This is a genomic window from Streptomyces sp. NBRC 110035, assembly GCF_000829695.1.
GTDB lineage: Bacteria > Actinomycetota > Actinomycetes > Streptomycetales > Streptomycetaceae > Streptomyces.
On the sequence record NZ_BBNN01000043.1, the window covers coordinates 1 to 81,321 of the forward strand.

Below are 81,321 nucleotides of genomic sequence, written 5' to 3' on the forward strand. Positions count from 1 at the left end.
CCCGCGGCACAACTTCCTCACTCTGCCGCGCGTCCGCTCCGAGTCCCCGGCGTTCGACCTGCACCATCCGGCGGTCGCGGCGTACGACCGGGAAGCCAACCGTCCCGAGCGTTCCGTGGTCCAGGCCCCCGGAGACCAGGCCTGACCGGTGCGACCTCGCAGCCCAGCGTGGAGGAACCCGTGAATCCGAGCCAGGACAGCACCCGCGGCCTCGACCAGCTTGAGGGGTACCTGCTGTGGGCGGCCGAAGTCGAGGACGCGCGGCGGCAGGCCGGCCGGTTCGCCGAGCGGTTGCCGTGGCTGACGACCGCGCAGTGCGAGGACGTGGAACGCGTCTACACCGCCGACCGCCTCGAGGTCTCCCGCGCGACACTGGTGCGGATCTGTGAGCGGGCGGCCGAGCTCCGCGGCGCTTACGAACACCGCTACCGGCAGCTCCGGGCGCGGTGCGTGGCGGCCGCGGTCGTGGGCGTCGCGAGCGGGGCGGGTGCCGTCGTCCTCGCGTTCCTCGTCGGGGAATGACGGTCGGCCGCCCCGCCGGGGCCACCGGACGCCGGTGCCCCGGCGGGCAGATGGGGGACGTTGGACGGACTCGCGCGGGGAGCGCGACGTTTTGGCGAAGTCGAAGTCAGGCTGACCCCATGGCTTCATCGATCGAAGGCCCGCTCCGCGGGCGTCACCGCGCTCCGTCCCCGGGCGACCGGCGGTCCACCGCCCCGGTCCGGGGCCGCGGCCGGCTGCGGATGCCGGCCCTCGCCCTCCTGACGGCGGCGCTCCTCACCGCCTGCGGAGCGATCACCGGCAGCACGGCGCGGGACGCGTCCACCCCCGCGGCCCCCCGCACAGCGGTCCCCCCTACGGCCACTGCCCCGCCGGCAGCCGGAGCGCCGGGGAAGACAGCGGCAGGCGACCGGGCGGCGGGGAACGCGACGCCGGGTACCGGAGCCCCCGGCGTGGGAAGCACCTCCCAGGGCCGGACCGACACCGGGACGCACCCCGACACACCCGTCCCGTTCGGCGGCCTCGGTCCCCGGACGCTGGCGCTGATCCCCGAGAACGCCCGTCAGGCCGTCGTCGTCACCGGCAGGGGCCCGGACGCGAACCGCTCCGAGGCCGTGCTGTACCGGCGTACGGCCTCGGGCTGGAAGGCGGGTACGGCATGGCCCGCCCGCAACGCGCTCAACGGCTGGACCGACGATCACGTGGCGGGCGACCTCCGCTCGCCCATCGGCGTATTCACCCTCAGCGACGCGGGGGGCCTGCTGCCCGACCCGGGCACCCGGCTGCCCTACGACGAGTCGCCCGGGTTCTCCATCGAGGGCACGGGCTTCGTGGGGGAGCCGCTCGCAGGGTCCTTCGACTACGTCGTGGCGATCGACTACAACCGCGTCCCGGGCACCTCCCCGCTCGACCGGACCCGCCCGCTCGGCGCCGACCGGGGCGGCGGCATCTGGCTGCACGTGGACCACGACGGGCCCACCCAGGGCTGCGTGAGCCTCGAGGAGGCGCACATGAGGCAACTCCTGCTGGCCCTCGACCCCGATCAGCACCCGGTCGTCGTCATGGGAGACGCCGGGTCGCTGAGCAGGTGAACGGGGTACGCGTGTTCGGTGCCGGCGGGCGCCGGTGAGGGCGGTCCGGCAGGCGGCCTCGTGCTCGACGAACGCGGTGGGGCCGGGGGAGAGGCGGTCCGGTGATCCGTAGTCCGTTCGGGTGGCGGTGACGGGCGGGTGCCGGTCGGGGCGCCGGCGCGGCCGCGCCGTCACCGATGTTGGGCGCATGTCCTCACCCGTTCCCCCGGATTCACTGCAGAAAGCGCTCGTCGTGGTGACCGCCGTCACCGGGATCGTCGACGCCGTGGCCTTTCTCGGCCTCGGGCAGATCTTCACCGCCTTCATGACCGGCAACCTGCTCTTCCTCGGTTTCGCCCTGGCCGGGGGCGAAGGACTGGAGCCCCTGGGATCGGCCACGGCTCTGGCGGCCTTCATCGCAGGCGTGGTCGCCGGCAGCCGTCTGGGCGTGGCCCTGGCCGTCGAACGGTACCGGCGGTGGCTTTTCACCTCGGCCTCCGTCGCCGCGGCCCTCCTCGTCGCCGCGGCGCTGACCGCGATCGGCCTGGACACCGGCACCGGCCGGGAACCGGGGACCCGGCACTACGCGGTGATCGCTCTGACCGCGTTGGCCATGGGAGTACGCAGCGCGACCATGTGGCGGCTCAGGGCGGGCCTGAACACCACCCTGGTCACCGGCACCCTCATCACCTGGATCAGGACGTCGGCCCCGGGCGGCGGCACGGGTGGCGGTGGCCAGCGCTATCGCGCGGCCGCGCTGCTGGCGGTACCGGCCGGTGCCGCGATCGGCACTCTGCTGTTGCGGTTGAGCGTGACGGCGGCACTGCTGACCGCCGCCGCGGGTGTGCTCGGCGGCATCGGGGGCCACCTGCTGCGTCCGGCCCCGAGGCATCCGCCGGGCGCGTGAGCCGCGTTCCGGGCCGACGCCATGGAACGCGGCCGGCCCAGGGGCCGTTACGGGGGTTCGTCCGGAGCGCGCCGCGTACTCCACTCTCCCGTGCTCCGGGCGTCCCAGTCCGGGTCGTCCTTGGCCCACCGTGCTCCGGCCTCCTCCCGTGGAGGGCGTCCCGAGGCGGTCTCGCCCGCGGTGAGGTGTTCCAGCACCTCGCCCAGTTCCTGGCAGGCGCGTTCCACGGAACGCCGCGTCTGCGCTGCTCGGTGATCAACGCCGACAGCAGCAGTGCGGTCAGGGCCACGGCGCCGTTGAACACCTGGAGGTTGATCAGGACCTCCTCGCGGGACAGCCTCTCGAAGGGGCCTCCCCGGTCGGTCGCCGCGGTGGTGGCCATGACGGAGGCGAACATCGCGCACGCCATGCCGCCGGCGAGCTGGAACCGCAGGGCCGCCCAGATCAGCAGGGGGTAGACGAGGAACAGCACGCTCATGCCGATGCGGGTGGCCAGCGGCACCAGGGCGGCCGCGACGACCGTCAGCCCCAGGGCCTCCTTCCACCGTGACCAGCGCCACGGACCGCGCAGGCGGTGGAGCACGAGCAGGACCGGGGTGACGATGAGTACTCCCATCGCGTCCCCCACCCACCAGGCCAGCCACACCTCCCAGAAACTGGCCCCGGCAGCTCACCGGTGGAGATGAGCAGCCCGGCGGCGACGGACGAGCTGACCAGCATCGCGGCGAAGGCGCCCAGGAACACCAGCGCGACCCCGTCCCGCAGGCGCGCGAGGTCGGTGCGGAATCCCACGGCGCGCAGCAGCAGACACCCGCACACGGGCGCGGCGGTGTTGCCCGCCAGGATGACGAACGAGCGCCACGTCAGTGAGGTGAGCGACAGGAGGACGCCCAGGGCGCCGAGGGCGACTCCCGGCCAGTACCGCAGCCCGAAGACCAGCAGGGCGGCGACGGCCACGCCGGTGGGCGGCCAGATGGGCGAGACGACCGCGCCCTCGATGACCAGCTCCCGCGTCAGCCCCAGTCGTCCCGCCGCGTAACAGCAGGCGGCGATCGCCAGCGTCCGGAGCCTGTAGACGACCGATGTGCGCAGATCCTGGCTAGCCACCACACAAGCCATCAGACACCGGGCGCGCACCGTCGGCGAGGCGAGGGCCTGTGGCGAAACGGGCGAGGGACGGGCGCGGCGCACGACGGGAGGAGGAGCGGAGCGGCGGCGCGCGCCGGGACGGGGGCGCGCCGCGGGCCCACGGCTGGGCGTCCGGGCCGTCGCACGAGATCACCAGGACGGCCGCGTCGTCGTCGTGGCCCACCTGTTCCGCCCCTTTGACCACGGCGGCGGCCAGCGCGTTCGCGTCCAGCCGGGCGACCGCAGCGATGCCCGCGAGCCGCACCACATGGTCCATCCCCTCGTCGAGCCGCATCGACGGACCCTCCACCACACCGTTCGTGAGCATCACGAACAGGCTGCCCGTGTCGAGCCGGTACCGGGTCACCGGGTAGGCCGACTCCGGCTGGATGCCCAGGGGAGGGCCGCCCTCGTCCCGCGTCACGCCGGACCAGCCGTCCGCCGTGGCCCACACGCACGGCAGGTGCCCGGCCCGAGCGCTCTCGATCACGCCGCTGGCCGGGTCGAGCCGTATGAAGGTGCAGGTGGCGAAGAGGTCCGAGCCCAGGGACAGCAGCAGGTCGTTGGTCATGGCGAGCAGCTCGCCCGGCTCACCGGTGACGGAGGCCAGTGCCCGCAGCCCCACCCTGACCTGTCCCATGAAAGCGGCCGCCTCGACGTTGTGCCCCTGGACGTCCCCGATGGACAGGCCGATGCGGCCGTCGGACATCGTGAAGGCGTCGTACCGGTCGCCTCCCACACTGAGCCCCTGGTAGGCGGGTGCGTAACGCACGGCCAGCCGCACACCGCCGACGACGGGGAGATCCCGGGGCAGCATGCCGCGCTGCAGGGCGACGGCGAGTTCCATCCGGGAGCGCTGCACCTCGGCCAGCGCGCGTGCCTGGGCCGTCAGCGCCCCGAGCCCGGCCAGCAGCTCGTCGCCGTCGTCCGTCGAGGCGGTAGGGGACATGGATCACCCACTCGGGCGAGGGCGGCGACGCTCGGTGGTCTCCCGTGGGATGGAGATCTCATTGATTTCTTTATCGGATGATAATCAGAAATCAAATGAATCAGCCAGTTCCTGGGGGGGCACCCGAACGGTGACCGAGGCGACGGTGCGACCTGCGTCGAGGTGCTGTGGGACGCCGGCGCGGCAGTGTCCGGAGGGGAACCTGTTCCAGTGGCGAGACGGCGAGGGAGGAATCGTCGGATCTCTGTCTTTTCCGTGTGCTGACGCTCGTACTGCACTCCTCGACGGAGACGGGGGAACAGGTTCTACCGCCGCTCGGCTGCCGCGTCACGACCTGCCCGCAGGTATCCAGGGCGCCGTCTCACCCGTTTAGGCTGTGCCCATGGAGCAGCGCGAGATCATGCAGCGGGGCGTCGGCATCCTCACCGAGGCCCTCGAGATGCGGCGGCAACTCCGGGAGAACCCGGACGCCGAGGTCACCAGAAGCGGAGCGGTCTCCGCGCTCCTCGAAGAGATGCTGCCGCACATCCAGTTGCCGCACGACGCCAGCCCCCGCGAGGTGGCGGAGATCGTCACCGAGAAGCTGGGGCCCGCCATCGTGCACATCACCTCCGCCCTCACCTTCGCCTTCGTGCAACTCGCCGAAGTGCACGACGCCGGCCGCACCGACGTGTCCTCCTCGGACGTCCTGCGCTCCATCTCGCTGCGCTACGAACCCGGGACGGAGCGGTAGGCGTCACCGCGGTGGAGCGGCCGACCCCGCGGGTCACCGGCGCGGAGGGGGCGCCGGCTCCGGCCGCGCCGACCGGGCGGGCGACCTCGGGCCGGGGCGTCGACGAAGCCGATCTCGTTCCCGTCGGGATCGCGCTGCACGGCCTCGCGGTCGCCGTTCGGGTGGACTCCCGGCGCACCGGCCGAAGCCCTCTCGCGGCGATCCGGGCGACGCGGTCGCCCAAGCCGTCGGTGAGGGAGTCGTGCCCGGGCAGGTGCTCGACGGCCGCCGGCCGGCGCTCCGCCGGCTCCCGGGCGGCCTCGGAGCCACAGGCCACACAGGCCGGACGGGCGGCCGGCGGCCGTTCGTGCCAGGTCGGCGCCGTCGCGCAGCCGTCGACCGGCACGCGGGCGGGGAGTCCGAGGGCCACGCGGTCACGCCAGGGGCTTCCGCGTCAGGGCAGGGGCCGTCCTGGGCCCGGGCGGCCACAGGTCGTCCCGGACCCTTGACTCCTCACGCGCCCGTAGTCATCCTCGGCTCATATCTTGTGCCGGTCATGACAATCTGCCGGGGGGTCCGGGCCGCCCGACAGGTCCGACCGTGCCGTTCCGCCGACGGAGGGACATGGGCCGTGACCATTGCTCGACACCGGCACGGCGGACGCCGTCATGCCGCCCTCGTGTCCCTGCTCGTGCTCGTGCTCGCCATGACCCTCGGCCCGACGCCCAGTTCGGCGGCCGGCGGCGACTGGTGGGAGCCGACAGCGCGGCCCGCCCCGGACTCCGGCATCGGCGTCACCGGCGAGCCCTTCACCGGCACCGACGCGCGCGGCGAGGTCCGCGGGTTCGTCGACGCGCACAACCACCTCATGTCCAACGAGGCCTTCGGCGGCCGGCTGATCTGCGGCAAGCCCTTCTCCGAGAAGGGGATCGCCGACGCACTCGAGGACTGCCCCGAACACTATCCCGACGGCTCCCTCGCGATCTTCGACTTCATCACCAACGGCGGTGACGGCAGGCACGACCCGGACGGCTGGCCCACCTTCGTGGACTGGCCCGCCCACGACTCCCTGACCCACCAGCAGAACTACTACGCCTGGATCGAGCGCGCCTGGCGCGGTGGGCAGCGGGTCCTGGTGAACGACCTCGTCACCAACGGCGTGATCTGCTCCGTGTACTTCTTCAAGGACCGCGGCTGCGACGAGATGACGTCCATCCGGCTGCAGGCGAAGCTGACATACGACATGCAGGCCTACGTCGACAGGATGTACGGCGGCACGGGCAGGGGCTGGTTCCGTGTCGTCACCGACAGCACACAGGCCCGGCAGGTCGTCGAGCAGGGCAAACTGGCGGTCGTCCTGGGGGTCGAGACCTCCGAACCCTTCGGCTGCAAGCAGGTCCTGGACGTCGCCCAGTGCGACAGGGGCGACATCGACGCCGGGCTGGACGAGCTGTACGACCTCGGCGTGCGCAGCATGTTCCTGTGCCACAAGTTCGACAACGCGCTGTGTGGAGTCCGCTTCGACGAGGGAACGCTGGGCACCGCCATCAACGTCGGGCAGTTCCTGTCGACCGGCACCTTCTGGCAGACGGAGCAGTGCACCGGCCCTCAGCACGACAACCCCATCGGCCTGGCCGCCGCGCCCGCCGCCGAGGAGGAACTCCCGGCCGGCGTCGAGGTTCCCGCCTATGACGAGGACGCCCGGTGCAACGTCCGCGGGCTCACCGACCTCGGTGAGTACGCCGTGCGCGGCATGATGGAACGCAACATGATGCTCGAGATCGACCACATGAGCGTCAAGGCCACCGGCAGGGTGCTCGACCTCTTCGAGGCCGAGTCCTACCCCGGCGTCATCTCCTCGCACAGCTGGATGGACATGGACTGGACCGAGCGGGTCTACGGTCTCGGCGGTTTCGTCGCCCAGTACATGCACGGCTCGGAACACTTCGTCGAGGAGGCGGAGCGCACCGAAGCGGTCCGGGACAAGTACGGCGCGGGCTACGGCTACGGCACCGACATGAACGGCGTCGGCGGCTGGCCCGCCCCGCGCGGCGCGGACGCGCCCGATCCCGTCACGTACCCCTTCCGCAGCGTGGACGGCGGGTCCGTCATCGACCGGCAGACCACCGGCGAGCGCACCTGGGACCTGAACACCGACGGAGCCGCGCACCACGGACTCGTCCCCGACTGGATCGAGGACATCAGGCGCGTCGGCGGCCAGGACGTGGTGGACGATCTCTTCCGGGGTGCCGAGACCTACCTCGGCACCTGGGGTGCCTCCGAACGGCACCGGCCTGCGGACAACCTCGCGAAGGACGCCCCGGCGACGGCGAGTTCGGCCGAGTGGAACCCGTTCACGAGCTACGCTCCGGGCCGGGCGGTGGACGGTGACCGGGGCACCCGCTGGGCCAGCGACCGGAGCGACGACCAGTGGCTGCGCATCGACCTCGGCGCCACACGCGAGGTGGGGCGCGTCACCCTCGACTGGGAGCGTGCGTACGGGACGTCGTACCGTGTCGAGCTGTCCGCCGACGGCACCGACTGGCGGACCGTCTGGTCCACCACGGCCGGTGACGGCGGGCTCGACACGGCCCGGTTCACCCCTCGGCAGACCCGCCACGTGCGCGTCGTCCTCCTGGACCGGGGGACGAAGTGGGGCTACTCCCTGCGCGAAGTCGGCGTGCACGGCGGGTGACCGGCCGGCGCGGGCCGGCCGAGCCGCTTCGGCTCAGCCGTGCCGACCGCGCTGCGACAACTGAGCTGCGACGGGCTGTGACAGCCGTGCCGCGTCAACTGCGCCGGGGCAGGACGCTGGTCAGGAGTTCACGGACCGCGTCCAGTGCCGCGGCACGGTCTGCGGGGACGAGGCCGATCCGGGTGCGGCGGTCGAGCAGGTCGCTCTCGTCGAGCGCTCCCTCGTGACGCACCGCCCAGAGCAGTTCGGCGCCGGTGACCGGATGGCCGGGCAGTACGGGTTCGCCCAGCCGGGCGTCGTGCACACCGAGGGAGTGCACGGCCGGTGCCTCCGTTCCGTAGCGCCGCACGAGGCGGCGGGGTGCCGGCAGGGTGGCAAGGGCCTGCGGCGGCGCGGCACCCACGAGCGGCAGGGACGTGGTGCGCGAAGGGCCGGCCGGCAGCCGTCGGACACGCACGGCGGTGTCCACGGCGTCCTCGGCCATGCGCCGGTACGTGGTGAGCTTGCCGCCGACGACGGTGACGACCCCCTCGGACGACGTCAGCACCGCGTGCCGCCGCGAGATGTCGGCGGTCCTCGGCGCCGTACCGGAACCGTCCGCCGGGGTGTCCAGCAGGGGACGCAGGCCCGCGAAGGCCCCCACGACGTCGTCGCGGTGCAGCGGGGCGTCGAGGACGGAGCACAGGACGTCGAGGAGGAAACCGATGTCCGTCTCGGGGGCCTCGGGGACCTCGGGGACGTCACCGTCCACGGGTTCGTCGGTGAGGCCGACATAGACCCGGCCGTCGTCCTGGGGCAGGACGAGGACGAAGCGGTTGGTCTCCCCGGGGACCGGGATGTGCAGGCCGGCCGGGAGCGGGCCGAGACTGTCCGGGCGCAGCACGAGATGGGTTCCGCGCGAAGGACGGATCCGGATGCCGTCGACGAGTCCGCCCGCCCAGACACCGGACGCGTTGATCACCGCGCGGGCGCGGATGCGGCCCTCCTCGCCGGTGAGTTCGTCGCGGACCCGGGCACCGGAGGCGGTCAGCTCCAGGGCCCGGACCCGGGTGAGGATCCGTGCCCCGTGTGCGGCGGCGGTGCGGGCGACGGCGGTCACCAGGCGGGCGTCGTCGGTCAGCCGGCCGTCCCAGGACAGCAGACCGCCGCGCAGTCCGTCGGCCCGTACGGCGGGTGCCAGACGACGGGTCCTTGCCGACGGGATCCGGCGCGGCGCGGGCAGGGTCGCCCGCGAGGTCCGGGCGGCCAGCCGCAGGGCGTCGCCGGCCCGGAAACCCACCCGCGCCAGGGCGGACTGACGGTGGGAGACCAGAGGAGTGAGGGGCAGTACGAACGGCTGCGCGCGCACCAGATGGGGGGCGGTGCGCTCCATCAGCACCCCGCGCTCGACCGCGCTCTCGTGGGCGACGTCGAGCTGGCCGGAGGCGAGATAACGCAGCCCGCCGTGGACCAGCTTGCTGCTGAAGCGGGACGTGCCGAAGGCCAGGTCGTGGGCGTCGACGGCGACCACGCTCAGCCCGCGGGACGCCGCGTCCAGGGCGGCCCCTGCGCCTGTGGCACCGAGCCCGACGACGAGGACGTCGACGGCGTCGCCGCCCACGGCCGCGGTCAGGTCGCGGGTGCGGCGGCCCGCGGACAGGGACGAACCGGACGCAGCCGGTCCGGCGGACGAGGGCCGCCCGGCGGGGGAGTCCGGGGAGGTCATGGGGTGAGGGTCCTCTCCAGGATGTCGCGCAGGTCCGCGAGGAGGGCCTCGTAGGTGAGATCCGGGTCGTCCTCGTCGGTCATGGTCCGCAGGGACAGGGTGAAGGACTGGACGATCAACAGGACGGACCGTGCCTGCCGTTCGGGAGGGCCGGCACGCACCGAACCGTCGGCGTGCCCCTCGCTCAGGGCCTCGGCCAGCAGTCCCAGCATGGCTTCCTGACTCGCCCCGCGCCGGTCCAGCACGTAGGGCAGCAGCAGTTCGGGATCCACGCCGACGATCTTCTGGAAGAGCGGGTGTCCGCCGAACGCGCGCACCACCGCCACCAACCCGTCGACCATCCGCTCCCGCGTGGTCACCCCCGGCCGGGCCTCGGGGACGGCCGAGGTGGCGACGGCGATCCACTCCCGCGTCATGAGGTCCCCGACCAGCGTGCGCACATCGGGCCACCGCCGGTACAGCGTCATACGGGAGACCCCGGCACGCCGCGCCACGTCGGTGAGCGTGGTGCGGCGGACCCCGACGGCCAGGACACAGTCGCGCACCGCGTCGAGCACGACGTCGTTGCCCGCTTGGTTGTGACGAATAGGCGTCATGTGTCACAGTGTAACGCCCGTGAGGCCGTCGGCGACGGCATCGCTCCCATCGACCGGTGAGGACGGCAGTCATGGACATGCTGTGGAGCGGCTGGGGTGACCCGGCCGGGGCGAAGCCGCTGCCCGACACCGTGATCGGGCTGCTGCGCGACATGCTCGGCGTCAGGCCGCGCGAGGCCGCACCGGTCGCCCTCGGTGAAGTGACCGTCCCCGCGCCCCGGTTGGGGCCTGCGGCACGGCGCGCGCTGGCCGCCGCCCTGGTCGGTGCGGACGGCGGTGCGGACGTCGGAGAGGACCCCGTGCGCACCGACCCGGAGGCCCGGATCCGGCACACCCGCGGCAAGTCCACCCCCGACCTGCTGCGCATCCGGGACGGCGACGTCACCGACATCCCCGAGGCCGTCCTGTACCCCGCGAGCCACGACGAAGTGCTCGCCGTCCTGCGCGCCTGCACCGAACACGGCCTGGCCGTGGTGCCGTTCGGTGGCGGCACCTCCGTCGTCGGCGGACTCGCTCCCGGCCGGCCGCACCCCTTCGTCGCCCTGGACCTGCGGCGCATGGACGGCCTGCTCGCCCTGGATCCGGTCTCCCGTACCGCCACCCTGCAGTCCGGCCTGCGCGCCCCGCAGGCCGAGGCGCTGCTCGCCGGACACGGCTTCACCCTCGGACACTTTCCCCAGTCCTACGAGTGGGCCACCATCGGCGGCTTCGCCGCCACCCGCTCCAGCGGCCAGGCGTCCGCCGGCCACGGCCGCTTCGACGAGATGGTGCTCGCCCTCACCCTCGCCACCCCCGAGGGCACCCTCGAGGCCGGCCGGGCCCCACGCTCCGCGGCCGGCCCCGACCTGCGCCAGCTCGTCCTGGGATCCGAGGGCGCCTTCGGCGTCATCACGTCGGTGACCCTCCGGATCCGGCCCGTGCCCCGGGCCCGCGTCTACGAGGGCTGGCGCTTCGACTCCTTCGAGCAGGGGAGCGCCGCGCTGCGCCGTCTTGCCCAGGACGGGCCGCGCCCCACCGTGCTGCGCCTGTCCGACGAGACCGAGACGCTGATCGGTCTCGCCCAGCCCGAGGCGATCGGCTCCGGCGCCGCCCGGCCCGCCGGATGCACGGCCGTCGCCGGCTACGAGGGCACGGAGGAGGACACCACGTACCGCAGGCGGGGCGCCGCGGCCGTCCTGCGCGCGTGCGGCGGAACCCCGCTGGGCGAGGAGCCCGGCCGGAACTGGGCCCGCGGCCGCTTCTCGGCCCCGTACCTGCGCGATTCCCTCCTCGACGCCGGGGCGCTGGCCGAGACGCTGGAGACCGCGGCGTTCTGGTCGGGCGTGCCCGCGCTGTACACCGCCGTCCGCGACGCCCTCACCGGCACGCTCACGGAGGCCGGCACCCCGCCCCTGGTGATGTGCCACATCTCCCACATCTACGAGAACGGCGCCTCGCTGTACTTCACCGTGGTGTCGGCCCAGGGCGACGGCGACCCCGTGGCGCACTGGAGGCGCGCCAAGCACGCCGCCAACGAGGCGATCCTCGCCGCCGGCGGCACGATCACCCACCACCACGCCGTCGGCACCGACCACCGGGACTGGTACGTCCGCGAGATCGGCCCGCTGGGCACCGACGCCCTGCGCGCCGTGAAGCAGCGCCTGGACCCGGCCGGAATCCTCAGCCCCGGCGTCCTCCTGCCCACGGACTGAACCGCGGCCCACCGGGTGCCGCCCTGCGGGGCGACCGCCCCGCCCGGCCACGCCCGTCCCCTCACCGCCGGCTTTCCCCCACCGCCTTTCCCGTCCCGTCGGCACGCCCGGAGGCACCTGATGCGACAGTTCACCGCCGTCGTCAATCCCACCGCGGGCGGATCCACCGGAGCGGCAGCGCTGCTCGCCCTCGCGCGCCTGCTCCGGGAGGCCGGCGCAGACCTGCACACGCAGTACAGCCGCAACCTGGCCCACGCGCGGGAACTGGCCCGCGACGCCGGCCGGCGGGGCCGGGTGGTGCTGGCGGTCGGCGGGGACGGCATCGCCGGAGGCATCGGCGGCGCGCTGAGCGGCACCGGCGCGATCCTCGGCCTCGTGCCGGCGGGCCGCGGCAACGACTTCGCCCGTGCCCTGGGCCTGCCCGCCGATCCCGCGGCCCTCGCCCGGATACTGCTGCACAACGCACCGCGGCCGGTCGACACCATCGAGGTCCGGTCGGCCGTCCACCACCGCACCGTCGTCCTCGGCAGCGTCTACGCCGGTGTGGACGCGCTGGCCAACCGCCACGCCAACCGGTCCCGGCTGCTGCGGGGTTCCGCCTCCTACTACGCGGGCGGTCTGCGCGCGGTCACCGGCTGGAGGGCGGCGCGCTACCGGGTCACGGTCGACGGCGAGGAGCATACCCACACCGGCTACACGGTGGTCGCCGCCAACTCCGGCTACTACGGTTCGGGCCGCGTCATCGCTCCCCGCGCCCGCGTCGACGACGGCGTACTGGAGATCGTGATGATCGCGGACGCCTCGCGGCTGCTGTTCTTCAGCCTGATGAACGATCTCAGGACCGGCACCCACGTCCACCGCCCCCAGGTGCGGATCCTGCGCGGCAGGGAGATCCGTATCCTCGCCGACCGGGACGTCCCCTACGGGGCGGACGGCGAGGTCGAGGCGGTTCTCCCGGTGACCCTCAGAGTCCTCCCCGGCGCACTTCACGTGCTCCGCTGACCGGCCCGGCGGCCCCTGGGCCATCCCGAACCGGACAACGTGCGCCGTACGGGACCGGAACGGTCCCCTCCCTGTGACTGCTCCGGCCCCGGCCGTGGTGTCGACCCCATGACCACGGAGGCCCACACGAGCGACGACGCGGGGGAGGAGTTCGTGCAGGAACGCGTCAAGGCCTGGGACGAGGTCATGAACCTCGACCGGTTCGGCCCCGCCCGATCCACCCCGCGCGCCGGACGTCCCCGACCCCTCGGGCGCGTCCGGCGCGCGGAGTGCGGTGTGGTGGGCCGGAAGCCCCCAAAGGGGCCGCTTGTGACGTCACGTCAGGCGGACTTTCCGAGGAACGACAACAGAGCCTCGTTGACCTCCTCGGCGTGCGTCCACAACAGACCGTGCGGGGCGCCCTCGATCTCCACGTACTCCGCGCCCGGCAGCGCCCGGTGGAACGGGCGCCCGGTCGAGTCGATGGGCAGGATGTTGTCCGCCGTGCCGTGCAGGATGAGAGCGGGTACGTCGATGGCGGGGATGTCACCCCGGAAGTCCGTGAACCACGTCATCGGCGCGGCCGCCGCGGCGAAGAATCCGCCCGAGGCCGCCGTGCACCAGCTGTTGCGGACGGCCTCCGGGCTGATCCGGCTCCCGAGGTTCTCGTCGAGGTTGTAGAAATCCTTGAAGAACGACGTGTAGAACGCGTACCGGTCCGCCTTCACCGACGCCGAGATGCCCTCGAAGAACTCGCGGGGCGCCGCACCGGCCGGATTGTCGTCGGTCTTCAGCAGGAAGGGCTGCAGCGAGCCGAGGAAGGCCACCTTGGCGATCCGGCCCGAGCCGAACCGGCCGGCGTGGCGGGCGACCTCACCGGTGCCCATGGAGAACCCGACGAGTACGGCGTCCGAGACGTCGAGGGTCTCCAGGACCGTGTTCAGATCGGCGGCGAAGGTGTCGTAGTCGTAGCCCGACGTCGGCAGGCTCGACCGTCCGAACCCGCGGCGGTCATAGGTGATCACGCGGTAGCCGGCGTCGAGCAGCGCGGCGGACTGCTTCTCCCAGGAGTGGCCGTCGAGCGGGAACCCATGGATGAGGACCACGGGCTGTCCGGACCCGTGGTCCTCGTAGTAGAGGTCGATGTCGGTGGAGTTCTCGCGTCCCACGGCGATGTGAGGCATGGGCTTTCGTCTCTCCTCGGCTCGGTGTCGGACGACCCGGCCCCACGGCCCCGCCGGGGCAGCACAACCGGGCGGCCCTTCCAGGTTCGCGCGACCTGTGCGAGCCCGCATCCGGTCCAGGACGCGCGGAAGATCGTCCGGGGCGGCCCGGCACGGCATCCTCATGAGCGTTCCTGGGCATGCATCGGGCGCTCGACGGCCCCCACGAGGAGTGATCCGTTCGATGAGTGCCACGACGACACCGTCCGTCCCCACCCCGACCGCTCCCGGCAGCCTGCCGCTGATCGGCCACGCCCACCGGCTCGCCCGCGACCCCCTCCCGTTCATCACCTCACTGCGCCGGCACGGCAGCGTCGTGCGGATACGCATAGGTCCGAGCCCGGCCTACGTCGTCACCGACCCCGCGCTGACCCGCCGCGTCCTGGTCACCGATGCCGCACACTTCGTCAAGGGCGGCAGAATCATCGACGCGCTGCGGGTCTTCTTCGGTGACGGACTCGCCACCGTCGCCGACGGCGACGCACACCTGCGCAACCGGCGTCTGATGCAGCCCATGTTCAACACGTCGCACATCGCCGACCGGGGCCACGCCATGATCGGCCAGGTGCGCACCCTGGTCGAGGCGTGGCCCGAGGACGTGCCGCGAGACGTCTGCGCCGATATGAACAGGACCGCTCTCGCCGCGTTCCTGGTCGCACTCTTCGGCACGGACCTGCCCGGTCACCTGGAGAACGAGTTCACCGCGCTGATGCCCGAGATCATGAAGGGAACGATCCGGCAGACCCTCCTCCCCGCCTGGATCACCGGACTGCCGCTGCCCGCGAACCGGACCCACGCCGCCCGCGCCGCCCGCTTGCGGACCCTGATAGACCAGGCCGTCGACCACCGCTCCGACCGGGGCCGGCCCTCAACTGCGGACGGCACCGGTGAGCCCTCGGCGGAATGCCCGCGCGCGGCGGCCCGGCGGGAGGAGGGGACGGAGCGGGCCGGCCTGTTCGCCGCCCTGCTGACGGCCGAGCCTCCGTTCACCCGTCAGCAACTGCAGGACGAGGTCATCACCCTGCTGACAGGAGCGATCGAGACCACCGGCACCACCCTGGCCTGGGCCCTCTACGAGATCTCACGCAACCCCGCGATCGAGCGCCTGCTGCGCGACGAACTGACCACCGTGTGCGGTGACCGGCCCTTGCGCCACGAGGACCTGGACCGGCTCGTTCACGTCCGACGGGTTCTGCAGGAGGCGATCCGGAAGTACGGGCCGGCCTGGATGGTGACGCGCACCGCCACCCGTGACGTCGAACTCGGCGGCCACCTCGTCCCCGAGGGCGCCGACGTCGTCTGGAGTCCCTATCTGCACCAGCACGACCCGCGGGTCTTTCCCGAACCCGGCGTCTTCGACCCGGACCGGTGGGCACCCGGCCGCACCCCCGCCGCCGCACGCGGCTCCTTCCTCGCGTTCGGCGACGGCCGCCGCAAGTGCATCGGCGAGAACTTCGCCTGGACGGAACTCCAGATCGTCCTGGCCACCGTTGTGCGGACCTGGCCCCGCTTCACCGTCACCTCACCCGCCCCGAGCGCCCGGGCGGTGGTCACCGTCAAGCCGGACAGGCTGACGATGACGTTCGCGTCCGTGATGTCCGGTTGAGCCGCACCGGTCGGGCCGGTGGCAGAGGGCCACCGGCCCGACCGGAGCGAGGCCGTCCGCCGTACCGTGCCCGCCCGGTGGACTCCCGGCTCCCGTACGGCACCCGGAAGATCATGAACCCGGGCTTCGTCCGGACCCGGCGCGAAGCGCCACAAGGGGTGCGACAGGGATCGAGGAGAGATGAAGAACGGCCACGAGGGGCGAAGAACGGCCAAGTATGGCGAGGAAATTCCACCATCCGACCGCCCGTGGCGGGTTAATGTCGGTGTCAAGGAGCACAATGATCATTGAAAGAGATCAACACCGGCGCCGTGCTGGGTAGACGGTCTCGAGACCCGGCTCCGGAAAGGCCCCAGCGATGCTCTTCACCGTCAACCAGACCCAGGACCGTCCGCGCGCCGGGCGGATGACCGCCGGGCTCCGGGCGGCCCCCGCACCGTCATTCGCCCCGGTCGACGTCGACGTGCTGCGCATCATCTCCGACCCGCGCACCCCCAGCTTCGTCACGGTGTACGCGAACGGCCGCCGCAGGTACAGCTACTGGCGGCCGCTCGACTCGACCACGGGCCAGGGCGGCTGCTATGTCGCCCTGCCCACCACCGACTGCGACGCGCTGCACGCGGCCGGGAAGGTCGAGCTCGGGGACCCGGTCGTGGACCCGAACCGGACGACGTACCGGGTCAGCGCCTCCTCCACCCGGGTCGGTCCGCCCTCCCGGGCCCTGGCCGCGCCGATCCGCCCGGTGCAGGAGCGCCCCCGCCTGGTCCGGACCGCCGCCCGCGTCGCCTGAAACGGCCGAGGGGCGCACTGTGCGGAGTGCGGGGGAGCGGGAGACGCGGCGGGGGAAGGGCGGTCCTCGGAGGCCGGGTCGGCCGGGCTTCCCGCCCCCGACCCCCTGACACCCCTTCAGGTCCGGGCGAAAGGCCGCCGGACGGCCGGCGTCAGGCGATGGACGCCGAAACGACCGCGGACACCGCGAGGTTGCAGGACGCGGTCACCCAGACCGCGGGGTGCGGTTCCCGGTCGACCAGGGTGCTGCCCAGGCGTCCCGGCGTGATGAGGTCCACCACCAGGAACGCGAGGGCCATCATGACCAGTCCCAGCAGCCCGAACGTGGCGGTCGACACCAGCCCCTTGCCGAAGTCCTCGTACGTCGTCCAGATGGACGTGAACACGATTCCGCCGATGCCGAGCAGTGCCGAGCTGAGTACCAGGGCGGCGTTGCGGTTGCGCTCCTCCCAGATCTGCCGGCCGAGTTTTCCGGGGGTCAGCAGGTCGACCAGGACGATGCCGAGCACCAGCAGGACCAGGCCGAGTGCGCCGTAGGCGGTGGCCCGGCCGAGTCCGTTGACGATGTCGCTCATGGGAATGCCGGCTCCGTAGGGTGAAGGATCGTGAGTGATCGCGGTCGAAGGCGAGCAAAATGTAGCGCACCCGTTCGATGCTTCGGCGGGTGCGGCCGACGGGGCGGGTACGCAGGCACGGCCGACCGTCAGGTCTCTCCGTCGGCCTCCTCGCCGATGCCGTCCGAGCGAGCCACGAAGCGCGCGGATCCGTCGGTGACGCGGTGGAGGACGCCCCCGCCGTCCCTGCCCTCCCTCTCCTCGGGCGACGTCGGGGACGCAGAACTCCCGCCCGGCCCCTCGGCGCATGCGGCCGACGGCAGCGTCCCCGCCACCGCGGCCAGGGCCGGCCCGTGCGCGGCCGTGCCCCGCCCCTGCTCCGGACGGTCGGTTCCGTTGCTGTGGACGGTGTGGGGCACGGTGAGTGCTTCGGACGGCAACCCGGCCCGAAACACGGGCTCTCGATGCTCACAGAGATCGGCAGTCGGTATCCGTGAGCGAGGGGCGGACGACTGTGGACCGCTGGTCCGTACCAGGGTATTGACGTCCTCTTACCTCACGTCTTGAATCAAGGGGCGACGCACCTACCCCCCCACAACCTCGGTCGGCGCGCCCGTGGATGCGGGCCGCCGTACGGAAGGGAGAGCCATGTCCTCTCCACGCAGGCTGCGCAGATGGCTGACCACCGCTCTGTCCGCGGCTCTGGTCGCCTCCGCAGCCGTCGGAACCGCCCGGGCGGAACCGGCGGACACCCCCGCCACCTCCACCGTCGCCGCGTCGGCGGACGGTGCCGCGGCCGCCGCCGTGACGTTCTCGGACACCTTCGACGGGCCCGCCGGCGCGGCGGTCGACTCCTCGAAGTGGCAGACCGAGACCGGCGACAACGTCAACAACCATGAACGGCAGTACTACACGTCCGGCAACCGGAACGCCGCCCTGGACGGCCAGGGCCACCTGGTGATCACGGCCCGCAAGGAGAACCCGGCCAACTACCAGTGCTGGTACGGCACCTGTCAGTACACCTCGGCCCGTCTGAACACCGCCGGGAAGTTCACCGCGCAGTACGGGCACATCGAGGCGCGGATGAAGGTCCCGCGCGGTCAGGGCATGTGGCCCGCCTTCTGGATGCTGGGCACACCGGTCAACTGGCCGGACTCGGGCGAGATCGACATCATGGAGAACGTCGGCTTCGAGCCCTCCACCGTCCACGGCACCATCCACGGCCCCGGCTACTCCGGTTCGGGCGGCATCGGCGCCGGCTACACCCTGCCCGGCGGCCAGGCCTTCGCGGACGGTTTCCACACCTTCGCCGTCGACTGGGCGCCCGACTCGATCACCTGGTCCGTGGACGGCAACGCCTACCAGACCCGTACCCCCGCCGATCTGGGCGGGCGGTCCTGGGTGTTCAACAAGCCGTTCTTCCTCATCCTGAACCTGGCGGTGGGAGGCTACTGGCCCGGCGACCCCGACGGTTCCACCGTCTTCCCCCAGCAACTCGTCGTCGACCACGTGTCGGTGACCACCACGGACGCCGCCCCGGGCGCCGCCATCAGGGGCCTGGCCGGAAAGTGCGTCGACGTCGCCGGGGCGAACCCTGCCAACGGCACCCCGGTGCAGCTCTACGACTGCAACGGCAGCTCCGCCCAGCGGTGGACCGTGGGCTCCGACGGCACGATCCGCGCGCTCGGCAAGTGCCTGGACGCCGCAGGCAACGGCACCGCCGACGGTACTCCCCTCCAGCTCTGGGACTGCACCGGCGGCCCCGGTCAGCGGTGGACGGTCACCGGCGCGCGCGACATCGTCAACCCCCCGGCCGACAAGTGCCTGGACGTGACCGGCAACAACGCGGCCAACGCCACCCGGCTCCAGCTCTGGACCTGTACGGGCGCCGCGAACCAGAAATGGACAGTGGGCTGAGTCCCGGACGGCTCCGGCGGGACCGTGCCCCCGGTGGCGGCCCCGCCGGCCGCTGTGCCCGCCGGGTGCGTACTTTCCGCTCGGCCCCGGGCTGGACCATGGCGGTCTTCGGGGCACTCGCCGCCGTGGGAGCCGTGGATCTGATCGCGCCGGCCGCCCAACTGCCCCTGCTCGGCCTCGAGGCTCCGGACGTGCGGGGGAGCGGCGACCTCACGCCGGCCTTCGTGACGGCGTCCTCGACGGCGGCACTCACCATGGGCGTGTACCCCGTCCTGGCGGCGCTCGCCGACCGGCGGGCCTTCTTCCGGTGGACCGTGCCGTGCAGGCTGCTGACGTGCACGGTGTCCACGGTCTCCGTGATCAGTGGGCGGGCGCCCGAGGCGTTCGTCGGTGTCGCCGTGCGGGAGGGCCTCGGCGCGGTCGCGACCGGTGCGGAGCTCCGGTACGAGCGGCGCGCCGACGCGAGGAAAGGACCGGGAGCGCGGTCGTGACGCCGCGCCCTGCCCGCGTCCCAGGCCGAAGCCCTTCACCACGATCGCCGGGCGGCTGAGCCACCTGAGTGAAACGGTGCCGTTGCGCGCCGACCGCACCGTGGGCATCCACCGTCCCACCCGGGACGACTGTGCGGTCCGCGGTGAGGACACCGACGGCCCCTGCACCACAGGGGCGGGACCGTCCTGATCCGCGACCTCTGCAGCGCGCGACCCGTGCGCGGGACGTGATTCGGCAGGATGGCAATACGGCGATAGTTTTTTGCCCTTCTTTTGCCCTCGGGAACACGGCCGCAACGGCGTCCGTTGAGCAGGCGGACCGCACCATCCGGGCCCGACGACCGGTACCGGAAAAGACAGCAACAGAAGCCGAGGTGGCACCAGTGGCGATGTGGGACCGGGTCAAGGACCAGGCCAGGGCACTCCAGCAGTCCCAGGGCGCGAGGTCGGGAGGAGGACAGCACGGGTCCCCCGGACCGGGACAGGCCGGCGGCCATTCCCGCGGCTCGTCCTCCGGCGGCTCCAAGGCCCAGCTGATGGGGCTGCTGAAGTCCCAGCTCGCGTCGGCGAAGACGGAACTCAAGAGCGGCGCCTACCGGGACGCGAGCATGGCGATGTGCGCGCTGGTCGCGGCCGCCGACGGGTACGTCGAGCCGGCGGAGCGGCAGCGCGTGGAAGAGCTGATCGTCTCCAACGAGGTCCTGCAGAACTTCCCGCCGGACCAGCTCCGCAAGCGGTTCAACGAGCACGTGGACCAGCTCGTGGCCAACTTCGAACTGGGTAAGGCGAGGGCCCTGCAGGACATCGCGAAGGCGTCGAAGAAGCCGGTCGAGGCACGTGCGGTCATCCAGACCGGCATGGTCATCGCCGGTGCCGACGGCACCTTCGAGGCGACCGAGCAGTACGCCATCCGCGAGGCCTGCGCGGCCCTGGGCGTCTCGCCCGCGGAGTTCGGAATCTGAGAACCCCTCAGGCCTCCCGGCCCCCTCACCCGGCTCCTGCCGCGAGCCCCGGAACGGGCACGCGGCAGGAGCGGCCTCCTTCGGTTCCCGGCGGTCACCCCACCCGTGGAACCGGCATCGAAGGTGTGGCCGAGCAGGTGCAGCGGGGCGGCCGACACCCCGGCCCGTTCCACCGCGTCCCAGTAGGCCAGAGCCACCCCGGCGTCCACCAGGCCGTGCACCAGCGGCAGTCCGTGACCGGCGGCGTGCAGCAGGGACTCCGACCGGCAGGAGGCCAGGGTCTCCTCGATCCAGGGCTGCGCGAGACAGCCGGCCGCCGCCGCGTCCGGCAGGTCCCCGGCGACCTCCCGGTCGGTGGGGCCGACGTGCAGCAGCCCGCCCCCCAGCACCAGTACGTCCTTCCGCTCCCGCATGCGGGTCAGAGCCCGCCCGGTGTCGAAGCAGTGCGGGAAGGAGTCGTCGACCACGACGGCCCCGGGCCGGAGCCGGTCGACGTCGAGCACCGCGGCGGCGGCGCTCACCGCCGTCACCAGAAGGTCCGCGCCGTGGACCGCGTCCGGCAGCACCCGCTCCGACTCCACGACCTCGAATCCGGCCGCACCGACCAGCCCCCGCTTCCGCAGCCGCCGTCCCAGGGCGTTCAGCCGCGGTCCGCTGCCCCGCACATCGCACAGGAGCAGTCGCCGGGGAGGCCGGGCGGCCTAGGACAGCAGCAGTTCCAGTGAGGAGGCGCCGATCGAACCCAGACCGGCGAACGCCACATCGAGATCCGAGAGGTCCCGGCCGGTGGCCTCCAGCGCCGCGTGCACCGTTTTCACCACGGACACGACCGTCGCCGCGTGGCCCGTCGTCACGGCCGCCGGATGGCGCCCGGACCGCAGCACGTCGAAGCCGTATCCGGTGAGCGACGGAATCATCCCCGCCAGGGACACGCATCGCGCACCCCTGGAAGCGGCGAGTGACACCGCGCGGGCGGTGTACTCCACCAGTCCGGTGTCCGCCGCGAGTTCGTCGGCGAAGAACGGGAGGGAGAAGAAGCCCGACCGGCCCAGCGGTGTGTCCACGGTCTCCACCAGGCGCGGGACACCCTCGGGGAACAGCAGAGCGCGTACCTCGGCCCGGGGCAGCGCCGACGCGGGCAGACCCGCCAGGCGCGCAAGATGTCCCGGCGCGGGCAAGTAGCCGATCAGGGCGGCGTCCATGTTCCGTCGGCGCGGACCACTTCCAGGTCCGTACCGGCCACGGGGCGTCCGACCGGTACCTGCCGCACCTCGTCGCCGGGACGGGCGTCGGGGACCTGGCAGGTGGCGTTGACGGTCGTCTCGGTGGGTCCGTACAGGTTGGCGATCCGCGCACCGTTCCCGAACAGGTCGAACCAGCGGCGCACATGGTCCACGGGCAGTGCCTCACCGCCGACATGCACCCACCGCAGTGCCGTCAGATCCGGTACGCCTGCCCCGCTTCGGGCCCTTTCCTCGGCGGCCGACAGCAACTGCTCCCAGAGCGTCGGCACCGAGCTCCACACACTGACCCGTGCCCGCTCCACCCGCGTGAGCAGCAGTTCGGGATCCCGCAACAGGCCACGTGGCACGGTCACGACGGTGCCGCCGACCAGGAGCGGTGCGAGCAACTGACGTACCGAGGCGTCGAAGCAGGGCGACGCGGTCGTCGGGACCGTAGCCGAAGGCGGTGACGGCCCAGTCGAGGTAGTTCTCCATCGCCCGGTGGGTGATCGGCACCGCCTTCGGGCGTCCCGTGGACCCGGAGGTGAAGATGACGTACGCGATTTGCTCGGCGTCGGACGGCGAGGCGAGGGGGCCGCCGTCGCAGGTGCGGTCACGTCGAAGTCGGCTTCCGTGCCCGTGCCCGTGCCCGTGCCCGTGTCCGGCAGGCTGTCGTCGATGACGGGCACCGCCCGTACGGCCGCCAGAGCGTCGACGGTGTGCCGGGTGGGGGTGTGGCACACCACGGTGGTCGCGCCGGTGCGTGCCAGCTGGTCGGCCAGCCGCGCGGTGGGGTGCTCCGGATCGAGCGGGACCCAGCCGGCCCCGGCGCGCAGGATGCCCACGACACCGACGACGGTGTCGGCGCCCGGCTCGGTGAGGAGTCCCACCAGATCACCGGGGCGTACGCCGCGGGCGTACAGGCGCGCGGCGAGCCGAGCGGAGGCGCGGTCGAGTGCCCCGTACGTGAGCGACGCATCCGCCGCGTCCACGGCGTCCGCGTCATCGACGGCGTCCACGGCGATCGCGCCGGGTGCCGTCCGGAACCGGTCGAGCAGCCGCGCGACCAGCGGGACGCTTCCGTCGTCCCGCACGGACGGGGACGGCACGACGAGTGCGCGTCCGGTGTCCGGCGACGGCGGCGACGACCGCGGTGTGCACAGCGCGGTCAGTTCGGCGCGAAGCTCCCGGTCCAGACGCGCCACGGTGGCCCTCCGGAACAACGGCTCCGGATAGTTCCACGACAGCCGTAGCTGCGGCCCGTCCGCCCAGCACAGCAGACTCAGCCGGGTCGCCGCCGACCCGGTGCCGGCGGCGGTGGCCCGTACCTCCACCGGACAGCCGGCGGCCGGTTCCGCGGGGAAGCGGGCGAAGCTGAAGCCCGCGGGAGTCACTGTGCGGCTGCCGAAACCGGCACCAGCACCAGTGCCGGCACCGGGACGCGCGCCGGGGAGCAGCGCGGCCAGGTCCAGACTGCTCAGCCCGGCGTGCCGCTCGCTCCGCAGCCAGATCCCGCGCCACCGCTCCGCCAGGGCGGGAACCGACTCGCCGTCCGCCGTCCCACAGAGCAGGGGGAGGGCGTCGGCGAGTGGGCCGACCAGCCGCTCCACGTCCTCGAAGCGGTCCTCGCGACGCGCCCTGGCCACGTTGACCGCCACGTCCGGGCGCCCCGACCACCGTGCCAGACAGCGCACATACGCGGCGAGCAGCAAGTGGAACAGGGAGACCGCGTACCACGGCCAGCACCTCGTCACCGTCCCGCCGGGCCTCGTCGAGCCGCCGCAGGACGAGAACCGCGCCGCCCTCACCGGGCACGAACCCGTCGGCCGACGCGCCGAAGGCACGGCTGCGCCCGGTCGGCGAAAGGGCCTGCGCCGGCTCCAGGCCCTGGTGGGCCGTCGCGGTGAGATGCAGGTCGACCCCGCCGACGACCGCGATGTCGCACTCGCCGTCCGCGAGACTGCGCCGGGCCAGATGCAGCGCCACCAGGCCCGAGGAACACGCGGTGTCCCCGGCGAGCGCCGGGCCGTCCAGATCGAGGCAGTGGGCCAGTCGCGCGGCGACCAGATGGGGAAGGTTGCCGGTCAGGGCCGACGCGGCCGGCGGCGTGCCGGCGGTGTTCGCGTCGGCCAGGAGCTGCCGGTAGCCGCTGTCGCCGACGGCTGCGAAGACTCCGGCCCGCAGGACCCGGCGACGGGGCCCGGCCTACCCGGCGCGTTCGAGTGCCTCGTGGGCGAGCTCGAGGAAGACGCGCGCCTGCGGGTCCAGCGCGCGCCTCCTCGTCGCCGATACCGAAGTGACCGGCGTCGAAGGCGGCGGGGTCGTCCAGGAAGGCTCCCCAGCGTCCTGCCGCCCCGGGCCCTTCGGAACCGTCCGCGGCCCGGCCCTTCGTGTTCCAGCGGCCCGGGGGCACCGCGGACACGGTGTCGCGGCCGGTGGTCAGCAGGTCCCAGAACTCCTCCGGCGTGTCGGCCCCGGGGAACCGGCAGGCCATGCCCACCACGGCGGTCGCGAACGCCCGGCCCGCGGCGGACGCGCCCTCCTGCCGGTCCGTGCCCGCGCCGTCCCTCGAGGTGCTGTCCGCCCCCGCGTCGTCCGCCTCGACGACGTCCATGAGATGGTCGGTGAGCGTGGCGACCGTGTCGTTGCGCATAACCGCCGGCCCCAGCGGGACACCGAGGGAACGTTCCAGCGCGGCGAGCGCCTCCATGGCCCGGAGCGAGGTGCCGCCGAGCTCGGCGAACCGTTCCCGGTCCCCGAACGACGCCCCGGGCACCCCCAGGACCGCGGCCCACACATCCCGCACCACGCGCCGCACGTCCCCACGCGAACGTGGCACCGCGCCCCGGCCCCCGGATGCCGACGGCCGCCGAGACCGTTTCACCGGGCCACCCGCCGCCGCCACTGTCCCCGGGCCGGCCACCGCCCCGGAACGGGCCGACGGCCGGTATCCGTCCGCCTCGAACCGGGACCGCATCCGCTGCCGCTGGACCTTGCCGCTCGTCGTCCGGGGGAACGCGGACGGCGGCAGCGCGAACACCCGTACGTCGTCGTGGCCCAGCGCCGCACGGACCCGCCGGGCAACCCGGTCCAGCACCCCGGACGCGGTGCGCGGCGGTCGCGCCCAGGCGACGAACACCACCACCCGCTCCCCACCGGTCACCGGATCGGTCGACCCGACCACCACCGTCGTACCGGCCGGCACCCCCGGCGTGCCGGACGCCACCTCCTCCAGGTCCGGGGCATGGAACGTACGGCCGTTGACGAACAGGACATCCTTGAAGCGGCCGCTGACACACAGTCGGCCGTCCCGCAGGAAACCCAGGTCGCCGGTGCGCAGCCAGCCGTCGGTGAAGGACCGCGCCGTCGCGTCCGGCAGGCCGTGGTAACCGCGGGCGACCTGCGGACCGCTCACCTCGACGTACCCCACCCTCCGGTCGCCCAGGGGTCGGCCCGCGTCGTCGGTGATCCGCACCGAGCAGCCCGCGACCGGCACCCCGACGTCCATCAGCTCCACCAACCCGGTGTCGTCACCACCGGGTTCCCGCTCCACCACGCGGCCCCGGCCGAGCGCGGACCGCTCCACGGCCACCGGCACGGCCACCTCTCCCAGCGGCGGGAACGCCACGGCAAGCGTCGCCTCGGCCAGGCCGTACACGGGCGTCGCCGCCCGCGGGTCCAGCCCCGACGCCCGGGTCCTGGCGGCGAAGTCCCGCCACACCGCCGCCGATATCGGTTCGGCCCCCACCGTGATCAGCCGGGCCGAGCTCAGGTCCAGCCCGGCGAACACCTCCTCGGGAACCCGGCGAAGGGTCAGCGCCAGCGCGAAGTTGGCGGCCGAGAGGACGGTGGCCCGGTGCGCGGCGGCCACGTCGAACCAGAGCCGGGGGTTCTTCGCGAACGCCAGGGGACCGATCTTCACCTGCCTGGCCCGCGCGGCCAGCGGCGCCAGATGTGTGCCGATGAGCCCCATGTCGTGGAAGTAGGGCATCCAGCTGACCACCACGTCGTGCTCCGTGAGGGCGGAGGCCTCCGTCAGCTGCCGCAGGTTCGCCGGCACGGCCGCGTGGGTCAGCTCCACGCCCTTGGGCGCCCCGGTGCTGCCGGACGAGAACTGCAGGAAGGCCAGTCCGTCCGGCTCCGGTGCGGCGGGGGAGTCCAGGGGCGGACCCTCCCGCAGCACCTCCGTGCGCAGGGCCCGGGCACCGCCCGGGAGTTCGGCGGCCACCGGCACACAGGCCGCGTCCACCACGACCGGGGGACGGCCCAGGTGCTCCCACACCGGCAGGACCCGCCGTACGTCCGGCGCCAGCGGCACGGGCACCAGACCGGCCGCGAGCGCGCCCCAGAAGATGGGCTGGAAGTCGGCGCTGTGCTCCGCGAGCAGCGGAACGCAGGTGCCCGGCGCGACGCCCGCGGCACGGAGACCGGCCGCGACGCGCAGCGACTCGGCCACGAGCTCCCGGAAGGTGACGGCCGTTTCGCCGCCGTCGCCCCTGACGTGGACGATCAGCTGGTCGGGGGAGTTGCGGGCGGTGTCCAGCAGGACGTCCAGCAGGGTCGCGGTGTTCATGGGTCCGTTCGTCGATCGCTCGTGGTGTGCCCGAAGCCGGGGACGCGCGGCGGTGCAGGGGCAGGCGATACAGGGGACTCGCCGGAACCGGGACAGGTTGCTTCCGCGTGCTGATCACCGGCGGCCCCGTTGTCAGTGGCGTCGCCTACGGTTCGATCAGTGGGACCTGCCGGAACGGCCGGGGGCCCGCTTCGGGGAGGGTTCTGTCATGTCTGGCGGGTCGGTGTCGACGACGTATCTGGAGCTGTCACAGGATGACGGCGCCGCACACAAGTTCTACGAGGTGGCCGTCGACGGCCCGGTGGTGACCGTTCGCTACGGACGGATCGGTGCCTCGGGGCAGACCCAGATCACCACCTTCCCCTCGGCGGACAAGGCGCGGGCCGCCGCCGCGAAGAAGGTCGGGGAGAAGGTCCGCAAGGGGTACGCCCCCGCCGTTCCCGGGCAGCGCGCGCCGCGTGCGGTGACCCGGCGTCAGGTGGCGTCCGCCCCCTCCACCGCGCGCGCGGTGGCCCCCGTGCTGTGGCGGTTCGGCACCGGCTCCGCGGCGTTCGGCATCCATGTCGACGACGAGCACTGCTGGGTCGGCAACCAGGCGGGCGACGTCTACACCCTGGACCACGACGGCCGGGTACTGGCCCGCTTCAACCTGCCGGACGGCGTGAAGTGCCTGGTGGCCGACGACTTCTGGATCTACGCGGGCTGTGACGACGGCAAGGTCTACGACCTGTCCTCCAAGCTGCCGTTCGCGGCGTACGACATCGCCGCGGACGTCGACATCTTCTGGCTGGACATCCACGAGGGCGTACTGGACGTCTCGGACCGCGACGGCAAGCTCACCGTCATCGACCACGAGGACGAGCACCAGTGGTCCCGCCGCAGCCAGGGCGACCACGCCTGGATGGTGCGTGCCGACGACCGGGCCGTCTACCACGGTCATCACCAGGGCGTCACCGCCTACGCGCCCGACGGGGGCGGAGAGTTGTGGCACACGCCCACCCGCGGCGGCGTGCTGTTCGGCTGGCAGGAGGACGACACCGTGTACGCGGGCACGGCGCACCGCGTGGTGCAGCGGCTGTCGAAGGAGAGCGGGACCATCGAGGCCACCTACGCCTGCGACAGTGCCGTGTACTCGTGCGCCACCTCGCCCGGCGGCCGGTTCGTGTTCGCCGGTGACGCGGCGTCGTCCGTCTACTGCTTCGACCAGGACGGCACCAGGCTGTGGAAGCTCGGCACGGGCGGCGGCTCCGCCCTGTCGATGCAGTACCGCAACGAGCGGCTGTACCTGGTCACCACCGACGGTTCGCTGGTCTGTGTCGACGCGAGCGAGGCGGCCGTCTCCGCCGCCCAGCAGGGCACGGTGCCGGTCGCGCGGGACGTCAAGCTCGCCGAGGCACTGCCGACCTACGCGCCGGCCACGACGGCGAGCGCGGTGAGCGCGGTGGCCCAGGCCCCGACCGGGGCGATCGTCGTCCAGTGCGTTCAGGACTCCGGCCGCCTGCGCGTGCACGTGGTGTCCGAGGGGTACGACTCGTCGTGGAACGTGCAGTTCCCGCGTGCGATACGGGAGCCCGGGGCCCGCTATGTCGTGGACGCCCTGCACCCGGCGGCCGGTGGCTTCTACCGGGTCCGCGGGGACATCCGCCGACTGCTCTGACGCGCCGAGGTCCCTCACGGGCGAGGGCCTTGGCGAAGTTCCCGGAGGGCCGGACGCCGGCCCTCCGGGGCGTACGACAGGCTCCCACGGGGTTCGTGTGAGCCCTGTACACGCCCCCTCGCCCGTGCGGAGAATGCAGTGTCCATGATCATGCAGCGGAATGGCCGGTTCCGTCGGCCGAAGCCCAGGAAAGCAGGTCGACCGCCGTGCTCTTGCGTCTGCCCACATCCCTGACCGAAGCACAGAACTGCATGGCCGAGGGAGCGGTGCCCATCGGCGGAGCCACCCTCGTGTGGGCGCTCTGGCAGCGGGACGGCTTCCCCGAGCAGGCGATGTCCCTGCGCAGCCTGCCGGAGGCCAACGTGATCGGGCGCGAGGCACTGGGTGCCGCCGTTCTGCTGCACCGCATCGACGACCGGGTGCCGGAGGTCATGCGCGGCGCGGCCTCCACCGTGGGCACCGGGGCGGTGCGCCGGACGGCGACGGTCGGCGGCAACATCGTGGGCAGCACCCTGCGATGTCTGCTGCCGGCAGCGCTCGTCCTGGACACACGCGCCACCGTGCTGGACCGGGACGGCACCTTCGAGACCGACCTGGCCGAGGTGGTGGCCAAGCGCCACCTGCTCCTCAGCCTGCGCTGGCGCGCCCCGACAACCAGCGGATACCACAAGGCGCCCGCCGAAGTGGGCGGACCGCCGCCCCTCGTCGTCGCCACAGCCGTGCACGCGCAGGAGGACGGAGGACGCAGGGTCCGCGTCGCGGTCCGTGACGGCTACGAGGTGACCGGCGGGAGCGCGGACTGCGCGGCCGGTACGGACGAGACACTGCGGGTCCTGGACACCACGGCCCTCGGTTCGCTCCCCCCGGAGATCGGCGACGTGATGCGCAGAGAGGTGTCCGGGGTCCTCGGCCGGACCACCGACGGCTGACCGGTACGACTGCCGTTCGTGCGGACCGGCCGTCGTGACGGCCGGCCGGCGGAGGCGCCACCGCCTCCGGTACGGTTCAGCCGACCGCCCGACCGCCCGACCGCCCGACCGCCCGACCGCCCGACCGCCCGACCGCCCGACCGCCCGACCGCCCGACCGCCCGACCGCCCGACCGCCCGTGGAGTCCCGGGCCCCGGACCGGCGCAGCGACTGCGGCAGTGCAGGGTGACCTCGTCGGCCTCCGGAAGGAGGAGGGGCCGCGCCACGTCGTCCGTCCACGCCTCGACCGCGGCGGCGCCGGGCGGGGGCGGCGAGCGGGATGTGGGGGACAGGAGCGGCAACGCCCCGGCAGTCGTCCGCGTCAGTCGACGGGCCAGGTGTGCACCGGGGCGTTGAGGTGCATGTAGTCGATGTACTGCTGCGTCATCCGGCGCAGGGCCTCATGGCGGCCGCAGTGGGCGGTGGCGTCGATGTGGTGGAACATCTCCTTCTGCCACACCGCCCCGTTGCGTCCGGTGACGCAGCGCTGCTCGATGATGCCGAGCAGTGGCTCCCGCCAGGCCTCGTCCATCCCGGAGAGTTCCAGCCCGCGGTGCGCCAGGGGCAGCAGGCGTCGCAGCACCAGCTCGGGCACCGGCACCTCTCCCATTCCGGGCCAGTACAGCCGGGCCTCGATGCCGTGCCGTGCCGCCGTGTGCAGGTTCTCCTCGGCGGCCGAGAAGGACATCCGGGACCACACCGGCCGTTCCTCCTCCACCAGGGCACGGGTGAGCCCGTAGTAGAAGGCGCCGTTGGCCAGGGTGTCGGCGACGGTGGGGCCGGCCGGCAGCACCCGGTTCTCCACCCGCACGTGCGGCTTGTCGTGCGCGATGGCGTAGACCGGGCGGTTCCAGCGGTAGATGGTGCCGTTGTGCAGGGTCAGTTCGCCCAGCTCGGGGACGTCGCCCCGGTCCAGCGTCTCGGCGGGGTTCTCTTCGTCGCACAGCGGGAGCAGCGCCGGGAAGTACCGCAGGTTCTCCTCGAAAAGATCGAAGACACTGTTGATCCACCGCTCTCCGAACCACACCCGGGGCCGCACCCCCTGCACCTTGATCTCCTGCGGGCGGGTGTCGGTGGCCTGTTCGAACAGCGGGACGCGGGTCTCGTGCCACAGTTCCTTGCCGAACAGGAACGGAGAGTTGGCGGCCAGGGCGATCTGGACCCCGGCGATCGACTGTGCCGCGTTCCAGTAGTCGGCGAACTGCTCCGGGAACACCTGGAGGTGGAACTGGGTGCTGGTGCAGGCGGCCTCGGGAGTGATCGTGTCCGCGTAGGTGCGCAGCCGGTCGACGCCGTCGACCTCGATGTGCAGGTCCTCGCCCCGGGCCGCGAAGATCTGGTCGTTCAGCAGCCGGTAGCGCGGGTTCTCCGACAGCGCCGACTCACCCACGTCCTCCTGCCGCAGCGTCGGCAGGATCCCGGTCATGATCAGATGCGTGCCGACCGACTTGGCGCGGTCCTCGGCGTGGTTCAGCGCGGCACGGATCTCGGACTCCCACGAGTCGGGGCCGCCCGCCGTCAGCCGGCGCGGCGGAACATTGACCTCGAGGTTGAACCGGCCCAGTTCCGTGGACCAGGCGGGGTCCGCGATCGCTTCGAGCGCGTCGCTGTTGCGCATCGCGGGCTCCGCCCGGTCGTCGACCAGGTTCAGCTCGATCTCCAGCCCGACCTGGGGCCGCTCGGCCTCGAAGCGTGCCTCCCGCAGCATCTGCGCGAACGTGTCGAGGCACTCCTGCATCTTGATCCGGTACCGGCGGCGGTCCTCACGGGTGAACACCAGCGCCGGGACATCGCGTCCCATCGGATTCCCTCCCGGCCTCCCGTCCGCGGACACCTCTCCACCCCAGCCTCGCACCACCGGCCGGCTCCGACCACGCGGGACGTGATCCGCCACCACACCCGGTACCCCGTACCCGTGCGGGGTACCGGCGGTCGGCACCGTGCCCGGGACCGCCCGCGGACGCGCCGACGACGACGCGTCCGCCCACCGGTGTCCCCGCCGTCACCGGCAGGTCGGTACGGTGCCCGGCCGGCGGGCAGACGCGGTTCTCCCCGGTGCGGACGGCCGGGGTGGGCGGCGGGGGCGAGGCGGGACCGCGGGAGTGCGCGGTGCCGTCCTGAAGACAGACGTCCGCGGTGACGGCCGGGGCGGTGCGGGCGCGACGATCACGGCCGACGCCCTCGGCGGTGACCCGGGGGCCGAGGAAGCGGTACGGCGGGTGGGCGAGCATCCGGGCGCCCCTGTCCGGCAGCGGCCACGGTCTGCCGCGGCACCTCCGTCCCCGTACCGGCGAGGGGCCGGCGAGTCGCGAGCCGGCCCGGTCGAGTTCGACGACCCGGGCCGCTTCGGTGTCCCGGAGGAGGAGGCCGGCCGTACGGGCCCGAGGAGGATGCCCCCACCCCCGACACCGGTCCCGAGGGCGCGAGGCGGGAGAGGCACCCACGGAACCGAACGCCCCCGCCCCGCACCGGACGAGTGGCCCGGCTCACATGGCGTACCCGGCCTGTCACCGACACGATGGTCTTCGTCACCGGCAGGCTGAAGGGATCAACATGTTCCGCAAGGTGCTGGTAGCCAACCGCGGCGAGATCGCGATTCGGGCGTTCCGCGCAGGCTACGAGCTGGGCGCCCGAACGGTCGCGGTCTTCCCGCACGAGGACCGCAACTCGCTCCACCGGCTCAAGGCGGACGAGGCGTACCAGATCGGCCAGGCCGGGCACCCCGTGCGCGCCTATCTCTCGGTCGAGGAGATCGTCGGCGCGGCACGCCGGGCGGGCGCCGACGCCGTCTACCCGGGCTACGGATTCCTGTCGGAGAATCCCGAGCTGGCCCTGGCGTGCGAAGAGGCGGGCATCACCTTCGTCGGACCGGGTGCCCGCATCCTGGAGCTGACCGGGAACAAGGCGCGCGCCGTCGCCGCGGCCCGCGCGGCGGACGTGCCGGTGCTGGGCTCCTCGGAACCCTCCACCGACGTGGAAGCGCTGGTCCGCGCCGCCGACGACATCGGCTTCCCCGTGTTCGTCAAGGCGGTCGCCGGCGGCGGCGGGCGCGGGATGCGGCGGGTCGGGGACCCCGCCCAGCTGCGGGAATCCATCGAGGCGGCCTCGCGGGAGGCCGCGTCCGCGTTCGGCGACCCCACGGTCTTCCTGGAGCGGGCCGTCGTCGATCCCCGCCACATCGAGGTGCAGATCCTCGCCGACGGCCAGGGCAACGTCATTCACCTGTTCGAGCGCGACTGTTCGGTGCAGCGCCGCCACCAGAAGGTGATCGAACTCGCGCCCGCGCCGAACCTCGACCCCGGGCTGCGGGACCGCATCTGCGCCGACGCCGTGCGCTTCGCCCGCCAGATCGGATACCGCAATGCCGGAACCGTGGAATTCCTCGTCGACCGCGACGGGAACCACGTCTTCATCGAGATGAACCCCCGCATCCAGGTCGAGCACACGGTGACCGAGGAGGTCACCGACGTCGACCTCGTCCAGGCCCAGCTGCGCATCGCCGCCGGTGAGACACTCGCCGACCTCGGACTCGCCCAGGAGAACATCACCCTGCGCGGCGCCGCGCTGCAGTGCCGCATCACCACCGAGGACCCGGCCAACGGCTTCCGCCCCGACACCGGCCGGATCAGCGCCTACCGCTCGCCCGGCGGCTCCGGCATCCGGCTGGACGGCGGCACCACCCACGCCGGTACGGAGATCAGCGCACACTTCGACTCCATGCTGGTCAAACTGACCTGCCGAGGAAGGGACTTCGCCACCGCCGTGGGCCGGGCCCGGCGCGCCGTGGCCGAGTTCCGCATCCGCGGCGTCTCCACCAACATCCCCTTCCTCCAGGCCGTGCTCGACGACCCGCAGTTCCGGGCCGGACAGGTCACCACGTCGTTCATCGAGCAGCGCCCGCACCTGCTCACCGCGCGCCACTCCGCCGACCGCGGCACGAAGCTGCTGACCTACCTCGCCGACGTCACGGTGAACAAGCCGCACGGCGAGCGCCCCGCACTGACCGACCCGACGACCAAGCTGCCCCGGCCCACCGCGGCCGAGCCGGCGCCCGGGTCCCGGCAACTGCTCGCGGAACTCGGCCCCGAGGGGTTCGCGAGCCGACTGCGCGCCTCACCCACCATCGGCGTCACCGACACCACCTTCCGCGACGCCCACCAGTCGCTGCTCGCCACCCGGGTCCGCACCAAGGACCTGCTCGCCGTCGCCCCCGTGGTGGCGCGCACCCTGCCCGAGCTCCTCTCCCTGGAGTGCTGGGGCGGCGCCACCTACGACGTCGCCCTGCGCTTCCTCGCCGAGGACCCGTGGGAACGCCTGGCCGCCCTGCGGGAAGCCGTTCCCAACATCTGCCTGCAGATGCTGCTGCGGGGCCGCAACACCGTGGGCTACACGCCGTACCCGACCGAGGTGACCGACGCCTTCGTCGAGGAGGCGGCGGCCACCGGCATCGACGTCTTCCGCATCTTCGACGCGCTGAACGACGTCGCCCAGATGCGGCCCGCCATCGACGCCGTACGGGAGACCGGGACGGCCGTCGCGGAGGTCGCCCTGTGCTACACCTCCGACCTGTCCGACCCGTCCGAGCGGCTCTACACCCTGGACTACTACCTGCGTCTGGCCGAGCAGATCGTGGACGCCGGTGCGCACGTCCTGGCCGTCAAGGACATGGCCGGCCTGCTGAGGGCGCCCGCGGCGGCCACTCTGGTGTCCGCCCTGCGCCGGGAGTTCGACCTGCCGGTCCACCTGCACACCCATGACACCTCCGGCGGGCAGCTCGCCACCTACCTCGCCGCGATCCAGGCCGGTGCGGACGCGGTCGACGGAGCGGTGGCGTCCATGGCGGGCACCACCTCGCAGCCCAGCCTGTCGGCGATCGTCGCGGCGACCGACCACTCCGAGCGCCCCACCGGCCTCGACCTCCAGGCCGTCGGAGACCTGGAGCCGTACTGGGAGAGCGTCCGCAAGGTCTACGCACCCTTCGAAGCGGGCCTCGCCTCTCCCACCGGCCGCGTCTACCACCACGAGATCCCCGGCGGGCAGCTCTCCAACCTGCGTACCCAGGCCGTCGCCCTCGGCCTCGGCGACCGTTTCGAGGACATCGAGGCGATGTACGCCGCCGCGGACCGGATCCTCGGCCGACTCGTCAAGGTCACCCCGTCCTCGAAGGTGGTCGGCGACCTGGCCCTGCACCTGGTGGGCGCCGGGGTGTCCCCCGAGGACTTCGAGCAGGACCCCGACCGGTTCGACATCCCCGACTCCGTCATCGGTTTCCTGCGCGGGGAACTCGGCACCCCGCCCGGCGGCTGGCCCGAACCGTTCCGGACCAAGGCACTGCGCGGCCGGGCCGACGCCAAGCCCGTGCAGCAACTGACCGCCGACGACCGCGCCGGGCTGGCGAAGGACCGCCGCGCCACGCTCAACCGGCTGCTGTTCGCCGGTCCGGCCCGCGAGTTCGAGGCGCACCGGCAGACCTTCGGCGACACCAGCGTCCTGGACAGCAAGGCCTTCTTCTACGGGCTGCGCCCCGACAAGGAGTACACCGTCGACCTCGACCCCGGGGTGCGGCTGCTCATCGAACTCCAGGCCGTGGGCGACGCCGACGAGCGCGGCATGCGCACCGTGATGTCCACCCTGAACGGCCAGATGAGGCCGATCCAGGTCCGCGACCGGGCCGCCGCCTCCGACGTCCCGGTCACCGAGAAAGCCGACCGGAACGACCCCGGCCATGTCGCGGCGCCGTTCGCCGGAGTGGTGACCCTCGCGGTCGCCGAGGGCGACGAGGTGGCGGCAGGGGCCACGGTGGCCACCATCGAGGCGATGAAGATGGAGGCCTCGATCACCGCCCCGAAGACCGGCACGGTGACCCGGCTGGCCATCAACCGCATCCAGCAGGTGGAGGGCGGCGACCTCCTCGTGGAACTCTCCTGAGCCGACCACCGCCCGACGCCCGCCGACCCGCCCCTGCCGCCCGGCGTGACGGCGGCGTCCTCACTCAGGCGGTGTCGGTGTGTCGTGGGTCCGGTCCATGGCCTGCACGTCGAGCTCCAGCTGGACGGTGGGACCCACCACGGCGATGCCGCGGGCGAGCATCGAACGCCAGTTGAGGGTGAAGTCCTCGCGGCGCAGTTCGGCCTTCGCGAGAGCGGCGCAGCGCAGTTCCTGCTCGTAGCCGCCGTTCACGGTGCCGAGGTACTCGGTGCCGAGACCCACGGAGCGGCTGGTGCCGTGCATGGTGAGGGTGCCGTGCACGGCCCACCGGGAGCCGCCGCGATAGGCGAACCGGGTACTGGTGAAATCGATGTACGGGTAGTTCTCCACGTCGAGGAAGTCCGCGGACCGCAGATGGTTGTCGCGCGTCTGGTTGCCCGTGGTGATGCTGGACGCGTCGATGCGCACCTGCACCTGGGAGTCGGCCATGTTCTGCGCGACCCGGATGCCGCCCTCGAACCGCGTGAAGCGGCCGTGCACATGGGCCATGCCCACATGCTTGGCGATGAACCGGATCGCGGTGTGCGGCGGGTCCGAACAGCCAGGTGCCGGACGGCGGGAGCTCCAGCTGACGCGCGGGCTCGAGCACGACGCGCTGCGGAGGAAGCACCACGCCTGCGGCTGTCTCGATGGTCTCACGGACCGGTGACAGGCTCTCCGAAGCCGTCCTCACGCTGTAGGTGCCCGGGGGCAGGGCCGCCATGAAGTAGCCGTACGGGTCGGTGGTGCCGCGGGCCGCTCCCCGGTGGCTGCTCAGCCCGGTCACCGTGACCTCGGCTCCTCCCAGCGGCTGCGCCAGCGTGTCGACGACCTCGCAGCCGAACACCCCCGCGCCCGGCGGCAGGGGCAGGGGGAGGGACGGCACGGCGCCGTGGGAGCGCCGGCGTCGCAGCATTCCGAGGACCATGGAGTTCACCTTTCTTCACAAGCGTCGCTGTCACGCGACCCTGCACGGCAGATGCGTTCGCGGCTGCCAAGAGGCCCGGGAAACGGGACGCCGGTAGGAGGGGAGGCCGGTGATGATCCCAAAGCCGACGACGGGGTGAATCCGCTGCTCCGGATGCTGGTGCGACCGTCGGACCGTGTCGCGCACGTCACCCGAGGGGCCCGGACATGTGCGGTGATGATCCGGTTTGAGGGGGTAATGCTTTGCTGTGACGCTCCGGCAAACCGTGTGGGGCGTACCGCACAGTTCATGAGCCGCTCGCGGTATCGGCGCAGATCCTGCACGACGTGCACACACGTCACCGGCGCGCAGCCGGACCGCCGAGTTCTCGCGCGCCACACCGTCCAAGAAGGAGGGACGGCGGTGTTGCCGGGGAGAGGGGGGAGAAGAGGTGAGGGATCGCCAGGTGCGTCAGCCGGCCCGCACCACGCGGAAGGTGAGGCACACGAGGGGGGTGTCGTTCTCGACCGGGGTGCCCTCGCGCTGCCAGAAGCGGCGGTGGCCGGCCCGCCAGTCCTCCAGGGAGGCGTCGCCCTCGCCCTCGGCGGCAGCGTGTTCCCAGGTGACCTCCGTGAAGGACGTCGTTTCCACGCCGGTGATCTCGACCGTGGCGACGGCACGGCCGTCGTTGTCCAGGAGGGCCAGCCGCTCACCGGGAAACTCCAGCCCTTCGGTCTCCTCGACGTATTCGGCCAGCAGGCCGGTCGTGGCGGTCTTCCGGCCGGCCAGGACGAGAGCGTTCAGCTCGTCGCGCAGCCCGTCGGGAGTGCCGAGTTCCAGTGCGCGCATACCGCCGACTCGTGGCCACATGTGCCTCATCGCCTCACTCGATCAGCCGTGGAAAACACGGATCGTCTTCGGCCGGCCATTATGGGCCGGAACCGCGGCCGATCCGTTTCCACTGGACGGAAGCGGTTCCTGGCCGGGTGGCCCGGACGGACGCAGAATGGCGGCCATGTCATCCTCGCGCGTCCACAGCCGTACGCAGATCGGCATCGTCGGTGCCGGTCCCGCCGGGCTCATGCTCTCCCACCTGCTCGCCCGTGCCGGGATCGACTCCGTCGCGGTCGACCTGCGCAGCCGTCGCGAGATCGAGGAGACCCACCGCGCCGGGATCCTCGAGCAGGGCTCCGTCGACCTGCTGACCGGAACCGGCGTCGGTGACCGGGTGCACCGCGACGGCTACCGCCACGACGGGATGGAACTGGCCTTCGGCGGGGGCGCCCACCGGATCGACTTCCAGAGCCTGGTCGGCGCCTCGACCCAGCTCTACCCCCAGACGGACGTCTTCATCGACCTCGCCGACGCCCGCGAGCGCGACGGGGGCGACGTCCGGTTCGGCGTCACCGACGTGTCGGTCGACGGCCTCACCTCCAGCGCCCCGGCCATGCGCTTCACCGATGCCGACGGCACCGCCCACGAGATACGCGCCGACTTCCTGGTGGGCGCCGACGGGTCGCGCGGCCTGTGCCGCCGCGAGGTGCCCGAGGCCCGGCGCACGCAGTACTTCCGCGAGTATCCGTTCGCCTGGTTCGGCATCCTCGCCGAGGCGCCGCCCAGCGCTCCGGAACTGATCTACAACCATTCGCCTCGCGGCTTCGCACTGATCAGCCGGCGCACCGAGACCCTCCAGCGGATGTACTTCCAGTGCGACCCCGCGGAGGACGCCGCCGCCTGGTCCGACGACCGGATATGGGAGGAACTCCAGTCCCGTGTAGGGGCCAACGGGCACACGCTCAAGGAGGGGCCGATCATCTCCAGGACCGTGCTCCCGTTCCGCAGTTTCGTCCAGGAGCCGATGCACCACGGACGGCTCGTGCTCGCCGGTGACGCCGCGCACACGGTGCCGCCGACCGGCGCCAAGGGTCTCAACCTGGCTCTCGCCGATGTACGGGTCCTGGCCGAGGAGCTCGAGCGAGCCGTCGCGAGCGGCGACACCGCCCCGCTGGAGACGTACAGCGAGCGCGCGCTCGGCCGGGTCTGGAAGGCCCAGCACTTCTCGTACTGGATGACCACCATGCTGCACACCCTGCCGGAGGCCACCCCGTTCGACGTACGGCGCCAGGAGGGCGAACTGGCCGCGGTGACCGACTCGACCGCGGGCTCGACCTACCTCGCCGAGGCCTACACCGGCTGGCCGGAAGGGAGATGACCACGGCACCGTCCCGCAGCGCGCCCACCACGACCGGCCTTCCTGAGTCCCGGACGCCTTCGGCCGCGACGTCCCGACGATCCGGGGCACGCCGCGACGCCGTCCGGCTCGCCGGCCGGTCCGGCGCGCGGACGGAGCGGCGGAAGAGGGCGCCCGCAGGCCTCAGTGCGGCTGACGCAGTCCGGTGACGAGGAGGCCGACCAGCCGGCGTGCGTCGTAGCGGGGATCGCTGTCCGCGCCGATACAGAGGTTCCCGACGCCGCGCATGAGCGCGTAGGCCTCCACGTCGCTGCGGATCTCCCCGGACGCGGCCGCGGCGGCGAGGAGTTCGGCGCACACGGGCACGAGCCGGTCGAGGAAGTAGGAATGCAGCGTCTCGAAGCCGGTGCTGTCGGGCTGCAGGACACCGGCGAGCCCATGCTTGGTGACCAGGAAGTCGACGAAGAGACCGATCCACTCCCGCAGCGCCGCGTGCGGCGTCGCACTGCTCTCCAGCAGGGCCGGACCGGCCTCGGCGCAGGCCTCGACCTGGTGCCGGTAGACGGCGATGATCAGATCCGCCCGGGTCGGGAAGTGGCGGTAGAACGTGCCCACCCCGACACCGGCCTCGGCCGCGATGTCGCGCACCGGTGCGTCCACGCCCGACGTGACGAAGACGGTGGCCGCCGCGTCGAGCAGGGTCTTCTCGTTGCGCCGGGCGTCCGTCCGCTTGGGCCGGCCCGCGCGTCCCGTGTTCCTGCCACCGCCGTCACCGCCACTGCTGCCGGTGTCGCTCACCGAGCCGCTCCCTCCACTGCCGGACCTGTCGTACGGAACGTGGTTCCGTACCCTTGTTCCGGAGCGGAGTTCCGTTTGGCTCATGATGTCAGAACACGGGTTCGGCGGCGACAGCCGGCCGGACGGACCGGCGACGGGCTCAGGACCGGGGCGTGCGCAGCGCGGTCCGTACGGTCGGGCCGTCCCGTACGCGGCGCACCCCTCATGCTCCGACACGGCCCTGACCAGCAGCAGCCCGCGTCCGGCCTCGTCCCGGGAACCGGCCCGTCCCGGTCCTGCTGCGCCCGACAGCCGACGCGGTGACCGTCGCGCCGGGCGACCGGAGGGCCCTCGCCGACCGGGCGGCGGAACCCGGCGTGAGTACGCGCACGGTCAGCCGGGCGTTCGTCGCGGAGACCGGTACGAGCTCGTGCGCTGGGTCGCCCCGGTCCGTGCCCGGCGCGCGATCGCCCTCCTGGCGCGGGGCTGGGAAGGGGAAACGGTCGCCCCTCGAGGTGGGGTACGGGTCGGCGAGCGCGTCCGGTGCGGCTTCCCGGCGGACGGCGGGACTCGACGCGGGTATCTTCCGCGCTTCCTGAACCGCACCCCGAACGCCCTTTGGGCCCGCACTGCTGCGGCACCCGCGTCCCGGTCGCTGCATCGGGTGTCCCGAACGGTCGATTGCGGCAGCCGGGACCGTTCGCTTACTGTGCTCAACGCAAAGGCAAGGCTTACCTAAACCCTTGCTGCTGGTGCGGTGCACACACTCCCCGACGGCATCCCGGGCTCCGGGCGTGGGTGGGCCGGCGCCTCCCTCATCCGGAACCGTGGAGTTCGACCATGCGCTCAACCCGCCGCCCGCGACTGCTCGTCGCGGCCACCGTGTCCTTCTCCGAACCGGCGGCGCGGAGCGGGATGTGACCTCCGGACTCTCCGCCGTCCTGCCCGACCTCTCGCCCTGGCGGTCCTCCCGAGACTTCCGCCTCCTGTGGGTACAGGGGCTGGTCACGACCTTCGGCAGCTTCATGGCACTGGTCGCCCTGCCGCTCCAGATCAAGGAGCTGACCGGATCACCCCTCGCCGTGGGCGCCATGGGTGCGGTCGAACTGGTGCCCCTGGTGATCTTCGGGCTGTACGGCGGCGCACTCGCCGACGCCGTGGACCGGCGCAGGGTCATCCTGCTCACCGAGGCCGGACTGGGTGTGCTCGCGGTCGTCCTCCTGGTCAACGCGACGCTGCCGGAGCCGATGCTGTGGCCGCTGTACGTGGTCGCGGCCGGGGTGGCGGCCCTGGCGGGGCTCCAACGGCCCGCGCTGGACTCGCTGATGGCCCGGATCGTGCCGCACGACCAGCTCCCGGCGGCGGCCGCCCTGAACGCGCTGCGCTGGCAGATCGGCGCCATCGCCGGACCGGCCCTGGCCGGTCTGGTCGTGGCGTACGCGGGCAACGCCCCGGCCTACGCGACGACGGCGGCCGGCTTCGCCGTCTCGATCCTGCTGTGCCTGCGGCTCGCGCCCATGCCGGCGGCCGAGAACGCCGGCAAGCCGTCGCTGAGGGGCATCGCCGAAGGGGCACGGTACGCCTGGTCACGGCCGGTGCTCCTCGGCACGTACGCGGTGGACATGGCGGCGATGTTCTTCGCCTTTCCGAACACGATCTTCCCGTTCCTCGCCGACGAACTGGACGCCGACTGGTCACTGGGGCTGATGTACGCGGCGGGTTCCGTCGGCTCGGTGGTGGTGAGCCTGACCAGCGGCTGGGTCTCCCGGGTACGCCGGCACGGACTCCTGGTGGTGTGCGGCGCGACCGGCTGGGGCCTGGCCATCGCGGCGGCAGGTTGGTTGTCGAACGTCTGGCTGGTGCTGGTCTGTCTGGCACTGGCCGGGGCCGGCGACATGCTGAGCGGGCTGGGTCGCTCGACCATCTGGAACCAGACCATCCCCGATGAGCTGCGCGGCCGGCTCGCGGGCATCGAGGTGCTGTCGTACAGCGTCGGCCCGCAGCTCGGACAGGTCAGGGCGGGCGCGATGGCCGGCTGGACCGGCACCCGTCCCGCCTTCTGGACCGGAGGCCTCGCCTGCGTGGCCTCGGTGGGTCTGCTCGCCGTCGCGCTGCCGAGGCTGCTCACCTACGACGCGCTGACGGACGAGGACGCCCTCCGCCGCCGCGCCGCCCACATCCCCGTGCCCGGCGGACCCGGCCCGGCCGAAACGGCCGGAAAGCCGGACGTGTGACGGCCGTGCCGGGCGGCCGCGGGGCCGCCCGGCACGACGGGGAGAATCACGGCAGGGGAGTGATCCGGATGTCGCGGAACCTCACCTTGTTCCCGTGGTCCTGCAGCCGGATCGCTCCCGCGGCAGGAGTCTCGGACCGGCCCGAGGCGGTCGGCCCGTCCAGGGCGATGCCGTCGTGGACCTTCTGCCCGTTCCACACCACCGTGACCCGGGCATCGGCGGTCTTGCGGCCGCTGTCGTCGAAGCGGGCCGCGCGGAAGTCGATGTCGTAGGTCTGCCAGGTCTCCGGCGCCGTCGCCGCGTTGGTGTCGGGCGCCCGCTTCAGATAGAACGCCCCTGCCTCGTTGGTGTCGGGCGTGGTGTCACCGTAGGAGTCGAGGATCTGGAGCTCGTAGCGGTCCTGGAGGAAGATGCCGCTGTTCCCGCGGTCCTGTCCGGTGACATCGGGGGGAAGCAGCGGGACCCGGAACTCCACGTGCAGTCTGAAGTCCTGGTACGCGTCCTTGCTGCGGACGTCGCCGCAGCACACCTCCATCGACTTCTCGTCGCTCAGCGGCCATCGCAGGCTCCTGCCGTCCGTGTGCTGCCACTGCGCCTGCGAGGCGGCCGTACCGTCGAAGAGCGGGACCTGAGCTCCGTGCGGATGGACACTGAGCATGTCGAGATTGACATGACCGGTGTCGCCCGTGTCGAACCGGTAGGAGACCGTGTTGCTCCCGGCGCGCAGCGCCAGCCGCTCGGTCCGCGTCGACCAGGAGTCCCAGTCGTCGGTGGGCGGGAGCTGCGTCTGCCGCAGCTTCTTCCCGTTGACGTACAGGGACAGGGACTTGGTGCCCCGGAACGGGTCCGGCCCGTTGGAATAGCGCAGCCCCACGTCGTAGGCGCCCGACTTCGGGACCGTCACGTCGAACGTCGTGCCGGCCCTGCCCTCGGTGGCGTACCGGTCCACGAAGCCGCTGCCGGAGTAGCCGGTGTGGTCGGTGTCGACACCGGCCGTGCCCGTCAGGCGCGCCTCCTCGGCCTCGTACCGGGTCGCGGGAGCCGGCTGCCTGCCGGGGATCCGGTTGAGGGTGTACCAGGCCTCGGTGTTCCACAGCTGCTCACCGGAGTCCGACGTGAAGGGACGCGGGGAGCGGATGTGCACGACACGGCCCGGCTTGAGGTCGTCCAGCCGCAGCCTGACGGTGCGCCGGTCCTTCGAGAGCGTCGCCGAGCGCACCGACAACTGCTCCTCGGCGATCTTCGGGCCGCCGTAGTCCGCGGTCGGCGTGTAGCGCCACTGCTCCGCGCGGTAGTGGGCCGCCAACTGCTCGGCGGTGGCGTCGGACACCGGCTGGGTGTAGGTCAGGTCGAAGCCGCCGGGCACGGCACGCATGGTCTTGACGTCGAACGTGTTCCGGCCGTTCGGTGTCAGCTTCTGCAGACCGAACCTGAGCTTGCCCTCCTGGCCCCAGTTGCCGTCGGCCCCCAGTCCGCCGACGTAGATCGCGCCGTCGGGCCCCTGGGTCACCCGGTTGATGCCGGCCTCGAGCCCCTGGGTGTGGCGGAAGACGGCGCCCTGGTACTGGCCCTTCACCTTCTCCAGGTAGGCGCGCTGCAGGCCGCCGTAGGTGACGTCGCCCAGCAGCATCTGACCGGCGAACGGTCCCTTCTTCAGGTACAGGGGGGTGGAGGGGGAGTTGGCGATCTCGTTCTGCGGCAGCCACAGCACCGGCTCGGTGACGGGGGAGTCGTCGAAGGGGCCGGCGGGCTCGGTGTAGTGGTTGAAGAAGCGGTCCTGCTTGATCTGGACGAGCTTCGAGGAGGGAAGCCATCCGCCCTGGTTGTCGGTGGCGAAGATGCTGCCGCCGGGCCCCCAGCCGATGCCGTTGGGCGTCCGCAGCCCTCCCGCGACCGGGCTGATCCTCCCCGTCTTCTTGCTGACCTTGTACGTGGCCCCGCGGCCCGGCGCCGGCTGCGGCACGGTGGTCGCGCCGCCGAGGTCGATGGCGACGGAGAGGTTCACGTAGAAATGGCCGTTCCGGTAGAGCAGCCCGAAGGCGAACTCGTGGAAGTTGCCGCCGTACGGCCAGGTCGCGACCGTCCGGTACTCGTCGGTGACCTCGTCGCCGTCGCGGTCGACGAGCCGTGTCAGCTCGTGCTTCTGCGAGACGTACAGGGCTCCGTCGACGTACTTGATCCCCATGGGCTCACGCAGCCCGCTCGCCACCTTCGTGACGGTGACCTTGTCGCGGCTGGTGGCACCGGTGACGTTGTCGAGCAGGTACACCTCTCCGGCAACGTTGTCCGTGCCGCCCCACGTGCTGATCGCCAGACGCCCGTCGGGCAGCCAGTCCATGCCGCTGACCTGCGGCTCGAAGCCGTCCGGGCGCAGATCGGTGAGGTTCAGGTCGGGGCGTACACCGGTGAGCGGGAGGCCGTCGCCGGGGGAGTCGCCGCCCGCCTCGCACTCCTTGCGGCCCGGTGCCGTGACCCGGACGACCCCGGCGTCGGTGCTCAGCACCTCCCGGGGCACGACGGTGAAGTCGCTCGCGCCCGGCGGCTTCCAGCCCAGCTGCAGCTGCTGCCCGCCGTCGCGCTCGAAGTGGTCGATGCGCAACGGGTGCGCCCCGGCGGTGAGATGGACCGTGCCGTCCTTCGGCTCGGCACCGTGGAGCCCGTCGTGATCGATCACCGTGTCGCCGTCGATCGCCAGCCGTGAGCCGTCGTCACTGGTCAGGCGGAACACGTACGAGCCGTCGCTCGGAACGTTCAGGTGGCCCGACGCCTCGGTGACGAAGTGGTCGGACAGCCCGCCGAAGTCGGCCTCCGTGGACCAGTCGACCGTCGGCATCAGCTTGTCGCGGTTGGGAGTCTGACCCGGTTTCAGGGTGCACAGCTTGCTCAGCGGCGTCTGCACGTCGAACACGCGCAGGGTGACCCCGGGTTCCTGGGGCGGGATGCCCGCGGGAGCGGCGGCGGCCGGCGGCGCGGAGCACAGCCCCGCGGCCAGGGTTCCCGCGAACAACAGGGGGATGAGGTGTCTTCGAGCGCGTGGGAACAGAAGGTTGCGCAATGGTCCTCCACGAGTCGGGGGCCGGACCGTGCCGGATTTCGCTCCGGTCTGCTGCGGTGGTGCTGTACTTGCGCCGTCAAGTTAGATGACTTCCGTTTGACATGTCCATACTTTGTCATCGGAGAGTTCAAAGTCCGGGACCCGGTGGGACCGGGAAGAGGCCTCCCCTTCCCGCGAGTTGTGGGGAGATCCCCCTGAACTCCGGCGCCCGAAGGGAGGGGCGGTCCCCGCGATACCGGCCGCGGTCCCCGTCCTCGCCCCGGCACCCGGCCCCGGCGCCACGTGGCAGGCGACGGCGGGCGGGCGCGTCGAGGCATGGCTCACCACGTCGTCCGACGCGGGCGGCCACCGCGCCACCCGGGTGCAGCTCCGCGGCTGCAACGGCAGCACGGCGCGGCAGCCCGCGTCGGACGACCCCACGACCCACGACGTGGACAACACCGGCGCCGCCCACCAGAAACGGACTCCGAACACCGCCCGACCCATCCGGCCGTCGGGCCCACCCGGTACCGGCCCCCAGGCGGGCGGCCGGTGCCGGGCTCCACCGTGTGATCATGTCCGCATGGCAGCCGGTCGGATCATCTTCCTCAACGGCACGTCCAGTTCGGGGAAGTCGAGCATCGCCCGGGAACTGCTCGGCATCCTGGACGACGGTGTCTTCTTCCATCTGGCGGTGGACGCCTTCAACGCGATGCGCACGAAGCGGCCCCTCGCGCAGGAGGACCTCGACGCCGCTCTGCGCCGGACGAGAACGGGCTTCCACCGTTCGATCGCGGCCATGGCCGAGGCGGGCAACGATGTCGTGGTCGACCACGTTCTCAGCGAGCCGTGGCGACTGGTCGACTGCCTGACCGTACTGCGTCCCGCGGACGTACTGTTCGTCGGCGTCCACTGCCCACCGGACGAACTGGCCCGCCGCGAAAAGGCCCGTGGCGACCGCCCCTCCGGCCTCGCGGCACTCCAGTACGGCCTGGTCCATCAGCACGGCGACTACGACCTCGAATGCGACACCGGCGCGGCGAGTCCACGCGAGTGCGCCGAACTGATCAAGGAATTCCTCCCGCGCCGGCCGACGCCCACCGCCTTCACCCGCCTCCGCGCCCGGTATCCGACGGACAGCGGTCCGACGGGCTGAGAGCGGAGGTTCAGGACGACTCCCGCACCACCAGCTCCGTCGGTAGCGTCAACTGCTGCCGGGATGCGCCGTGTTGGGTGATGTCGGTGAGGATCCGCGCCATCGTGCGGCCCAGTTCCTCCACCGGCTGACGCACCGTCGTCAGAGGCGGGTTGGTGTGGCGGGCGAGGACGGAGTCCTCGAATCCGACGACGGCGACATCGCCGGGCACCTGCCGCTTGTGGCGGCGCAGTTCGGCCAGGGCGCCGACCGCCATCAGGTCGGAGGCGGCGAAGACGGCGTCCAGGTCCGGGACACGTTCAAGAAGCGAACGCATCGCGCGGCTGCCGCCCTCCTCCGTGAAGTCACCTGTTTCAGCCAGGAGTTCACTCGCCGGCACCCCTGCCTCCCGGTGGGCGTCACGCCAGCCGGCGAGCCGGCTGCGGCCGACGTCCATGTCCAGCGGCCCGGTGATCGTGGCGATCCTGGTCCTGCCGCCGCGCAGCAGGTGCCGGACCGCCTCGATGGCGCCTCCGGCGTTGTCGGAGTCGACGTAGCTCAGCCGTTCGCCCGCGTTGCGGCGGCCGGCCAGCACGGTGGGCAGCCCCATCTCCTCCAGCATGCCGGGCAGCCGGTCCTCGGAATGGACGGAGACCAGGAGAACGCCGTCCACACGGCGCGTTGCCACCGACTCGGTCAGCTGGTCCCGTTCGGCCTGGTCACGGACGAGCATCAGCTGGAGCTGGGTCCGGCTTTCGGCGAGGGCGCCGCTGACGCCCCGGATCAGCGCGGCGAAGAACGGTTCCGAACCGAGCCGGCTCTCCGACTCCGGGATCACCAGGGCCACGGCGTTGGTCCGGTTGGTCACCAGGCCGCGGGCAACCGAGTTCGGAACGTAGTTGAGCTCCTTGATCGCCGCCAGGACCCTGGACCGCGCGTCGGCACTGACCAGATCCGATCCGTTGACGACGCGGGACACCGTGGTCCTGCCCACGCCGGCACGGGTGGCGACGGTTTTGATCGTGGGACGGTGGTCCCCGGCCATGTGCTCCCCCTCTTCGGCGGTCGCGGCGACACCGGCCGCGGAATTGACCAGCGGCAATTCTTGCAGACAGCACAAGAGCGCAAGCGCGTCAGGGCCCGGGGACCGAACGGCGGACACCGGCCCCGGACCACAAGTTGTGTTCAAGTCATTGACAGACCGGCTGTGCTGCCAGGAGTCTTCGGTCCAGCGGTGGGAACGTGCCCACCCCGAAGTGGGCACGTTCCCACCCCATTGTCGGAGCCGCTGTGGTCAACGCGGAAATCGTCACTCCGGTGCGTCAGCGCCGTCGCTAGGAGGAGATCCATGGGCAGTCCCGGTTCGTTGCGTACGAGGGCGGTGGCGGCGACCGCGGTCGTCGGCGCGCTGACGCTCGTCGTCGGCTGCAGCAGCAGTAACGATTCGGCCACGGGTGGTGGCAAGAAGGACGGCAAGGTCACCATCACCATGGGCCTGTACGGGGTGATGGGCATCAAGGAGACGGGCCTTCTCGAGCAGTACGAGAAGGAGAACCCGAACGTCGACATCAAGGCCGAGATCGCCGGTGACGAGCAGACGTACTACACCGCGCTGCAGACCAGGCTCGCCGCCGGCAAGGGCCTGAAGGACATCCAGGGCATCGAGATCGGCCGGGCCAAGGAGATCACCGAGACCCAGGCGGGCAAGTTCGCGGACTTCTCCGATGTATCGGGCACCGACCACTTCCTGCCGTGGAAGGAGTCCCAGATCAGTACCCAGGACGGCAAGGTGCTGGGCTTGGGCACCGACATCGGCCCGATGGCCGTCTGCTATCGCAAGGACTACTTCGAGCAGGCCGGCCTGCCCACCGACCGCGAGGAGGTCGCCAAGCTGTGGGAGGGGGACTGGCAGAAGTACGTCGAGGTCGGCCGCACCTTCAAGAAGGACTTCAAGGGTGACGACGTGTCCTACATGGACGCGTCCAGCGGCCTGTTCAACGCCATGGTCTACGGCTACCCCGAGCAGTTCTACGACGCCGAGGGCGAGCTGATCTACGACAAGAACCCGGCCGTCAAGGAGGCGTGGAACCTCGCCGCCGACGCCGCCGAGGACGGCCTGAGCGCCAAGCTCCGCCAGTTCCAGCCGGGTTGGGACCCGGGCCTGGCCAACGGCACGTTCGCCACGGCCGTGTGCCCGGCGTGGATGCTCAGTCACATCAGCGAGAAGGCCGGCGAGCCGAACAAGGGCAAGTGGGACGTCGCCAGGGCCCCCAAGGGCGCCAACTGGGGCGGTTCCTTCCTCGGAGTGATCGACCAGAGCCCGGTGAAGGAGGAGGCCAAGAAGCTCGTCGCCTGGCTGACCGCGCCGGAGCAGCAGGCCCACATCTTCAAGGAGATCGGCAACATCCCGTCCTCGCGCGAGGCGCTGGAGAGCGATGACGTGAAGAACGCCGAGTCGGAGTACTTCAGCGACGCGCCGATCGGCGAGATCTTCGGCGCCGCCGCCCAGGAGATCCCCGACGAGCAGGTCCTCGGCCGTAAGGACGGCACGATCAAGGACACCTTCTCCCAGGGCCTGACTCTGATCGAGCAGCAGGACACCCCGCGTGACGAGGCGTGGAAGACCACCGCGGAGCGCATCGAGAAGGCCGTCGGCTGACCCGTCGCCCCATCGGCCGTCCGGGCCCGTCCGCAACCTGCCGACGGGCCCGGGGCGGCTCACACATCCGCTCCCAGGAAGGAAAAGTCGGGTGGCCACCTCCACCACGAAGGCCCTGGCCGGCGGGGAGCCCTCGGGCCCGCCGCCGAAGACGGACGGCGAGGGCACCGCCCGGCGGCGCGGCGCGCTGCTGCACCGGCTGGACGTCAGAGGCGCCCCGTACGCGTTCGTCGCGCCGTTCTTCGTCGTCTTCGCCGCCTTCAGCTTCTACCCCCTCGTCTACACGTCGTGGATCTCCCTGCACCGGGTGGAACTGGCCACCCTCGACGTCATGGAATGGGTGGCGTTCGACAACTACGTCGAACTCTGGAACGACGCACGGTTCTGGAACGCGCTGGCGAACACCCTCACCATCGGTGTCATCTCCACGGTGCCGCAGCTGCTGATGGCGCTCGGCCTGGCGCACCTGCTCAACTACCGGATGCGCGCTTCGCTGTTCTTCCGCGTCGCCTCGCTGGTCCCCTACGCCACCTCGGTCGCCGCCGCGGCCCTCGTGTTCACCATGATCTTCGAACGCGACTTCGGCATGATCAACTGGGCGCTCGGCACGGTCGGCATCGACCCGGTGAACTGGGAGGCCGACAAGTGGCCCGCCCAGGTCGCCATCTCCACCATCGTCATCTGGCGCTGGACCGGTTACAACGCGCTGCTCTACCTGGCCGCCATGCAGGCGATCCCCGCCGAACGGTACGAGGCCGCCGCCATCGACGGCGCCTCCCGGTGGAAGCAGTTCACCCACGTCACCGTCCCCGGAATCCGCTCCACCATCGTCTTCACCATCGTGCTCTCCACGATCGGCGCCACCCAGCTGTTCGGCGAGCCGCTGATCTTCGGCCAGGGACCCAACGGCGTCACCGGTGGCGCGGACAACCAGTACCAGACCCTGGGCCTGCTGCTGTACGAGGAGGGCTGGAAGAACTACCAGATGGGCCGCTCGGCCACCGTCGCGTGGGCGATGTTCCTGCTGCTCGTCCTCGTCTTCGTGGCGCAGCGCCTGATCAAACGCCTGCGTTCCCGTACGTCCTGACCTGGAGTCGCCATGACCATCCACAGCCTCCCGGCCCGGACGGACACCCCGGCCGGGCCCTCCGCCGAGAAGCCGGGCCGCGGCGGCCGCCGGCTGATGCGCCCGCGTGCCGGCCGTCAGCACCACGCCGGCCCGCTCGCCTACATCCTGCTCGCCGTCATGGCGGTGCTGTCGATCTTCCCGCTGTACTGGACGATGGTGGCGGCCTCCACCGACAACACCCGGGTCAGCCAGACGCCGCCGCCGTTCCTGCCCGGCCCGAACCTGTTCAGCAACCTCGCCCGAGCCTGGGACGAGGCGGCGATGGGCAAGGCCATGGTCAACAGCCTGATCGTGGCCGGAGTGATCGCCATGTCCACGGTGATGTTCGCGACCCTGGCGGGTTTCGCCTTCGCCAAACTGCGGTTCAAGGGGCGCAACGCCCTGCTCATGCTGGTGATCGGCACCATGCTGGTGCCGCCGCAGCTCGGCGTCGTACCGCTGTTCATGATGATGTCCGAGCTGGGCTGGTCGCAGCAGCTGCCCGCCGTCATCTTCCCCACCCTGGTGAGCGCGGTCGGTGTCTTCTTCATGCGGCAGTACCTCTCGGAGGCACTGCCGGACGAACTCGTCGAGGCCGGACGCGTGGACGGGGCGCACTCGTTGCGGATCTTCTGGAGCATCGTGCTGCCTGTCGCGCGGCCCGCGATGGCGGTCCTGTTCATGATCACCTTCGTGCACGCGTGGAACGACTTCTTCTGGCCCTTCGTGGTGCTCGACATGACCAACCCCACGGTCCCCGTCGCCCTCACCCAGCTCAGCGCGGGCTATGTCCGCGACCAGTCGTTGATCATGGCCGGCGCGCTGCTCGGCACGCTCCCGCTGCTGGTCATGTTCATCGTCTTCGGCCGCCAGATCGTCAGCGGCATCATGGCGGGCGCCGTCAAGGGCTGACCGCCGCGTCAAGGACCGGCCGAACGCGCCCGCCGGTCCTGCGCGCAGGCGCCCGCGAACCACCCACGCCCTCGCCCCCGTTTCCACCCCCACCACCTCGAAAGGACTTACGTGGTCACCGCAGCACAGCAGACCGCGTCCGCCCCGGACGCCGCCCGCACCTTCCCCAAGGGCTTCCTCTGGGGCTCCGCGACCGCCTCCTACCAGATCGAGGGGGCCGCCGCCGAGGACGGCCGCACACCGTCCATCTGGGACACCTACGCCCGTACCCCCGGCCGGGTCCGCAACGGCGACAACGGTGACACCGCCACCGACCACTACCACCGCTGGCGTGAGGACGTCGCCCTCATGGCGGAACTCGGCCTGGGTGCCTACCGGTTCTCCCTCGCCTGGCCCCGGATCCAGCCCACCGGCCGGGGCCCCGCCGTCCAGAAGGGCCTGGACTTCTACCGGCGTCTCGTCGACGACCTGCTGGACAAGGGCATCCAGCCCGTCGCCACCCTCTACCACTGGGATCTGCCGCAGGAGCTGGAGGACGCCGGAGGCTGGCCCGAGCGCGCCACGGCCGAGCGGTTCGCCGAGTACGCGGCCCTCGCCGCGGACGCCCTGGGCGACCGGGTGAAGACCTGGACCACCCTCAACGAGCCCTGGTGCAGCGCCTTCCTCGGCTACGGCTCCGGCGTGCACGCCCCCGGCCGCACCGACCCGGTCGCCGCCCTGCGCGCCGCCCACCACCTCAACCTGGGCCACGGCCTGGCCGTCCAGGCACTGCGCGACCGCCTCCCCGCCGACGCCCGGTGCTCGGTCACCCTCAACATCCACCAGGTCCGCCCGCTCACCGCCGACGACGCCGACAACGACGCGGTCCGCCGCATCGACGCGCTCGCCAACCGGGTCTTCACCGGCCCGATGCTCCAGGGCGCCTACCCGGAGGACCTGCTCAAGGACACCGCGGCACTGACCGACTGGTCCTTCGTGCGCGACGGCGACCTGCGGCAGATCCACCAGCCGCTGGACTTCCTCGGCGTCAACTACTACAGCCCCACCCTCGTCTCCGCGGCCGACGGCAACGGCACCCACACCTCCGACGGACACGGAAGGAGCGCCCACAGCCCCTGGCCGGGCGCGGACAAGGTCGCCTTCCACCAGCCGCCCGGCGAGACCACCGCCATGGGCTGGGCCGTCGACCCCACCGGCCTGTACGACCTGCTGCACCGCCTGGCCGCCGACTTCCCGCGGCTGCCGCTGTACATCACCGAGAACGGCGCGGCGTTCGACGACTACGCGGACCCCTCGGGCCAGGTCAACGATCCCGCGCGCATCGCGTATGTGCGCGGTCACCTGGCCGCCGTCCACCAGGCCATCGTGGACGGCGTCGACGTACGCGGCTACTTCCTCTGGTCCCTGCTGGACAACTTCGAGTGGGCGCACGGCTACAGCAAGCGCTTCGGCGCCGTCTACGTGGACTATCCGACCGGCACCCGCATCCCGAAGGCCAGCGCCCGCTGGTACGCCGAGGTGGTCCGCAGCGGAGTCCTCCCCGGAGCCTGACCGCAGGCCGGCCCGGTGCGGCACCCTCGCGGGTCCCGCACCGGGGCGGGGACCAGGACCTGCCGGGACGCACGCCACCCGTTGCGGACCGCGGCCGCGCGGACGGGAACGAACGAGAACGGAGTGGTGCGTCGGTCCGGGGCGCACGAGGTGCCACCGGGTTTCGGGGGCGGGGCGACGCTCCACTGCCGCAGGCCGACGTCGTGGCCTTCAGGACCGCCTGCCACACCGCCGCTCGATCCACCCGCGGCAGCGTCGGCGACGTGACCTCGGGCCCCCTCCTCGGTGAGGGTGCCGAGCCCGGCGACGGTCCTGCCGTCCTTGCGGAACATCCCGCCCCCACGTTCCCCCCGGTTCCCATGGACTCGGAGTCCCAGCCGAGTACCGCGCCCCGGAAGGCCGCGGCGGCCCGGACGCCGGGGGTGCCCAGGTCGAACCGGCAGGGAGAGCCGGGGGCGGACCCAGCGGTGATCACGACGATTCCCTCCGCTGTTCCCGTGTCGTTCCGCGTGGTCCCGGCGTGCCACCAGGCCCTGACAGCCGCTCCTCGACCGGTCCGGTCCACGGCCCCGCGGAACCGGGGTGCCGACACCACGCAGCCCACGCGCCGGCCCCCTTCACCCGTATCGCCCATGGCACGCGCCCGGTCCCGGCCCGGAGGCCCGGAGCACGCGGTGCTGTGTCGCGGGGCCCGCAAAGGAACGCCGGTTATTAGTCGTCCCGCCCTCCTTGCCCCCTCCTGCCGCGTGGCGGCAAAGTCATCGCTAATCCGCATTAGCACTGCACAGGTGCCCCGCAGTGCGTACCTAATGCGCATTAGTCGAAGGGGTGGAGCATGGCGGAAAAGATCCCTTCCGCGCAGCGGCGCGGCCGGCCGCGCCAGGCCGAGGTGGCCCGGCTCGCCGGGGTGTCCCAGACCACGGTGTCGCTGGTGCTCGGCGGCAACAAGCAGGGCATCGCCCTGCACGAGGACACCCGTGCACGGGTACTGTCCGCCGCGCGCGAGCTCGGTTACGTGCCCGACCCGGCCGCCCGCCGTCTCGCCGCCGCCCGGAACAATCTCCTCGGCGTCTTCAGTTTCACCGCCACCTTCCCGACCGCCGTGGAGCACTCGTACTACCCGTTCCTCGTCGGTGTGGAGCAGGAGGCCGCCGCCCAGGGCTACGACCTGGTGCTCTTCACCGGCTCCAGCTCCGGCGGGGCACAGGCGGGGGAGCCCGGAGCGCTGAACCGGGTGCGCCTCGCGGACGGTTGCCTGTTCCTCGGCCGTCATGTCCCCGACGACCAGTTGCGGCAGCTCGTCGCCGACGGCTACCCGGCCGTGCACATCGGCCGCCGCGAGGAGCCGGAGGGACTCGCCTGGGTCGGCGCCGACTACGTCGCCGCCGGAGCCGAGGTCGTCCGGCACCTCGCCGGGCTCGGCCACCGGCGTGTCGTCCTCGTCCGCGAGGACGACGACGCCCCGGCCTCCACCGACCGCGAGCGCGGCTTCCGCACCGGGCTTGCCGAATGCGCCGGCCGGCGTGCCATGGACGACCCCGCGGCCGTGGTCCGCACCGCGCGCCCCGCGGGCGACATCACACCCGCGTGGGTGCGTGCCCGGCTCGCCGAGGGCGTCACCGCCTTCGTCGCCGAGGAGACCGACACCGGAGCGGCCTGGCGGGCCCTGCACACGGCCGTCGCCGCCGCCGGGCTCGACGTGCCCGGCGGCGTGTCGCTGGCGCTGCTCGGGTCCCCGCCCGCCGACCTGGCCGCCGCCCGGTCACCGACCGGCTTCGACGTCCCCCGGGCCGAACTGGGCGCCGCCGCGGTCCGCATGCTCACCGCACAGCTCTCCGGCCAGGAGCGCGCCGAGTCTCTCGTGGCCTGCGGCTTCCGCGCCGGGCACACCACGGGCCCACCGCCCGGCGGGACCCGCTGACAGCACCCCCGGTCCAGGTCCCCCACCCGGTCCGCCGCGGCCGCGGCGGACCGGGCGGCGGCACGGGCGGTGTGGCCGCCGCGCTCGCCGCCTGCCGTGCGGGGCGCACCGTCGTCCTCACCGAGGAGACCGACTGGATCGGCGGCCAGCTCACCTCGCAGGCCGTCCCGCCGGACGAACACCCGTGGGTCGAGCAGTTCGGTGTCACGGCCACCTACCGGGCGCTGCGCGAATCGATCCGCTCCCACTACCGGCAGTGGTATCCGCTGCGCGCCGAAGCGCGGGCCCTGCCGCTGCTCAACCCCGGGGCCGGCCGCGTCAGCAAGCTCTGCCACGAGCCGCGCGTCGCCGTCGCCGTCCTGGAGTCGATGCTCGCCCCGCACGTCGCCGCCGGCCGGCTCACCGTGCTGACCCACACCCGGCCCGTCGCCGCCGACACCGACGGCGACCTGGTCCGTGCCGTCACCCTGGAGGACGTCCGCGACGGCGCCCGGCACACCGTCGCCGCCTCCTACGTCCTCGACGCCACCGAGACCGGCGAGCTGCTGGAACTCGCGGGCGTCGAGCACGCGCTGGGCGCCGAGGCCCGCTCCGAGTACGACGAGCCGCACGCACCCGAGACCGCCGACCCGCTCAACCAGCAGGGCATCACCGTCTGCTTCGCCCTCTCCCACCACCAGGGCGAGAACCACACCATCGACCGCCCCGCCGACTACGGCTTCTGGCGCTCCTACCGGCCGGACTTCTGGCCCGGTCCGCTCCTCGGCCTCCTCGCGCCCGACCCCCGTTCCCTGGAGGCCGTGCCGCGCACCTTCGAGCCCAACCCCGACATCGACCCGCTCGACGTCAGCGCAGACCAGAGCGCCGACGCCGGCGGCAAGGAACTGTGGGGCTTCCGCCGCATCCTCGCCGGCAGACTGCACCGCCCCGGCGCGTTCGACTCCGACATCACCCTGGTCAACTGGCCGCTCAACGACTACTGGCTCAAACCGCTCGTCGGCGCCGGCGAGGAGACCGGCCGCGCCGCCGTCACCGAGGCCCGCCGGCTGTCGCTGTCCGTCCTGTACTGGCTGCAGACCGAGGCCCCCAGGACCGACGGCGGCACCGGCTTCCCCGGCCTGCGACCGCGCCCCGACGTCACCGGCACCGCCGACGGCCTCGCCAAGGCCCCGCGTACGTAAGCGAGTCCCGCCGCATCAAGGCCCTCACCACCGTCACCGAGCACGACGTCGCCATCGACCTCGTCGGCCCGTACGGCGGCACCCGCCACCGCGACTCCGTCGGCGCCTACCGCATCGACCTGCACCCCTCCACCGGCGGCGACAACTACATCGACATCGGCTCCGTGCCCTTCGAGATCCCCCTCGGCGCCCTGGTGCCGCGCCGGGTGCGCAACCTGCTGCCCGCCGGCAAGAACATCGGCACCACCCACATCACCAACGGCTGCTACCGCCTGCACCCCGTCGAGTGGAACATCGGCGAGGTCGCCGGCGCGCTCGCCGCGCACTGCCTGGAGGAAGGGGTCCGCCCGCACCAGGTGCAGGGCGAGGACAAGCGGCTGGAGGAGTTCACCCGCGTACTCGACCGGGCCGGCGTCCAGCGCCACTGGCCCGACGTGCGCGGCTACTGACGACGCCGTACCACCGCACGCGCCGCGGGCCGGGCGGCACAGAGGCACCGTCCCGCCCGGCCCCGCACCGCCCGCTCTCCGTGCGCACGGCACAAGGAGGTGTCCCCCTCATGACCCCGCACCGCATCCGCGTCGGCATCGACGTCGGCGGAACCTTCACCGACGCCACTGCCGGTCGACACGGTGAAGAGCTTCATGATGAGGCTGTTCCCGTTCGCGGCCTTCTTCGCCGTGCTGTTCGTGCTCGTCGAGACCCGCCGCAAGGGAGTCGAGCACGCCTGGTCGCTGGCGTCGGCCGGAGAGCGGACCGGGGACGGCGACAGCCCGAAGAGCCCGGGCGGACGGCGACGCAGCCGCGCCCGCCACATGGGCGACGCGCCCTGGTACGCGCTGCTCGCCCCCGCCGTGCCGCTGGTCCTCGCGCTCGGCTTCGAACTGGCCATCATCCCCTCGATGCTCGCGGGCGTGCTGTGGGCACTGGCGACCACCACCCGGCCGGGGCAGCTCAACAAGAGGCTCCTGCGCACCCTCTACGGTGGGTTCGAGACCGCCGCCCCGCCCATCGCGCTCTTCATCGCGATCGGCATCCTGCTCGCCGCGGTGAAGCTCCCCGGAGCCGTCGAGGCACTGAACCCGCTGGTGAAAGCCGTCGCACCGGACAACCCCGTCGTCTTCGTGCTGGTGTTCACCCTCCTCGTGCCGCTGTGCCTCTACCGCGGCCCGCTCAACGTCTACGGCCTCGGCGCCGGGATCGCCGGCGTCCTCATCGCCGCCGGCATCTACCCGGCCGTCGCCGTGCTGGGCCTGACCGCCTCGTACAACCAGGTGTTCGGCGTCAGCGACCCGACCAGTACCCAGACCGTGTGGGCGGCGCAGTACGCCGGCGTCGGCCCGCAGCAGGTCATGCTGCGCACCCTGCCCTACGTGTGGTGCGTCGCGCTCGGCGGTCTGATCGTCACCGCCACCACCCAGCTGTGAGCAGCCCCGCAGCCGTCCCCGCCCGGCCCGGCACGAGGAGCCGCAACGCCATGACGCTCGACCGCCGCCTCTTCCTGCGCACCGCCACCGCCGGCGGCGCACTGCTCGCCCTCGGAGCGCAGGGCACCGCCATGGCCGCCGCCCCCGCAGGCTTCCCCGACTACCGCTACGTCCGCCCACTGCTCACCCCCGAGCAGCTCTCCTGCAACCCCACCGGGGAGATCATCTTCCCCTGCGTCCGCGGGGTCTACGACAAGCTGGGCAACCCGCTCGGCCGCTACTACCTCTACTACGCGCCGCACGACGCACCCGGTGGCATCTGTCTCGCCCACGGCGACTCGCCGGAGGGCCCGTTCACCGAGTACGCCGGCAACCCGATCGTCACCCACGCCTGGCCGCCGCACTACAAGGTCAGCCATGTCTCCTCACCGCACGTGCTCTGGAACGCCGACGCACGTGAGCTGTGGCTGTACTTCCACGGCGAGAACACCACCACCCGTCTCGCCCGCTCCAAGGACGGTGTGCACTTCACCTACGACAGGACGGTCCTCACCACCGCGATGATGCCGGCGGGCACCACCGGAACCTCGTACGCCCGGGTCTTCCGGCACGACCTGCCGGCCCGCGGCGCCCGCTACGTGATGCTCTTCATGTGGAACACCACCGCCAACCACCGCGACATCGGCTGGGGCTGGTCGGCGGACGGCCGGGACTGGGAGTTCGCCACGAAGCCGCTGATCGACCACGCCGCCGTCGGCGCGGTGAACGTCGGCGGGCCGCATCTGCTCACCCGGGGCGGCAGCGCGTACGTCGTGTACAACACCGACAGGGGCAGCGGCGGAGACATCCTGATCACCGAGGTGGGCAAGGACTTCTCACGCCGCGACCATCTCGGTGTGTTCTACGCCTCCGGTACCGCGGCGCCGGAGAACGGGCGCGCGGCGTCGCCGTCGTTCGGCACCGACGGCGGGGTTCCGTACATGATCTACGAGGCGGGAGAGCGGCTGTCGGGCTCCATCGCGCTCGCCCGCGGCACCGCGACCACGTTCATCTGACGCCCCGGGTGCCGGCGAGCGGTGCGCTGCGGCACCACATCGGGATCCCCGGTCGCCACCACTGGGCCGTGGTGTTGCACCTCATGGCCGGCGCCGCCGCGGCGACCGATTTCCGCCAACGGGCGTTTGGTGCACGTGAGGACTTCGCGACCGGGGCTCCGGGCGGAGGGATTCCGCCCCTCTCAACGGGTTCCGGGCTCGAGGGCCGGTTCACCGACGGCGTGTGCCGCTCGCCGCCAGGCGGCACCGACCGCACCGTGCGCGATCGCCGTACCTCGCGCCGTCCCCGCCGGCAGATGCACCGGACTGCCGATGTGCACGTGGAACCGGGGGCGGCGCACCGGGGCGGTGAGCACACCGGACAGTTGCTTCGCGACCGTTCCCGAACAGAGACGCCGGGCCCCCACCTGACCGACCGGAACCACCGGCGCACCGGTCGCGGCCACGAGCCGTGCGAGACCGGTGCGGAAGGGCAGGGGCGCGGTACCCCCCGCGTCCTTGCGCCGGGGGAGACCCCCTTCGGCGTAGATGAGTACATGACGCCCCGTCCCGAGCACCTCGGCCGCTGCCGCGAGGGCCTCCGCCGCCCGCGCCGACCCCCGGTGGACGGGAATGTGCCCCTCCTTGGACAACGCCCGGCCCAGCACCGGCACGCGCCAGAGGCCCGCCGTCGCCAGGACCGCCGGCCTCACGCCCACGGAGCGCAGGGCGGCCAGTACGACCGCCGGGTCGGCCGGCGAGTCGTGGTTGGCGACGAAGACACTGCCCCCGGGGTACGGTCCGTCCGCCTCGCGGGTGACGGTGAGGTGCCCGAGGAGGGGCAGCAGGACAGCGGCGGCACGGCTGAGCATGGACGGCCTTTCGACACGGGAATCCCTGCTCCCCAGCTTCACGTGCCGACCCCTTCCGGCACATGAGTATCCGTACCCATGGGTACCGCGCGGTTTCCCCATGACGAGGGGTGAGGACAGCGCCCGGTTTTTCCGGCTTCTGCCGGGCGCTCGGCGTGCCGGGCGGGACCGCGGCACGGACGGGGTGACGCACGTACCCGGGCCTCGCGGGCCGACCCGTCGGTCCGCGAGGCCCAGGTGGCGGACATGCCGGAGGTGCCGGCCGTCGGCCGCCGCCCGGGGATCCTGGTCGGAGACTTCAACGCGGAGGTGGCGGCTCCGGAACCGGCGCCGCTGTGGCGGAAGCCGCGGGACGCCGGTCCGGCCGGCGGCGGGACGCACCCGGCGGCCGCCCCGGTCAGGCGCATCGACCTGGTGGCCGTCTCCCGCGACATCACCGTGACCGGCACCGAAGCGGTGCCGACGAGGGCATCGGACCACCGCCCCGTCGTCACGGACCTCGGGGTCCACCGGCGCGGCCGCCGAACGATCCGAATCCCCCGGAACCAGGAGGCCCGGGGCGGCCGGCCGCACACCAGGCACGCGAGCGGCTGGACCGAGTCTGCTGGTCGTACGTGCCGTTCCGGGCCGCCTGCCCCGACAGGGCCGTCCCCGGGCCGGCCCGTCGCCGGAAGACTCGGAAATTCCTTAGCCGTTTCGGTGCTTGCATGGCCGTCACGAGGACGGCTCGTGAGTCAACGCAGGCTGCGCGTCTCGGGATCCGGCAGAACCGACCTTCCGGTCGGTGCACCGGAGAGTGCGCGCCTCGCATCGAATGCCGCCGCTTCCGGTCCGCGGGCGCGGTGCGGACTCCCGCCGACCGGTCCTCCCCGTGGCGGTGGAAAGAGAGAAGATGTCCAAGCGCGCACTGATCACCGGAATCACCGGACAGGACGGCTCGTACCTGGCGGAGCACCTGCTGAGCCAGGGGTACCGGGTGTGGGGGCTCTGCCGTGGCCAGGCCAATCCGCGAAGGGACCGGATCGCCGAGCTGATCCCCGGTCTGTCCTTCGTGGACGGTGACCTGATGGACCAGGGGAGCCTGGTCTCCGCGGTCGACCTGGTCCAGCCCGACGAGGTCTACAACCTGGGAGCGATCTCCTTCGTCCCCATGTCCTGGCAGCAGCCGGAACTGGTCACCGAGGTCAACGGCACCGGTGTCCTGCGCATGCTCGAAGCCATCCGTATGGTCAGCGGACTCAGCAGGTCCTCCGGTGGCGGCGCGCGGGGCCAGATCCGCTTCTACCAGGCGTCCTCCTCGGAGATGTTCGGTCAGGTCGCCGAGAGCCCGCAGAGCGAGACGACCCGGTTCCACCCGCGCAGCCCGTACGGTGTGGCCAAGACCTTCGGTCACTACATCACCCGCAACTACCGTGAGTCGTTCGGGATGTACGGCGTCTCCGGAATCCTCTTCAACCACGAGTCCCCGCGCCGTGGAGCCGAGTTCGTGACCCGGAAGATCACCCTGGCCGTCGCCCAGATCAAGCTGGGCATGACGGACAAGGTCAGCCTCGGCAATCTGGACGCCGAGCGCGACTGGGGCTACGCCGGTGACTACGTGCGGGCCATGCACCTGATGCTCCAGCAGGAGGAGCCCGGCGACTACGTCGTGGGCACGGGGAGGATGCACACCGTACGGGACGCGGCACGCATCGCCTTCGAGCATGTGGGCCTGGACTGGCGTGATCACGTCGTGGTCGACCCCGGCCTGGTGCGGCCCGCCGAGGTCGAGACGCTGTGCGCCGACGTGACCGACGCCCGCAAGGAACTGGGCTGGGAGCCCGAAGTCGATTTCGAGCAGCTGATGCGCATGATGGTCGAGTCCGACCTGCGCCAGGCCTCGCGCGAGCGTGACTACAGCCGGCTGGTGGCCGCCGGCGGCGGCTGGTAGGCCCCGCCCGGCCCACCGGCGGTGACACGCTCCGGCAGACCCGCCTTCCGACCGCCCACATACTAGGGATTTCCGCAGACGTACCGCCCGAGACTGGGCTCATGGTCTGCGGAATCGTGTGCACGGCACGCGCGCTGCGCGCGTGCTCCGAAGGAGCTGCCGCAGCGGTACCCGCCCGGCGTCGTGCCGGGGGTCCGCCCCGGACGGGCGGGCCCCGGCACTCCGCACGGCCCGGTCCGCCCGACGGCTGAGGTCCCGTGCCGGGCACGCCTTCCCGGCCCCCGCCCCAGTCGTCCCCACTCCTTCGGACACCCCGGTCGTCCCGGCGCCGAACGGCCGCCCCGAACACCCGGTGTCCCCACCGGACCGCCAGCCGTCCGCCGGTCTTCCTCCAGATGGGTTGCGTTGAAATGGACAAGGAACAGAAGCTCCGGGACTACCTCAAGCGAGCGAGCGCCGATCTGAAGCGTTCGCGGCAGCGGGTGAGCGAGCTGGAGGCGGCGGCCACCGAACCCATCGCGATCGTCGGCATGGGCTGCCGGTACCCGGGCGGTGCGAACAGTCCGGAGGACCTGTGGCGGATGCTGGTCGCCGGTGAGGACGGCATCACCCCGATGCCCGGCGACCGGGGCTGGGAGGCCGCCATCGGCGACGGGCCCGCCGACTTCGCCGGCGGTTTCCTGCACGACGCCCCCGCCTTCGACGCGGACTTCTTCGGTATCTCGCCCCGCGAGGCCCTTTCCATGGACCCGCAGCAACGCCTGCTCCTGGAAACGTCCTGGGAGGCCTTCGAGCGCGCCGGGATCGACCCGTCCGGCGTCCGCGGCAGCCGTACCGGCATGTTCGTCGGGGCCATGCCGCAGGACTACCGCGTCGGCCCCGACGACGACGTCCAGGGCTTCCAGCTGACCGGCAACGCCACCAGCATCCTGTCCGGCCGGCTGTCCTACTTCTACGGAGCCGTGGGCCCCGCCGTCACCGTCGACACGGCCTGCTCCTCCTCACTGGTCGCCCTGCACATGGCCGCCCAGGCACTGCGCGCCGGGGAGTGCTCGCTGGCACTGGCGGCCGGCGTCACCGTGATGGCGAGCCCCACCACCTTCGTCGAGTTCGCCCGCCAGGGCGGCCTCGCGGGCGACGGCCACTGCAAGTCCTTCGCCGACGCCGCCGACGGCACCGGCTGGTCCGAGGGTGTCGGCGTCCTCGTCCTGGAGCGGCTCTCCGAGGCCCGCCGCAACGGCCACCAGGTGCTCGCCGTGGTGCGCGGCTCGGCCGTCAACCAGGACGGCGCCTCCAACGGCCTGACTGCTCCCAACGGCCCCTCCCAGCAGCGGGTCATCGAGGCCGCACTGGTCAACGCCCGGCTCTCCGCCGCGGAGGTCGACGCCGTGGAGGCGCACGGCACCGGCACCGTCCTCGGCGACCCCGTCGAGGCGCAGGCGCTGCTCGCCACCTACGGCCAGGGCCGTGCCCCCGAACAGCCGCTGCTGCTCGGCTCGGTGAAGTCCAACATCAGCCACACCCAGGCCGCCGCCGGCGTCGCCGGCATCATCAAGATGGTCATGGCGATGCGCCACGACCTGCTCCCGCGCACCCTGCACGTGGACCGGCCGTCCACCCACGTCGACTGGACCGAGGGAGCCGTCCGCCTCCTCACCGAGCCCGTCGCGTGGCCGCGCCGGGAGAACGCCCCGCGCCGGGCCGGCGTCTCCTCGTTCGGCCTGTCCGGCACCAACGCGCACACCATCATCGAGGAGGCTCCCGCCGAGGAGCCCGCCGCCGACGGAGCCGAGGAGACCCCCACGGCCCCCGCCGTCGAGCCCGGCGTCCTGCCGTGGCTGCTGTCCGGCCGCACCGCCGACGCCCTGCGCGAGCAGGCCGGCCGGCTGCTGGCCCACCTGCGCGACCGGCCCGCGCTCACCGCCCTCGACACCGCCCACGCGCTGGCCACCACCCGGTCCGCCTTCGAGCACCGCGCCGCGTTCACCACCGCAGACCGGGACACCGCCCTCGCCGCCCTCGCCGCCCTCACCGCCGGCGAGGACGCGCCGGGCCTCACCGTCCACCGGACGCGCGAACGCCCCAAGCTCGCCGTGCTCTTCTCCGGCCAGGGCTCCCAGCGCCCCGGCATGGGCCGCGACCTGTACGTCCGCTTCCCCGTCTTCGCACGCGCCCTCGACGGGATCCTCGGCCACCTCGACGCCGGACTCGACCGCCCGCTGCGTCCCCTCCTGCTGGCCGAGGAGGGCACCACCGAGGCGGCTCTCCTGGACCGCACCGGATACGCGCAGCCCGCCCTCTTCGCCCTCGAAGTCGCCCTGTACCGGCTGGTCGAGTCCTGGGGCCTCACCCCCGACCACGTCACCGGCCACTCGGTCGGCGAGATCGCCGCCGCGCACGTCGCGGGCGTCTTCTCCCTGGAGGACGCCTGCACCCTGGTCCTCGCCCGCGGACGGCTGATGGAGGCGCTGCCCGAGGGCGGCGCCATGGTCTCCGTCGAAGCCACCGAGGACGAGGTGGCCCCGCTCGTCGCCGAGCACGCCGACCGGGTGTCGATCGCCGCCCTCAACGGCCCCTCGGCCGTGGTCGTCGCGGGCGCCGTCGACGCCGTCGACGCCGTCGCCGCCCACTTCACCGCTCTCGGCCGCCGCACCCGGCGGCTGCGCGTCTCGCACGCCTTCCACTCGCCGCTGATGGAGCCGATGCTCGCGGAGTTCCGGGACGTCGTCGCCGGGCTGGCCCCGCAGGCCCCCGCGCTGCCCGTGGTCTCCAACCTGACCGGCCGGCCCGCCACGGTCGAGCAGCTGACCTCCGCCGACTACTGGGCCGACCACGTCCGCGGCACCGTCCGCTTCGCCGACGGCGTCGGCTGGCTGGCCGGACACGGCACCGGCGTCTTCCTCGAACTCGGCCCCGACAGCACCCTGTCCGCGCTCAGCCGCGCCTGCCTGGACGCCGCCGGACACGAGGACGCCGCCGTCCTGCCCGCCCTGCGCAAGGACCGTACCGAGTCCACCGCGCTCACCGAGACCGCCGCCGGCCTGTACCTGCACGGTGTGCCGCTGCGCTGGGAGCGCTGGTTCGAGGGCACCGGCGCCCGCCGCGCCGACCTGCCGACGTACGCCTTCCAGCACCGCCCGTACTGGCCGAAGGGCGTCACCGGCCTCACCGGCGACGTACGGGCCGCCGGCCTGGGCGCCGCCCACCACCCGCTGCTGGCCGCCGCCGTCACCCTCGCCAACTCCGACGGACTGCTGCTCACCGGCCGCCTCTCGGTGCGCACCCACCCCTGGCTCGCCGACCACGCGGTGCGCGGCGCCGTCCTGCTGCCCGGCACCGCCTTCCTGGAACTGGCCGTACGGGCCGGCGACGAGGTCGGCTGCGACCGCGTCGAGGACCTCACCCTCGCCGCCCCGCTCGCCCTGCCCGAGGACGGCGGCGTCCAGGTGCAGGTGTGGATCGGCAGCCCCGACGGCACCGGCCGCCGCACCCTCAGCCTCTACGCCCGCCCCGACGGCGACGACGACCAGCCGTGGACCCGGCACGCCACCGGCACCCTCGCCCCCGGCGCCCGCCACGAGGACGGCTTCGACGCGGCCGTGTGGCCCCCGGCCGGCGCCGAACCGGTCGACCTGGACGGCTTCCACGACTCACTCGCCGACGCCGGATTCGGCTACGGACCGGCCTTCCGCGGCCTGCGGGCGGTGTGGCGGCGCGGCGAGGAGACCTTCGCCGAGGTCGCCCTCGACTCCGGAGCAGCCGGTGACGCGCCCTCCTTCGGCCTCCACCCCGCGCTCCTCGACGCGGCCCTGCACGCCACCGCCTTCGCCCCGCTCGGCGAGGACGCGCGCGGCGGCCTGCCCTTCTCCTGGCAGGACGTCACCCTGCACGCCGGCGGCGCCGCCGAGGTCCGGGTCCGGCTCGTCCCGGCCGCCGACGACGCCGTGTCGATCGCCGTCACCGACGCCACCGGGACGCCCGTCGCCTCCGTGGCCTCCCTGGTGCTGCGCACCGCCCCGGACGCACGCGCCACCGCGGCCTCCGCCCTGGAGCGGGACGCGCTGTTCGCCCTGGACTGGACCCGGCTCACCGCCTCGTCCGACGGCACCGCCCTGCCCACCACCGTAGGCCTGCTCGGCACCGACCCCTTCGGCCTGTCCGCCGCCCTGTCCGCCGTCGGCGCGACCGTCACCGACGGCGGCCACGAGACGCCGGACCTGGTGCTCGCCCCCGTCGCCGGCGCGGGCGACGACCACCTGCTCACCTCGGTGCACGAGGTCACCTCCCGCGCGCTCGGACACCTGAAGGACTGGCTCGACGGCCCGGCCCGTTCCGGCTCCCGGCTGGTGTTCGTCACCCGGGGCGCCGTCGCCACCGACGGCGGCGGTGCCACCGACCCCGCCGCGGCGGCCGTCTGGGGCCTGGTCCGCTCCGCGCAGACCGAACACCCCGGCCGCTTCGGCCTGCTGGACCTCGACCCCGCGCCCACGGCCGACCCCGCCTCCGCCCTCCCGGCCGCCCTCACCGCCGACGAGCCGCAGACCGCGGTCCGCGACGGCGCGGTCCTCGGCGCCCGCCTCGCCCGGGTCCGCCCGCCCGCCGAGCGGGACACCCCTGCCTGGAACCCCGACGGCACCGTCGTGATCACCGGCGGCACCGGCGGCCTGGGCGCCGTCCTCGCCCGCCACCTCGTCGCCGAACACGGCGTACGGCACCTGCTGCTGGCCGGCCGGCGCGGCCCCGACGCGCCCGGCGCCACCGAACTGGCCGACACCCTGCGCGAGTCCGGCGCCGAGGTCACGCTCCGGGCGTGCGACGCCGCCGACCCCGACGCCGTCGCCGCGCTCTTCGCCGCGATACCCGAGGACCACCCCGTCACCGCCGTGGTGCACACCGCGGGCGTCCTCGACGACGGGCTGGTGGAATCCTTCACCGGCGACCGCCTCACCGCCGTCCTGCGGCCCAAGGCCGACGCCGTCTGGCACCTGCACCGGGCCACGCGCGACCTCGACCTCGCCGCGTTCGTCGTCTTCTCCTCCTTCGCCGGCACCGCCGGCGCCCCCGGCCAGGCCGGCTACGCCGCCGCCAACGCCTTCCTCGACGCCCTCGCCGCGACCCGGCGCGCCGCCGGACTGCCCGGCCTCTCCCTCGGCTGGGGCCCCTGGGCGCCCGGCACCGGCATGACCGGCGAACTCACCGAGCACGACCTGCGCCGCCTGTCCCGCTCCGGCACGCCCCCGCTCGCCCCCGAGGACGGCCTCGCCCTCTTCGACACCGCCCTCACCCTGCCCCGCGCCGCCGTCCTGCCCGTCCGGCTCGACCTGACCGCGCTGCGCGGCGGGGGAGAGGTGCCGCCGCTGCTGCGCGGCCTGATCCGGGCCCGCCGCCGCACCGTGCGCACCGGCTCCGGGGCCGCCCTCGGCCTCACCCAGCGGCTGTCCCGGCTCGACGCGCAGGCCCGCACCGAGACCGTCACCGACCTGGTGCGCGCCCAGGTGGCCGCCGTCCTCGGCCACGCCTCCGCCACCGACGTCGACCCCGAACGCGCCTTCCAGGACCTCGGCTTCGACTCCCTGACCGCCGTCGAACTGCGCAACCGGCTCGCCTCCGTCACCGGCCTGCGCACCTCCGCCACCGTCGTCTTCGACTACCCCACGGTCACCGCGCTCGCCGCGCACCTGCTCGAGGAGCTGACCGGCGACGCCGAGCCGGACGCCCCCGCCGCCACCCCGGCGGCCACCGCCACCGCCGACGACCCGATCGTCATCGTCGGCATGAGCTGCCGCTACCCCGGCGGCGTCAGCTCCCCCGACGACCTGTGGCGCCTGGTCACCGAGGGCACCGACGCGGTCGGCGGCCTGCCCGCCAACCGCGGCTGGGACCTGGACTCGCTGTACCACCCGGACCCCGACCACCCCGGCACCTCGTACACCCGCTACGGCGGCTTCCTGCACGACGCGGGCGACTTCGACCCCGGCTTCTTCGGCATGAGCCCCCGCGAGGCGCTGGCCACCGACTCCCAGCAGCGGCTGCTCCTGGAGGCGTCCTGGACCGCCGTGGAACACGCCGGCATCGACCCGGTCTCCCTGCGCGGCAGCCGCACCGGCGTGTTCGCCGGCGTCATGTACAGCGACTACTCCGCCACCCTCGCCGACGAGCGCTTCGAGGGCCACCAGGGCAGCGGCACCGCGCCCAGCATCGCCTCCGGCCGGGTCTCCTACACCCTCGGTCTGGAGGGCCCGGCGGTCACCGTCGACACCGCCTGCTCCTCCTCCCTGGTCGCCCTGCACTGGGCGATGCAGGCCCTGCGCTCCGGAGAGTGCTCCCTCGCCCTGGCCGGCGGCGTCACCGTGATGTCCACGCCGACCTCCCTGATCGAGTTCTCCCGCCAGCGCGGCCTGTCGCCCGACGGCCGCTGCAAGGCCTTCTCCGAGGACGCCGACGGTGTCGGCTGGTCCGAGGGCGTCGGCGTCCTCGTCCTGGAACGCCTCTCCGACGCCCGCCGCAACGGCCACCGCGTCCTGGCCGTGGTCCGCGGCTCCGCGGTCAACCAGGACGGCGCCTCCAACGGTCTCACCGCCCCCAACGGCCCCTCCCAGCAGCGGGTCATCCGCCAGGCCCTGGGCGCCGCCGGACTGACCCCCGCCGACGTGGACGCCGTCGAGGCGCACGGCACCGGTACCAGCCTCGGCGACCCCATCGAGGCGCAGGCCCTGCTCGCCACCTACGGCCGGGACCGCGACCCCGACCGCCCCCTGCTGCTCGGCTCGGTGAAGTCCAACCTGGGCCACACCCAGGCCGCCGCCGGTGTCGCCGGCGTCATCAAGATGGTCATGGCGATGCGCCACGGCACCCTGCCGCGCACCCTGCACGCCGACCGCCCCTCCCGCCACGTCGACTGGGAGTCCGGCGCGGTCGCCCTGCTCCAGGAGCACACCGCCTGGCCCGAGACGGGCCGCCCCCGACGCGCCGCCGTCTCCTCCTTCGGCATCAGCGGCACCAACGCGCACGTCGTCCTGGAACAGCCCGCGCCGCAGCCCGCGCCCCGCCCCGCGGGCACCGACGCCGACGCCCCTGTCGTCCTGCCGTGGGTCCTGTCCGGCCGTACCCGGCCCGCGCTGCGCGCCCAGGCCGCCCGCCTGCTCGCGTACCTGGACGAGCGTCCGGCCCTCGCCCCCGCCGATGTCACCCTCTCCCTGGCCACCACCCGGCCCGCGCTCGAGCAGCGCGCCGTCGCCGTCGGCACCCCCGGCGACGTACGGCGCGCCCTGGCCGCGCTCGCCGCCGACCGGCCCGACCCGGCGCTGGTCCTCGGCGAGAGCGGCGGAGCCGGCCGCACCGCCCTGCTCTTCACCGGGCAGGGCAGTCAGCGCCCCGGCACCGGCCGCGAACTGTACGCCCGGTACCCGAGGTTCGCCGAGGCCCTCGACGAGGTCGTGGCGAAGCTCGACCCGCTGCTCGCCGGTCCGGAGGCGGACTGTGCGCCGCGCTCCCTCAAGGAGGTCCTGTTCGCCGGGGACGGCACCCCCGAGGCCGCCGCGCTCTACGAGACCGGCTGGACCCAGCCCGCCCTGTTCGCCCTCGAAACCGCCCTGTACCACCTGGTCCGCTCCTGGGGCGTGCGCCCCGGCGTGCTCCTCGGACACTCCATCGGAGGGATCACCGCCGCACACGCCGCCGGCGTCCTGTCCCTGGACGACGCCTGCACCCTGGTCGCCGCGCGCGCCCGGCTCATGCAGGCGCTGCCCGAGGGCGGCGCCATGTACTCCGTGCAGGCCACCGAGGACGAGGTGCTGCCGCTGCTGGCCGGACGGGAGGACCAGGTCTGTCTGGCCGCCGTCAACAGCCCCGGCTCCGTCGTGGTCGCCGGGGACGAGGACGCCGCCGAGCGCGTCGCCGCCCACTTCGCCGGCCAGGGCCGCACCACCCGCCGGCTGCGGGTCAGCCACGCCTTCCACTCGCCGCGCATGGACGCCATGCTCGACGCCTACCGCCGGGTCGCCGAGGGCCTGACCTACCACGAGCCGGCCGTCCCGGTCGTCTCCGACCTCACCGGCCGCCCCGCCACCGGCGACGACCTGCGCACCGCCGACTACTGGGTGCGCCACGCCCGCGGCACCGTCCGCTTCGCCGACGCGGTGCGCGCCGCCCACGAGGCGGGCGCCGCCACCTACCTCGAACTCGGCCCCGGCGGCTCCCTCGCCGCGCTCGCCGAGGAGACCCTCGGCGACGAGGCCGGCACCGACGCCGTCCCGCTGCTGCGCACCGACCGCCCGGAGGACGTCAGCGCCCTCGCCGCCCTCGCCCGCCTGCACGTGCGCGGGGTCCGCCTGGACTGGTCCGCCCTGCACACCGGCGCCGCCACCGTCGAACTGCCCACCTACGCCTTCCAGCACGAGACGTACTGGCCCGACACCACCGCCCCCGGCGCCCGCCGCGCCGTCTCCGACCCCGCCGACGCCGCCCTGTGGACCGCCGTCGAACGCGGCGACGCCGACGGACTCGCCGGACTGCTCGGCCTGCGCGACGAGGAGCACGCCTCCCTGTACGCGCTGCTGCCCTCGCTGTCCTCCTGGCGGCGCGCCCGGCAGGAGAAGGCCGTCCTGGACGCCGCCCGCTACCAGGTCGCCTGGCGGCCCGCCGCCACCACCGGCGCCCCCGTCCTGGACGGCACCTGGCTGGCCGTCACCACCGCCGGCGACGGGGCCGGCGAGGTCCTCGACGCGCTGCGCGGCCACGGCGCCCTGCTCCAGCGCCTCGAACTGGACGCCTCCCACCTCGACCGCGACCGGCTCGCCGACGCCCTGCGCGCCGCCGGGGCCCCCGACGCCACCGGCATCCTGAACCTGCTGCCGCTCGCCGACGGCCCCCAGCCGACCGACGGGACATCCGGGGACACCGCGGCCGGCGGCCTCCCGCCCGGTTTCGCCCTCGGCGTCGTCCTCGCCCAGGCCTGCGGCGACACCGGCGCCACCGCCCCGCTGTGGACCGTCACCCGCGGCGCGGTCTCCACCGGCACCGACGACCCGCTGACCCACCCCGCCCGCGCCGCCCACTGGGGCCTGGGCCGGGTCACCGCCCTGGAACGCCCCGAGCAGCCCGGCGGCCTCGTCGACCTGCCGGCCGTCCTCGACGCGCCCGCCGCGCAGCGCCTGGCCGGCGTGCTCTCCGCCCGCGACGGCGACGACCAGGTCGCCGTCCGCGGCTCCGGCGTGCTCGCCCGCCGCGTCGCCCGCCACCCCGGCGCCGACCTGCCGCGCGAGGACGTCCTCACCGCCTCCGGCACCGTCCTCATCACCGGCGGCACCGGCGGACTCGGCGCCGAGACCGCCCGCCTGCTGGCCCGCGCCGGCGCCGCCCACCTGGTCCTCACCAGCCGACGCGGCCCCGACGCGCCGGGCGCCGCCGAACTCGCCGCCGAACTCGAGGAGTCGGGCACCCGCGTCACCCTCGCCGCCTGCGACAGCGCCGATCGCGACGCCCTCGCGGCCGTCCTCGCCGCCGTCCCCGAGGACACCCCGCTCACCGGTGTGGTGCACGCAGCCGGCGTCGGCCAGGCCGCGCCCCTGTCCGCCACCCCGCTGGCCGACACCGCCGCCGCGATGGCCGCCAAGACCCTCGGCGCCGCCCACCTCGACGCCCTGCTCGACGGTCACGACCTGGACTTCTTCCTGCTGTACTCGTCCGTCGCCGGAGTGTGGGGCAGCGCCGGACAGAGCGCCTACGCCGCCGCCAACGCCTACCTCGACGCCCTCGCCGAGCACCGGCGCGCCCGCGGCCTGGCCGCCACCGCCGTCGCCTGGGGCCCGTGGGCCGAGATCGGCATGGCCCACGCGCACCACTCGGTCTCCGACACCCTCGAACGCAGCGGACTGCGCCTGCTGGCCCCCGCCACCGCCGTCACGGAACTGCGCCGTGTCCTCGTCCAGAAGGACACCGCGGTCACCGTCGCCGACGTCGACTGGGACCAGTACCACCCGGTCTTCACCGCCGTACGCGCCAGCCGCCTGTTCGACGAGATCGACACCGTACGCGCCCTGGCCGCCCCGGCGGACACCACCGCGACCGTCTCCGAACTGGCCGGACGGCTGCGCGGACTGACCGGCGACGAGCAGGAGCGGCTGCTTTTGGACCTGGTGCGCTCCGAGGCCGCCGTCGTCCTCGGCCACACCTCCGCCGACGGCGTCCCCGCCAAGCGCGCCTTCCGTGACGCGGGCTTCGACTCGCTGACCGCCGTGGAACTGCGCAAGCGCCTCGCCGCGCTCACCGGCCTCGCCCTGCCCACCACCCTGGTCTTCGACCACCCCAACCCGGCCGCCCTCGCCCGCCACCTGCGGAACGAGCTCCTCGGTACCGGCGACAGCGCGTCCGTCGCCACCGCCGGCCCGGGCGCCACCGACGAGCCCATCGCCATCATCGGCATGAGCTGCCGCTTCCCCGGCGGCGCCCGCTCCGCCGACGCGTTCTGGCGGCTCGTCGCCGACGGCACCGACACCATCTCCGAGTTCCCCGTCAACCGGGGCTGGGACGCCGACGCCCTCTACGACCCCGACCCCGACAACCCCGGCACCACCTACTCCACCCTCGGCGGCTTCCTGCACGACGCGGGCGAGTTCGACCCCGGCTTCTTCGGCATCTCGCCCCGTGAGGCCGTCACCATGGACCCGCAGCAGCGGCTGCTGCTCGAGACCACCTGGGAGGCGTTCGAGCACGCCGGGATCGACCCCGCTTCGGTGCACTCCACGCCCACCGGCACCTTCATCGGCTCCACCTACCAGGACTACGGCGTCGCCATGGACGACGGCTCCGCCGGGCACGCCGTCACCGGCTCCAGCCCCAGCGTCCTGTCCGGCCGCCTCGCCTACACCTTCGGCCTGGAGGGCCCGGCGGTCACCGTCGACACCGCCTGCTCCTCCTCCCTGGTCGCGCTGCACCTGGCCTGCCAGTCGCTGCGCAACGGCGAGAGCAGCCTCGCCCTCGCGGGCGGCGCCACCGTCATGACCAACCCGATGTCGTTCATCGCGTTCAGCCGGCAGCGGGCCCTGGCCCGCGACGGACGCTGCAAGGCGTTCTCCGACGACGCCGACGGCATGACCCTCGCCGAGGGCGTCGGCGTCCTCGTCCTGGAACGCCTCTCCGACGCCCGCCGCAACGGCCACGAGATCCTCGCCGTGGTCCGCGGCTCGGCCATCAACCAGGACGGCGCCTCCAACGGCCTCACCGCCCCCAACGGCCCCTCCCAGGTCCGCGTCATCCGCCAGGCCCTGGGCGCCGCCGGACTGACCCCCGCCGACGTGGACGCCGTCGAGGCGCACGGCACCGGTACCAGCCTCGGCGACCCCATCGAGGCGCAGGCCCTGCTCGCCACCTACGGCCGGGACCGCGACCCCGACCGCCCCCTGCTGCTCGGCTCGGTGAAGTCCAACCTGGGCCACACCCAGTCGGCCGCCGGTGTCGCCGGCGTCATCAAGATGGTCATGGCGATGCGCCACGGCACCCTGCCGCGCACCCTGCACGCCGACCGCCCCTCCCGCCACGTCGACTGGGCCGGCGGCGCCGTCCGCCTCGTCACCGGGACCACCGACTGGCACAAGGACGACGCCCCGCTGCGCTGTGCCGTCTCCTCCTTCGGCATCAGCGGCACCAACGCGCACGCCGTCCTGGAACAGGCGCCCGCCGGCCCGGAACCCGCCGGGGCCCCCGAGCCCGCCCTCCCGGCCGGTGGCACCCTGCCCTGGATCCTGTCCGCCGCCGCCCCCGCGGCGCTGCGCGGCCAGGCCCGCAACCTCGCCGACCACGTCACCACCGCCGAGCCGCACCCCGCCGACGTCGGCCACACCCTGATCACCGCCCGCTCCGTGCTGGAGCACCGCGCCGTCGCCCTCGGTACCACCACCGGCGAACTCACCGACGCGCTCACCGCGTTCGCCGACGGCGAGTCCACCGCCCAGGTCGTGAGCGGCACCGCCGACACCGACGGCCGCACCGTGTTCGTCTTCCCGGGCCAGGGCTCCCAGTGGGCCGGCATGGGCGCCGAACTCCTCGAGGCCTCACCCGTGTTCGCCGAGCGGCTGCACGAGTGCGCCGCCGCGCTCGCCCCGTTCACCGACTGGTCCCTCGTCGACGTCATCCGCGGCGCCGACGGCACGCCCGACTTCGACCGCGTCGACGTCGTCCAGCCCGCCACCTGGGCGGTGATGGTGTCCCTGGCCGAGCTGTGGCGTGCCCACGGCGTCACCCCGGACGCCGTCGTCGGCCACTCCCAGGGCGAGATCGCCGCCGCCGTCGTCTCCGGCGCCCTGTCCCTGGAGGACGGTGCCCGTGTCGTCGCCCTGCGCAGCCAGGCCATCGGCCGCGTCCTGGCCGGCGCCGGCGGCATGATGTCCGTCCAGCTGCCCGCCGCCGAGGCCGAGGAGTACCTGGCCGGCCACGGCGGCGCCGTCTCCGTCGCCGCGGTCAACGGGCCCCGCTCCGTGGTCCTCGCCGGCACCCCCGACGCGCTCGACGCCCTGCACGCCGAGTTCACCGCCCGGGACGTACGCGCCCGCCGCGTCGCCGTGGACTACGCCTCCCACTCCCCGCAGGTCGAGCGCATCCACGACGAACTCCTCGACCTGCTGGCACCCGTGACGCCCCGCCAGTCACGGGTGCCGTTCCACTCCACGGTCACCGGCGAGATCCTCGGCACCGCCGCCACGGACGCCGCCTACTGGTACCGCAACCTGCGCCGGACCGTCCGCTTCGAGGACGCCGTACGCGCCCTCCTCGGCGCCGGGCACACCGTGTTCGTCGAGATCAGCCCGCACCCCGTGCTCACCATGGCGGTGCAGGCCACCGCCGAGGAGACCGGCGACCACGTCGCCGTCACCGGCACCCTGCGCCGCGAACAGGGCGGCACCGGCCGCTTCCTGTCCTCCCTCGCCGAGCAGTGGGTCCGCGGCGGCCGCGCCGACTGGACCGCCGTCTACGCCGGATGCGGCACCCGCAGGACACCCCTGCCCACCTACGCCTTCCAGCGCGAGCACCTGTGGACCGAGGCGGCGCCGCCGCGCACCACGGACGGAGGCGACCCCGCGGACGCCGAGTTCTGGACCGAGGTCGAGCAGGAGGACGTCGACTCCCTCGCCACCCGCCTGCACCTGGACCGCGACACCCTCGCCCCCGTCCTGCCCGCCCTGTCCACCTGGCGCCGCCGGCGCCGCGACCGCTCCACCGTCGGCTCCTGGCGCTACCGCGCCACCTGGAAGCCGCTCGGCGCCCTGCCCGACGCCGCCCTCACCGGCACCTGGCTGCTGGTCACCGCCGACGGCACCGACCCCGCCCACACCACCGCCGTGCGGGAGGCGCTCACCGCGCACGGCGCCGACGCGGTGCCGCTGCACCTCGGTGCCGCCGACACCGACCGCGGCCACCTCGCCGCCCGCCTGCGCGACCTGCCCGAACCCACCGGCGTGGTGTCGCTGCTGGCCGCCGCCGAGGACACCGGCACCCTCCACCCCGTGCTGCCCGCCGGGCTCGCGCTCTCCGTCACCCTGGTGCAGGCCCTCGGCGACGCCGGAATCGACGCGCCCCTGTGGGCGCTGACCCGCGGGGCCGTCTCCACCGGCCGCGCCGACCGGCTCACCCACCCCGCGCAGGCCATGGTGCACGGCCTCGGCTGGACCGCCGCGCTGGAACACCCGCAGCGCTGGGGCGGCACCGTCGACCTGCCCGAGACCCTCGACCACCGCGCGGCGCAAAGGCTCGCCGCCGTCCTCACCGGCAGCACCGGCGAGGACCAGCTCGCCGTCCGCGCCTCCGGCGTCCTCGCCCGCCGCGTCGCCCCCGCGCCCGCCCCGGCCGGCGGCCCCGGCTGGAGCCCGCGCGGCACCGTCCTGGTCACCGGCGGCACCGGCACCCTCGGCCCCCACCTGGCCCGCTGGCTCGCCGACCAGGGCGCCCGCGACCTGGTGCTCACCAGCCGCCGCGGCGACAGCGCGCCCGGAGCGGCCGAACTCGTCGCCGAGCTCGCCGACCGCGGCTGCACCGCCACCGTCGCCGCCTGCGACGTCACCGACCGGGACGCCGTCGCCGCGCTCCTGGACCGGCTCGCCGCCGAGGGCCGCACCGTCCGCAGCGTCTTCCACACCGCCGCCGTCATCGAACTCCAGTCGATCGACGAGACCAGCCTCGACGCCTTCGCCGGGGTCGTGCACGCCAAGACCGCCGGCGCCACCCACCTCGACGACCTCCTCGACGACGACCAGCTCGACGCCTTCGTCCTCTACTCCTCCACCGCCGGCCTGTGGGGCAGCGGCCGGCACGCCGCCTACGTCGCCGCCAACGCCCACCTCAACGCGCTCGCCGAGCACCGCCGCGCCCGTGGCGCCCGCGCCACCGCGATCTCGTGGGGCATCTGGGCCGACGACATGAAGCTCGGCCGCGTCGACCCCAGCCAGATCCGCCGCAGCGGACTGGTCTTCATGAACCCCGAGCTGGCCCTCGCCGGACTCCGGGGGGCCCTCGACGCCGACGAGGGCGTCCTCGCCGTCGCCGACGTCGACTGGGACCGCTACCACCCGGTGTTCACCTCCTCGCGGCCCACCGACCTGTTCGAGGACGTCCCCGACGTACGGCGCCTGACCGAGGAGTCGCAAGCCCGCGCCGCCGACGGCGGTGAGTTCGCCGGCCGGCTGCGCGCGCTGCCCGCCGGCGAACAGGACCGCCTCCTGCTGGACCTGGTCCGCTCCGAGGCCGCCACCGTCCTCGGCCACGCCTCCCCGGACGTACTGTCCGAGCGCCGTGCCTTCCGCGACGTCGGCTTCGACTCCCTCACCGCCGTCGACCTGCGCAACCGGCTCGCCGCCGTCACCGGCCTCACCCTCCCGAGCACCCTGGTCTTCGACTACCCGGACCCGCTCACCCTCGTCGCGCACCTGCGCGGCCTCATCGGCGGCCCCGGCACCGAGGACGACGGACCGGTGCGCACCACCGCCGCCGTCGACGAGCCCATCGCCATCATCGGCATGAGCTGCCGCTACCCCGGCGGCGTCACCTCCCCCGAGGCCCTGTGGGACCTCGTCGCGGCCGGCGGCGACGCCATCACCGGTTTCCCCGCCGACCGCGGCTGGGACGCCGACGCCCTCTACGACCCCGACCCCGCCAAGCCCGGCACCACCTACTCCACCCAGGGCGGCTTCCTCCACGACGTCGCCGACTTCGACGCCGCCTTCTTCGGGATCTCGCCGCGCGAGGCCCTCGCCATGGACCCGCAGCAGCGGCTCCTGCTGGAGACCGGCTGGGAGGTCCTGGAACGCGCCGGCATCGACCCCGCCACCCTCCGCTCCAGCCTCACCGGCACCTTCATCGGCGCCAGCTACCAGGACTACACGGCGGGCGGCGCCTCCTCCGAGGGCGCCGAGGGCCACCTCATCACCGGCACCATCTCCAGCGTGATGTCCGGCCGCCTCGCCTACACCTTCGGCCTGGAGGGCCCGGCCGTCACCCTGGACACCGCCTGCTCCTCCTCGCTCGTCGCACTGCACCTGGCCTGCCAGTCGCTGCGCAACGGCGAGAGCACCCTCGCCCTCGCCGGCGGCGTCAGCGTCATGGCCACCCCCAGCGCCTTCACCGGCTTCAGCCGCCAGCGCGCCATGGCCCCCGACGGCCGCTGCAAGGCGTACGCCGAGGGCGCCGACGGCATGAGCCTCGCCGAGGGCGTCGGCCTCGTCCTGGTCGAACGGCTCTCCGACGCCCGCCGCAACGGCCACCCCGTGCTCGCCGTGATCCGCGGCTCCGCCGTCAACCAGGACGGCGCCTCCAACGGCCTCACCGCCCCCAACGGCCCCTCCCAGGCCCGGGTGATCCGCCAGGCCCTCACCAACGCGCACCTCACCCCGGCCGACGTCGACGTGGTCGAGGGGCACGGCACCGGCACCGCGCTCGGCGACCCCATCGAGGCGCAGGCCCTCCTCGCCACCTACGGCCAGGACAGGCCCGCCGGCCGGCCACTGCTGCTCGGCTCGGTGAAGTCCAACATCGGCCACACCCAGATGGCGTCCGGCATCGCCGGCGTCATGAAGATGGTCATGGCGATGCGCCACGGCACCGTCCCGCCCACCCTGCACGTGGACACCCCCTCCAGCCACGTCGACTGGAACTCCGGTGCCATCGACCTGGCCACCGGCACCGTGCCGTGGCCCGAGACCGGCCGGCCCCGCCGCGCCGCCGTCTCCTCCTTCGGCCTCAGCGGCACCAACGTCCACACCGTCGTCGAACAGGCCCCCGACACCCCGGACGTGGAGGAGCCGCAGTCCGCGCCCGCCGCGGACCCCGGCACCCTGCCGGCCGGCGTGCCGCTGGTCCTGTCCGCCCGCACCGCCCCCGCCCTGCGCGCCCAGGCCGCCCGCCTCCTCGAGTACACCGAGGCCCACCCGGAGCTTCCGCTGCTCGACGTGGCCCACTCCCTGGCCACCACCCGCGGCACCCTGGAACACCGCGCCACCGTCCTCGCCGGCGACCGCGACGGGGTCCTGCGCGCCCTGACCGCCCTGCGCGACGGCACACCCGACGGCGCCCTCGTCACCGGCGCCCCCTCCCGGGGCCGCCTCGCCTTCCTGTTCACCGGACAGGGCAGCCAGCGCGCCGCCATGGGCCGCGAACTGTACGGCCGCCACCCGGCCTTCGCGGACGCCCTGGACGACGTCCTCACCCGCTTCGACCAGGAACTCGAACACCCCCTGCGGGACGTGCTGTTCGCCGAGGAGGGCACCCGGAACGCGGCCCTCCTGCACGACACCGCCTACACCCAGCCCGCCCTGTTCGCCCTCGAAGTGGCCCTCTACCGGCTCGTCGAGTCCTGGGGCACCGTGCCCGACAGCGTCGCCGGCCACTCCATCGGTGAACTCGCCGCCGCCCACGTCGCGGGCGTCCTCTCCCTGGACGACGCCTGCACCCTCGTCGCCGCCCGGGGCCGCCTCATGGCCGCCCTGCCGGCCGGCGGAGCCATGGTCGCCGTGCAGGCCGCCGAGGACGAGGTGCTGCCGCTGCTGGAGGGCCTGGAGGACCAGGTCTGTCTGGCCGCCGTCAACGGCCCGCGCGCCGTCGTCCTGTCCGGCGAGGAGGACGCCGTCACCCGGATCGCCGCCCGGATCGCCCGGGACGGCCGCAGGACCCGCGCCCTGCGCGTCAGCCACGCCTTCCACTCGCCGCGCATGGACGCCATGCTCGACGACTTCGCCCGGGTCGCCCGCGGCCTCACCTACCACCTGCCGTCCGTCCCGCTGGTGTCCACCGTCACCGGCGAGCCCGCTGCCACCGACGCGCTGCGCAGCCCCGACTACTGGGTCCAGCAGGTCCGCGCCACCGTCCGCTTCGCCGACGCCGTGCGCGCCCTCGCCCGGCAGGGCCACACCTCCTTCCTGGAACTCGGCCCCGACGGCATCCTGTCCGCCGCCGCACGCGACACCCTCGACGCCGCCGAAGACACCGACACGCCGGCGCACGCCGACGTGACCACGGTGCCCGCGCTGCGCCGCGACCGCGACGAGGTCACCGCCCTCACCACCGCCCTGGCCCGCGTCCACGTCCACGGCACCCGTGTGGACTGGTCCGGCGTCCTGCACGGCACCGGCGCCCGCCGCGTCGACCTGCCCACCTACGCCTTCCAGCACAGCCGCTACTGGCCCGACACCACCCACGGGCCGGCCCCGGCGACCGCGACCGGCCCGGCCGACGGCGCGGACGCCGCGTTCTGGTACGCCGTCGAGCGAGCCGACCTGCCCGCCCTCGGCGCCGACCTCGGCCTCGACGACGACACCCTCGCCGCCCTCGTGCCCGCCCTGTCCGCGTGGCGGCGCCGTCGCACCGAACGGGTCGCCGCCGACGCCCGCCGCCACCGCGCCGTGTGGAAACCGCTGGACGGCGCCCCCACCACGCGGCCGGGTGGTACCTGGCTCGTCCTGCTCCCGGCCACCGACACCGACACCGACGTGACCGAACTGCCGGACGCCCTCGGCCTGCACGCCCTACGCGTGACCACCGACGGCCGGGACCGCACGGGCCTCGCCGGCCTGCTGCGGGAACTCCCCGCGCCCGACGGCGGATTCACCGGCGTCCTGTCCCTGCTCGCCCTCGGCGCGGACGACTCCGGCGCGGGCGACCCCGCCGGCCTCGGCGGTGTCCTGCCCACGGCCACCGCCGTGCAGGCGCTCGGGGACGCGGGGATCCACGCCCCGCTGTGGCTCCTCACCCGCCGGGCCGTCACCACCGGCCGAGCCGACCGCCTCGCCCGCCCCGGGCAGGCCGCCGCACGGGGCCTCGTCCGGGTCGCCGCCCTGGAACACCCCGAACGACGCTTCGGCGTCGTCGACCTCCCCGAACACCTCGACCCCCAGGCCGTACGCCGCCTGGCCCACCTCCTGGCCGAACCCGGCGACGAGACCGACCTCGCCGTCCGCACCTCGGCCACCTACGCCCGCCGGCTGGCCCACCACCCTGCGTCCGACGGCACGGCCCCCCGACGGTTCGCCCCCGAGGGCACCGCCCTGATCACCGGCGGCACCGGCGCGCTCGGCAGCCACGTCGCCCGCCGCCTCGCCGAACGCGGCACCCCGCACCTGCTGCTGGTCAGCCGCCGCGGCACCGACGCGCCCGGTGCCGACGACCTCGCGGCCGAGCTGCGGGAACTGGGTGCCGAGGTGACCGTGGCCGCCTGCGACACCGCCGACCGCGCCGCCCTCGCCACCCTCCTCGCGGCCGTGCCCGCCGAACACCCCCTCACCGCGGTGATCCACACCGCCGGCGTCCTCGACGACGGCGTCCTCGACGCGCTCACCCCCGAACGGTTCGACACCGTCCTGCGGGCCAAGGCACACTCCGCCGCCCACCTGCACGAACTGACCCGCGAGAGCGGCCTCACCGACTTCGTGCTGTTCTCCTCCACCGCCGGCAGCCTCGGCGCCGCCGGCCAGGGCAACTACGCGGCCGCCAACGCCTACCTGGACGCCCTCGCCGAACACCGCCGCGCCGCCGGCCTGCCGGCCACCTCCGTCGCCTGGGGCCCCTGGGCCGGCACCGGCATGGCCGGCCACGGCACCGGAGTGGAGGACCGGGTCCGCCGCGGCGGCTTCACCCCGATGAGCGCCGAGGACGCGCTCGCCGCCCTCGACACCGCAGTCGAGTACGGCGACACCGCGCTCACCGTCGCCGACATCGACTGGCAGCGGTACGCGACGGTCTTCGCCGCCAACCGCCCGCTCGTGCGCGACCTGCCCGAGCTGCGCGCCACCACCGCCGGCTCCGCGACCGCGGCCACGACCGCCGGCCCGGCGCTCGGCCGGGAACTCGCCGCGCTCACCGGCCCCGCCCGGCAGCGGTACGTCCTGGACCTCGTGCGTGCCCAGGTCGCCGGCGTCCTCGGTCACCCCGACCCGGCCGCCGTCGAACCCGACCAGGCCTTCACCGACCTCGGCTTCGACTCGCTGACCACCGTCGAACTGCGCAACACCCTCAACGCCACCACCGGCCTGAAGCTGCCCGCCACCCTCGTCTACGACCACCCCACCACCCGCGACCTGGCCGCCCACCTCCTCACCGAACTGCTCGGCACCCTGCCCGAGCCGGCCGACGGCCGCGTCGCCGTGGACACCACCGAACGCGCGACGGACGACGACCCCGTGGTCATCGTCGGCATGGGCTGCCGCTTCCCCGGCGGCGTCGACTCACCCGACGACCTGTGGGACCTGCTGTACGACGGCCGTGACGCCATCACCGGCTTCCCCGCCGACCGCGGCTGGGACCTCGACGCCCTCGCCCGCGGCGGCTCCGCCACCCTGGAGGGCGGATTCCTCGACGGCGCCGGCCTCTTCGACGCCGCCTTCTTCGGGATCTCCCCGCGCGAGGCCCTCGCCATGGACCCGCAGCAGCGCCTGCTGCTCGAGACGTCCTGGGAGGCCCTGGAGCGCGCCGGCATCGACCCGGCGGGCCTGCGCGGCAGCGCCACCGGCGTCTTCGTCGGCACCAACGGCCAGGACTACGCGACCATGCTGCGCCGCGGCACCACCGACGTGCAGGGCCACGCCGCCACCGGCACCACCGCCAGCGTCATGTCCGGCCGGCTGTCCTACACCCTCGGCCTGGAGGGCCCCGCCGTCACCGTCGACACCGCCTGCTCCTCGGCGCTCGTCGCCCTGCACATGGCCGCCACGGCACTGCGCTCCGGCGAGTGCTCCCTGGTCCTGGCCGGCGGCGTCTCGGTGATGTCCAGCCCCGACGCCTTCGTCGAGTTCACCGCCCAGGGCGGCCTCGCCGGCGACGGCCGCTGCAAGGCCTTCTCCGACGACGCCGACGGCACCGCCTGGTCCGAGGGCGCCGGCGTCCTCGTCCTGGAACGGCTCTCCGACGCCCGCCGCAACGGCCACCCCGTGCTCGCCGTGGTCCGCGGCGCGGCCGTCAACCAGGACGGCGCCTCCAACGGCCTGACCGCCCCCAACGGCCGCGCCCAGCAGCGCGTCATCCGCGCCGCCCTCGCCGACGCCCGCCTCACCCCGGCCGACGTCGACATGGTCGAGGCGCACGGCACCGGCACCACTCTCGGCGACCCCATCGAGGCACACGCACTCATCTCCGCCTACGGCACCGAACGCGACCCGGAGCACCCGCTGCTGCTCGGCACGGTCAAGTCGAACCTGGGCCACACCCAGGCCGCCGCCGGTGTCGCGGGCGTCATCAAGACCGTGCTCGCCCTGCGCCACGGCGAACTGCCCCGGACACTGCACGCCGACACCCCCTCGACCCACGTCGACTGGTCCGACGGCACGGTCGCCCTGCTCCGTGAGCGCACCCCCTGGCCGGAGACCGGCCGGCCCCGCCTCGCCGGAGTCTCCGCCTTCGGCGTCAGCGGCACCAACGCCCATGTCCTGCTGGAACAGGCCCCGGCGGAGGCCGAGTCCCGCGGCGACGCGGCACCGGTGGTGCCCGCCGAGGTGCCGTGGCTCGTCTCCGCCCGCACCCCCGAGGCCCTCACGGACCAGACCGAGCGGCTGGTGTCGTTCACCGCCGCCCACCCGGACGTCCAGGCCCTCGACACCGCCTACACCCTGGCCGTCGGTCGCACCGCGTTCGAGCACCGGGCGGTGCTTCTCGCGGGCACGGGTGTGGCGGGTGAGCGGTCGGTCGAGGTGGCGCGTGGTCGTGCTGTCGAGCGGTCGTTGGCGGTGTTGTTCTCGGGTCAGGGGTCGCAGCGGGCCGGGGCGGGGTGTGGGTTGTCTGCCCGGTTCCCGGTGTTCGCGGAGGCGTTGGATGCTGTGCTGGCGCGGCTGGACGTGGAGTTGGACCGTCCGTTGCGGGAGGTGTTGTTCGCGCGGGAGGGCACGCCGGAGGCGGATCTGCTGCACACGACCGGGTTCGCGCAGCCTGCGTTGTTCGCCCTCGAGGTCGCCCTGTACCGGCTCGTCGAGTCGTGGGGTGTGCGGCCGGAGTTCGTGGCCGGGCATTCGGTGGGGGAGATCACGGCCGCGCATGTGGCGGGGGTGTTGTCGCTGGAGGACGCGTGCACGCTGGTCGCGGCCCGTGCCCGGCTGATGCAGGACCTCCCGGCGGGCGG

The 81,321-nt window shown here is 73.3% G+C and carries 39 protein-coding genes and 9 pseudogenes; 30 read left to right on the top strand and 18 right to left on the bottom strand.

Annotation, left to right across the window (positions count from 1 at the left end):
- Positions 1–180 precede the first annotated feature (180 nt).
- From TU30_RS27800 to TU30_RS27810, 3 genes are all read left to right on the top strand, one after another.
- Positions 181–522 (top strand): hypothetical protein, encoded by a 342-nt coding sequence (locus TU30_RS27800; RefSeq protein WP_042175156.1) that lies wholly within the window; start codon positions 181–183, stop codon positions 520–522.
- A 221-nt stretch (positions 523–743) separates the two neighbouring features.
- Positions 744–1,592, top strand: a complete 849-nt coding sequence (locus TU30_RS27805) for a hypothetical protein (RefSeq protein ID WP_234308000.1) — start codon at positions 744–746, stop codon at positions 1,590–1,592.
- 187 nt (positions 1,593–1,779) lie between these two features.
- On the top strand, positions 1,780–2,478 hold the full coding sequence (locus TU30_RS27810; protein ID WP_042175067.1) for a YoaK family protein: 699 nt from the start codon (positions 1,780–1,782) through the stop codon (positions 2,476–2,478).
- Between the two features lie 47 nt (positions 2,479–2,525).
- Here TU30_RS27810 and TU30_RS27815 read toward each other — a convergent pair.
- Together TU30_RS27815 and TU30_RS27820 are read right to left on the bottom strand one after the other, a co-directional pair.
- Positions 2,526–3,597 (bottom strand): annotated as a pseudogene (locus TU30_RS27815) (MASE1 domain-containing protein).
- Between the two features lie 130 nt (positions 3,598–3,727).
- Positions 3,728–4,555, bottom strand: a pseudogene (locus tag TU30_RS27820) (PP2C family protein-serine/threonine phosphatase); the annotation flags it as partial.
- A 382-nt stretch (positions 4,556–4,937) separates the two neighbouring features.
- Between TU30_RS27820 and TU30_RS27825 the strand changes: the two are divergent.
- Both TU30_RS27825 and TU30_RS27830 read left to right on the top strand, forming a co-directional pair.
- Entirely contained in the window at positions 4,938–5,288 is a 351-nt protein-coding gene (locus TU30_RS27825; RefSeq protein WP_042175161.1) for a hypothetical protein, read from the top strand.
- A 685-nt stretch (positions 5,289–5,973) separates the two neighbouring features.
- The gene (locus TU30_RS27830; RefSeq protein ID WP_234308001.1) at positions 5,974–7,962 is read left to right on the top strand and encodes a discoidin domain-containing protein; all 1,989 of its coding nucleotides are present in this window, start codon (positions 5,974–5,976) and stop codon (positions 7,960–7,962) included.
- A gap of 94 nt (positions 7,963–8,056) precedes the next feature.
- On the opposite strand, the gene TU30_RS27835 is transcribed toward TU30_RS27830, so the two are convergent.
- Together TU30_RS27835 and TU30_RS27840 are read right to left on the bottom strand one after the other, a co-directional pair.
- Positions 8,057–9,667 carry a glycerol-3-phosphate dehydrogenase/oxidase gene (locus tag TU30_RS27835; protein WP_042175074.1) on the bottom strand — a complete coding sequence of 537 codons (1,611 nt, stop codon included), beginning with the start codon at positions 9,665–9,667 and terminating at the stop codon, positions 8,057–8,059.
- On the bottom strand, positions 9,664–10,263 hold the full coding sequence (locus TU30_RS27840; protein WP_078878560.1) for a TetR/AcrR family transcriptional regulator: 600 nt from the start codon (positions 10,261–10,263) through the stop codon (positions 9,664–9,666). The genes TU30_RS27835 and TU30_RS27840 overlap by 4 nt, the downstream gene beginning before the upstream one ends.
- A gap of 71 nt (positions 10,264–10,334) precedes the next feature.
- Between TU30_RS27840 and TU30_RS27845 the strand changes: the two genes are divergently transcribed.
- Positions 10,335–11,954, top strand: a complete 1,620-nt coding sequence (locus TU30_RS27845) for an FAD-binding oxidoreductase (protein WP_042175078.1) — start codon at positions 10,335–10,337, stop codon at positions 11,952–11,954.
- Positions 11,955–12,074: 120 nt separating this feature from the next.
- A complete protein-coding gene (locus TU30_RS27850; RefSeq protein ID WP_042175081.1) occupies positions 12,075–12,956 on the top strand; it encodes a YegS/Rv2252/BmrU family lipid kinase in 882 nt (293 codons plus the stop codon).
- A gap of 320 nt (positions 12,957–13,276) precedes the next feature.
- On the opposite strand, the gene TU30_RS27855 is transcribed toward TU30_RS27850, so the two are convergent.
- On the bottom strand, positions 13,277–14,119 hold the full coding sequence (locus TU30_RS27855; RefSeq protein ID WP_042175083.1) for an alpha/beta fold hydrolase: 843 nt from the start codon (positions 14,117–14,119) through the stop codon (positions 13,277–13,279).
- A 223-nt stretch (positions 14,120–14,342) separates the two neighbouring features.
- Here TU30_RS27855 and TU30_RS27860 point away from each other — a divergent pair, with 223 nt between their 5' ends.
- Both TU30_RS27860 and TU30_RS27865 read left to right on the top strand, forming a co-directional pair.
- Positions 14,343–15,764: a cytochrome P450 gene (locus tag TU30_RS27860; protein ID WP_042175087.1), complete on the top strand. Its 1,422-nt coding sequence runs from the start codon at positions 14,343–14,345 to the stop codon at positions 15,762–15,764.
- 358 nt (positions 15,765–16,122) lie between these two features.
- Entirely contained in the window at positions 16,123–16,554 is a 432-nt protein-coding gene (locus TU30_RS27865; RefSeq protein ID WP_078878561.1) for a hypothetical protein, read from the top strand.
- 151 nt (positions 16,555–16,705) lie between these two features.
- Here TU30_RS27865 and TU30_RS27870 read toward each other — a convergent pair whose 3' ends face one another.
- Positions 16,706–17,128: a DUF350 domain-containing protein gene (locus TU30_RS27870; RefSeq protein WP_042175089.1), complete on the bottom strand. Its 423-nt coding sequence runs from the start codon at positions 17,126–17,128 to the stop codon at positions 16,706–16,708.
- A gap of 128 nt (positions 17,129–17,256) precedes the next feature.
- A complete protein-coding gene (locus TU30_RS27875; protein ID WP_141713755.1) occupies positions 17,257–17,526 on the bottom strand; it encodes a hypothetical protein in 270 nt (89 codons plus the stop codon).
- 229 nt (positions 17,527–17,755) lie between these two features.
- Between TU30_RS27875 and TU30_RS27880 the strand changes: the two genes are divergently transcribed.
- From TU30_RS27880 to TU30_RS38415, 4 genes are all read left to right on the top strand, one after another.
- Positions 17,756–19,024 (top strand): family 16 glycosylhydrolase, encoded by a 1,269-nt coding sequence (locus TU30_RS27880; RefSeq protein WP_042175093.1) that lies wholly within the window; start codon positions 17,756–17,758, stop codon positions 19,022–19,024.
- Between the two features lie 65 nt (positions 19,025–19,089).
- Complete coding sequence (locus tag TU30_RS27885) at positions 19,090–19,515, top strand: hypothetical protein (protein WP_042175096.1); 426 nt, start codon at positions 19,090–19,092, stop codon at positions 19,513–19,515.
- 383 nt (positions 19,516–19,898) lie between these two features.
- Positions 19,899–20,477, top strand: a complete 579-nt coding sequence (locus TU30_RS27890) for a tellurite resistance TerB family protein (protein WP_042175098.1) — start codon at positions 19,899–19,901, stop codon at positions 20,475–20,477.
- A 125-nt stretch (positions 20,478–20,602) separates the two neighbouring features.
- The gene (locus tag TU30_RS38415; protein ID WP_052479943.1) at positions 20,603–21,202 is read left to right on the top strand and encodes a hypothetical protein; all 600 of its coding nucleotides are present in this window, start codon (positions 20,603–20,605) and stop codon (positions 21,200–21,202) included.
- Here the strand turns inward: TU30_RS38415 and TU30_RS38420 are convergent.
- The 4 genes and pseudogenes from TU30_RS38420 to TU30_RS38435 all read right to left on the bottom strand — a co-directional run.
- Positions 21,179–21,679, bottom strand: a complete 501-nt coding sequence (locus TU30_RS38420) for a hypothetical protein (RefSeq protein WP_052479944.1) — start codon at positions 21,677–21,679, stop codon at positions 21,179–21,181. The genes TU30_RS38415 and TU30_RS38420 overlap by 24 nt on opposite strands.
- Positions 21,664–22,441 (bottom strand): annotated as a pseudogene (locus TU30_RS38425) (AMP-binding protein). The gene TU30_RS38420 and the pseudogene TU30_RS38425 overlap by 16 nt, the downstream one beginning before the upstream one ends.
- Positions 22,423–23,508, bottom strand: a pseudogene (locus TU30_RS38430) (AMP-binding protein); the annotation flags it as partial. The pseudogenes TU30_RS38430 and TU30_RS38425, both read right to left, overlap by 19 nt.
- Positions 23,417–26,273, bottom strand: a pseudogene (locus TU30_RS38435) (beta-ketoacyl synthase N-terminal-like domain-containing protein); the annotation flags it as partial. The pseudogenes TU30_RS38430 and TU30_RS38435, both read right to left, overlap by 92 nt.
- A 208-nt stretch (positions 26,274–26,481) precedes the next feature.
- Between TU30_RS38435 and TU30_RS27910 the strand changes: the two are divergent.
- Positions 26,482–27,930, top strand: coding sequence for a WGR domain-containing protein (locus TU30_RS27910; protein WP_042175107.1), 1,449 nt, complete (start codon positions 26,482–26,484; stop codon positions 27,928–27,930).
- A gap of 206 nt (positions 27,931–28,136) precedes the next feature.
- Complete coding sequence (locus TU30_RS27915) at positions 28,137–28,859, top strand: FAD binding domain-containing protein (protein ID WP_042175109.1); 723 nt, start codon at positions 28,137–28,139, stop codon at positions 28,857–28,859.
- A 361-nt stretch (positions 28,860–29,220) separates the two neighbouring features.
- Here TU30_RS27915 and TU30_RS27920 read toward each other — a convergent pair whose 3' ends face one another.
- Complete coding sequence (locus tag TU30_RS27920) at positions 29,221–30,699, bottom strand: glutamate-cysteine ligase family protein (protein WP_042175112.1); 1,479 nt, start codon at positions 30,697–30,699, stop codon at positions 29,221–29,223.
- Between the two features lie 752 nt (positions 30,700–31,451).
- Here TU30_RS27920 and TU30_RS27925 point away from each other — a divergent pair.
- Entirely contained in the window at positions 31,452–34,826 is a 3,375-nt protein-coding gene (locus tag TU30_RS27925) for a pyruvate carboxylase (protein ID WP_042175119.1), read from the top strand.
- Between the two features lie 60 nt (positions 34,827–34,886).
- On the opposite strand, the pseudogene TU30_RS27930 reads toward TU30_RS27925, so the two are convergent.
- Positions 34,887–35,793 (bottom strand): annotated as a pseudogene (locus TU30_RS27930) (YceI family protein).
- A gap of 450 nt (positions 35,794–36,243) precedes the next feature.
- Complete coding sequence (locus tag TU30_RS27935) at positions 36,244–36,621, bottom strand: ASCH domain-containing protein (protein ID WP_199816904.1); 378 nt, start codon at positions 36,619–36,621, stop codon at positions 36,244–36,246.
- A 166-nt stretch (positions 36,622–36,787) separates the two neighbouring features.
- On the opposite strand from TU30_RS27935, the gene TU30_RS27940 reads away from it, so the two are divergent.
- On the top strand, positions 36,788–37,984 hold the full coding sequence (locus tag TU30_RS27940; RefSeq protein ID WP_042175167.1) for a 4-hydroxybenzoate 3-monooxygenase: 1,197 nt from the start codon (positions 36,788–36,790) through the stop codon (positions 37,982–37,984).
- 162 nt (positions 37,985–38,146) lie between these two features.
- On the opposite strand, the gene TU30_RS27945 is transcribed toward TU30_RS27940, so the two are convergent.
- Positions 38,147–38,761, bottom strand: coding sequence for a TetR/AcrR family transcriptional regulator (locus TU30_RS27945; protein ID WP_042175125.1), 615 nt, complete (start codon positions 38,759–38,761; stop codon positions 38,147–38,149).
- Between the two features lie 896 nt (positions 38,762–39,657).
- Here TU30_RS27945 and TU30_RS27950 point away from each other — a divergent pair.
- Positions 39,658–40,974, top strand: a complete 1,317-nt coding sequence (locus tag TU30_RS27950; RefSeq protein ID WP_042175128.1) for an MFS transporter — start codon at positions 39,658–39,660, stop codon at positions 40,972–40,974.
- 46 nt (positions 40,975–41,020) lie between these two features.
- On the opposite strand, the gene TU30_RS27955 is transcribed toward TU30_RS27950, so the two are convergent.
- Positions 41,021–44,029, bottom strand: a complete 3,009-nt coding sequence (locus tag TU30_RS27955; RefSeq protein WP_042175131.1) for a family 16 glycoside hydrolase — start codon at positions 44,027–44,029, stop codon at positions 41,021–41,023.
- 562 nt (positions 44,030–44,591) lie between these two features.
- On the opposite strand from TU30_RS27955, the gene TU30_RS27960 reads away from it, so the two are divergent.
- Complete coding sequence (locus tag TU30_RS27960; RefSeq protein ID WP_042175169.1) at positions 44,592–45,164, top strand: chloramphenicol phosphotransferase CPT family protein; 573 nt, start codon at positions 44,592–44,594, stop codon at positions 45,162–45,164.
- A 10-nt stretch (positions 45,165–45,174) separates the two neighbouring features.
- Here the strand turns inward: TU30_RS27960 and TU30_RS27965 are convergent, their stop codons facing one another.
- Positions 45,175–46,188, bottom strand: coding sequence for a LacI family DNA-binding transcriptional regulator (locus TU30_RS27965; RefSeq protein WP_042175170.1), 1,014 nt, complete (start codon positions 46,186–46,188; stop codon positions 45,175–45,177).
- A gap of 303 nt (positions 46,189–46,491) precedes the next feature.
- Between TU30_RS27965 and TU30_RS27970 the strand changes: the two genes are divergently transcribed.
- From TU30_RS27970 to TU30_RS28005, 8 genes and pseudogenes are all read left to right on the top strand, one after another.
- On the top strand, positions 46,492–47,802 hold the full coding sequence (locus TU30_RS27970; protein WP_042175135.1) for an ABC transporter substrate-binding protein: 1,311 nt from the start codon (positions 46,492–46,494) through the stop codon (positions 47,800–47,802).
- 91 nt (positions 47,803–47,893) lie between these two features.
- Positions 47,894–48,889, top strand: coding sequence for a carbohydrate ABC transporter permease (locus TU30_RS27975; RefSeq protein ID WP_042175137.1), 996 nt, complete (start codon positions 47,894–47,896; stop codon positions 48,887–48,889).
- Positions 48,890–48,901: 12 nt separating this feature from the next.
- The gene (locus TU30_RS27980) at positions 48,902–49,822 is read left to right on the top strand and encodes a carbohydrate ABC transporter permease (protein WP_042175141.1); all 921 of its coding nucleotides are present in this window, start codon (positions 48,902–48,904) and stop codon (positions 49,820–49,822) included.
- 111 nt (positions 49,823–49,933) lie between these two features.
- Entirely contained in the window at positions 49,934–51,373 is a 1,440-nt protein-coding gene (locus tag TU30_RS27985; RefSeq protein WP_042175144.1) for a GH1 family beta-glucosidase, read from the top strand.
- 835 nt (positions 51,374–52,208) lie between these two features.
- Positions 52,209–53,294, top strand: coding sequence for a LacI family DNA-binding transcriptional regulator (locus tag TU30_RS27990; RefSeq protein ID WP_042175146.1), 1,086 nt, complete (start codon positions 52,209–52,211; stop codon positions 53,292–53,294).
- A pseudogene (locus TU30_RS27995) lies at positions 53,291–54,924 on the top strand (FAD-dependent oxidoreductase). Before TU30_RS27990 ends, TU30_RS27995 begins: the two are co-directional and overlap by 4 nt.
- A 168-nt stretch (positions 54,925–55,092) precedes the next feature.
- Positions 55,093–55,902, top strand: a pseudogene (locus TU30_RS28000) (transporter); the annotation flags it as partial.
- Between the two features lie 50 nt (positions 55,903–55,952).
- Positions 55,953–56,957, top strand: coding sequence for a hypothetical protein (locus TU30_RS28005; protein ID WP_042175148.1), 1,005 nt, complete (start codon positions 55,953–55,955; stop codon positions 56,955–56,957).
- A 182-nt stretch (positions 56,958–57,139) separates the two neighbouring features.
- Here the strand turns inward: TU30_RS28005 and TU30_RS28010 are convergent, their stop codons facing one another.
- Positions 57,140–57,808, bottom strand: a complete 669-nt coding sequence (locus tag TU30_RS28010) for a lysophospholipid acyltransferase family protein (RefSeq protein WP_042175150.1) — start codon at positions 57,806–57,808, stop codon at positions 57,140–57,142.
- Between the two features lie 246 nt (positions 57,809–58,054).
- Here TU30_RS28010 and TU30_RS38440 point away from each other — a divergent pair.
- The 3 genes and pseudogenes from TU30_RS38440 to TU30_RS28020 all read left to right on the top strand — a co-directional run.
- Positions 58,055–58,276: pseudogene (locus TU30_RS38440) on the top strand (endonuclease/exonuclease/phosphatase family protein); the annotation flags it as partial.
- A gap of 424 nt (positions 58,277–58,700) precedes the next feature.
- Positions 58,701–59,738 (top strand): GDP-mannose 4,6-dehydratase, encoded by a 1,038-nt coding sequence (locus TU30_RS28015; RefSeq protein ID WP_042175175.1) that lies wholly within the window; start codon positions 58,701–58,703, stop codon positions 59,736–59,738.
- Between the two features lie 410 nt (positions 59,739–60,148).
- Positions 60,149–81,321 (top strand): type I polyketide synthase (locus TU30_RS28020; RefSeq protein WP_042175154.1); only part of this gene is annotated, 21,173 nt, incomplete at its 3' end.

What these genes read in the sequence shown, in the direction of transcription:
- TU30_RS27925 (WP_042175119.1), top strand. Translation starts at nt 31,452, where the DNA reads ATGTTCCGCAAGGTGCTGGTAGCCAACCGCGGCGAGATCGCGATTCGG.
- TU30_RS27860 (WP_042175087.1), top strand. Translation starts at nt 14,343, where the DNA reads ATGAGTGCCACGACGACACCGTCCGTCCCCACCCCGACCGCTCCCGGC.
- TU30_RS27960 (WP_042175169.1), top strand. Translation starts at nt 44,592, where the DNA reads ATGGCAGCCGGTCGGATCATCTTCCTCAACGGCACGTCCAGTTCGGGG.
- TU30_RS27880 (WP_042175093.1), top strand. Translation starts at nt 17,756, where the DNA reads ATGTCCTCTCCACGCAGGCTGCGCAGATGGCTGACCACCGCTCTGTCC.
- TU30_RS27910 (WP_042175107.1), top strand. Translation starts at nt 26,482, where the DNA reads ATGTCTGGCGGGTCGGTGTCGACGACGTATCTGGAGCTGTCACAGGAT.
- TU30_RS27835 (WP_042175074.1), bottom strand. Translation starts at nt 9,667, where the DNA reads ATGACCTCCCCGGACTCCCCCGCCGGGCGGCCCTCGTCCGCCGGACCG.
- TU30_RS27935 (WP_199816904.1), bottom strand. Translation starts at nt 36,621, where the DNA reads ATGCGCGCACTGGAACTCGGCACTCCCGACGGGCTGCGCGACGAGCTG.
- TU30_RS28010 (WP_042175150.1), bottom strand. Translation starts at nt 57,808, where the DNA reads ATGCTCAGCCGTGCCGCCGCTGTCCTGCTGCCCCTCCTCGGGCACCTC.
- TU30_RS27965 (WP_042175170.1), bottom strand. Translation starts at nt 46,188, where the DNA reads ATGGCCGGGGACCACCGTCCCACGATCAAAACCGTCGCCACCCGTGCC.
- TU30_RS27825 (WP_042175161.1), top strand. Translation starts at nt 4,938, where the DNA reads ATGGAGCAGCGCGAGATCATGCAGCGGGGCGTCGGCATCCTCACCGAG.
- TU30_RS27980 (WP_042175141.1), top strand. Translation starts at nt 48,902, where the DNA reads ATGACCATCCACAGCCTCCCGGCCCGGACGGACACCCCGGCCGGGCCC.
- TU30_RS38420 (WP_052479944.1), bottom strand. Translation starts at nt 21,679, where the DNA reads ATGGACGCCGCCCTGATCGGCTACTTGCCCGCGCCGGGACATCTTGCG.
- TU30_RS27850 (WP_042175081.1), top strand. Translation starts at nt 12,075, where the DNA reads ATGCGACAGTTCACCGCCGTCGTCAATCCCACCGCGGGCGGATCCACC.
- TU30_RS28005 (WP_042175148.1), top strand. Translation starts at nt 55,953, where the DNA reads ATGACGCTCGACCGCCGCCTCTTCCTGCGCACCGCCACCGCCGGCGGC.
- TU30_RS27840 (WP_078878560.1), bottom strand. Translation starts at nt 10,263, where the DNA reads ATGACGCCTATTCGTCACAACCAAGCGGGCAACGACGTCGTGCTCGAC.
- TU30_RS27810 (WP_042175067.1), top strand. Translation starts at nt 1,780, where the DNA reads ATGTCCTCACCCGTTCCCCCGGATTCACTGCAGAAAGCGCTCGTCGTG.
- TU30_RS27830 (WP_234308001.1), top strand. Translation starts at nt 5,974, where the DNA reads ATGACCCTCGGCCCGACGCCCAGTTCGGCGGCCGGCGGCGACTGGTGG.
- TU30_RS27920 (WP_042175112.1), bottom strand. Translation starts at nt 30,699, where the DNA reads ATGGGACGCGATGTCCCGGCGCTGGTGTTCACCCGTGAGGACCGCCGC.
- TU30_RS27855 (WP_042175083.1), bottom strand. Translation starts at nt 14,119, where the DNA reads ATGCCTCACATCGCCGTGGGACGCGAGAACTCCACCGACATCGACCTC.
- TU30_RS28015 (WP_042175175.1), top strand. Translation starts at nt 58,701, where the DNA reads ATGTCCAAGCGCGCACTGATCACCGGAATCACCGGACAGGACGGCTCG.
- TU30_RS27970 (WP_042175135.1), top strand. Translation starts at nt 46,492, where the DNA reads ATGGGCAGTCCCGGTTCGTTGCGTACGAGGGCGGTGGCGGCGACCGCG.
- TU30_RS27940 (WP_042175167.1), top strand. Translation starts at nt 36,788, where the DNA reads ATGTCATCCTCGCGCGTCCACAGCCGTACGCAGATCGGCATCGTCGGT.
- TU30_RS27865 (WP_078878561.1), top strand. Translation starts at nt 16,123, where the DNA reads ATGCTCTTCACCGTCAACCAGACCCAGGACCGTCCGCGCGCCGGGCGG.
- TU30_RS27845 (WP_042175078.1), top strand. Translation starts at nt 10,335, where the DNA reads ATGGACATGCTGTGGAGCGGCTGGGGTGACCCGGCCGGGGCGAAGCCG.
- TU30_RS27870 (WP_042175089.1), bottom strand. Translation starts at nt 17,128, where the DNA reads ATGAGCGACATCGTCAACGGACTCGGCCGGGCCACCGCCTACGGCGCA.
- TU30_RS27990 (WP_042175146.1), top strand. Translation starts at nt 52,209, where the DNA reads ATGGCGGAAAAGATCCCTTCCGCGCAGCGGCGCGGCCGGCCGCGCCAG.
- TU30_RS27805 (WP_234308000.1), top strand. Translation starts at nt 744, where the DNA reads ATGCCGGCCCTCGCCCTCCTGACGGCGGCGCTCCTCACCGCCTGCGGA.